This is a genomic window from Microbispora sp. H10885, assembly GCF_014161415.1.
In the GTDB taxonomy this organism is placed as follows: Bacteria; Actinomycetota; Actinomycetes; order Streptosporangiales; family Streptosporangiaceae; genus Microbispora; species Microbispora triticiradicis.
Genome location: NZ_JABBWY010000011.1, coordinates 111,397 through 226,739, shown reverse-complemented (window position 1 = coordinate 226,739; position 115,343 = coordinate 111,397). Strand labels below are relative to the sequence as shown.

Here is a 115,343-nt window from a genome sequence, read left to right as displayed (position 1 = left end):
CGCAATCTCATGCCCCAGAAACGTACGTCCCCTCCGGTGGGTTCACCAGCACCGACCGCCGGTCGCCGCTCCGGTTCGTTCCGCCGTGGCGATCGGGTGAGAGACCGGTGTGTTCCGCGGCGAAGGCGAGGATGTCCGCGGTCAGGGCGCGTTCCTTGCTCGCGGGAGAGGCGGCGTGGGCGGTGCCGGGGTCCCGGCGCATCAGGATCGGCCGGTCGCCGCCGGTGGTGTGCTGGAGCGCCGCGCACATCTTGGTGACGTGGGCCTCTCCGGTCTGCAGATCGGTCACCGCGCCGGTGAGCAGGAACGCAGGATAGGAGGTTCCAGGCGTGACGTGGTGATAGGGGGAGTATTCCAGCAGCCATCGAAGCTGCTCCGGGTCGGAGGCGGTGCCGAACTCCTCGGTCCACGTGCGTCCCAGGCCGAAGCGTTCGTACCGCGCCATGTCGCACAGCGGGCCCTCGGCGACGACCGCGGCGTACAGGTCCGGCCGCCGGACGGCCGCGGCGGTGACCAGCAGCCCGCCCGCGGACTGGCCGTAGCTCGCCAGCCGGTCGCGGGTCGTCACGCCGGTGCCGGTCAGCCAGGCCGCGGCATCGTTGAAGTCGCCGATCGCGCGGTGCTTGTGCGGCCCGCGACCGGCGTCGTGCCACCGCTGCCCTTCCTCGCCGCCTCCGCGTACGCAGGCGACCGCGTAGATCCCTCCGGCGGCGACCCATGCCGCCGCGGCCGGGAAGAACCAGGGGCGCATCGGCATGCCGAAACTGCCGTAGCCGTACAGGAGGGTGGGGCGGGGGCCTTCCAGCCGCCCCGCCGGGGTGAAGAGGAACAGCGGGATCTCGGTGCCGTCACCGGCTCGGTAGCGGACGACGCGGCTGCGGATCTCCGGGGTGTGGCCCGCCGTCGCGCCCGCCTCGTGTTCGACCGTCCCCGTGACGCCGTCGTAGCGGTAGACGGCGGGAGGCGTGGTCGCGTCGCAGTAGCCGAACCACGCCCGGCGCCCGTGCGGAAGGGCCGTACGCAGGGACGACACGACGCCCGCGCCGGGCAGGGGCAGGTCCGTGAGCGGCCGGCCGGTGCCGAGGTCGTGCAGCGTCAGGGTGGACGTGCCGTGCCGGGCGCGAGCCACCAGCAGCAGGGGCCGCGCGAGCGCCGGGTCGTCCAGCACCACGCACTCGTCCAGGGGCGCCTCGGGGTCCTCGGCCACCAGGTCGCGCCACGCGCCCGGATCGGTGTCGTGCCGCGCGTGCGGGCCGGTGCCGGGCCGGCGGGCGACGCAGACGCGGCCGCACGGGGCCTGGTGGTCGGTCACCAGCAGGAGGTCGCCGTCCGGGAGGAAGCGTGGGAGGACGCGGGCGCCCAGGGCGGCACCGTCTGCGAACCTGACGAAGCGCGGAGCCTCCGGATCGGTGAGGTCGGCCAGGTACACGTCGTTCCGCGGGGCGGGCCCGGCCGTCGCGGTGATCGCCATGAAACGGCCGTCGGCGCTGATCGTGAGGCCGTAGTAGTGGTCGGGGGCGTCCTCGCCGCCGAACACCACCGTGTCCCGCCGGTCGGGGGTGCCGATCCGGTGGAGACGCACCCGCCGATGCAGGCGCGTGTCGCCCGGGGCGAGGTCCTCGTCGGGCACCCGGCTGACGTAGTAGAACGCGTCCCCTCCCGGCAGCCACGCGAGCGAGGTGTTGCGGGCGCGCGGCAACGGGCCGTCCACCGTCTCGCCGGTACGCGCGTCCAGCACCACGATGTCACTGCCGGGCTGTTCGGCGACCTCCATCTGAACGGCCACGCGTTCGCCCTCGCGCGACGGCCACCAGGCGTGCAGCCCGGTCTGTCCGGACGGGTCGATCCGCACGGGATCGACCAGCACCCGCCTGTTCCCCTCGGCGTCGACGACGAGAAGGCGTCGCTGCTCGTCCCCGCGGGGCCAGTCAGTCAGGAACAGGAACGGACCGCGCGCCATCGGAGGCTCCGAGACGCCGTAGGACGACACCTGGTCCACCAGAGCCGCCCACGACCGCCTCTCACGCCATCCGGCGCGGCAGGTCCGGAAGAGACGGTCCTGGGCCTCTGCCCATTCCCGTACGCGCGGGTCGTCGCCGTTCTCCAGCCATCGGTAGGGATCGGAGACCGGAATTCCGAACAGATCCTCCACGATGTCGCCGCGAAATGCGGCGGGATAGTACAAGCGCGCCATGAAACGCCCCCCGGAATGCGCCGACCCGCCTGCCGTCGATCGAGGCACTGCGGCCTCTGCGCACCGCAGCACCTCGACTCGCTGAATCGCTCAGCTGTGACTCGCCTCGGCCATCACTCACCGCGGAGAATGTCCGCCTGCCAGCCGCGTACGCCGCCGACACGGGTAGCCGGAGTCGAATCGCGGTACGGCAAGAATCCGTTCATGTCAGCCTCCCGGAACTGGGCGACACCCCCGAAAGGGGTGATTCGCCGACAACCGTCCCCGGGCCCGCGATCGCTAAACACCGGTGTGGCTTTCCGGGAGCGCGCCGCCAAAATCCCGTGCAAGAAAAAGAGGGCGCCGAGGAATGTGGAGTGGATACCACCCTCGATCGGAAGTAATTCAATGCCTTTCCGGATAGATCCGAGGGAAGGGGTAGCCGAAGACATCGCAGCCCTCCGGAAGTGGGAGCGCGACGCGGCTCCGGCGGTGAGCGACGCCCGAGGGCGCGGCTCCCGATCCGCTACGCCTCCCGGGAGACGGGCTCCTGCAGTTCCGTCACCCAGGTGGCCGGATCGCCGTGACCGTACGTGAGGTACACCTCCCGGGCGAAGCCGGAACTGCGGTAGCCGTTCTCCTCGATCCACTGGGCGAGCCGCTGGGTCGTGAGATCCGCCTGGTCCATGGTGCCGTGGTGGATGACGGTGGCCGCCTGCTCGATCGCGGGCAGGTCCACGACGTCGAAGTCGTAGGCGCCGCCCGGCTCCGCGTTCACCGGGGCTCCCGCGTGCACCCGCACCCCCTCGGGGACCTGCTCGTAGTAGGCGACCGTCGGGCCGGTGACGGCCAGGCCCGCCTCGCAGATCCGCCGGCACAGCTCGTCGTACAGCGGCTGGATCACGGGGCTGATCTTCTCGGACTCGTAGCTCTCCGCGATGCCGCTCAGCTCGGCGAGACGGACCGCGGGAACACTCTTGACGACGACGTCCACGGACATGAGACCCTCCGTTTCGATCAATCGGAGCCTCGCCTCGACCCTGGCCAGCCGCATGCTCTCGTCGGCCAGCCGCGCCGCCAGTTCGGCCCGGCGCAACCGCAGCATGCCGTGCAGTTCCTCCGGGCCGACCTTCTGCTCAAGGATCCGCCCCACCTGTTCGAGGGTCAGGCCGAGGTCCTTGAGTGCGATCAGGCGGTTGAGCCGGGACAGCTGCCCCGCCTCGTAGTAGCGGTAGCCGGTGGCGTGGTCGACCCTCGCGGGCAGGAGTAGTCCGAGCGCGTCGTAGTGCCGCAGCATACGCACGGACACCCGGCCGAGGCGGGCGAAATCTCCGATACTGAACATGACGCCTCCGGTCTACGACCTCACACGGTGTCAGGGTCAACCCTGCCCCAGCGGGTGGAGTGGGCCACGGGAGACATGATCTGCGACGGGCCGGCTCTGTCCGGTGGGGCCACGTGTCAGGGAGTGCAGACCTGCTGGTAGTCGAGCTCCGCTCCGACGTGTTCGCGCCATTCCCGCTGGGTGAGCGGGCGTCCCGCTCGTTCGCACACGGCGGGGACGGCCTTCGCGGGGTCGGCGGGCAGATCCTGGGACGCGCCGTCGTGCCCCACCACGCGAAGGAGTGCGCCGTCGGCCGTGAAGGCGAGCGCGGGTGTGGGCCCGTCCATCACGCTCGAATCGAACCCGCCGGTGGTCACCGTCCAACTGCCGCCGAGCCGGCTGCCCGCGACCGTGTCGAACATCGTCACCCTGGTGTCGTGGGCGACGGCCAGGATTCGCCCGTCGGGAGAGAACGTCACCCCCAGCACGTCTCCCGGCACCCTGAACACCTGACCCGTCGTACGCCAGGAGCGGGTGTCCCACAGGGCCACCGCCCTGCTCCCGTACGGCGAGGCGGCCACCGGGCCCCTCGGCGCGAACGTCATCCACCTCCTCGCGAGCGTGCCGGGGCCTTCGGCCGGGTCGAGCACCTTACGGGCGACGAGGTCGATGACGTCGGCGCCGCCCTGGTCGGCGGTCACGAGGTATCTGCTGTCGGAACTGAAGGACAGGGCGCCTCCCGCGACGTCGCCGAACCGCATGACCTGCTCGCGTCGCGCGAGGTCGACGATGACGACGGCGCCCTGACCGTAGTAGTCGTTGGGCAGGGCGTGGCTGACGGCGAGCAGGCGGCCGTCGGGGCTGATCCGCATGTCCGACCTGTCGTGCTCGTGGGTCAGGGGCACCTCGCCCAGCCTGCACCCGGACACCGCGTCCCAGATCGTGGGACCGGCCAGGCCGTCGGGGTGCAGAGTGACCACGGTGCGCCCGTCGGGACCGACCCGCATGATCAGTCCCTTCGTGCCGGCCCCGATACGTCCGGTCTGGCGGAAGCCGGGCACCGACCATCGCCGTACGGTGTCGCCGGTCAGGGCGAACAACGCGTCTCCCGATGCGGTGAACCGCGCCTGCCGAGCGTCGGGGGGCAGGACGCGCCGGGGACCGGTCAGCCGGCCGACGTCGTAGGCGGTCACCCGTCCGGCGTCGTCCAGGATGCTCAGCGTGCGGTTTCCGGAGTCGAGCCGCGGGGATCCGACGATCTCGGAGGCGACGGTGAGCCGGAGGATCGGGGCCGCGTCCTCAAGCCGCCACAGCGTGAGGTGTCCACCCGCGGAGTCGTCGTACGTGATCAGGAAGCGGCCGTCCGGGCTGAAGACGGCGTCGGTGGAGAGCCCGGGGAGGACGCGCCGGTCCCACCTGCCGGTGGACAGGTTCCAGAGCCTCGTCCCGGTGCCCTGCACGGCGGCCAGCGCACCGTCGGGGCTGAAGGCGAGCACGGCCCCCGCCCGGCCGGGCGGAAGTCGCTTGCCCACCGGCGTTCCCCCGCCGGGGAACGTCCGCAGCGCTCCGTCGACGACGCCGAATCCGTCGCCCGGTCCGAGCAGCGCGCCGCCAAGGTATCCGTACCGCTTCTCCGGCTTCTCCGGCGCCCGCCGCGCCACGTTCCACAGCGCGGTGTACGGCCCGCCGATGTTGTCCCGGACGACTATGTAGCCCCCGCCCGGGCTGAACTCCACGCTGTCCGGACGGCCGGCGTCGCCGATCATCTCCTTCGGCCCCCACCGGCCCCCGCCGAGCCGCCTGCCGGTCCGGAGGCTCCACAGCTCCATCGTCTTGCCCCGCGCGAGCGCCAGTGTGTCGCCGTCCGGGCCCAGCGCGGCGGTGGCGGGCGCCTCGCCGATCCCGGCGAAGGTCCTGACCGGCCGTCCGGTCGCCACGTCGTAGGCCGTGACCCGGCCGGCGCCGGCGCTGACCAGCGTCCGCCCGTCGGGGCTCAGCGTGCGTCCCTCGTTTGCCGGGGCGGGATCCGTGAAGACCGACCGCTCCCGCTGGGCGAGTGAGCTCAGCACCGCCGATCCAGCCTCGGGGACCGGCGCGATGCGGTAGGCGGCCACGCTGAGCAGCATCGCCTTCACCGGGTCGGCCTCGCGCAGCGCGTCCGCCTGCAGAGCCACCCGCCGGGCCGTGGCCCGCGCCCGCTCGTCGGCCAGGCGGCCGCCGGTCTCGTCGCTCCTGACCGACTGCTGCCAGGCGAAGGCGCCGGCCGTGAGCGAGGTGACCAGCAGGACCGCGAGGCCCGTGGTGGTCAGGCGGCGCCGCCTCGTCCGCCGCACCGACCCGGACCTGCTCGCCTCGACGAACGTCCGCTCCGTGGTGTTGAGGGTCAGGTGCGTGGCGGCGGTCCACTCCAGCGCCTGACGCAGGGCGGTGCCGTGGAGGAGGTCCTCCGGGCGGCGGCCGTTCCGCGCCCACCGCCGGGCTGCTTCGCCCAGCTCGCGGTGGCGGCCGAGCGCGTCGCGGTCGCCGGTCACCCATTCGCGCAGCCTTGGCCAGGCGTACAGCAGAGCGGCGTTGCGCAGCGCGACCGTGTCCCCCTGCCGGCGTACCACCTCGGCCTGCTCGAACGCGGCGAGCACCGGCTCGGCGTGCCGTACCTCGATCAACTCGTCCAAGGCCGCGCTGCGCGGCGTTTCGTCGTGGTCGCGGACGTCCACCAGCCGCAGCAGCAGATCCCGCGCCGCCTGACGCTCGGACGGCGTCAGCCCGGCGTAGCACCGCTCGGCCACCGCGCCCAACGCCGGCTCGCCGACCGGCCCCGCGCCCGGGGGCCGTACGTCGGCGGCGGCCCGGGCGCCCTCGGCCAGCGTCACGCGCCCGCCACCGCTGCCACCACTGAGCAGCGCCAGCAGCAGGCGCCGCGCCGACGGACGCGCGGACGGGTCCTTCGACAGCCCGGCCCGGACGAGCTCGCGCAGCCCTTCCGGCAGGACGTCGACGTCGGGGTCGTGGTTGAGCAGGCGGTTGACGACCGCGAACGTCGTCGGGGCGGTGAACGCGTCGCGTCCCGTCGCGGCGAACAGGACCACCGCGCCCCAGGCGAACACATCGGCCGCCGGCTCGGCGCGGCCTCCCGAGAACAGCTCCGGCGCCATGTACGTGGGCGTGCCAGCCAGCTCCCCCAGCGAGGTCAGCGACAGGCCCGCCGCCCGGGCGATGCCGAAGTCGATCACTCGTGGCCCGTCGGGGCCCAGCAGGACGTTCTCCGGCTTCAGGTCACGGTGCACCACGTCCGCCTGGTGGATGGCGGCCAGCGCGGTGGCCACGCCCAGCGCCAGCCGGTGCAGCCGGTCTCCCGAGAGCGGAGCCTCCTCCCGCACCGCCGTACGCAGACTCGGGCCGGGGACGAACTCGGTGACGATGTAGGGGCGCTCGCCGTCGAGGTCGTGATCCAGGATGCGTGCCGTGCAGAACGACGCCACCTGCCGCGCCGCGGTGACCTCCCGGGTGAAGCGGCGGCGCAGGGGAGAGTCGCCGGACAGGTAGGCGTGCAGGACCTTGACCGCCACGCGGCTGGCCGCCTCGTCGTAGCCCTCGTAGACGACGCCCTGACCGCCCGAGCCGAGCCTGCTCGCCAGCCGGTAGGGGCCCAGTCTCTCCGGGTCCCCCGGGCGTAGCGCGTCTGCCGTCATGGTGTCTTGGACGGCGGATCCCCGAACCTGGTTCGACGGCGACAGGGCGTTGCCATATCAGAAGGGCTCGGTGGTTCCTCCGAAAGCCGCCCGGACATCCGCCGGCAGCCCGTCGAAGACCGGATCGGGGACGGCGCCGACGGCGGAGAGGACACCGCTGAAGAACCGGCGCAGGCAGACGGCGAGGACGATCTGGAGGATGTCGGCATCGGCCAGTCCGTGCCCGCGCAGGACCGCGACGTCTCCCTCGGTCACACCCGTGGGATCCCGGGCGACGCGGTCCGCGAAGTCCATCACCGCGACGTCCACCGGCGCCAGCCCCGCATCGCGGTGGTCGGTCATGATCGACCGCAACTCCGTGCCGTCGTAGAACCGTTCGAGCAGCACGGCCGCGTGCGCGAGACCGCAGTACGAGGAACCGAGACGGCGGGCGGCCGTCAGCGTGACCAGTTCGTACCGGCGCAGGTCCATGCCCGCCCTGACCTCCTCCGCCAGGCGCAGCCACGCGTCGTAGACCTCGGGCCGCAGCGCCAGCACCCTCAGGTAGTTGGGCACGTACCCCCGGGCGGATCGCTCGGCCTCGTAGAGGGGTGATTCGTCAGGTGTGCCGAGATAGCTCATGTCTCCCCCTTGGGACGGCGTCTTCGCGCGGAACGGTAGGTCCTCGCGACGATCCGCGACTGGGGAGAACTGCCTAATTTGCGGGCTTCCCGGCCAGGTCCAGCCGGTGCGCCACCGCGGCCGCCTGGCCCCTGGTGGCCACACCGAGCTTGTCCAGCAACGCGGAGACATGGTGATCGACGGTCTTGACCGACAACGACAGGCGCGCGGCCATCTCGGCGTTGGACAGCCCTTCGGCCACCAGTGCGAGCACCTCCGCCTGCCGCGGCGTGAGGCCGGCGGGGTGGGCGGCCGTCGTCCGGCGAGGGCCGCGCGGCACCCGGGTGAGGCCTCGCCCTCTCAGCTCGGCCCGCACCCTGTCCGCCACCCGGGTGGCCCCCAGCCCGTCCAGGACCCGCAGGGCCTCGGCCGCGGCGTCCCGGTCACCGCCCGCCAGCGCCTCGACGCGCGCGTACGCGGCCCCGCGCCGGGCCCACTCCGCGGCCGCGCCCGCCCAGTCTCCGTCGATCATCATCCGGTACGGCCCGGCTTCCACACGCGGTAACCCGGTCTCCCCGGCCCGCCACAGCCGGTAGGTCAGCTCACCGGCGTACACCGGATGACGGGCCCGGACGGCCAGGTCCAGGCCGTGCCGGGCCTCCTCGGCGGCACGCCCGACGTCGCCGTACAGCAGGAAGTACTCCGAACGGGCCGCCGCCACCGGGCAGACCCGCTGCACCTCGCCGGTGCGCTCGGCCTGGCGGGCGGCCTCGTCGAGCGTGGCCCGCGCCTCGCGTTCGCCACGGGCCGCCTGGATCCGGCCCCGCGCCAGCAGCGCGGGCACCACGGAGATACCGTCCCGGACCGGCCGGTCCAGCGCGGCGTCCGCGTCGGCCAGAGCGCCGGCCCAGTCACAGCGCGTCAGCCGCACCCCCGCCCGCACCCCGAGCAGGTACTGCAGGTAACCGTCGAGGTCCTGCTGGGTGGCGTACGCCAGCGCGTGCTCGACCGCCGGTGCGGCGGCTTCGTACTCGGCCAGCTGCACCAGCGTGGTCGCCAGGTTGACGAGCGCCCGGGCGGCGTGATCGGCCAGTCCGAGGGCCGCGGCCCGCTCGTGCGCCTCCCGCAGCGCCGCGGCCGCGGCCGCGTCACCGCCCACGAGCCGGGCGGTGCTCACGTTGATCTCGGCGTGGAGGGAGGTCTCTACGTCCCCCAGCCGGACGGCCAGCGTTCGCGCCCGCTCGCCCCACGAGACCGCCGCCTCCCGCTCCCCCGCGAGCATGTGCAACTGGGACCGGTTGCTGTAGGCCATGGCCAGCGGCCGGCCCGGCGGCTCGGTCTCCAGAAGGGTCACCGCGCGCTCGGCCGCCTCCCATGCCTGCCGCGCGTCCCCCGCCCACCAGGCGAGCCGGGAGATCCAGCGCAGGTTCTCCCCGGCCGGTCCGGGCTGCCCCAGATCCTCGCGTACGGCCAGCGCCGCCCGCCGGGCCCGCAGTCCCTCCTCGGCCAGCCCGGCCAGGTACGCCTGCAAGGCGTACCCCTCCAGCAGCTCGGCTCGTCGCGGGGCCGGCAACCTGTCGGCGTACCCGGCGGCCGCCCGATAGTGCGCCGTCGCCTCCCGATGGGCGCCCTGCCGGGCGGCGCCGGCCCCCGCGACCTGTCCGTACCGCAGGACGGCGGCCTCGTCCCCCGCCCGCGTCGCGTGGTGGACCAGACGGCCCGGGTCGACCCCGGCGGTCCCGGACAGCGTGCCCAGCACCCGCCGGTGCAGCGCGGCGCGGCGTGCGGGCGACAGCGACTCCTCCGCCGCGCCGCGCAGCAGCTCGTGGCGGTACGACACACCGTCACCGGACGGCACGAGCACCCCCGCGTCGACGCACGTGTCGACCAGGTCCGGCACCTCCGCCACGACGGCGGCGTCGGCGCGGGTCGGGATCACCGACACCAGGTGGGCCAGCTCCCGGGCGGGCCGGGGCAGCAACCGCAGCCGGTCCAGGACGAGGTCCCGCACCGTGACCGGAACCGCCCGCCCCTCCGCCTTCAACAGCTCGGTCACCAGCAGCGGATTGCCGCCGGCCAACCGGTGGACCGGCTCCGGATCCCGCCCGGTCAGGCGTGCCTGCTCCGCCACGCACTCCCGCGACAGCGGCGGCAGCGACACGCGCCGCGTGATCGCGCTGGGCAGGGTCGCGAGGGCGCCGCGCAGCGGGTGCTCGGCGCCCACCTCGTCGTCGCGGTAGGTCACCACGAACAGGACCGGCGTGCGGCCGATCCGCCGGGCCGACCAGGTCAGCCAGTCGAGTGTGGCCTCGTCGGCCCAGTGGGCGTCCTCCACGACGACGACCGGGCGCGGGCGCTGCGCGGGACCGGATATCTCGTCCAGAAACGCCGTGAAAAGCTCCTCCTGCGAGGCACCGGTGTTCAGCCGCTCGGCCAGTGCGCCTCCGGTCTGGCGGCCGATGTCGTGCAGGGGACCAAGCGCCCGCGGAGTGATCAGCCGGTCACAACCGCCCCAGAGCACCCACGCCGCCGGCCCGCACCGCCGGGCGAACTCGGTCACGAGCACGGACTTGCCGATCCCGGCCTCGCCCGCCACCACCGCCACGCGACCGCCGTGGGCGGTCCCCCGCAGCAGATCGTCGAGGAGCTCCAGCTGCCCGGAGCGCTCCCACAGCTCCATGCGAACCTCCGGCAGGAGACGTCGGCGTCGGAGTCGCCGACTCAGCGGGGAACGACCTGAGCGCGGTCGTCCAGGCTCCCCACGCTTCTCGCCAGAAACGCCTTGACCATCCGACCTCGCACCACCGGCGCAGGACCGGTTGTCACCTTCACCTGATCAGTATCTGCTTTCTGCCGCCGATTGTCCTGGCCTGGACGACGGGCGGGTACGGGCCGCAATGGTTTTGGCCATTCCTCGCACAACATCATTCTTCCGGACAAATACGGAGTGTACCTAGGCACATACCACCAGTTGTGGTGACATGGTGACGAATCCGCCTGGCCTGTGTCAGGTGCGCACGTCAGACACGGTGGACCCTGGCCGAGACAGCGAGCCGACCGGCGAAGTGCCGAGTCGTGGTGGACCTGAGCAGGAAGGGCGACATGAGCGCGGACGACCCGACAGCGGAACAGGCCTGGCCGGAGCACGCGGCGGCGGTGGTGGGCGTGGGATGCCGCCTGCCCGGCGGGATCGTGGACCTGGACGGGCTGTGGCAGGCGCTGCGGCAGGGTGCCGATCTGGTCGGCCGGATTCCGCCCAGCAGGTTCGAGGCCGATCGGTTCGTCGACGAGGTCACGCCAAGGCCGAACAGGAGTTACACCCGGGCCGGAGGCTTCCTCGACGGGGACGTCACCGCCTTCGACGCCGCCTACTTCGGCATCTCCCCCAAAGAGGCCGCCTCGATGGACCCGCAGCAGCGGCTGCTCCTGGAGATGGCGGTCGAGGCCCTGGACGACGCGGGCATCGACCCGGCGGTGCTCGCGGGCACGGACACCGGCGTGTTCGTCGGCATCTCCGATCCCGCCTACGGCACGATGCAGGCGCTGGAGCCGGGCGGCCTGGGCCCGTACTCGATGTCGGGGGGAACGCTGTCCATCGCGGCCAACCGGCTGTCGCACTTCTTCGACCTGCGCGGGCCGAGCATGAGCATCGACACCGCGTGCTCCTCGTCGCTGACGGCCGTGGAGCGTGCCTGGCGGTCACTCGCGGAGGGCTCCAGCCGGGTGGCGCTGGCTGGCGGGGTCAACCTGCTGCTCAGCCCGGGCCCCTTCATCGGTTTCAGTCAGGCGTCGATGCTGTCGCCGACCGGCCGGTGCCGGGCCTTCTCCGCCGACGCCGACGGGTTCGTACGCGCGGAGGGCGGCGGTGTGGTGGTGCTCAAGCGCCTGGCCGACGCGCTCACCGACGGGGACCGGATCCACGGCGTCATCGTCGGCGCCGCCACCAACAACGACGGCCACACCAGAGGGCTGGCGCTGCCGAACGCCGACGCGCAGGAGGCCCTGTTACGGCAGGTGTACGCCACAGCGGGCATCAGCCCCGACGAGATCGCGTACGTGGAGGCGCACGGCACCGGCACCCAGGCCGGTGATCCGGCCGAGTGTCAGGCACTCGGGCGGGCGCTGGGCAACCGGCGTACGCGCGGAGCCCTGCCCATCGGCTCGGTGAAGACCAACCTGGGGCACCTGGAACCCGCCTCCGGCATGCCGGGGCTGTTCAAGGCCCTGCTGGTGCTCCGGCACCGGGTGATCCCGCCCTCGCTGCACGCCGCCACGCTCAACCCCCGCATCGACTTCGACGCCCTGGGGCTGAGCGTCGCCACCGAGTCGCGGCCACTGGACGCGGCAGGCGAGCGGCCCGTGATCGGTGTCAACTCCTTCGGATTCGGGGGCGCCAACGCCCATGTGGCGCTGACCGCACCACCCGCTCCCCTCAAAGCACCGGCCGCCCCCCTCAGAGCACCGGCCGCCCTCCGCGAGGCACCGGCACCCCCCACAGGAGCACTGCCCGTCGTCGTGTCCGCGCGCAGCCGGCCGGCGCTGCGGGAAGCCGTGGAACGGACCGCCGCCCACCTGGCGTCACTCGACGAACGGGACTTCTACGACGTTGCCCACACCGCGACCCGGCGGCGTGGCGGCCACCGGCATCGCGCCGTGGTGCTGGCCGGCACCGCGGAGGCGGCGGCACGGGCGCTGGCGAGCCTGGTGGACGCTTCGGAGCCGGCCGCCCCCGCGAGTGCGTCCGGTGAATCCGGTGGGCCGGGTGCGGGCAGGCGGCTCGGCGCCGGGGACGCGGCGGTGGCGGAGTCGGAGGCGGTGGAACACGGGCGGGTGGCGTTCGCGTTCTCCGGCAACGGTTCGCAGTGGGCCGGGATGGGCGCCGACCTGCTGTCCGACGACGGCTTCCGATCGGCCGTGGAGGCGGTCGACGCCGAACTGTCCGACGCGCTCGGCTGGTCGGTGATCGAGGAGCTGTCCCTGCCCGCCGAACGGTCCCGGCTCTCGGCCACGGAAGTGGCGCAGCCGTTGCTGTTCGCCGTCCAGGTCGGCCTGGTGGAGATGCTCAAGGCGGCGGGCGTACGGCCGGGAGTGGTGCTCGGCCACAGCGTCGGCGAGGTCGCCGCCGCCCACACCGCCGGCGCCCTGTCACTGGCCCAGGCGGCGCGGGTGATCTCCGAGCGCGGCGTCGCGCAGTCGATCACCAGGGGGCAGGGCCGGATGGCCGCGCTCGGGCTGCCCGAGACCGCGGCCAGGCAGATCCTGGCGGGCTACCCGGACCTGGAGCTCGCGGCGGTCAACTCCGACCGCGACGTCACGATCGCCGGACCGGACGGGTCGCTGAAGTCCCTGGGGGAGGACCTCTCCGCACGCAGGGTCTTCTTCCGCGAGCTGGACCTGGACTACGCCTTCCACAGCGGTGCCATGGAGCCAGCGCGGCAGCCCCTGGCCGACGGACTCGCCGGGTTGCGGCCCGGCCTTGCGCGTGTCCCCCTGGTGTCCACGGTGACGGGCGACCTGGTCCGGGGGCCGGAACTCGACGCGACGTACTGGTGGCGGAACGTCCGGGAGCCGGTCCGGTTCGCCGCGGCGGTCGAGCGGGTGCTCGGCGACGGCTTCGACGTGCTATTGGAGATCGGCCCGCATCCCGTGCTGCGCTCGTACCTGCGCCGGATAAGCGGCTCCGCGCGGGTACGCGCGGCCGTCGTGGCCACCCTGCGCCGCGACGAGCCGGGCCCCGCGCGGGTCCGCCGAGCGGTCGCGGACCTCGTCGCGGCCGGTGCGCGGCTCGACTGGGATCGGTACTTCCCCCGCCCCGGCGCGGTGCGATCGCTGCCGGCCTACCCCTGGCAGCGCGAACGGCACTGGATCGGCGGCCCGCACACCTGGGTGCGGACCGACGTCGACCCGACGATCCAGCATCCGCTGCTGGGACAGCGGCTGCCTGTGCTGGACCCGACCTGGCAGGGGGAGATCGACCGGGTACGGGTGCCCTGGGTGGCCGATCACCGGGCCGGCGGCGCCGCCGTGATGCCGGCCACCGGATACGTGGAGATGGCCATCGCCGCGGCCCGGCTGGCCATACCGGACACCGCCGAGGCGGTGGAGGTGGACAGGGTCGACATCAGCCGGGCCATGGTCGTGCCGTCGCAGGCCGCCGCCGATCCGGTGTACGCGCAGACGTCGCTGTGCGCCGAGACCGGAGTGGTGACCGTGGCAAGCGCCGGGCGGCAGGCCGAGCAGCCGCGCGAGCACTTCCGGGCCCGGGTGCGGCCGCTGCTGCGCCGGATCCCGCCGCCGCTGGACGTGGCCGCGCTGCGCGCCCGCATCCGCACGCGGGTGGACGTGCCCGGCTACTACGCGCGGGCCGCCGAAGGACAGATGGTGTGGGGGCCGGAGTTCCAGGTCCTGACCGAGCTGTGGATGGGCGAGCGGGAGGTGCTGGGAGCCTACTCGTGCCCGGAACAGAGACAGGGGCGCTACCAGATGCATCCGGTGGTGCTGGACAGCGCGCTGCAGGCCGGCGTGCTGTGGCTGGTGGAGTCGCTGCGCTCGGGCCGCGGCTACATGCCCGCCGCGATCGGCTCCGTCCGCCTGTGGGGAAGGCCCTCGGCGCGAGGGCTGGTGTACGTGCGGGAACGCTCCAGCAGTGCCGAGGAGGTCTGCTGGGACCTGGTGGTCGCCGACGACGACGGCCGGATCGCCGCCGAGGTGGAGGGCTGCCGGCTCCGCCGGATGCCCGGCGTCCACATCACCCCGGTCACCCGGTACGAGACGGCGCTTCGGGCCGCGCCCCGGGCCGGCACCCCCGCCGAGCCGTGGCCGGCGCCCGGCCCCGGGGAGATCCTGTCCGGCGCGGCCGAGCGGATCGACCGGCTGCGCTCGGCGTGGCACGAGCTGGACTACCCGCGCTACGCGGCGCGGCTCGAAGAGGTCTTCGCCCGTACGCTGGCCGGCGCGCTCGGCGAGCTGAGCACCCAGCCGAGCACCGAGCCGAGCACCGAGCCGAGCGCGCGGCCGGCCGACGGGCGGACGGTCGGCGTCGAGGAACTGATCGAGGCGTGCCCGGAGGCGCACCACCGGCGGATGCTGCGTGCGGCCCTGCCGCTGCTTGAGCGGCACGGACTGCTGGAGCGCGAGGGCGGCCTCCGCCTGACGCCGGCGGGCGGGGACCCGCGCGAGCCGCACGGTGACCTCCCCCGGGGTCCCAGCCGGGATCCCAACCATGACCTGCACCGTGACCTGCACCGGAACCTGGTCCGGGATCTGCACCGGGACCTCCTCGGCCGGGGGGCCGCCTTCGCCGCGCAGAGCGCCCTGTCCGTACGGGCCGGGCGGTGCCTGCCCGAACTGCTCACGGGCCGGCTCACCGCCTCCGAGGTCCTAAGTTCCGGCGGCGGCCAGGAACTGCTGGAACAGTTCCACGACGTCGGGCCGGTCAACCTGTTCACCAACCGGATCGCCCGGGCACTGGTGGAGCAGATCGTCCGGCGCTGGCCGGCCGACCGGCCGCTGCGTGTCCTGGAAGCCGGTGCGGGGACCGGCGGCACCACCGCCATGCTGCTGCCCGTCCTGCCCGCCGACCGCACCCGCTACCTCGTCACCGACCGGGCCGAAGCGGCGTTGCCCCGGTTGCGGCAGCGCTTCGCCGGCTTCGACTTCGTCGACTACGCCGTACTCGACCTGGACGCCGACCCGGCCGGGCAGGGACTGACCGCGGGCGGATTCGATCTCGTGGTCGCGGCGAACAGCCTGCACCTGGCCCGTGACCTGCCCGCCGCGCTGCACCACCTGTCCGCCCTCCTGGTGCCCGGCGGCCAGTTGCTCATCACCGAACCGCACCGGGTGGGGACCCTGCTGCCGTTCCTCGGCGTGCAGGAGGAGTTCTGGGACTTCACCGACCGGCACCTGCGCCCGCACTCACCGCTGCTGTCCCGGGAGGAATGGCCGGAGGTGCTGGCGGAGGCCGGTTACACCGAGATCGTCCAGACCGGCGACGACGACGAACTCGCGGCCGGCGACTTCTCGGTGACGCTGGCCACCGCCAAGGGCGCCCCGGCCACCGCCGGAGACGCTCCGGCCACCGCTGGAATCGCTCCAGCCACCGCTGGAGACGCTCCGGCCACCGTGCCCGCCGTGCCGGACGCCTCCGGCACGTGGATCCTCGCCGGTGAGGACGGGACCGGCGCGCTGACCGCCGAGCTGGGCGCGCTGCTGCGAACCCGTGGGGGCGACGTGCTCCACTCGCCGCTCAGTGACGACCCCGACCACTGGACCGACCGCTTCCCGCTCACCGCCGGGACGGTCACCATCGCGGTCGTCCTGGGCGGAGCCGACGACGCCGAGCCTGCGGCGACCATTGGCACCGAGCCGAAGGCGACCATCGACACCGAGCCGAATGCGGCGGTCGAGCGGATCACCCGGCGGGCCGCGGCGCTGCGGGCCGTCGCGCTGGCCTGCGAGCAACTGCCCGAGCACGTCGCGGTCACGGTGTGGCTGGTCGCCCGTCCCTGCGGCGCGTTGCCGGAACCTCGCCTCACCGGCGTCCGGCTCCACCCCGAGGACGCGGCGACCTGGGGGACGACGCGTTCGCTGGGCAACGAGCAGCCGCGGCCGGCGATACGCCGGCTCTGCCTGCATCCCACCGGTGACGCCGCGCAGGACGCCGGCCGCCTGGCGGCGGAACTGCTCGCCCCGGACGAGGAGGACGAGATCCTGCTCACCCGCCGGGGACGTTTCGTGCCGCGGCTGCTGGAGCCGGGCGAGCCCGGCCGGGCCCTGGCCGCCGGCTCGGGCGACGCCTACCGGCTCAAGGTGTGCGATCCGGGGTTGTCGTACACGCTGGCCTGGGAGGAGATCCCTGTCCCGGAGCCCGAGCCCGACGAGCTCGTGGTCGAGGTGCGGGCGATCGGGCTGAACTACCGCGACGTGATGCACGCGGTGAACCTGCTGCCCGCCGAGGCCGTCGAAGCGGTCTTCGGCGGGCACGGACTGGGCCTGGAATGCGCCGGGATCGTCACCGCGGTCGGCGCCGCCGTCACCGGAACGCGGCCGGGCGACCGGGTCATGGCCGCGGGACCGGTCGGATTCGCCAGTCACGCGAGGGTCAAGGCGTGGGCGGCCGTCCCCCTTCCCGAGGGGATGACCTTCACCGAGGCCGCCACCATGCCGATGGCGTTCTCCACCGCGCATCATTCGCTGGGCTACTGCGCGCGGGTCAGGGCGGGCGAGACGATCCTGGTCCACGGCGGCGCCGGTGGGGTCGGCCTGGCCGCGCTGCAGTACGCCCGGCACCACGGCGCCCGCGTGATCGCGACCGCCGGCACGGCCGCCAAACGCGACCTGCTGCTCGCGATGGGAGCCGACCACGTCCTCGACTCGCGCAGCCTGCACTTCGCCGAGCAGGTCAGGGAACTGACCGGGGGCCAGGGCGTGGACATCGTGCTCAACTCGCTGGCCGGTGAGGCCATCACCCGGGGCGTCGAATGCCTGCGGCACGGCGGCCGGTTCGTCGAGCTCGGCAAACGGGACATCTACCAGAACAGGTCCCTGCTGCTGCGCCCGTTCTCCGACAACATCGCGTTCTACGGCGTGGACATCGGCACCCTGATGTGGAAGGCGCCCGAGCTGATGGCGGACAGCACGTCGCAGGCCGCTCCCCTCTACCACTCCCGGCGGTTCCGGCCGCTGCCGCACACGGTGTTCCCGGCCGCCCGCGTCGCCGACGCCTTCGCCATGATGCGCCATTCCCGGCATATCGGAAAAGTTGTGGTGTCCTTCGACCCGCGCGACGAACCGGTCACCGTACGGCCCCAGCGGACGGCGCCGCGCCTGGACCCGGAGGGAACCTACCTGGTCACGGGCGGCCTGGGCGGCTTCGGCGCGGCGACGGCCCGCCGCCTCGCCCAGTGGGGCGCCCGCCACCTGGCCCTGGTCGGCCGCCGGGGCGCCGAGGCGCCCGAGGCACCCGCTCTGCTGGCGGAACTGGAGGCGGCGGGGGCGGAGGTCAGCGCGTACGCGGCCGACGTGGCCGACCGCGACGCCGTACGCCGGATCCTGCGCGACCTGGACGCCGGCGGCCGTCCGCTGCGCGGCGTCGTCCACGCGGCCATGCATCTCGACGACGGCCTGCTCGCCGACCTCGGCGACGACCGGATCCGGGCGGTCCTGCACCCCAAGGTCGCCGGCGCGATGGTGCTGGACGAGCTGACCCGGGATCTCCCCCTCGACCTGTTCGTCATGTACTCCTCCCTCACCACCGTCGGCAACATCGGCCAGACCTCGTACGTCGCCGCGAACCTGTTCCTGGAGGCGCTGGCCCGGCGGCGGAACCGGGAGGGCCTGCCCGGCCTCACGGCCTGCCTGGGCGCGCTCGCGGAGACCGGGGTGCTGACCCGCGGCAGGCAGGGAGAGACGCTGGCCAAGGCCGGGATTCCGCCGATGTCGCCCGCCCGGGCGCTGGACGCCGTAGGGGACATGCTCGGCGAGCACGCCGACGTCGCCATGGTCGGCCGCTGCGACTGGGGCCGGTTGCGGCAGGTCCTGCCCGGCCTGCGGCGTCCGTGGCTGTCGCTGGTGCTGCCGCCCGGCACGGAGGATCCGGGGCCCGACCTGCCGTCGCTGCTGGCGGAGATGAGCCACGAGCAGGGGTACGCGTACCTCACCGAGCAGATCACCCGGTTGCTGTCCACCGTCATGCTCGTCCCGGCCGACCAGATCGCGAGCGACCGGCGGCTGGACGAGTACGGCCTGGACTCCCTGATGGCCACCGAACTGCTGACCTCCATCCGCGCCCGGTTCGGCATCGACATCCCGCCCATGGAGCTGATGCGCGGCGGCGGCACCGTCGCCGACATCGCGCACAGCGTCCTCGTCCGCCTCGGCCCGCGCCGTGAAGAGCCGCCCGCCGGTGCGGGCCCCGTACCGGCGGGCCGGCCTGAAGCGAACGAGAGGTGAGGACCGCAGTGACCCAGTCGCACACCCGGTTGGCGGGGGTGGCCGCCCATCTGCCGGAGACCACACTGAGCACGGCCGAGCTGGAAGACCGGCTCGCCGAGCGCAACCCCACCCTGGACCTGCCCCGGGGACTGATCCACGAGCACAGCGGAGTACGGCGCCGGCACATCGCCCTCCCGCACGAGAAACCGTCCGACCTGGCGGCGCACGCCGCCCGCCGGGTCCTGGAGGACAACGACCTGCGGGCCGCCGACCTCGATCTGCTCATCTACGCGGGAGTGTCGTCCGACGCCGTGGAGCCGGCCACGGGACACATCGTCGCCGCCAAGATCGGGGCCTGCTGCCCGGTGTTCGACGTGCGCAACGCCTGCAACAGCGTGCTGAACGCCATCCAGGTGGCCGACGCGCTGATCTCCGCCGGCCGTCACCGGCGGGTCCTCGTCTGCTGCGGAGAGCTGCCCACCGCCGGCACACCGTGGACGGTGGCGAGTGCCGAGGAGTACGTCACCGTCGCCGCGTCCTACACCGTCTCCGACGCCGGCGCCGCGCTGCTGCTGGAGGCCGGCTCCGAACCGGGGGTGCTCGCCCACCGGTTCTCCGCGTACTCCGCCGGGTGGGAGGCGGCGGTCTCCGCTGTGGACAACCTGACCACCGACCCGTGGGCGGGCCGGCCCACCATCGGGCCGCTCGTCGTCGACTCCGCGGGGTTGGTGCGCGGCATCGAGAACATCGACTACGCCGTCTTCCACAAACCCCTCGCCGATCTGGGGCTGACCTGGGACGACTTCGCGGCCGTCTGCGTACACCAGGCCACACTGCCGACGCTGTGGTGGTTCTGCGACCAGGTGCGCATCCCGCAGGGCAAGGTCGTCGTCACCATCGCCCAGCACGGCAACCTCGTCGCGGCGACGCTGCTCGTGCAACTGGCGCGGGTGGTCGGGTCGGGACGGGTGCGGCGCGGCGACCTGGTCGCCCTCGTCGGCCTGGCCAGCGGGGCCAGCGCCGGAATCGTCGTCGTACGGTGGTGATCCGGTGATCACACAAGCGACTCCCCCGAGCCGGAGCCACCGACATGCGGCGGTGATCCGGTGACGACCCGGGCGACCCGTTCGAGCGGCTCCGGCCCGGCCGAGCCGATCAGCGAGCTGATCGTCCGCGCCGAGCACTGGTTCCGCGAGCAGCCCGACGTGATCGCCTGCCAGGTCGGCGGCCGCAGCCCGGCGGCCACCACCTACGGGGAGCTGTCACGGTCGGTGGACCACGCCGTCGCGGTCCTCGCCGGGGCCGGAATCCGCCCCGGCATGCGTACCGGCCTGCTGGTCCCGCCGGGCCCCGAACTGGGCGCGCTGGCCGTCGCCCTGGTACGGCTCCGCGCGGTGCCGGTGCTGGTCGATCCCGGGCTGCCGCTCGGCGCGATCAAGCGCTGTCTGCGCCAGGCGGCGCCCGAGGCCTTCGTCGCGATCCCCGCCGTACACCTGGCCAGGAGGCTGCTGGGCTGGGCCCCTGACGTCCGCGTGTCCGTCACGGTCCCCTCGCGGCGGGCCCACGGCCCGGCATGGCCGTCCGGAGTGCCCGCACGCGACCTTCGGCCCGGCGAGCGCTCCGCCGGGCCCGACGACCTGGCGCTGATCGCGTACACCTCCGGTTCCACCGGCCCGCCCAAGGGCGTGCCGCTGCGGCACCGGCACCTGGCCGCGCAGCTCACCCTGCTTGGCGCGCTGGGCACGGTGGAACCGGGAACGCCGGTGATGTCGACGTTCGCGCCGTTCGCCCTGGGAGCGGCGGCGTTCGGGGCGACCGTGGTGATCCCGGACATGGACCCGCGGCATCCGGTGCGGGCCGACCCGGCCGCCCTAGTCGCGGACATCCGGCGCTATCGCGTGGCCGGGATGTTCGCCGCCCCCGCGCTGCTGGACCGGCTCGCACGGCACTGCGCCGCCCATGGCCTGGTGCTGGACACGCTCGGCGACGTGGTGTCCGCCGGGGCGCCGCTGCCGATGCCGGTGATGGACCGCCTGCGCGGCTGCCTGCGCGACGACGCGCGGGTGCTGTCGGTGTACGGCGCCACCGAGTGCATGCCGGTGGCCGCGATCGAGAGCCGCCTGCTCGCCGAGCACGCCGCGGCCACCGCCGCCGGGGCGGGCACCTGCCTGGGCCCTCCGCTCCCGGGCACCGAGGTACGCGTCATCGCCCTCAGCGACGACCCCGTCGAGCGGTGGAGTGCGGATCTGGTCGTGCCGCCCGGCGCCATCGGGGAGATCGCCGTGGCCGCCCCCACCGTCAGCGATCCCTACCTTGACGATCCGGAGGCGACCGCGCTGGCCCGGATCCGCGACGGGGACCGCGTCTGGCACCGCATGGGCGACGTCGGCCGGTTCGACGAGCAGGGAAGGCTCTGGTTCGCCGGACGCAAATCGGAACGGGTCCGTACCGCCGGCGGCGACCTGCACACCGACCAGGTCGAACCCGTCTTCGCCGCCGTGCCCGGGGTCCGCCGCACCGCGCTGGTCGGCGTCGGTCCCGTCGGCGCGCAGCGCCCGGTCCTGGTCGTGGAGCGCGAGCCGGGATCCCGGGACGACGCACGCGTGACGGCCGACGTCCTGGAGGTGGCGGCCCGCCTTCCGCACACCGCCGGGCTCCGCGACGTGCTGTTCCATCCCGGGTTTCCGGTCGACGCCCGGCACAACAGCAAGATCCGCCGGTCCGAGCTCGCCCGGTGGGCCGCGCGGCGCGTACGGCCGGTCGGGCCATGAGGGTCCTGGTGACCGGGGGCGGGGGCTTCCTGGGAGAGGCCGTCTGCCGGCGGCTGGCCGCCCGCGGTGACACCGTTCACGCCCTCCAGCGGCACCACAGCCCGGCGCTGGCGGCGCTCGGGGTCGTCCAGCACCTGGCCGACGTGCGCGACCGCGCGGCGGTGGCGGCCGCCGTCGCCCCGTGCGAGGCGGTCGTGCACTGCGCCGCGAAGGCCGGCGTGCACGGACGGGACCGGGACTACGAGGAGGTCAACGTGTCGGGCACGCGGAACGTGCTGGACGCCTGCGCGCGCCACGGCGCCCGCCTGGTCCACACGTCCTCGCCGAGCGTCGTCCACGACGGGCGGGACCTGGAGGGCGTGGACGAGTCCGTGCCGTACGCCCGCCGTTTTCCCGCCGCCTACCCGCGGACCAAGGCCGAAGCCGAGCGGCTCGTCCTCGCCGACGCCGCGGCCGGGCGGGTGACGGCGGTCGCGTTGCGCCCGCATCTCATCTGGGGGCCGGGAGATCCGCACTTCCTGCCCAGGCTGGTGGCGGGACGCCGTCTGCTGTGCCTGCTGGGCGAGGCCGACAAGACCGTCGACACCGTCTACGTCGACAACGCCGCCGACGCCCACCTGCTCGCTCTCGACCGGTTGCGTCCGGGCTCACCCCCGGCCGGCCGGGCCTACTTCATCGCCCAGGGCGAGCCGTGCGGTTTCGGGGAATGGCTCAACCTGCTGCTGCGTGCCGCTGGGCTGCCTCCGGTGACCCGCCGGGCGCCCGTCGGACCCGTCCTGCGGGCGGCCCGGCTGCTGGAGCGGGCTCGCCGGCTGCCGGGAACGCGGCGCCTGCCGCCGCTGCTGTTCCTGGTGGAGCAGGCATCGACGGCGCACTGGTTCGACATCTCCGCGGCGCGTCGCGATCTCGGCTACCGGCCCCGGGTGAGCATGGCGGACGGACTGGCCCGGCTCACCGCCCACCTTTCCAGGGAGAAGATCCGGTGACCGGATTCCCGGACTATCCGTTCGCCTCCCGGTGGTTCGCCCACCCGCGTCATGACGGCCTGCGCCAGCACTACCTGGACGAGGGGGCGGGGAAGCCGGTGCTGTTCCTGCACGGGAACCCTTCCTGGAGCTACCTGTGGCGGCGGCCGATCCTCGCGCTGCGTGCGGAGTTCCGCTGCGTCGCCCCCGACCACATCGGCATGGGCCTGTCGGACAAGCCGGACACCGGCCGTTACCCCTACGACCTGGCCGCCCGCGTGGACGACCTGGACGCGCTGACCGAACACCTCATCACCGCCGGCGGCGCCCCGGAACACGGGTGGACCCTCGTCCTGCACGACTGGGGCGGGCCGATCGGCATGGCCTGGGCCTGCCGCCACCCGGACCGGATCGCGCGCCTGGTCCTGCTGAACACCGCGGCCTTTCCGAACCCGCACGGCGAACGCGTACGTCCCCTGCTGCGCCTGCCGTACCGGGTGCTGCGTGACACCCGGCTGGGCACCCGCCTGTTCCTGCATCACAACCTGTTCGCCCGCGGCGCCACCTGGCGTCCGCTGGGAGTCCGGCGCCGGATGCCCGCTCCGGTGCGCTCGGCGTTCCTCGCCCCCTACGACCGGCCCGAGCACCGTGTGGCCATCCAGCGCTTCGTCCAGGACATCCCGCTGCGCCCCGGCGACCCTTCCTGGCCGCTCCTGCGGGCCACCGGCGCGTCGCTGGCGCAGTTCGCCGACCGGCCCACGCTGATCGCCTGGGGAATGGACGACCCGGTCTTCGACCGCGCCGTACTGGACGAATGGCGGCGGCGTTTCCCCGCCGCCCGGATTCGCCGGTATCACGGCGCGGGCCACTATCTGCTGGAAGACGCCCACGCCGACCTCGTCCCCGCCATCCGCTCATTCCTGCGTGGATGATCACCAGGAGGCCCGTCTCAACCACCCCCCTGAACGCCGTCCCATCGGTCACGATCGCCATGTCAGTCGGTCAGTCGAGCTGCTGCCTTTCTCGCTGCTCGCAGGATCTCTTCGGACAGAGGGGAGCCCGCCGTCGCTCGAGCGAGCAGGAGAGCGCCCACAAGGGTGGACAGGGCCGCCAGCCCGGTGTCCCCGGGAGCGATCCAGCCGGCCATGTCGCGAACTCCGGCGGCGTAGGTGTCGCGCCATTCAGGGTCTCGGGCGAAATCGCCGGCGAACCCGGCTGCCGGGCATCCGCTGCCGGGGTTGTCACGTGCTTCGGGTGCCAGGTAGGAGTCGATCAGCGACGACCACGCGGCATCGTGACCACCCTGGTCGTCGTCCAAGGCCGCCAGATACCGCAGCATGTCGGAGAAGGCTCTGGCTGTGGCCTCGTCGACGAGCGCCGCCTTGGAGGCGAATTGCTTGTAGAAGCCGCCCTGCGTCATGCCGACCGACTGCATGACGTCGGCGACGCTCACATCGCGCACCCCCTTCTCGCGGAAGAGTCGCGAGGCGGATTCCACCACACGCTTTCGATTTTCCCGTGCCTCAGCCTGTGATACTCGACTCATCTTCGATCCCTCGTCGCTTCGATTCACCAACGGGTCGGAAGCTGGATACCAGGCGTTCGGGCCGGCCTGCCGCGTGAGACGTAGATTATAGTCGCAATCTATACGCGCCGCCGCACCCCCAGAGCTCCGGGCGCGCACCCCCGGGAGCCTCCACCCGATCACTCACGAGGCGCCGTTGTGGGCAACGCCATGCCCAGACCCGCCGATCCGGCCATGGATCAACGAGAGCGACGTGAGATGCGTCACGAACCCGGCCGCACGGGACAGACCGAAAGATTATGCACGTAATCTAAGAGTCGCTGCAGCGATCCCCAGCCACTCGACGGAAGGCTCGACATGAGCACCTACCTGATCAACCACCTCCGCATCCCCGGGGACGTCCCGAACGAAGCGGGTCTGACCTACCTCGAAGAGGTCGAGGCCACCGTGAAGCCCTACGGCGGCAAGTGGCTCGCCAACGGGGAGGTGAGCGTCGTGGAGGGAGCGTGGCCAGGCCTGGTCGTCCTCATGGAGTTCCCCGACCGCGCCGCCGCCGACCGGTGGTACAACTCGGCGGAATACCAGAAGATCCTGCCCCTGCGTGTCAACAACGCCATCTCCGATCTCGTGCTGATCGACAGCCTTCCCGCGGACTACACCGTGCGGGGATTCGCCCAGCAGGTCCGAGCGGCCATTCAGTCGGCATCCGGCTCCCCCAGCTGAGCGGCGGACAGACGCGGCCTTCGGCGTACGGCCCTGATCCGCTCGCCGGGGTCAGGGCCCGGGGCCTGTTCTCCCCGTTCGAGCACACGAGCCGGTCGCCGGCCGATAGACAAGGGAATGACGAATGAGTTCCATCACCTCCCCCTCCCTCGCGCGGGGCAGGCATGAGATCAGCATCGAGGGTACGCGGCAGGTCTTCCATGTCGCGGGCACCGGCCCGGTGTGCCTGGTGCATTCGGGCGGTCCGGGCATCGCCTGGGAGTACCTGCGGACGCCGGCCCTGGAAGAGCACCTGACCATGGTGTACCTCGAGCCGATCGGCACAGGATCCTCCGGCCGCCTCGACGACCGCCGGGACTACCGGATCGACACCTACGCCCGGTTCGTCCATGGCGTGGTCGAGCATCTGGGCGTACCCGCCGTCTTCCTGCTCGGCCATTCGCACGGCGGGTTCGTCGTCCAGCGCTACGCGCTCGATCACCCGGGTCACGTCGCCGGAGCGATCCTCTACTCCACCTCGCCGGTCACGGGCGAGGAGTTCTGGGCCGACGCGATGGCGAACATCAGCGGATATCCGCAGCGACTCCCACACCGGCCCGCAGCCGGCGAGATCCCCGACGCGCTCCAGCGAGCGCTGGCCGCACAGGACGACGAGGCGTACACCACGTCCCTAAGGGAGATCCTTCCGGCGTACTTCGCCGACTACTGGGCGCACAAGCAGAAACTGGAGCCGATGCGCGCCGCGCTGAACGCCTGGATCGACCCGATGCGCGGCGAGGAACCCGTGCCGTTCGACGTGCGGGACGAACTCCGTTCGCTGGAGGTTCCCGTACTGATCATTTCCGGTGCGCACGACTTCTTCGGCGGCACTCGCTGGGCGCGCGTCGCCCATGAGAGCATCACCGGTTCCCGCCTGACGGTGCTCGAGAACAGCGGGCATATGGGCCATCTCGAGCAGCCTCAGGAGTTCGCCCGCGCCATCGTCGAGTTCGTTCGCGCCTGACCACCCGCCCTGGAAGCCGGAGACCCTTCCCCTCGTGCGACTGCCGGAACGGAGCTGTACACCGTTCCGCACCTCGTAGAAGCATCAGCCGTACGCGCTGTCGGGCCTTGCGCTCCGCGACGTTCGTGTCAACACCCGTTTCTTGCGACCGTCTCCGGCGGCCGGGACCGAAACGCCGTTCTCCGACGCCTGGAAGTGGGTGATCCAGGACGCGGCGTCCGGCCAGTACGGGGTCGCCACCTGGACGAGCCGCGCCTCGGCGAGCGAGCCGAGAGCGGAATGGATCTCCAGCATGAGGGCCCTGGCCGCCTGGCAGGGCCACGGTTTCGGCAGGAGGTGCTCAGGGAGGTTCGGGTCGATGTCCGGAAATTTCCGCCAGGAATCCATGACCGAGGTCCGGGCCACCAGCGCCCGGGCCGCGTCGACCTCCCCGTTGCGCACGGCCACCCGCAAATCCGAGTACCGCGCGATGAAAGCCTCATAAGCAGCGGCGAGACCGGCCAGATCGTAGGCGGCGGCCGGACCGTGCGGGCCGGCCTCCTCCTCGAACCGGGCGCGCGTCACCGACCACCGGCTACCTTCGACCCCGTCCAGAACGTCGTGGAGCGCTCGGGTCACCGGACCTGAATCGGATCCCGGCCGGATCCACACACTGTCGTACAGCCGCGCGAAACCCAGCGACCCCAAAGCCTTGCGCACCGCGTGCCGCGGGGCCTGGCCTTGGCCGGACTGGGGGACCGAGAAGGACACGGTCACCCATTCCCCGGTCCACTGCGGCGGGCGCGCGCCGAAGCTCAGGAAATGATCCATCCGGGACCGGTGCCTGGCGATCGCCGCAGGCGTGAGGTGATACACCGGCGGCCGCCCCGACCCCCGTACGGCGATCAGGCCACGCTTGGTCAGCCGGGACAACGCGGCCCGCGCGCTGGACTCGCTGATACCGAACTCCCCGAGTATCGCGACCACCGCCATCGACGGAAGATCGGCATCCGAGGAGTCGAGATACTCACCGAGCAGGGTCGTGAGCAGGTGCTGCGGAGTGGGGCCGGCCTGCGCCCGAGGGACTCCGACGTCATCCGGAGATACAACGACACTCACGCCCTCAGCTTGCCCCACCACAACGCCCTCGCCGAAGTGCCGGCGCCGAGTGACGGGGGATTCATCGATACCCTCACCCCGCCCCCTGCGGATTTCGTGGTACGGCTCGCAGTGCGATGTCCACGGTGGCGTGCAAGCCTGCCCGATCGGCGCCCGCCGCGGCGTGCACCGCGTTGCCCTCGCTGACGACCATGACATAGCGGGCGAGGGCCACCGGATCGGTCCCGGTCGGCAGATCACCCTCGTCGACCGCGCGGGCCAGACGCTCCGCCAGCGCCCGCTCCCCCGCGAGCCGGCCGGCGGCCAGGAACTGGGCGACGCTGCCGCCGTCGCTGCCGTCGGACAGACCGCCCTGGATGGACAGGCATCCCGGCGGGCGGTCGGTCCGGGTGAGGGCGTCGGCGTTGGCGCGCAGGAACCTGGCGATCACCTGGTAGGCCGTGGGCTCCGCGAGCGCTTCCCGCGCGTACGCCATGTCGGCCTCGGCGTAGCGCGCGACCGCCCGGCGGAACAGTTCCTCCTTGTTGCCGTAGGCCGCGTACAGGCTCGGCCGGTTGATGCCCATGGCCTCGGTGAGGTCGCTGAGCGAGGAGCCTTCGTAACCCCGGCGCCAGAACACCTCCACGGCGCGGTCGAGGGCCGCGTTCGCGTCGAAGCCTCGCGGACGGCCCCGCTCCCGGGTCTTCTCCGCCATCTTCTCGTCTCCCACCTCGGTGACGCCCCTCATCCTAACCGATCAGTACAGAAATATCTGGACACGTGCTAGGGTTCCCTATTGCGTACCGATCGATACAGAAATAGGAACGAACCCGGCTCACCCGGCCTGCCGCTTCCGCGGCGGCGCGGACTGGCCGCTCCGACGAAGTGCACGAAGGAGAAATCACCATGGGACAGCTCACCGGCAAGACCGCCCTCGTCACCGGCGCCACAGCGGGCATCGGCCTCGCCGCGGCCCGCCGCCTCGCCGCCGAGGGCGCCTACGTCTTCCTCTCCGGACGCCGGCAGGAGGCTCTCGACGCCGCCGTAGCCGAGATCGGCGAGAACGCCACCGGCGTTGCGGCCGAAGTGACCAGCCTGGCCGACCTCGACCGCGTCGCCGCGTCGATCCGGGACCGCGGCGCCGGGCTGGACATCGTGTTCGCCAACGCCGGCGGCGGCGAGTTCGCCGCGCTCGGCGACATCACCTGGCAGCACTACGCCGACACCTTAAACACCAACGTCGGCGGCACCCTGTTCACCGTGCAGGCGGTGCTGCCCCTGCTCAACCGCGGCGCCTCGATCGTGGTGACCAGCTCCAACATCGACGTGAAGGGCGCGGCGGCGTTCAGCGTCTACGCCGCGAGCAAGGCGGCACTGCGCTCCTTCACCCGCAGCTGGGCGAGCGAGCTCGTGGACCGCGGCATCCGGGTCAACAGCATCGCGCCGGGGCCGATCGAGACCCCCGGCCTCAGCGGCCTCGCCCCGGACGCCGCGGGCTCCCAGCAGTTGCTCGAGAACCTCGCCGCGGGCGTGCCGATGAACCGGCTGGGCCGCCCGGAGGAGGTCGCCGACGCGGTCGTCTTCCTCGCCTCCGACGCCAGCACCTACATGACCGGCTCCGAGATCTACGTGGACGGCGGCGCCAGCCAGGTCTGAGCACGGACGACTACCGAGGGAACCATGTGCGGTGCGCCCGAACCGCTCGCGGCGAACCCGTACGACGCCTTCGGCGACCAGGTACGCCGCGACGCGCCAGGCGACGACCGACCAGAGCGTCCTGGCCCGCCTCCACCGCGAACGGGTGGACGCGGACCGGGATCACCTGGTCTCCGCCGGGCCTGCCGTCGTCCGCGAGCCGATCACCGGCCGACGACGAGGCGGCCGGGCCGGTAGCGGACGAAGGCGGCCCCGCCGAGGTTCAGCGACAGAGCGGAGCGCTGCAGGACTGCGGGTTCGGCGACGTCGCCCCAGCGGCCGGTCGTGACCCGCCTGTCGATCGCCCGCACACCCGCGACGATCTCCGCGGTGGTGAAGGCGCAGTGGCCCTGGCGCGCGACGTACGCCTGCCGGAGCAGCCGGTCGTCACCGGCAGCCCGGACCCGTTCGGCGAACGCCGTCTCCTGCTGCACCGGAACGAGCTGGTCGGCGATGGTGTGCAGGTTGAGCAGCGGCACCGCGAGGCTCTGACCGGCGGTGGAGGACGCCTCCAGCCTGCGCCTCGCCCCCGGATCGGCGTGCAGGTGCGCGCCGCGGGTCAAAGTGGCCAGGTCGGCGCGCAGGTCGAGGCCGGCCTTGCGATACAGCGCCCGCACCTGGCCGGCGTGCTCGGAGTCGCGCAGCAGCGCCGCGTAGTCGATCCCGGCGTTCCAGGACGTGTTGCCCCCGGCGGACTGCTCGATGGACCAGCGGCCGTTCTCGATGAACCCGAGCACCCCTTGGGAGAGCCAGGCGAACTGCTGGGCCTCCTGCCCCTCGGGGTCGCCGGCCGCCGGCGGGTCGTGGTCGGGCGCCCAGTCGCTCTGGTTGAGGTAGGCGGCGGCGAGCGCGATCCTGGCCCGTCCCTGCGGGGTGGCCTGCGCGGCGATCACGGCGTCGGTCAGCCGCTGCGCCGTCGCCGCGGCGTCCGCGGCATCGGCGAAGCCGGTGAGCCGCACCTCCTGGCCGGGCATCAGCAGCGAGGCGATCGTGTACTCGGCGTCGTATTGGTAGTTGTCCAGGTCGACGCCTCCCGCGACGAGGCTGCACAGCCCGAGGGCCCCGTGGACGCGGCCGGCCCCGTCGCGGGCGATCTGGGCGTTGATCAGGCCGCCCATGGACAGCCCGACCGACAGGACGCGGGACGGCCGGCCGGCCGTACGGCCGAAGGCGTCCAGGGTGGCGAACTGGTCGCGTTCGGCGCTGTTCAGCGCCCACCACGAGCCCTGCGGATCGAAGGAGGAACCCGCGAGCGCGTAACCCTCCGAGAGAAGGGCCGTACGGGCCTCGTCGGAAGGCGCGTTCTGCGCGACGGCCGGACCATAGCCATGGCTGAACAGCAGGAGTGTGCTGTTCCAGTCCGCGGGCACGTCGGCGATCCAGGTGGCGCCGTCGGCGAGGGTGCCGGACAGGTGCGAGGGGGCGGCGGCCGCAGCGGTGGCGCCGGTCCGAATGTTCGTCGCGGCCCCGGCGGTTCCGGTCAGGGTCGCCGCGGCGAGGGCGAGAGAGCCGGCGACGGCGGCGGGAATGCGGAGGAGGCGTCGAGGCACGAAAGCGCTCCCATACCGGAAGAGGAGGGTGTCCTGTGAACGCGGAACCCCCCGAAGCTATGGCAGCTTTTTTACCGCCGTCAAGAGCATGCCGAACGTTGGTCACTCGTCAAGAGCAGACCGGGCGAGCGGCGATGCTGGGGTCTCCGGACGCCACCTGTGCCCGCGGCATACCGGCGTGACAGGACGAACCTCTCCTGGGTCGCATCGCCGAACGGGGCGGCCTCCGCGGTCATGCGGAGGTCCGTGGAGACTCACGTCCTCGGCTTCCCCACGACAACGTCCTCGCCGAACGACGGTTGGGCGGTGGACGTTGCCGTCGGGGTTGCCGTCTGCGACCTCGGATTCTTCGGCGAACCCGAATCCGCCGCTCCACACCCGGGGGCGTCTCCCCTGGGGTGCAGCGGTCTCAGAGTTTGTACAGCCGCTTGAACGGAGCGGTGATCCGCTCCTGCTGCGATCGGAAGTCGACGAACACGGCTACGCCGTCCTCTACACCGATGACCACACCCAGGCCGTACCGATCGTGGGTCACCTGGTCGTTCACGCTGAACCGCTCGAGAGGCGCGGCGGGGGGCGGGGGTTTGAAGGGACTTGTGGACAGGTGACGGCGATGCTCGCCGCTGGCTGGCTTCATCCTCTCCAGTATGTGCCGCCAGAGAGACCGCTCGCTACGTATTGCCCTGGTTGCCTGCGCCCTGTTTCAGGCTTCGGCCGCCCCGTTTCAGGCTTCGGCTCTCGCCCGCCGGGCCTCCCGTCGCTCCTCGAAGCGAGAAGCGGCCGCGTCGAGCTGAGCCAGGAAAGCCGACAGCTCCTCGCGAGCCTGCTCCCCTTCGGCGTCGAGCCCTTCGATGTCGAATGCCTTCCAGTGCCGCAGCACCGGGAGCAGGACCTCGTCAGAGTGCTGTCGCAGGTCGTAGATGCCCGCCATGGCGATCGTCACCGACTTACGGGGGAAACCCTCCATGCCCTGGCCCGGCATCTGGAACGACGTCACGACATCGGTGACGGCTCGCATGGTCTGCGAAGGGGCCAGCTCGAACGCGGCGGCGAGCAGGTTCCGGTAGAAGATCATGTGGAGGTTCTCGTCAGCGGCGACTCTCGAGAGCAGCCTCTCGCATAGCCCGTCCCCCGACACCCTCCCGGTGTTCCGGTGGGCGATACGGGTAGCCAGCTCCTGGAACGAGACGTATGCCAACTGCCGGAGCATGCCGTCGTACTCGGTGGCGAAGCCGTTCTGCATGTGGCTCATCCTGACCCGCTCCAGAGCGACCGGATCGACGGCCCGGGTGACGGTGAGGTAGTCACGAATGGCGATCCCGTGCCGCCCCTCCTCCGCCGTCCACCGGTGCACCCACGTGCCCCAGGCGCCGTCCCTGCCGAAGGTGGTGGCGATCTCGTGGTGGTAGCTCGGAAGGTTGTCCTCGGTCAGAAGGTTGACGACGAGCGAGACACGGGCGGCCTCGGAGATCGAGGAGTCCTCCGGCGACCAGGCTTCGCCCTCCAGGACACCATCGAACGTCCGGCCCTCACTCCATGGGATGTACTCGTGCGGGAACCACTCCTTGGCCACCGCGAGATGCCGATCCAGCTCCCGCCCCACCACGGGTTCGAGCTCCAGGAGAAGCTCCGTCTGTGTAAGCGGACGAGACGTGATCGACATGGACAACCCCCGGACGTAGAGAACTCCGACCAAGTGATCTAGCCGGCGTAAGTACGCTATCCAGGGCGGCGCGTCCCCGCGTCGGATCTCTGAGCTCGACTTCTCAGTCTTGACGATGTGGTGAATGAGGAGTTCCGCTGACGCTGCCGCGGAGGACGCGGCACTCCATCATGCTGCTGTCCCGGTGCCCCGCTGCTGTCGGTGCCGTCTGGCAGACTGCCGCCATGCTTGATCACTTTTCGATTCAGTGCGGAGACCTCGTCAAGAGCGCGGCCTTCTACGACGCCGTTCTGGCGCCGCTCGGCGGCAGACGGATCATGGAGTTCGGTCCGGTCATCGGATACGGCGTCGACCGCCCCACGTTCTGGATCGGCCGGCAGTCGACCGGCGACGGTTTCCGCGAGTCGCACATCGCTTTCACGGCAAACGACCGCCAGTTGGTCGACGCCTTCTTCGCCGCGGCCGTCGGCGCCGGCGCGGAGGTCCTGCACGAGCCGCGAGTCTGGCCGGAGTACCACCCGGACTACTACGGCGCCTTCGTACGCGATCCCGACGGCAACAACGTCGAGGCGGTCTGCCACCAGTCGCGCTGAACCCACCACTTCGTCCGCGCTCCGGAGCACGCAGGCGCGGGACAGCCACCCGGTAACCAGGCCGGCGCGGTGGGAGATCACGAGCGTGTCCGTGTCCGGGTTCTCGTGCGTCGGCACGTCCGGCACCGGATGGCGGCAGATCGACGCCGGGAAGCCGAGATGGCCCTCATCACGGCGACCCGGTGCCAGGTCATTTCAGGGGCCGTCCGAGATCGACCCCAATGGTCCGCATCTGGGTGAGGAGTCCCTGCCCCGGCTGCTCCATCCCCCGCTGCCCGATCAGCCGGTGGTTCTGGTACTGCTCCCAGTCCAGGAACTCACCCTGATAGGCCACCACCATCGTGTCCGGTTGCGGGAGTCGTTTCTCGACCCCGGTGCCGCCGAGCTTCCAGATGATGCCGTGTTGCGGGTTGTCGGGATCGTCGTAGATGGTCGTGTAGTCGACGAAGGCCACGACGACGCAGAGGGGGAACACGTTCGCGGAGATCAGCCGGACGAGGTCGCGGCCGATCTCTCTGTAGGCGACGTTGCACCCGGTCAGGATCACGGCGGGGCAGTCGGCGAAGCCGCCTTGGTAACCCAGGCCCAGTGCTTGCGCCTGCTTGCGCAGACCGTCTGTGACAGCGTACGACCGTTCCCCCGGAGTCACGACCGAGGCGGAGAACGCCTTGTCCGTGTTGTCATACTTGGTGTTTGGATTGGTGCCGCCGCCCACCCACAGATAGCCCGACTTCCCGTGTCCCTGAATGACGAGCCGGTCGAGCGTCGTCCACGTCCGCTTCAGGTCCTCCATCACCCGGGCTATGTCGTAGATCGAGCCCACCGGATGGATCTCGGTCCAGCGGGAGCGGTACGGGCCTTTCCTGGTCTCTTTGGTCAAGCGGTCGACCGAGGCTCCCGCGCTCTTGTCGAAGACGATGAGCGTCCTGCGCTGTGGCACCTGTGCGCGCATCCGGGCAATGGCGGTGTTGATCGTCATGACCGTCTCCGGCACTTCGACGGGCTTTGCCTGTGGCTTCGCGCGCATCGTCGTCACCACCTCACGCAGCAGACTGAGCGGCATGATCATTCCGTACAGATCATGCAGGACCGACGCCTCCGCCTGCGCGATCGCGGCGTCTATCAGGGTCAAACGGTTGTCCAGCTGGGACTCCAACGCATCCCTGGTCGCCACCGACTGGGGGATGAGGGGGATGTCGAGCCACGACACCTGCACCGGGACCGCCGGTGGCGCCTGACGCGGGGCGGACGCCGTCAGCGCTCTCGTCGCGTTGCGGGTCGCGTCGGGACGGAGGACGCGGGCCTGCGGGGTGATCTTGCTTTCCTCTCCCAGCGCCTTCGTCCCCAGTGCTTCCTGCTCCTCGATCGGCATCATCGTGGCCGTGCCGGGTCAGTTCGCCGGGGCCGGCTGAGACACCGGCCCGTTGTCCGGGAGGGCGTTCACCGCCGCGTGATCGATCTGGTTGACGATCTGCGGCCGGACGAACAGCTGCTGGTAGAGCGCGGCGCGCTCGCTGTCGTTGTCCGCGACGATCTTGAGGGCCAGTTCGAGCCGTTCGGCCTCGATCCGGCGCAGTCGGCTGTCGGCCTCGCCGGCGCCGTTCTCGACCTGCCGCGCCCGTACGGCCTGGGTCTGTAGCCCGATCGAGTAGTCGTCCAACGCGTTGCCCTCGCCGAGGAAGGCGTCCACGACGATGCCGTCCGTCCGCAGGATGTGCCGACCGGCAGCGACGAGGACCCCGGGGACGGTGTACTCCACACTGTTGGGTCCTGCGTGGGAGGAACTGCAATCGGGGTCGACGAAGAGAGCGGCCGCCGGGTCGTCCTCAGCACCGGAGACCGTCCGGACAAAGTCCGGACGAGCCCGCCCGTCGAGGTCGCGGATCGCCCTCACCTCCCGGTGGATGCCGTCGCGGACTTCGGCGATTCTCTCGGGCCGCAGGCAGTCGCTCAGCAGCCGGTCGAGTTCGGTCAGCGGGACCTCGTCGCGAGACTCGGCGTGGCCGTTGAAGAAGGCCACACGCACGTCCACGAGGTGCAGCAGCGTGATGAACTCCTGGTTCATCTGGCGGAAGACGAAGTTGAGCGTGCGGCTGACGTTGATGTTCTCCAGCGTTCGCTCGACCGCCTGCTCCTCCCCCTGCTCCAGCTTCACATCCAGGCTGGTGTCGATCTGCACCTCCCGGCGTGAGGAGGCGCGGGCGACGTTCCGGCTGACCGCGTTGGTGAGGTTCTTGCTGAGCTCCTGCCTGGCACTGTTGGAGCTTCCGGACACCCCGCCACTGACCTTGGCGCTGGCGCTGCCCCAGCCCCAGTTGGCCTGCCCCTCTGCCTCGGTCTCGACCCGATATTCGAGACTCCTGCTCGCGTTGTCCTGGTTGGATTGTTCGGAGTTGACGGTGCGGGCGAACTCGCTTTCGGTTTCGCTGTTGCTCGCGTCCAGGATGGACGCGGTCTTCTGCAGACTCTCGGTCGAGCGTTTGTACGTGCTGACGCGGATGGTGGTCTTCTCCCCGGGCAGCAGCGAGAACGTCTTGATCGTGCGTCCAGGGCCGTACCGGGCGGGGAACGAGGTCAGCCGGTAGTACTCCACCAGTACCAGCCCGGGACGGCAGTGCGAGGGGGCGGGCAGGAAGCGGTAGGTGTAGGCCCCGGTCTCGGTCCGGCGGATCACCAGGCGGGCGCCGGAGGACAACTGCTGTACCACGGTCGCCTCGTCGAGGTCGGCGACCGTCTGGATCAGTCCGGCGCGGGTGGCCTGGTCCTGGTCGCCCGGCACGTTGGGGAACACCGTGGGGTCGAAGTAGCCGGTGGTCTTGGCGGTCTGCCAGGCGGCGGCGATGCGCTCGTGGGTCAGGGCGATCGGCGGCAGGCGTGTTCCGATGGTCTCGGCACCGGTGTCGGGGTCCTCGTAACCGTGCAGGTAGATCAGCGGGCTGGCGGACGGGGACCGGTCCTGGTCCCGCTGCGCCAGGAGGGTCGAGGTCGCCGACTGGCTCTTCAGGCGGAAGCACAGCCTACGCCGGTCGAGAAGCTGCACGACCGGAGCCCCGAGCTCCAGCGGGAGCACCACGTCCGGCACCTCGCGGCTGCCGGTGTAGTTGAAGCGGAAGGTGAGTGAGTTGCCGTGCACCCGCTCGCTCCAGACAGGCTCGTCGGCCTTGGTGCCGGGATTCGGCTCCCCCTCCCGCAGGACGATGAGGAACGATCGGGCGTCGGGGTTCCGCGGGTCGGCGAAGTTGTCCGCGAGCGGTACTTCCCGTCCGGCTTCGTCGTAGACGGCGCAGGTGAGCTCCAACCCGTCATCCGAGATTAGAGATATAGCGCAAGTGCCCTCCTGTCCGTCGACAATGGGGTCCAGCCAGTAGCTGAGCCCGTGATAGGCGAGCCAGGCGTCGGAAGGGACCTCCAGCGGGATGACGTGCTGCCCGCGGTAGCTTGTCGGTTCCGGCAGATCGTGATCGATCAACGCCGCGGATGTGAGCGCTGTACCCACTCGGTTGTCTCCCCTGAACGGAGTCCGTTGACGATGTCAACAATGGGACTGCAAGATCGCGGCCACTGTATCGAAGTGTCGCGTTTCAGGGGGCGATTCGGAAATTTATCCCCAACATTATCGAAATGCGATCGATTGATCTGCTTTCGGGCGCTACGGTCTGGTGAATCGCTTGGGGCCCTTGCTTATCCTGTGACGATTGTGTAAGGGGATGTCGCTGTGCGGGACCTGTCCAGCGCCCGCACACCACTGTCGGCCCCAGGCTTGTCGATCATCACACACACCCGGGGAAACGCACCTCTTTCATGTCTTCCGGGACCAGAGCAGGCAGAGGCTCGGCTTCCCCGGTCTCGATGACGATCCGGTAGTAGTGGCTGGGCCCGTAGCCATAAGTGCTGATCACGAAGGTGTCCGCACTGGTCCAACACTTGACCTTTTCGAGTCTCGCGGTCGTGGGCAGTCGCATGCTCCGGCGACCTGTGCGCCGGCCGTACCGCGTGAAGCGATTCTCGTCAGAGCCGACGTCGATCCACGTCTTCCCGTCGGGCAACGGGCCCACGTGGTCCGAGTCCTCTGTGCTGAACAGGACGGTGCCATTGAGATCGACCGCCCGGACACTCTCCGAGTCATCAATCAGCAGGGCCCGCCCGCCCGTCAACCAGCCGTTCAGTGTCGACTCCGGCCCGAACCCCGGGACACGCCGCCGCCTGCCGTCCCAGACATACAGTTTGTTCTCGGAAGCGAACGCGAGGCGGCGACCGTCTGGAGAAAAATACAGTTCGTAGTCCGACGCATCGGCTTTCGACATCGTGCTGATCCTCCCCGACGGAAGGTCATACACGACGACCTCGCGCTTGCTCCGGCTGTGGTAGGCCAGCCTCCGGCCGTTCGGGCTGATCTCGAGGTCGCTTGGAGTGGCGTCCTCGACAAGCAGCCGTTGTTCCGACTCGGTGATGACGACCCAGTAGCTTCCATCGGTGAGCCCGGTTACCGGAGCATCGACGCGATAGGTGTACCGGATCGTGGCCTGCATAGGGCCGCGCAATGGATTGAGCTCCGAAAAGGCAAGGGCGACGAAGGGAGCGCGGCCTGCGTGCTGTCCCAGCGAAGCATCCAGGGCCGAGCAATAGGCCACCATGAGGACAAAGGCGATAAAGCAGACAATCAATACACCGCACCCGGTGCGATTCCGCCCGGGCTCCCGCTCGGCGACCGCAGGAAGATCCTCCGTCATCGCCCGTAGCGTGCCGGCGAGAGCCGTGCCATCGGTGCCCAGAGCACGAAGCCCTTTCTCGCCCGCCCGCCGCACGGCTCTTCTACTTCGCCCACACAAATAGGCGGTCTCCTGCTCGGTCCAGCCGTCATGGTGCAACGCAACCAGGACGGCACGCTCCAGATTGGAGAGTTCCGTCCCCCAGCCCGGATCGGGCCAGGCGAGGAAGGGGCTGAGATAGGACCGATAGAGCGAGAAGAAGGCGTCCTTCGTGCCTTCCCTGTCGCGCAGTGCCTTCTCCGCCATGCGCCGGGCATACGGCGTGCGTCCGCCCAACAGCGACGCCGTACGGCGGACCTGCTCGTACCAGTCCGACATCAACGGACCTTGCCGAAGGCGATTGAATCGGAGTATGGGATGCCAATCGAGATGAGCTCGCCCGTTCTGGCGTCGATGGCCATGTAGTCGCCCCGTCCTCGATATCCGCGTCTCGTGCGACCAGGGTGTCGGCGCCCGCCCACTGGAATTCGCTGAGTTCAGAGGGCAGGACCCGCACCCGCCGCCCGGTTGCGGTCTCGTACACCGAAGTCGGCTCCCCGAAGTCGATGTACCACCGCAGGTCTGCGGACAGGTCACGGGGGCGCTCCTCCTCCGACCGGAAGCGGGTCGCCGTGCCGTCGAAGCGGATGGCGTCGATCGAGACGTCCTGACCATCGCAGCCCGCGCTGCCCATCAGGCTGTCGCCGGTCAGCCCGTAGGCCCAGCACACCTGGTTGAGTGTCCTCGTCCGGCCCGTCTCGAAGTCCGTGACGAATGTCCGACGGTCTCCCTGGTGGACACGGCGAAGTGGCGGCTGTCGGCGGAACTGACCACCGAGGTGATTGCGACGATCTCCTCAGGGGTGAGGCGTGGTGTGATCGGGCGGGTGAAGCCGGAGCGGAGATCCTTGGCGAGGTAGCGGAGCTTTCTCACGTCCAAGTAGGCGACGCGGTGTCCATCCGGGGTGATCTCGATGGGGACAGGGTCGTGTCGGACTTCGACACAGAGCCGGCATGGCTCGCGGCCGTACTGAGTTCGATATCCATGCCGAATGGCACGTGCAGTGTCCACCCCACGCAATCGATCACCATCCCGGCCGCGGGCCCGGACTCGAACAGGTCGCTGGGACACGATGTGGGCTCGCCGTACGTGACCGCCTGTAGATTGCGCCCGAACGCCCCCTGACAGGCGGCCAGACCCACGAAGACCGCGGCGATGCCCGTCCATCTACGGATTCGTCTCCAACGCGAGAGCCTCGCCCACGGATGCGCCACAGCAAACAGTGATACACAGACGCGATCACAAACGAATCAATGGCTGACCTCGGACGTCTGCGGACAGGCGTCGGCGCCCGGATCCGGCGCTCATCCGCCATCAAGGCTGTTGAACGACGATCCCTTGCTGGAAGAGGACGATGCTTGTTGCTGTCAGCGTTGCTGTCACTGGAAATCAAGAACGCCCCGGAGCGTGATCGCTCGGGGCGTTTGGGCTGTTCAATGATGGTGGTCAGGGGCAGGGTCGAACTGCCGACCTTCCCCACCGGATCCCGGCCGAGGTGCCCGGCCCGGCGGCCGGGCACCGGTCGTCGGGTCACTTGACGATGATCTGATGGGTGGCCTGGGCCGGTCCGGTCCCGCCGTCCCCCGCATAGCTCGTGAGGTAGCTGTACCTGCCGGCGTTGGCGGGCGTGTCGGTGAACGTGTATGTGCCGTCGGCGTTCACCCTCACCGGCGGGAGCTTGACGGTCTTACCGCTGGTGCCCTTGACGTACAGGGTGCGCTGCACGGTGAGTGTGGACCCCGGAGAGGGCGGCCTGTCGCCCGACGTCAGGACGCCGCTCAGCTCCACGGCCGTGCCGGCGAGGCCGGACTGCGGCCCTGTCAGGGTGAGCGTGGCTTCGCGCTTGACCGTCACGGTGACGGAGGCGCTGCTGCGGCGGTGGCCGTCGTCGCCGTCCCAGAACACCCAGTAGATCACCTCGCCGATGTACGGCGGCAGCTCGAAGACGGGCGTGTCCTGGAAGGTGAACGTGCCGTCCTGTCGCGTCGTCACGCCGGTGATCGGCAGTTTCGTCCAGCCGGGCAGGTACTGGATCACCGTGAGCGGCTTGAGCCCGAGCGCCTCGCCGTCGGCGCGGGTGAGTCGCCCCTCGACAGTGATCGGCGAGCCGGCGTACGCGTCCGCGGGGGCCGTCACCGTGAGCTTGGTGGCCGGTAGCGCGACGCCCGTCACCCGCCACAGCAGCAGCCGGTCCGTGGAGCTGCGCAGCAGCGCGAACACGTCCGTGCCGGAGAACGCGACGCCGTCCGAAAGCAGTTCGGCGTCCGGCTGGTCGGCCGCGAACAGCTCCGCGCCCGTCGCGGCGTCGTAGAGGGTGAGGTCGGTGCCGCCCCACTGGCGTCCGGCCGCGACGTACGCGCCGTCCGAGCCGAGCGCCACGGCGGACGGGGCCCCGTCCCAGCCGTCGCCGTAGGTGCCGGTCGCCGCCAGGGTCCTGGTGTCGTACCTGGTGAAGTGACCGGGGGTGTCGGCCGCGCTGAACAGGGTGCCGCCGTCGGAGCTCAGGGTGAGGTCGCGCAGGTTGTCGAGGCGCCACTCCTGGCCGTCGATCGTGCCGCGCAGCGCGGGGGCGCCGTCGCCGAGGTCGTAGACCAGCATGTCGACGTGGTGCAGGGCGGTCTGGCCGACCACGAGCGTGTCACCGGCGGCCGCGATCACGGGAGGCCACAGGTACTCGCCCTCTACCGCCACGGGCACCGGGGCGCTCGCGCTGAGATCCAGGTCGACGAGGCCGCCGGGGCCGTTGTCGCATCCGTGCCCCACCCACAGCCGCTCGCCCGACAATGCCAGGGTGGACGGGCAAGGGTGGGCCGACAGGTCGATCCGGCGGGTGACGGCGAGGCTCGCGGTGTCGATCTCGGCGACCTCGTTCGAGCCGGCGAGAGCCGCGTACAGGCGGGTGCCGTCCGCGTTCACGGCCAGCTCTTGGACGCCGGGCAGGCCGGTGACGACGCCGCCGGTGAGGTTGCCGTCAGTGCCGGCCACGATGATGCGGTCGCCGGCGGCAACGAACACCCGGCCGCCGCCGACGGCAAGGTCGGCAGTGTAGGAGTCGGTGACCCCGAGGTCGGTCGTGGTGCCGGCCGCCGAGGCGGCGGGGGCCGTGACGGTGAGCAGGCCGGTGATCAGGCTGGCGGCGCCGCAGTAAGCGGCTAATCGGCGAACCAGGGATGGGAACACGAGAGCCTCCTGCCAGAATGGGCACATGTGTTCTAATAACGTCTCATGGGTGCTCCCACGTCAAGATCGTCCGGTCGTGCGACACCAAACCGTGATCAAGGGACAGCGCAGCCCGGCCGTGTCCCTCACTCCCCTCCAAGTGCGGAGAACGTGCGAAGGGACTTCCGGATCGCCATCAAGGGTGCCGAGGACATCGACCCAGCAGAGTGGACGCCGCGCGAACTGCGACACAGCTTCGTGTCTTTGCTCTCCGCTCATGACGTCCCGATCGAGCAAATCTCGCGCCTCGTCGGGCACACCAACACGATCGTCACCGAGACCGTCTACCGGAAGCAGATCCAGCTCGTGATGCAGGAGGGAGCGACGGTCATGGACACGATTTTCCCGCTGGCTTCGGAGCCATAGTCACACAGTTAGTCACGCACAAGCTAAAACGCCCCGGCCGTGATCGGCTCGGGGCGTTCGGGCTGTTCAAGGATGGTGGTCAGGGGCAGGGTCGAACTGCCGACCTTCCGCTTTTCAGGCGGACGCTCGTACCAACTGAGCTACCTGACCTCGGCGGCTGCCGCCGTACGCGGTCCTGACGGGACTTGAACCCGCGACCTCCACCTTGACAGGGTGGCGAGCACTCCAAACTGCTCTACAGGACCTTTATGTCCGGGAGATTTTCGCTCCCGTGTTGTTCGGCTCGCCTAGCTTACCAGCTTCCGGTAGGTCTTCCGACCTTCCGTCTTCCGGTGCGCTCGACGCGCTCCACGTGCCCCCAACGGGATTCGAACCCGTGCCGCCGCCTTGAAAGGGCGGTGTCCTAGGCCGCTAGACGATGGGGGCTCAAGGCTTTCGCCCTGTTCCGTGACGCCTTCCGTCGGAGACCTCTGAAGCATAGGGGACGTTTGCCCCCGATGCCAAAGCGGTTGGCGACGGGGAGCCGCCGCCGCTTGCCGTCGGGGACGGCGCCTGCTGCGACTCCGGGAAAATTGTACGGCCCGGGTCCGGCTCGATACGACGCTGGCACTGGATCCACTGCTCGCCGAGGCCACCGACGGTGATGTCGTCCCAGGCCTCCAGCCGGTGGCTCTTCTTGTTGAAGTAGAGCACCGAGGCGGTGAGCGGAGTCGGCTCGTCGTGCTCCAGGCCGCGCAGGCCGGCGCCGCCCGTGGAGCCCTGGATCATCAGCCGGGTGCCCGTGGGCATCAGCTGGGTGGACCGCGCGTGGACGTGGCCGCTCAGCACCAGGGGGACGTACCCGGAGAAACCGCGGCCCACGGTGGGGTCGTGGACGGCCACGATGTCGGCGGGGATCCGGTCGGGGGCGGAGGTGGACTTCGACCGCGACCAGTCGCGGGGCGCCAGCTTCAGGGCGTTGGTCTTGCCGAGGTCGAGCAGACTCTCGCTGGAGTCGCCGTCCACCTGGACGGCCTTGTCGGGGGTGAACCTCGGGTCGCCGAGGCCGTAGACGGTCAGCCCGTTGACCGTGACGGCGTTGCCGTCGAGCACGATCGCGTTCTTCTGCTTGGCGACCGCGTCCTGGGTGCTCTTGGAGTCGTGGTTGCCCCGCACGTAGACGTACGGCACCCCGAGCGAGCCGATCTCCTTGACGAACTCGTTCTCCGGCTTGGTGCCGTGGTCGCTGATGTCGCCGGTGTCGACGACGAACTGCACCTTGAACTGGTCCTTCAGCGACTTGATGACGTTCCAGCCGATCGGGTTGATGTGCAGGTCGGAGACGTGCAGCACCCTGATCGTGTCCGGGTCGGGGTCGAAGATCGGCAGATTCGAGCCGGCCTCGTACAGCTGGGAGACGTTCGTCACCAGCTTGGCGAGCTGGCCGCGATACTCGGAGAACTTGGTCACGATCGACTCGGCGCTGCCGATCAGGGACGGCACGCCGGTGAGCAGCCCGGTGTACCGGGGCTCGGCGATCGAGCGGGGATTGAACGTCAGCGCCGACACGCCCCCGAGGACTGCCACCATGACCAGGGAGCCTCCCGCGGTCCAGGCCGCGCGCGACAGGCGCCGGAAGACGACCAGGCCCGTGACGAACCCCGCGGCGACGGCGAACAGGGCCGCGCGTACGGCGAGCCGGCGCAGCCCTTCGATCACGTCGGTCTCGATGGTCGTCGGGAGCCGGTCGGCCCACCGGGGGTTCTTGATGATGTCCTCGGCCACGTCCGGGTGGACCGCCTCGATCGTCAGGCCGAGCCGTACCGGAGCGTCGTGGGTGTTGAAGTTGAGCGTGCCGAGAGGCCGTACGTCGACGACGGTCTCCCCGCGCAGCGACGGGGAGATGGACATGCCGATGTCGGCGGGGCCGACCGGCGTGTCCACCTTGGCCCCGAGCGCCAGCCCGAGCCAGCCGCCGACCACCGCCGCCAGCACGACCGCGAGAACGGCGGCGGTCCGGCTGCCGGCCGCCTTCCGGGCAAAGGCCCGCACCCTAGAGATCTCCATCGTTTTTGTGCATACCCCGCGTCGCCTCGATACGCGTCCTCATCCCGGCCAGAATCAACGCCAGGCCGTGCTCGAAGGCCGCGTCGCTCTGCGGCGCGCCGGTGTCGGCCATCACCGCACGCAGGTGGGGGTACGGCGCGAGCGCCTCGAGCGCCTCCTCGAACTTATCCTGTCCGACCAGGCCTCTCTCCTGGTCGGCCTGCTCCTCCAGCACGAACCCGCCGAGGAAGTTCCCGAGCGTGCCGATCCCCCACATCGCGTCCCTGGGCGTGAATCCGGCCCGCACCAGCGACTCCAGAATCGTCTCGGCGGTGCGCAGGGTCTCGGCACCGGGGTGGGTGCCCGCGGTGAGGCGGACGGTGTCCCGGTGCGACCTGAAGACGCGGCGCCGGCCGCGGAACCACTCCGCCAGCCACTCCTCCCACGACTCGCCCTCCGCGAGCGGCCGCAGTGAGGGCGCCTCCTGTACGGCGATGGCGTCGGCCATCTCGTCCAGAAGCTCCTGCTTGCTCCGGAAGTGCCAGTAGAGCGCGGGGGCCTGTACGCCCAGCTCGGCGGCCAGCCTGCGCAGGGTCAGCTTCTCCAGCCCCACCTCGTCCAGCAACCGCAGCGCGGTGCTGACGATCGTGCCGCGTTCGAGTGCCACGGTTGACAGCTTAACGACGTTCGATTCATGCTTAACGTTGTTAAATTTAACGGCGTTAAGGAGACGACCGTGATCCATGCGGAAGGACTGCGCAAGAGGTACGGGCCCGCCGAGGCGTTGCGGGGCGTCGACCTCGACGTGCCGCGCGGCTCGGTCTGCGGGCTGCTGGGCCCCAACGGCGCGGGCAAGACGACCCTCGTGCGCATCCTCACGACGCTGCTGCGCCCAGACGGCGGCTCGGCCCGGGTGGCCGGATGCGACGTGGTCCGGGACGCCGATCGGCTCCGCTACCGCATCGGCCTGGCCGGGCAGCACGCGGCCGTGGACGAGCTGCTCACCGGGCGCGGCAACCTGGAGCTGTTCGGCCGGCTCCGCCACCTGCCCCGCCGTACGGCCCGGAGCAGGGCCGGGGAACTGCTGGAACGCTTCGGCCTGGCCGAGGCGGCGGACCGGTCGGCCGGGACGTACTCCGGCGGCATGCGGCGCCGGTTGGACCTGGCGGCGAGCCTCGTCGTCGAACCGCCCGTGCTCTTCCTCGACGAGCCGACCACCGGCCTCGACCCCAGGAGCCGGCTGGCCCTGTGGGACCTGCTGCGCGAACTGGCGGACGAGGGCACGACGCTGCTGCTCACGACCCAGTACCTGGACGAGGCCGACCGCCTGGCGGACCGGATCGTGGTCCTCGACGCCGGGCGGGTCGTCGCGTCCGGCTCACCGGCCGCGCTCAAGGCGAGGGTGGGCGGAGACCGGCTGTACGTGGCCTTCCGCGAGGCGGCGGACCTGACGCGCGGGGCCGAGGTGATCCGCGGGACGCTCCCCGGCAGCCCCGGAGCAGGCCCCGCAACAGGCCCCGGAGCGGGCCCGGGAACAGGCCCGGGACCCGGAGCAGGTCCCGGAGCGGGCCCCCCAGCGGCCTCCTTGGCCAGCTCTTTCGCCGGCTCCGGGAACGGCGCCGGAGTTCGCGTCGCGGCCGGCATGGAGATCGACCCCGGCGAGCGGCGGCTCGCCGTACCCGTTCCGGACGGGGCCGCCTCGCTGGTCGCGGTGGCCTCCGCCCTGAACGCCGCCGGCATCGCCGTGGAGGACCTGGGCCTGCGCCGCCCGACGCTCGACGAGGTGTTCCTGCGGCTGACGGGAGCGGACGCGGCATGACCGTCCCCATGGATCCCCCGGCCACCGCTCTCGGACGGCTGCGCTCGGGCATCACCGACACGCTCGTGCTCGCCGGGCGCAGTTACTCCCGGTTGCGCGCCCAGCCCGCCGAGCTCGCGAGCGTGCTGGTCTTCCCGGTCATCATGACCGTCCTGTTCGGGTACGTCTTCGGCAGCGCGATCACGCTGCCCGGCGGGGGCGACTACCGGAACTACCTGATGCCCGGCATCTTCATGCAGGTCATGGCGATGGGCACGGTGTCGGCCGCGACCGCGGTCGCCGAGGACATGGCGCGCGGCGTCATCGACCGCCTCCGCACCCAGCCCATCGCGCGCGGCGCCGTACTGGCCGGGCGCGGGCTCGCCGACCTGTCCCGCGCCATGCTGTCGCTCGCCATGATGGCGGTCACCGGCCTGGTCATCGCCGGATGGCGTCCGCACGGGAACCCGTTCCGGGTGCTGGCCGGGTTCGCGCTGCTCGCCCTGTTCGGGTTCGCGATGATGTGGGTGGGCACGTACCTCGGGCTGTTCGCGAGGAGCGGGGCGCAGGCGGACGGGCTGACCTTCTCCTGGGTGCTCCCGATGACCTTCCTGGCCAACGCGTTCGTGCCGCTGGAGGGGCTGCCGGGCTGGCTGCGGGCCGTCGCGGACTGGAACCCGATGAGCGCGGTCGTCTCGGCCGCCCGCGAGCTGTTCGGCAACCCGGGCTCCGCCGCCGCGTCCTGGCCGCTCCGGCACCCGGTGACGGCCGCCGTCTGCTGGTCGGTTCTGATCATCGCGGTGTTCGCGCCGCTCGCCGTACGCCGCTACCGCACGGCCACCGCGCGGTGAAACGATGGGACGGTGATCGACGTCCCGCTGAGAAGGTTCGAGGAACTCGTGGCCGAGGCGCTGGACACCATCCCCGCGGACCTGGCGAAGGTGATGGACAACGTCGTGGTCGTGGTGGTCGACGACCCGCCCGAGCCGGGGCTCCTCGGGCTCTACACCGGCATTCCGCTGACCGAGCGGGGCGACTGGTACTCGGGGGTGCTCCCGGACCGGATCGAGATCTACCGCAACCCGACCCTGGAGATCTGCGAGACCGAGGAGGACGTGGTCGAGGAGGTCCGGGTCACCGTCGTCCACGAGATCGCCCACCACTTCGGCATCGACGACGACCGGTTGCACGAACTCGGGTGGTGACCCCAGGCTCCTGGCCTGGGGATGACCTATCGCTTGCAAAAGGCGTGCCCGCCGGGCACTGTAAGTGACATGGCGACCACGCACTGTCAGATTCTTCGACCGCGGCGAGCACCGGCGGCCGTCGCCGGCGGGGCGATTCCCGCGGAGTGAGATGGCGGCCACCGAACCCGGCAGGCTGTCCGGCCGGCACCGCCGTCCTCCCGCGACCCGCGTCACCTACCGCGAGGTCGCCGCGATCCCCGAGTTCCGGTCCCTGTGGCTCGGTCAGGGCATGTCGCTGCTGGGTGACCAGCTCGCCCAGGTGGCGCTCGCCGTGCTCGTCTACAGCCGTACGGCGTCGCCCCTGGCCACGGCGTCGGTCTACGCGCTGACCTATCTGCCGCCCATCCTGGGCGGCCCCCTGCTGGCCGGGCTCGCCGACCGGTATCCGCGCAGGCGGGTGATGCTCTGGTGCGATCTGCTGCGTGCCCTGACGATGGCCGCGATGGCCGTTCCGGCGACGCCGTTCCCCGTGCTGTGCGCGCTGGTCTTCTGCGTCGTCCTGCTCGGCGCGCCGTTCTCCGCCGCCCGCGCGGCGCTGCTGCCCGAGGTGCTGGAGGGCGACCGGTACGTCGTGGGGTCGGCGCTGCAGAACATGACGAACCAGGCCGTGCAGATGCTCGGGTTCGCCGCCGGGGGCGCCGCGATCGCCGTGCTGGGGCCGTACCGCGCGCTGGCGCTGGACTGCGCGACGTTCCTCGGGTCGGCGCTGGTGATCTTCGCGGGGGTGCGCCGCCGTCCGGCGCCCGAGCGGGAGGACGGTGAACGGCCGTCCGTGTGGCGGATGACGTGCACCGGCGCCCGGCTGGTCTTCGGGGAGCGGCGGTTGCGCACGCTCGTGCTGTTCGCCCTGCTGTGCGGGTTCTACGTGCTGCCGGAGGGGATCGCCGCGCCGTACGCCGCGACGCTGGCCGACGGGCGGCTGCCGGTGGCGGTGATCACGGGCCTGCTGATGGCGGCGATGCCGACGGGGACCGTGCTCGGGGCCTTCGTCTTCGGGCGGTTCGTCACGCCGGCGGGCCGGCTGCGGGGAATGGGCTGGCTGGCCATGCTGACCTGCGCGCCGCTCGTGGTGTGCGTCGTACGGCCGCCGCTGGAGGGCGTGCTGGCCCTGTGGGTGCTGTCCGGCGTCGGCGGGGCGTACCAGCTCGCGGCCAATGCGGCCTTCGTGCAGTGCGTGCCGCCGTCCGGGCGGGCCGCCGCGTTCGGGCTGGTGCAGTCAGCGCTGATGGCCGCCCAGGGCACCGGCATCCTCATCGGGGGCGCCGCGGCCCAGCGGCTCGGTCCAGAGCCGGTCGTGACGCTGGCGGGGATCGCCGGGCTGTGCGCCGCGGCGGTGCTCGCCGTGCTCTGGACCGAGTCGCGTACGGAGATCATCGCCAAGGTCCGGGCCGCCGCCTGAGGATCAGGCCTGCGGCGTGCCCTGGCCGCCCTGGTTCTGCGGACCGTCGGTGGACGGCCGGCCGTACGGGTGCTGCTCGTAGCTCCCGGTGCCGGTGTAGGTGGGCTGGGACTGCTTCTGCTGCCAGCCCTGCTGGACGGTGTCCCACTTGGCCTTGGCGTCGTGCCAGACGTGGCCGTCCTTGTTCTTGTTGATCAGGTCCTGGACGATGGAGGTGGGCTTGCCCTCCTCGGGGAGCAGGAGCCACGCGACGGCGTAGACGCCGAAGCCGAGGCCGCCGAAGAAGCTCGCCACGGCGAGGGCGAGGCGCAGGATGTTGGCGTCGATGCCGGTGTACTCCGACACGCCCGAGCACACGCCGGCGACGATCCTGCCGTTTCGAGTGCGGTGGAGCTGCTTGACCGAACCGTTGGTGTTCATCTCGTTCATGCCTCCACAATGCCTTTTGGGGGTGCGAGCGCACATCGGGATTCCCCCTGGCCCTACCCCGAAGCGGCCCCTATAGCCTGACCGTCATGGACGACCTCCTGGACCTCGACGACCAGCTCGACCCCGAGCATCGCCTGATCAGGGACGCCGTCAGGGACGTGGTCTCCGACAAGGTCCTCCCGTACGTCGGCGAGTGGTTCGAGCGGGGCGTCTTCCCCGCCCGCGAGCTCGCCCCGGCCCTGGGCTCCCTCGGCCTGCTCGGGATGCACCTGGAGGGGTACGGCTGCGCCGGGCTCGACGCGGTCTCGTACGGCGTGGCCTGCCGGGAGCTGGAGGCGGGCGACTCCGGCCTGCGGTCGTTCGTGTCCGTGCAGGGGTCGCTGGCCATGTTCCCCATCTGGAAGTACGGCTCGGAGGAGCAGAAGGAGGAGTGGCTGCCCCGGCTGGCGTCCGGGGAGGCCATCGGCTGCTTCGGCCTCACCGAGCCCGACCACGGCTCCGACCCGGCCGGCATGCGGACCACGGCCAGGCAGGACCCGTCCGGCGACTGGATCCTGAACGGCGCCAAGATGTGGATCACGAACGGCTCGGTCGCCGACGTGGCGGTGGTCTGGGCCCGCACCGACCAGGGCATCCGCGGCTTCGTCGTGCCCACTTCGGCGCCCGGGTTCTCCGCCGCCGAGATCCACCGCAAGCTCTCGCTGCGCGCCTCGGTCACGTCCTCGCTGTACTTCGACGACGTACGGCTGCCCGCGTCCGCGGTCCTGCCGGACGTGACGGGCCTGAAGGGCCCGCTCTCGTGCCTCACCGAGGCGAGGTACGGCATCCTGTGGGGCGTAGTCGGCGCGGGCCGGGCCTGCCTGGAGGCGGCCGTGGACTACGCGACCACCCGCGTGCAGTTCGGCAAGCCGATCGGCGGCTTCCAGCTCACCCAGGAGAAACTCGCCTGGATGGCCGTCGCGCTCGGCCAGGCCGGACTCACCGCCCTCCACCTGGGCCGCCTCAAGGACGCGGGTTCGTTGAAGCCGCACCAGGTGAGCTTCGGCAAGCTGGCCAACGTCAGGGCCGCCCTGGACATCGCCCGCGAGGCGCGTACGGTGCTCGGGGCCAACGGCGTCACGCTGGAGTATCCGGTCATCCGGCACATGACGAACCTGGAGTCCGTGCTCACGTACGAGGGCACCCAGGAGGTGCATCTGCTGACGCTGGGCAAGGCGCTCACCGGCCTCGACGCCTTCCGCTGACCCGGCCGCGATCCCTGATGGGGCGATCAGGGACAATGACGTCGCCATGTACGCGGTACTGTCTGTACCCTGCATCTTGGGGAGTGTCCTGCCGGATCACACCGCGACGCGGGAGGCCGGAGGACATGACCAAGGGGTGCTAGCTCAATGGCAGAGCTGCGGACTTTTAATCCGTCGGTTCAGGGTTCGAGTCCCTGGCGCCCCACCACCTCTGACCTGGGCGTTCGCCTCGACCGGAGATCGCCCGATCATGGCCTGGGACACGGGTGGGTCACACCTGGGTCATCCAGCCGCATCGTCCCCTGCGCACCTTCCGAGCGGTCCCGCGCGCTGCTGACAGCACCAGCCGCGCCGTCGCGCCGGCCGCCCGGTGGTGCAGCTCCGGCAGCACCGAGGTGTAGGTGTCGGCGGTCAACACGATGCTGGCGTGGCCGACCTGGTCCTGAACCACCGGCAGATCCACGTGTGCGGCCAGCGCCAGCGTGACCGCACCATGCCGCAGGTCGTGGAACCGCACCGGCGGCAGCCCGCTCCTCTGCACCAGCCTATGGAACCGGTAGGTCAGGTAGTCCGGCGCCACCGGACTGCCGTCGGTACGGGTGAAAACGTGCGCCGTGTCGTCCCAGGCCTCCCCGCGACGTGTCTTCTCCGCCCGCCGGTCGCGTTCATGACGGAGTAGCAGCCGCACCGTCTGCGGATCCAGCGCGACCGTGCGCCTGCTGGCCGCGCTCTTCGGCGGGAACGAGACCAGTTTCCCTCTGACGTGCACCAACTGCTGGACCACGGCGAGTTCGGCCGTCTCCAGGCTGAGATCCACCCAGCGCAGGCCGGCCATTTCGCCCCGGCGAAGTCCGCGAAGCGCAGCCAGCCACCACAGCGGGTACAGCGGATCCTCGCGGACACCGTCCAGGAAGGCCACCAGCTGCGGAATCGTCCAGACTGCCACCGTGGGCCTTTCGCCGGTGGCCTTCCACGCAGCCACCCGCCGGTCGGTCCACACCTGCGCCCTCGGACGAGGCGCGGCGGGCAACCGTAGAGTTCGGGCGGGATTGCTGTCGATCAGGCCTTCCCGGACGGCCTCGTTCAGGGCGGCCCGCAGCGTGGCACGGATCCGCTCCAGTGTCGCGGTCGCCAGTGGTCTGCCGTACCGGTTCCGGTGCCCGGCCAAGGCAGCGAACATGCGCCGTACATCGCAATGAGACAGTTCCGACAGCATGATTCGCCCCAGCGCCGGGGCCAGGTGCAGCCGGACGTGATCCGCGTACCCCTGACGCGTCCTCAGCCGGATCCCCTGATCGGTCGCCAGCCAGTACCGCAGCCACTGGGCCACCGTGCACCCCGCCCCGATCGGCCCGCCCTGCTCGGCGGCGACCAACTGCCGCCCGGCCTGTTCGGCTTCGCCCGCGCTGGCATAGCCTCCTCGCCGGACACGCTCCCGGTGTCCCGACAGGCCCCGGATCTGCACCGCGAAGTACCACGAGCCGTGCCCGTCCTCGAGCAGCCTCGGACACCGGCCGCTCCGGCTGGTGCACCCGCACCGCTTGTAAACCACTGGATGGCTCTCACGCATCGCCATCACCTTCCTCCCGAAGAAGGAAACGACGTGGACCGCGTCAAATCGCATCGAGGGTGCTTGACCACTTCGCCACGCGCGAGCGGGCCGAACGCAGTTATGACGTCGATGCCGTGAGAGGCTTCGGAAATCAGCCATGCGGATAGCCCCAGATGGCACAGGCCCGTCCCGGAGGATGAGAAGGAGGGGAGGGTGGGCAGGATCGGGGACGACAAGGTGGAGAACGCTCTCGCCGAGCTGGCCCGTCGCAACCCGGAGGAGGCCGGTCAGGCGCGCGCCGCGTTCGATTCGCTGACCTTCGGGGAAGGGGTCGAGACTGTCACCCTGTACGGGCTCCAGTACTGGCTGTGGTATCTGCTGCCGACCAAGTGGTGGACCGACTTGGCCGAACACCAGCAGCTCGCCGCCACGCTCGGTGCGTTGTTCGACCTGCTGGAGATGCCCCGGTACGCCGCCGTCTGCGTCTCCGAGACGACCATGCAGGTCCTGACCGCCTGGCACCAGGGCCGCGACGCCGGGTTCAAGGCGCTGGAGAAGGCCATGAACGCCTCCGGCGTACAGCCGCCCGATGTCGAAGGGGTTCTGACCTGGGGGCGCGTGATGGGCCTCCAGGAAAACGATGCCTTCCTGGCGACGGCGGTCCATCTGGAGATGGCGATCGCGGCGGGTGACTTCGCTCCCGGCGCCCGCGGATGGCGCGCAGACGCCGAGCGGATCACCGGCGAGTTCCTCACCTCTCCTTCCGCCGTGGGCGAGCAGAGCCGGCTGGAACGCATCCACTCCGAACGCATGGAATGCTGGGCCACCTCTCGTGGCGCGGCCCGCGCCCGCCTCACGAAGACGATCACCTCGCGGATCGTGTCACCGGCGCCGGTTCCCGAAGACGCGGAGGCACGGCTGGCACCGGTCCGCTGGCTGCTGACCCTGGCGGCCACCGACGGCGGCATCCCGCTCACCGCCAACCACACCCTGGCCAGGGCCGTCGTCACCGAAGGCTGCCAGCGGTTCGACTGGCTCACGCTGACCGGAAGACCGCGCTCCGAATGTGACATCCCCGAAGCCTGGACATTGCGAGAGTTTGTCCGGCAGCTCGGCGCCGTCCGGCGCAGCAAGCGCACCCTGGTCCTCACTCCGGCGGGGAAACGCCTGGTCGGCGCCGATACGGCCGCCCTGTGGTCGGTCGTGACGGCCGCCCTGATCCCGTCCGATCCCGCCGAGGGCGCCGCGGCGGAGGCCGTCTTGATGCTGCACCTCACCGAGGCTCCCAACGGCTATTTCGAGCGGCGCGCCGCCGTCGCCGAAGTCATGGCCGGCGAGGGCTGGCATGACCCGGCCAGCGGAACGCCCATCTCCGTGGAAAGCGTCGGCTGGCTCATGGGCGCGATCCACCGCCGCCTGGATCTGCTCGGCCTGTTGCACCGGCAGCGCAGCCTGGATGATCCCGGTGACCGCCTCACCGACGCCGGGCGCGCCGCCGCGCAGGCGGCGCTGCGGGCCCGTGCCCTCCGGCCACGTACCGATGTCGGAAGTGGATAACCCGACACGGCGTTCCATATTCTGACGGTCCGATACATGGCCTTGTCTCAGGATGAGTCGTCTCGTATCCCGGCTCATGCAGACCTTGCGGAGCGGCGGTATCACGCCGATGGGCCTTTCCCCTCTGTCCGCCGGCGTTCGGAGGCGCTCCGGCGCCGCCTGCTGACGTTCTGCACCGCCAGGTGCTGGTCACCACCTCGGGCTACGATCTTTGCCGTGCAGCGGATGAATCGCGAGCAGTTCTATGCCACGCTGGCTCCACTCGACGAGGAGCGCTTGAAGAAGACGCTCTGGACGCTGTACTGGCGCGGATCCGCTCAGCTGAGGGAGCGGATCGAGGCAGAGCTGACACCAGATGGGCACAAGCGTGCGGCCAAGAGCGCCACGCAGACGGTGGACGCCCAGTCGGTGCTGGACGACGCACGGCGGTTCGTGGAACTCGCCCGGGCCGGCGCCTACATGGCCGGTGATCGGCGTGTCTCCCCCAAGGAGCGGACCCGGTGGCGTTTCACGTTCAACCGGCTGACCGAGGACGCCAAGAAGGCGCTGGCGGCGGACGCGGCCACCGGGGGCAGGCGCTGGAACTGCTGATCGACCTGGCCGATGAGACATGTGACTATGACTACTTCCGCTCCGACGACCCGATGGCAGCCGCGCGTTTCGTTGTCTCGGACGCGGTGGCGTTGCTTTGGGCCACCTATCTCGACCTGTACGGCTTCTCCGGATTCGCCGAGCGGGCAGCGCCACAGTTGATCCGCTGGGAGCGGGCGTACGGGTGGACCCGGCGTGGGGACGGGCCGACGGCTGATAAGGAGACCGCGCTGGCCGACGTGCTGGCACGGCTGCTGCGCGGAATCGATGCGTGGCTGGATTTCACCGACCGGTATCTCGCCGCGCTGGATCGGCTGGCCGGGGGTGGCGCCGAGAGACGGGCGCCGTGGCGGGACACGGGCTTCGAACGCGGAGAGCGGGCCAGGAATCTGGCCGGCTGGCACCTGATGGTGCTGGACCGGCTGGCCGACGCCGAGGCCGACGATCGGCTGGAGAGGCTGGCGACGCACCCGGCGCTGGCCGGTCCCGAACTGCGCTACCTGCGTGCGCGACTCGCCCGCCGACGCGGCGAGAACGACACGGCGCGTACCCTGATTCGCGACTGCCTGAATGAACTGCCAGGTCACACACAGTTCCTCGACTTCGCCCGGGAGATCGGCGCGGAGTTTCCGGAACGGGCACGGCGCGTGTCTGACCAGCTGTCCGGCAGGTAGACCATGACCGCGTTCACCAAGGACGGCCTGCGGGCTCTGGCGGGAGTCAAGTCCTATGACCGCGGTGTCGATTACGTCGACGACGTCGATGACCTCCAGGTCGACGGCGGAAAAATCTTCGCGACCGTGTACGGCACGGAGCCGTACGAGGTGGAGTTGACCGTCGGCCGTCGTGGCCTGGACGGTGTGTGCGATTGCCCGTGGGGGCAGGAGGGCAACTTCTGCAAGCACTGCGTCGCGGTCGGCCTGGTCTACCTGTTCCGGCGGGAACACGGCGAGGCCGTGCCCGACCGGCTCGATCTGCGTTCCTATCTGACGTCGCTCGACGCACAGGAACTCGTCGCACTGCTGATGGAGCTGGCCGAAGGCGACCGGAACATCCGACGCCGGCTGGAGGCGCGTGCCGCTGGCGATCCGGTCGGAGCGGCCGACGCACAGGATCTACGCAAGCGGATCGACCGCGCACTCCGGGTCCGTGGTCATGTCGACTGGGACGGCGGCTGGGACTACGCGAACACCATCGGCGGCATCGCCGAAGAACTGGAACGGCTGCGTCAGGCTGGGCAGGGCGCCGCCGTGGCCTCCCTGGCCCAGCGGGCCATGGAACGGGTGGCGGAGAACTACGAGTTCTTTGACGACTCAGACGGCCAGATCGGCGAGTCGAGCCGGGCGCTGGTCGTGGTCCATGCCGCTGCCTGCGCCGCCACCGGCGGCGATCCCCTGACGCTGGCCTCATGGCTGCTGGAGCGCCAGCTTGGCGATGCCGACGTGCCCGAACTGTCGATCGACGACTACGCGGACGCGCTCGGCGAGGTGGGGGTGGCCGCCTATGGCGACCAGTTGCGGCGGATCTGGGAGAAGCGCTCGCGCCGCACGGACTGGCGTACGGACGCGCTGATGCGCGAGTACGCCAGGGCGCGGGGAGACATCGACCTCCTGGTAACAGTGCTCGCTCGCGGAAGCCGTCCTGACTACCCGGCCATCGTCGGTGTGCTGACCGAGGCGGGCCGCGACCGGGAGGCGCTGGAGTGGGCCGAACGGGGCCTGGCCGCCGCCGACGGCACCTACGATCGACGCCTGGCTGATTTCGCCGCCACCGCCCATGCCGCCGCAGGTCATGGCGATGAGGCGTTGGCACTGCGCCGTGCCCAGTTCGAACGCGACCGATGCCTCGCGGTCTACCAGGCGCTGCACGCGGTGGCGACGCCGGACCGCTGGCCGGAACTGCGCGCCTGGGCGCTGGGGTTACTCCGTTATGACGCGAGCACGGCGCGGCGTGGTCTGCCCGGATGGCAGTCACCCTCGATGCTCGTGGACGTGCTGTTATGGGAGAACAGCAACGAGGAGGCGTGGCAGGCGGCGGTGGAGTTCGGCGCCGTCGACGGCCAGTGGTTGCGGCTGGCTCGATTGCGGGCGGAGACTCACCCCGCCGAGGCGATTCCCGTCTATGAGCGCCTGGCCGAGAGCGAGATCTCGCTGATGAAGAACGACGCCTACGCCGAGGCTGCCGGCTTGGCCGTACAAATCACAAAGCTCTACGACCGGCTCGGTCGCGAGACCGACGGACGCGCCTATGTGGAGCGGCTGCGCATCACCCACAAGCGCAAGCGCAACTTCATGGCGGAACTCCAGCGGCGTGGCCTTTGACCATCTATCCAGCCCGCCGGCGTGTCGGCGCCGACCCGCACGATGCCGATTGATGGTGCCGTGTTCGCCGCCGCTCGTGCTCTGGCATCCTGGGCGGGGAGCGAACGTGCGGTCACCGCAGGTGGTGCGCTCAAGCCCGCGCTGGTGTCGGCAGCCGTCAGAACGATCGCCGGAGCCGCCGGGCCTGCTCACGGCAATGCAGAGACAGGACACGACCTCATGGATCCTCGGGGTATACCTATTGCTATACTTCATGGGTGGCCGGAGAGGAATGGGACGTCTACGTCGTGACCGAGGTCCGCGAATGGATCGAGCAACTCGACGACGCCACCCACACCAGGGTGGTGCAGGCAATCGACGCGCTCGCCGAAGGCCGGGCGGTGGAAAAGCTGGTACGAGGAGGCCATTCCGCTGGCCGAGCACCGGTTTGAGGTCTATCTCAAGGAGCGCGCTCAGCAGGAGGAGGGCAGATGAGCGGGTACGTTCGCTGGAAGGATATCCGGGCGGAGCATGTCGAGCGGGCCGGCGGAGAGGAAGCGGTCGAAGCCGGTAAGCGGGAGCTTCTGGCCGAGGTCCAGGGGCATCGGCTGGCGGAGATCCGCCGTAGCCGTGGCCTGACTCAGCAGCAGGTGGCCGAGCGCATGGGGGTCACCAAGGGGCGTATCTCCCAAATCGAACAGGGCAAGATCTCCGGCCAGGACATCCTCGCCCGCTACGCGGCCGCCCTCGGAGGCCGACTCCACCAGTCAATCTACTTCGATGACGGCGATATCGCCGCGATCGCTTGACCAACTTCTAATCCGTCGGTTCAGGGTTCGAGTCCCTGGCGCCCCACCGCTGCGACCTGGGATTTTACCTCGAACCGTGAAGCCTCCTACTGATCGTGAGACACGTATGGGGCATACCTGCGTCATGCGGCCAGGCCGCGATCTTCCGGGCCTCCCGGGCGGTCGCGCGAGCCCTGGCCATGACCAGCCTCGCGATGGCCTGCGCGGACCGGTGATACACCTCCGGCAACACGGAGGTGTAGATGTCGGAGGTCACGACGATGCTGCCGTGCCCGAGCGTGCCCTGCACCACCCGCAGATCCGCCCCTGTGGCCAGGGCAAGACTTGCGGTGCCATGGCGCAGGTCGTGTAACGGATCGGTGGCAGCCCGCTGGCGTGCACCCATTCGCGGAATCGGACGCTGAGATAGTCCGGCCGCAGCGGAGATCCGTCGGGCCGGGCGAAGATCGGCCCTGACTCGAGCCACGCATCGCCCAGGTGTCGCCTCTGGGCCTGCTCGTAGCGGCGCAGCAGTCGGACCGTCTCGCTGTCCAGCGCGATGACCCGACGGCTGGCTGCACTTTTCGGGGGCACTCGATCAATTGCCCGTCGACGTGGACCAACTGCCGGCTCACGGTGAGCTCCCGCCGGTCCAGATCGAGATCTACCCAGCGCAGCCCGATCGCCTCACCGCGGCGCAGCCCACGCAGCGCGATCAGCTGCCACAGCGGATACAGCCGGTCCCCTCGCGCAAAGGCGAGAAAGTGGGCGAGTCGGTCGGCGGTCCACACCGCCACCGCACGACGCTGCCCCTCACTCCGCCAGGCAGCGACCCACCGGTCGGTCCACACCTGCGGATACGGCCGTCCGGGGGCGGGCAGCCGGATCATGCGTGCCGGATTGGATTCGATCAGCCCCTCACGGACCGCAGCGTGCAACGCGGCGCGTAGCGTCGCTCGGATCCGGTGGAGGACGCGATCGGTGCTCCGTACCGGTTACGGTGCCTCGCCAGGACGGTGAACATCCGTGCGATGTCGCGGCCCGTCAGTTCGGTGAGTTCGACCCGGCCCAGATGTGGGATGAGGTGCAGCCGCACGTGATCGGCGTAGGATTTGCGGGTGCTGGGCCGCAGTCCGTGCTGCAGCTCCAGCCAGCAGCGGAGCCACCGCGCGACGATCCGATCTGCGGTGCGGGCGGCGGTCAGGTCGTGCGCCGAGCACGACGTACGCGACGAGGTCCCCGCGTATCGGCCCACTTGCCGGCAATTGATCGAGGTAAGCGGCTGATCGGAGGGTAGGGAGCCTACACAGCGGGATGGTTCGTGAGGGGCATCTGATGGGCAGATCATTCCTGAGTGAGCGGCTGGAGCGCGCCGGTCCAGCGAGAGGCACCAGTTCTCACAAGCGGTGGTGGAACCTCGTCCTGATGCTGGCCGCCGCGGTCGCGGGCCGGGTGCTGGTCCGCCGGCTGCTGCGACGCGTGCGGGCTATCTCCGGTGACCTCGCCGACATCAACATCAGCGATGAACACGCCCAAATTGCTCAGCGACATGACCCGCAGGAAGTAACGCAGCTGGTCGACAACATCAATGCGAGTTTGGACATGCTGGACCGTGAGCGGCAGTTCGCCTCCAACATCGCCCACGAGATCCGCTCCCCGTTGGCCGGGATACGCGTCACGGTGGAAGAAGCGACTGCCCGTCCCGGCGAAGCGGACTACCCCCGAGTGCTGGAGGCGGTACTACATGGAGTGGATCGACTGGATGCGCTGGCTACAGCACTTCTTCTGATCGCCCGTTCCCGCGCGGCCCAAGCCGACTGGGAACGGGTCGACCTGTGTGAACTGGTCAGGCAGGAGGTCGCAGACCGGAACGACCCCATCTCGATCGAAGTCATCTGCGCTCCCGGTGTCCTGGTCACAGCCATGCGCACGCGGATCTGCCAGATCATCACCAATCTGCTGGACAACGCACAGCACCACGCCGCCCAGCAGGTGCAGGTCCACGTCGGCCGCAGCGACGGCAGTGCGCTACTGGCGGTGTCCGACGATGGCCCCGGCGTGCCGGAGAAGGACAGGGAACGCATCTTCGACAGGATGTACCAGCTCAAAACCATTTCCCAGCGGGGCGGTCCCGGCACCGGCCTCGGCCTGGCCATCACCCGCGATATAGCAAAGGCCCACCACGGAACCGTCTGGGTCGAACCCTCCCCGCTCGGCGGCGCCTGTTTCATCCTCCAATTGCCCATCGCCGCCCCCTAGGCCACCACCGGATCTCTCACGCTTCCAGGTTGTGCGAACCCGCGAATTTCCGGCAGCGTAATCTAATCAGGAAAAGAGACTGCCGCCGGGCATCCGCGCCCGAAATCGGTCAGGGCAGGCGGGGTGCCGGCCAGCGCGGCGGGACAGTCTCCGCCAGCTCGTTCGGCGGGCACCGTCCGGACGGGACAGCGGCGGCAGGGTAGAGATCGGGAGCCGGCCCGATACGGGTGAGGGGCGCGACGTCGCACCCAGCGATGAACCTGGAGGCACCCGTCAGTGAGGTCGCTCCGGCGAGTGGCCTAAGCCCGTGAGATCTCTTTCATGGAGTTCCGGATGGTTCCCGACCCGTGCACCCGCGCCTGCACGGCTCTGAAAGTCACGGGCATTTTACTTTTCAAAATGGCGCCATTTCAGAAAACCAGGAGGTAATATCTAAACACCGAGGACTTCTCGTGCGTTGGCACTCAGGTCGGCGTCGCCCACGGCGAAATATCAGGACGCGGTCCTTTCGAGGACCAAGACAGGCCAGGCGATCATGACACCGACGCTGCTCTCTCCTTCCATCACACCGTCCAGCCCCCCTGCCGGCACAGCACCCGTCATCGGCTCCGACGTTCGGCTACGGTTGGCTCCCGTCCTTGGCCTGAGGGGCACCGTGGACGGGGCGTGGTGGCCGCATTCCCGTGACGCCACGGTGGAGCTACCGGGTCTCATCGCCGCCGTCGACCAGCGACTGGGCCTGACGACGCTGCGCGTCGGCGTGCACGTCGACGCGTGGGACCACATCCCCCACCGTGTCCAGGCCGGCGGACGCCAGGTCAAAGTGGGCTGGTTCCACAGTGCCGATCCTCGCCTCGTCACCCTGACATTCGCGGAGGCTGAGCCTGTCATCCTGCTGGTCGTCCCGCCATACACCGCGGACGGTCCCGCCGGGGCGGCGCTCATGCTCGCCAGTCAGGGCACGTGCGGCCCGCTCCCGGTCGACCTCCTCACCACCGCAGCCCACCACGCCATCGGTACACGGGATGCGGACGGGGAGAACAAGGGAGTGCACATCACTACGCTGCCGGCGGACCTGCTCCGCGGATGCCGAAACCGCCGATCGGACGCCCACCTGCCAAGCCTGCCGCCAGAGGACCCGTCTCGTTGCCGACCGGAGCATTCCATCGCCATCCGTGACCCCGCGCCACTTGGCAGAGCCGACCCGTCGGTTCCGACGACCATCCGGCTGTCCGGTGAGATCGACATCTTCACCAGTCCCGACCTGCGCGAGGATCTGCTGAACGTCCTGCGCTACAGCAGGAGCCTGCTCATTCTCGACCTGTCGGGTGTGGCGGCATGCGACGCCTGCGGGCTGGGCGTCCTGGTCGGCATCCAGCGCCGCGCCAAGACGATGGGGATCACCCTCTCCCTGAGCACACCCCGTCCGTACATGTCTCGGTTACTGCACGTGAACGGCCTGGACCGCACCATCCCGATGCTGGCGTAGCCGAAGGCCCTCGATCCGCGACGCAGGCGGCAAGCCCTCGCCACACAACAGGCGCGGCCGCGAACGAGCCAGTGACCCGGAGACGGGGGCCGAGCACCGCACAAGGCTCTACGCGACGGCTCAGAAGCTGCTGATTCGTGTCGTCGCGTAGGGAGCGAAGCGGGCTGCCACCACGTGCCTGAAGTTGACCACGTAGGTGAACGTATCCTGCTCGCCCTCGTGGGAAATCTGTAGGGACACCACAGTGCCCTGCTCCATCCAGCTGACGAGTCTCTCGACTGCGGGCATCGTGCCGTGCACGCGGAGAATCAGTTCCTTTTCCTTGCCAACGCTCAGCAAGTAGAGCAACCCGGCGGGAGCGTCCATGGCCATACGCTGCTCCTCATCGTGAGGGGACCGGGTCCACATGGGTATCCCCGCAAAGCCCTCCGCGTAGCATCCGCGTCGCCGCTTCGGGCGGGCTTCGCGAACCTCTTCCTGTAGCCGTGCTGCCGACTGGCCTCCGACGGGCCCGGCCGGCCTTACCGGTCCTGAACCGCTTCCTGAGCCCTTCGTGGCCACGGCCCACGGCTGCCGGACGCGGGCGCCGGGTACATGTCCGCGTGGATAGCCCGTTCAAGGCCTAGATCCTCGACTGCCTCGGGAAGGCTCTGTGATCCTTACGCGTGCATCCGCATCCCCTGTGGCGCTCCTACGCCGGCTGGCGACAGCCGCGCAGTGGCTGACGTCGCCGCTGGTTCCCGAGGACTATTTCGAGTTGATCAATCCGCTCTGGGGCGCGGGGGAACTGTGCGGCCGAGTCGAGGCGGTGCACGCGGAAACCGCCGACGCGGCGACCCTGATCATCCGCCCGGGCCGGAGCTGGATCGCACACTGTCCCGGCCAATGGGTCCGGATCGGCGTCGACATCGACGGACGGCGACACTGGCGCACCTTCTCACTGTCGTCGGCCCCGGGCAGGTCCGGCGATTGCGTCACCATCACGGTAAAGGCCGTGCGCGGCGGGCTCGTCTCCAACTACCTGGTGCGGAGCACAGCGCCCGGGGCGGTGCTCAGGCTGAGCCGGCCCGAGGGAGCGTTCGTCCTTCCCGAGCCACCACCGCCGCGCCTGCTGTTCGTCACCGCCGGGAGCGGCATCACACCGGTGATGGCGATGCTGGACGGCCTGCGTCTAGACAATGCGGACGGCCCGGACGTCGTGCTGGTCCATTCGGCGCCGACATCCGCCGACGTCATCTTCGGCGGGCGACTCCGGAGCCTGGCCGCGCGATGGCCGCGGCTGCGCCTGCACGAACGGCACACACGCTCTGAGGGGCGACTGCGGCCCGCGGAGCTGGCCCGGCTCTGCCCGGACTGGACCGAGCGGTCCATCTGGGCGTGCGGGCCACCGGCGATGCTCGACGACATCACGGCGTACTGGACCGGGCCCGCGGACGGCCTCCATGTCGAGCGCTTCAGTCTGGTGCCGGCAGCGGCAGCGGGTTCGGGGGGACACGTCCGCTTCACCAGGAGCGGCCGAGAAGCCGAGGCCGACGGCGAGACGCCGTTGCTGGCCGTCGGCGAGAACGCGGGGGTGCTCATGCCGAGCGGCTGTCGCATGGGCATCTGCTACGGATGCGTCGCGCGCCTTCGCTCCGGTCAGGTACGTGACGTACGGACCGGCCAAGTGCACGGAGACGCAGGGGAGATGATCCAGCCCTGCGTGTCGGTGGCGGCCGGCCCAGTCGAGATCGAGCTCTGAGAGGAACACGCATGCCTGCCACATCCCATCTGGCCCCAGTCGACGCCGAAGAGTTCGGCCGCGAGCTGGACAAGATCCGCGACGAGGTGCTCGCGAGCCTCGGCGAGCGGGACGCGGCTTACATCCGGGGTCTCATCGCCGTCCAGCGCAAGCTGGAGCTGGGCGGCAGGGCCCTGCTGTTCGCCTCCTGGCTGCCCCCCGCCTGGGCCGCCGGCACAGCGGCACTGGCCGTCGCGAAGATCCTGGAGAACATGGAGATCGGTCACAACGTGCTGCACGGGCAGTGGGACTGGATGCGGGACCCGAAGATCCATTCGACCACGTGGGAGTGGGACACCGCCTCCCCCGCCGACCAGTGGAAACACTCGCACAACTTCGTCCACCACACCTGGACGAACGTGCTCGGCAAGGATCGCGACATCGGCTATTCGGTGGTGCGGATCAGCCCGGAGCAGCGATGGCACCCGATCTACCTCGCCCAGCCGTTCTACAACGCGCTGCTGGCGCTCTTCTTCGAGTACGGCATCGCGATATACGACCTGGAACTCGAGCGCATCCCGTCAGGGAAAAAGGACCTCAAAGAGGCCCTGACCCAGCTCCGTGCCGTCGCGGGCAAGATTCGGCGCCAGGTTGTCAAGGACTACGTCGCGTTCCCGCTGCTCGCCGGTCCGGCCTTCCTCCCGGTCCTGCTCGGCAATCTGACCGCGAACATCGCGCGCAACGTGTGGGGGCACACCATCATCTTCTGCGGCCACTTTCCGGAGGGCGCGGAGGTCTTCACCGAGGACCGGCTCGAGAACGAGACCCGCGGCGAGTGGTACGTCCGCCAGCTACTCGGCTCGTGCAACATCGACGGCGGACGCCTCTTCCACATCATGAGCGGCAACCTCAGCCACCAGATCGAGCACCACCTGTTTCCCGACCTGCCCAGCAACCGGTACGCGGAGATCGCGCCGCGGGTCCGCGCCCTGTGCGAGCGGTTCGGCCTGCCGTACATGTCCGGCTCGCTGACCCGCCAGGCGGGCTCGGTATGGAAACGCGTCCTGCGGATGGCCCTGCCGGGGCCGAGCCCGCGGCGACCGGCGGCCGGGCTGCCGGCGTCGTTCACGGCGGCGGCCTGAGCCCGAGCGGATCCACTGCCGCATGACACGGCCCCCTACACGATCAGGTGTCAGCGCCGCACGCGGGAAGGCGCAGCGCGAGAAGGGCGACGTCGTCGGTGGTTCCGAGGGGTATGCGTCGGACGATCCCGTCGCAGAAGTCCTCCAGCGGGCGGTGAGCCGCGGCCGCGGCCTGACGCAGCAGCCGGGCCAGTCCGGTGGCCAGGTCGCTGCCGGGGCTTTCGACGAGGCCGTCGGTGTAGAGCACGAGGGTGCTCCCGGCCGGCATCGGCTCGACGGCGTCGCGCCTGGTTGATTCGATACCCAGGCGGAGCCCGAGCAGCAGATCCTGCCTTTGTTCCAGGTAGCGGGCACGCCCGTCAGGGGTGACCAGTAGAGGCGGCGGATGCCCGGCGTTGCTCCAGCGCAACTGCCAGGGACCCCCTTCGGGGCCCTCCACACGCGCGAAGATCATCGTGGCCATGGGCACATCCGTGACGGCGGACATCGCCTGGTCCACCCGGTTGACGACCAGGCTGGGCGAAACGCAGCGGTCCCACGCCAGCGTGCGCACCATGCTGCGCAGCTGGGCCATCTCGGCGGCGGCCTTGATGTCGTGGCCCACCACGTCACCGATGACCAGTGCGGTGACGCCGTCAGGCAGCAGGAAGGCGTCGTACCAGTCACCCCCGACCTGAGACCCCACCGGGGCCGGCAAGTAGCGCGCGGCCAACTGAAGGTGACCCACCTTCGGCAGGGGAGCCAACAGGTGATGTTGCATCGTTTCGGCCACCTCGCGTTGCTGGCCGAACAGGCGCGCGTTGCCCACCGCCAATCCCGCGCGACGTCCGATGTCGGTGACCAGCGTCACATCGGTGGCGTCGAAGGGGCGGGCCGGGTCGGTGCGTGCCACGGTGAGAGCCCCCAGCACCTGCCGCTGGGTGCGTAGCGGCGTGATGATCGCCGACACCGCTCCCCGGACCGCGAACAGCTCACGCTGCGCGGCGGCCATGCAGGAGCCCGCCTCACCGACCATCTCATCCGGGCCCAACAAAACGGTCTCACCCCGATCCAGCACCCGCGCCAGCAGGGGACTCGAGGGCTCGGGCAGCGGGGACCTCCTCGCCTCATCCGCAGGAGGGATCACCACCACCCGCTCCACCTCATCGTGATTGATACGCAGATCCACCACCGCCCAGTCGGCCAGCCGCGGGACGATCAGCCTGCCCAGCCGTCGCAAGGCCTCGTCCACTTCCAGCGTCTGGGTCAGCACAGAGGTGATCTCAGTGACCAGCGTCAGGCGGGCGTTGAAGTCCTCCAACATGGCCAGTTGGTCGGCCTGCTGACGAGAGAGGTTCAGCCGCTCGGTGATGTCGGTGAAGACGACGATCAGCCCGAGCACCTGCCCGCCCTCCTGCACTATCGGAGCGGCCGACAAGGAGACCGGCAGCAGGCTGCCGTCACCCCGCAGGAAGATCGACTCATCGCCGCGCGCCGGACGACCGTGCTCCAGCACTCCCATCAGCCGACAGGGGGAGCGAGGAGTCAGCCCGTCGTCAGCGCCCCTGTGCAGCAGATCGTGGGCATTGGCGCCCACCATCTCCGCCACGGAACGGCCCAGCAACGCCCCGGCCTGCCGATTCGCCATGGTGATACGCCCAGAATGATCAGTCAGATAGATACCTGCCCCCGCGCTGTCGAAGGCCGCCTGCACCAACCTCTGGTCGGGCAGCCCGGCATGGCCATGCGCACTGGGCAGATGCCGCATCATCGCCGCTCTGCCTTCCATCGATCCATCGCTGCCTACGCCCTACCCGCCGACACCCCGAGCACGCGGGGGACGCGCGGCCATATCGGGCCAGCCGGCTCCCGTGAAGAAGCCGGAGGATCCCGTCGACGACGAGGCACGGGCAGTACTCGCCAAGCGGGCCGACCCGTAGTGGGTCATCCCGGGCGCAACGCCGCTCCGAGCGCCTGCACTTCGCTTTCGACGCGACCTAAAGGGCGCATGGTTGCTCGGTGGTTACTCGTGTGTACGGGACACGGCGCGGCACACAGGGTGACTGAGCGGCAGAATCCCGGGGCCAATAGCGGACGGAATGATAGAAGTCGGCACGCGGCGACAGCAGACGGTACCGATCAAGGGCGCCTTTAATCCGTCGGTTCAGGGTTCGAGTCCCTGGCGCCCCACCTGCAATGAGCTGGGCAGACTCCACCGGTGGAGGGCGGCCCCACAGGTGTGCGGATCTGCGCAGCCGTGCCGGTAGCGCTGGTGCTTGATCTGCCAAAAAATCCGGAGCTGCCCCCGCTTCAGGTCCACGTACTTCCACCGCAGGCCAAGCGCCTCACATTGCCGAAGACCGAGCGCGAGCGCCACCGACCAGCGCGTGCCGTTCCGGCGATCCTTGGCGACGTCAAGGCGGCGGCGCGGCGCGCCGCCGCAGTGCGGCCCGTCGCTCGCTCGCCGTCCGGGCGTGCGGCCTAGGGGCCGGCGCCGGGGCGGCGGGTCGTGGTACGGCGACGCCGGCGCCTGTTACGGCACCGGAGCCGGTGAACCTTCGCCGGACAGCGCACTAGCTGGAAGGGGTGCGGATGCAGGCGGTGATGGGGGTGTTGTCGGCGCCGCTGGTGGTGGTGCCCTGGAGGCCGAAGGTGGTGGAGGCGTTGGGGGCCAGCGCTCCGTTGTAGCTCGCGTTCGTGATCGTGTACGGGTTGGCGAAGTCGTTGAGGCTGGCGTTCCAGACCCGGGTGATCTGCTGGCCGCCGGGGAAGGTGAGGGTGACCGTCCAACCGGTGGTCGCGGTGGTGCCGGTGTTGGTCACGACCACCTTCCCCTGGAACGCGCCGGGCCAGTCGCCGGCCGGGCTGTACACGGCCGTACAGCCCCTGGTCGGGCAGGCCGGGACGTAGACGGTGACCGGTGAGGTGAAGGCGGAGTAGTTGCCCGTCGCGTCACGCGCCCGCACCTGGAAGCGGTAGACCCCCACACCGGACTGGGTGAACGACGTGGTCGTCGTGGTGCCGGCCAGGGCGAACGTGCCGCCGGTGGCGCCGGGCGCACGCCAGATCTCGTATCCGATGACGCCCACGTTGTCCGTCGAGGCGGTCCAGATCAGCGTCACCGAGCCGCAGGTGACGGTCGCGGTCGGCGTACCTGGCGTCGTGGGCGGCTGCGGCTCCGGCGTCATCGTCGGGCAGGGGGGCAGCACGACCCGAACCGGCTCGGTGAAGGCGGAGGTGTTGCCGGCCGCGTCGCGTGCCCGCACCTCGTAAAAATACAGCCCCATGATGGGCTGGGTGTACGAGGTCGCCGAGGTCGTCCCGACCGGGACGAACGTGCCGCCGCTGTAGGGCGCGCCGTACACGTCGTAGCCGGTGACCCCCACATTGTCGGTGGAGGCGGTCCAGTTCAGCGTCACCGACAGGGGGTTGCATCCGACCGTGCTGCTCAGCCCGGTGGGAACCGTCGGCGGGGTGGTGTCGGCGAAGCGCGTGATCCGTGCGGGAGCCGTCGCCGCGAACGCGGGCGTGGTCACCACCAGCCCGGCCAGTGCGGTGAGCGCCGCGAGAACGATGGAGATGACTCGCCGTTGCATGGTGACTCCCTGGCGGCCAGGAGGCGGGGCGGGGCCTGCATACCGATCGACGCGCTACACAGACGGTAGAAGTGAGTGTCGCGGCCTGTCGCCAACGCGACCGGGCGGGTCGCGAAGATGCAGGTCGCGGATGCAACTTTCAGCCCGCCGGACCCGGACGGCACCGATCGGCGGGGCCCGCCCGTGCTGCCTGACTCGCACGACACCGGTCTGCGGGCGGCGCATCCACCGGGTGGCGAAATCCCGATCCCGGTCGAGGGTAAGCGGGCCCTGGGGCTCCGGGGCATGCGCCGCCGCCCAAGTGCAGCACGACGATCGCCATGCAGTGGCCGGCCATCTGACGGGGTTGGGGGGCGATCGACGGGGCGCCCAGCATGGTCATGTGGCTTCGCTGTCCATAGCGTGCCGATTGTGGAATGCCTTGGCTGTACAGCCAAGGGGCTGGGCGAGAGCGGACTTTGGCGAACGTCTACGGACACTACATCTCCAGGTCTGAGCCGACAGAGCTTGATCGAATCGTTTCTGGTAATCCGCAGCGTTCGAGTCCCCGGCGAGACTCCTATTCAGTCTTCACTCTCGTCAGAACCCGCCTGCACGTTGATGTGTCGCAGCGCAGCGCCGGACCGACGAGCATGCAGGTCGGCGTCCTGCAAAAGACCCGTGATCCTCCTCAGACGCTCACCAGCCTCGGCAAGCCGAGCCCCCGGGTCATCCCCGGTGTCATCGCTCAGGACATGCCGCTTCGGCAAGACTGCGACCTCGGCTCGCAGATGATCAGCCACGATGGCGGCCGCGTGGATCACCTTGCTCAGTAACTCTCCCGCCTCGTGTAACGCGGTCACCTCCATGGCGCGCCGTTCAATTGCGGCGTCCACGAGCTCACCGAAGCCGTTCAGGGTTTCTCCCGTCATGGGCATGATTTTGACCTATATCGGTAGCTCGCGCCGTCGGAGTAGCTCCACAGCTGTGACGCCGGGTTGCAGTCCAGGGTGATCCCGAGCCGTTCAGGGTGGATCGCGTATGCCCGTTGACACCCTCGCGCAGAAGCTTGAGTGGGAGGGCGGTGTCGGCGCGTTGCTCGGGCCCGAAGTCCCGAAGGGGTCCCGGTAGCAAGGGAGCAGAATCCAACGAACCTGCCCCTGGCCAGGGGGTACTTGGGTTTACTGGCCAGGGATACTTGGGTTTGGAGGGTGCCTGACAATCTCTGCTGCTGCGGTTCGTACTGGTTTCGGTGCGTATGTGGAGGTGGGTGGGGGCGCTCGCTTGTTTCCATGCTCAGGCCGAGGGTCAGCTCGCGGGCTTGAGGCCCGGGCAGCCCGCGTCGATCCGGCCCGTCTCGAAGTACTTCACCACCTCGGCGGCGCACTCAGGCACCTTAGTGGTCGAAACGTGCACGTCGTCGGCCACCTTGTAGACGGTGCCACCGATCACGCGGCGGGTTTGCAGCGCCCAGTCGTAGACGGACATGTACTCGTACAGGTGCGCGGCCAGCACCAGCGATCCGCCGTTCCGCTTCAGCGTGGCCTGCCGCACCGGCAGCGGCCAGCCGGAGCACAGCGCGGTCGTGCCCCAGGAGCGGCCGGTCGCCGGAAGGCGCTTCTGGAGCCGCTGGTAGTCATGCCAGGCGGTGTCAAAACTCGGTCGGCTGCTGTCCTCGTTGCACGTGACCGCCCAGTTCATGGTCATGTTCGTCATTTCGGGCGTGCCGGGCAGAGGTGCTCTCATCTGGGCGCCGAGCAGCTCCTTGACGGTGGGCGGGGCGGTAGTGGCATTCGCCGTCCGCAGCTCGGAGAGGGCCTTGCCCGCGCGTGCCCACTCAGTCGAGTTGCGCCCGGCCAGGTTGGCGACGGCCGAGCCATCGATCGGCTGCGGCAGGTCGGTATAGGTCTTGGGGTTCTTGTCGTACGTGGTGACGAGCTTCACCACCTGCTCACGCACCTGCGTGGCGGTGGTGCCCAAACCGTAGATCGCCTCACGGCGTGCCAGCCAGGTGGCCATGCGGCCGAAGTTGCGCTCGACCGCCGCCGCGCTCTCCTCGATGTGCCTGTCGAAACGGGTCCACGGCGGCGCTGGGCTGTCCAGGAAGACCCGTCCGGTGTGCATGGGGAACAGGCTCCGGTACGCAGCGCCCAGATAGGTGCCCCAGGAGAAACCGAGCAGGTTGAGCGTGCGGTCGCCCAGCGCGGTCCGTACCCGGTCCAGGTCCCTGGCCACGGTGTCGGTGGTGAGCTGCCGGAGGAAGTCCGGGTCGGAGTTCGCGCACTTCAGGTTGGCCGCGACTTGGGCGTCGTAGATCTTCCTGGCCGACTCCTTGGTCAGCGGGCCCGGCTTGTCCGGGCCTCTCGGGCCGGGCTCGCAGATGACCTTGGTGCTGTACCCGACCCCGCGGGGGTCGAAGCCGATGATGTCGTACCGCTCGTTCAGCTCGGCCATCTCATCGTTTCTGAGCGCGGCCCGCAGGATCGGGTCCAGATATCCACTGCCGCCCGGCCCTCCCGGCAGGATGGCGACAGTGCCCAGCCGGTGGTCCTCGTCCGTGGCGGCCAGCCGGGTCACAGCGATGTCGATCTTCGGCCCACCGGGGTCATCGTGGTTCAGCGGCACGCTGGCCGTCCCGCACTCCAGGCGTTTCATCAGGGTACGGAAGTCCGCGACGTGATCCTGCGTCACGCCCAGGCTCCGGATCACCTCGTCGGAGTGGGTGGGGCAGGACTTCCACGACACGCTTGGGCTGGAGACGGTGGTGGCGCCCGCCGCGGAAGGCTGCGCCCCCAGCGCCGTCAGGGCCAGCGTCAGTGCCGCCAACGATGTTCGGTTCGTCATGCGGACTATCCCTAACGCTGCGGGTGTTCAAAAGGCGTAAGGCCCAGCGCCACCCCGACGCCGTCCAACACTGCCAAGTCATGGTCAATGCACCGAGGACAGCTACCTCGTTCAGGATGGCAGCCGCTTTGCCAGCCCTTCCAGAACGGATCGTTGTGCTCTGAGGGCACGTCAGTACCCCTTCTGGCGCGTCACGGTGCAGAACCGTGCTGCAGGACGTGCGGGGTTCGCCGGCTGTGTGAGATATCCCTCTGCCGGCGTCGTGGCGCTGGTGGCCTGGGGAGGTGACCATGTGGTGATGACCTCCTCGCCCCGCCCGCCGCACGTCGGCGGCCGACCGGATCCGACAGGTGGGACTACCGCGCCCGGCGGAGAGCCCGCCCGGGGGTACCTGCTGGACAACGCGCGCGCCGAGGCGGGCGAGCGATTCGTTTGGCTGGCCGAGCTGTTCGACGGTGTGACGCGGGGGCACTTCGATCGACTGGGGGTCGGGGCCGGCTCGCGCTGCTGGGAGGTGGGGGCCGGTGGCCGCAGCATCCCGGAGGCGCTCGCGGCGGCCGTCGGTCCGACCGGGCACGTGCTGGCCACGGACATCGACCCGTCGTGGCTGGAGGCAGGCGACGGGTACGAGGTACGCCGGCATGATGTCGCCGCTGATCCGCCCCCGGAGCCGGGGACGTTCGATCTGGTGCACGCCCGGCTCGTGCTGGTCCATGTACCCGACCGGGCTCGCGCGTTGGCCAACATGGCGGCGGCACTGCGGCCCGGCGGCTGGCTGCTGGTCGAGGACGCCGACACCGCTCTGCAGCCGCTGGCATGCCTGGACGACAGCGGCCCGGCGCAACGGCGGGCCAACCGGCTGCGCGACGCGGTCCGGGAGCTGCTGACGCGCCGCGGCGCGGACCTGCGTTACGGCCGGACGCTGCCGCGGGCACTGCGTGAGGCCGGCTTGGTGGATGTCGCCGCGGCGGGCTCTTTCCCGGTCGGCGGGCCGGCCTGCGACCGGCTGGAGGCGGCGACCATCCGGCACGTGCGCGGCGAGCTGCTCGCGGCCGGCCTGGCCGACGACGCCGAGATCGACGCGCACTTGGTCGCCATCCACGCGGGAGAACTCGACCTGACACTCGCGCCGCTGATCTCAGCCTGGGGACGCCGCCCAGACGGCCACCCGCCGGCACGCGGTTAGGTGCGGATCCATTCCGACCTGCCCACCGCGCTGTTCGTCGAGGAGATTCTCGGGCCGCAGGAGCAGCCCATACGTGAGACACCCTCGATGGCGAGGCTGATCGGGCACCCCGACCTCGTTCGCTTCGCTCCTACTGCTTGCAATCTGCCACTACCCGGTACTACCGTCGCGGCGAGCGGTTGCAAATCACAAGCGGGAGGGGCCACCGTGCTGAGGCAGGTCGCGGACGGTGTGCTGGTCCACGAGAGCGAGTTCCTCCAGAGCAACGCCGTTGTCGTGCAAGGCCGCACCGGAGTGCTGCTCATCGACCCCGGGGTGCAGGACCACGAACTGGCCTGCCTCGCGAACGACCTGTCCCGTTCGGGCCGGACCGTTGTGGCAGGCTTCTCGACGCATCCTCACTGGGATCACCTGCTCTGGCACGCCCAGTTCGGCACGGCCCCTCGTTACGGCACGGCCCGCTGCGCGGCCGCTGTCCGGAAGCAGCTGTCCGACCCGGATGCGAAGGCGCGCATCACCGCCCACCTGCTCCCGACGGGCATCGCCGAGCGGGTGCCGCTGGACCTGCTCGGCCAGATCACCGCCCTGCCCGCCGGGACGGCGCGGATTCCATGGGACGGCCCTCAGGTCCGGATCATCGAGCATCAAGCGCACGCACCGGGCCATGCGGCGCTTTTCGTCGAAGAACGCGGGGTTCTCGTCGCCGGCGACATGCTCTCTGACGTCCTGATTCCGATGCTCGACTTCGCCGACACCGCCGACCCGATCGAGGACTACCTCGCTGCGCTGCGGCTGCTCGACGGCGTGGCGGGCGACGTCGACGTCCTCGTCCCCGGCCACGGGTCGGTCGGCGATGAGGTACGCGCACGGATCGACCAGGATCGGGCGTACGTGCACGCCTTGCGTGACGCCCATGTTCCCGGCGACCCGCGGGTCGGCCCGTCGGCCAAGCCCGGCTGGGAGTGGATGAGCGATGTGCACGACGGGCAAGCCGGGCGTCTCGCCAGAAGAAACAAGCGCGACGGGACGCCCGGCTAGCCGTACCGGCTACCAGGCGGTCGCGCCGCCGTCGGCCGCGTAGTTGGCGCCCGTGATGTACGCCGCCCGGTCGGAGGCGACGAAGGCCGCCAGCTCGACGATCTCCTCCGGCCGGGCGAAGCGCTTGAGGAGCGTCTTGCGGGTTATCGCGTCCCTGGCGGCCTGGTCGTCGCCGAGATCGCGGTCACTCGCCGGGGTGAGGACCGGCCCGGGGCTGATCGCCACCGCGCGGATCCCGTGGCGCGCGCCTTCGAGCGCGAACTGCCGGGTCATGCCGATGACCCCGGCGTTCGCCGCGCTGTGCGCGACCATCGGGGGGACCTCGCCGGCGATCGTGCCGGCCATGGACGCGACGTTGATGATGACGCCGCCGCCCCGCCGGACCAGGTACGGCCAGGCGAACTTCGACACGAAGAAAGGAATGTCGAGTTCGCCGGCGATGGTCGCCCGCCAGTCCTCGACCGAGAAACCGGGCATCGGCCCGAAGCGGGGCATGGCCGCGTTGTTGTAGACGACGTCGAGCCCGCCATAGGCCGCCACGGCCTCGTCGACCAGCCGCCGCGCCTGTTCCGGATCGGTGAGGTCGACGGGCGCGACGCCCGTCATGTCGCCTCCGGCGCGACGGACGAGTTCCACCGTCTCGTTGTTGGCGTCGACCTGGATGTCGCACCCGACGACCTTCGCGCCTTCTCGCGCGAAGACCAGCGACGCGGCCCGGCCCTGACCTCCGGCGGTGCCGGTGATCAGCACCACCTTGCCGTCAAGCGTTCCCATCGAGTTCCTCCTGATCCCCGTGTTCCGTACGAACTCACCGGGCGCGCATCGGCGCGAGCGCCGTGCTCCACGCCACGACCTGGTCCAACATCGCGGTGAGCGACTGAAGCTGGAACTCGTTGGGCGTGAACACGCTGAAATCCTTGAAGTCGGTGAAGAGCGACAGCGCCACCTGGGCCCGTACGTCGGCCATCTGGAGCTCACCGGCGATCAGGCGCAGGTGTTCCACCGCACGGGTGCCGCCGACCGAGCCGTAGCTGACGAAACCGACGGCTTTGTTGTTCCACTCGCCGTACAGGAAGTCGATGGCGTTCTTCAGCGCCCCCGACGTCGAGTGGTTGTATTCCGGCGTCACCATGACGAACCCGTCGAACGAGGCGATCTTGCCGGCCCACGCGATCGTGTGCGGCTGCGTGTACTGGCCCAGCGACGGCGGCAGCGCCTCGTCGAGGTGCGGGAGTTTGTAGTCGAGCAGGTCGACGAGCTCGAACTCCGCGTCGGTCCGCTGCGCGGCGACCTGGTGCACCCAGCGGGCGACGGCCTCCCCGTTGCGGCCGGGGCGGGTGCTGCCGAGGATGATCCCGATTCTGGTCATGACGATCTCCACTTCCAGCGAGAAATACTTGCTTCGCGAAGGAAGAGTATGGGTACTTCGTTCGTGAAGCAAGTAGAATGTGACCATGACTACATCGCGGCCGGTGCGGCCGCTGACCGCCGACGAGGACGCGTTGGTCCGCGCGCTCCCCCGCCTGATCTATGCGCTGCCCCGCGCCATCGACGCCGACATGGTGCGCGAACAGCAGTTGCCGCTCATCGAGTGGACCGCCCTGATGCGGTTGTCGGAGGCGCCGCAGCGGCGGATGAGGATGGGCGAGCTCGCGGTCGCCTGCGAGCTCTCCCTGAGCGGGATGACCCGCATCGTCACCGTCCTGGAGCGGCAGGGCCTGGTCGAACGGGTCAGGTGCGACGACGACGCCCGCGGGTTCAACGCCGTCCTCACCGACGCCGGCCTCGCCCGCCTGGAACAGGCGTGGCCGAGCAACCTGGCCAGCGTGCGCCGGCACTTTCTCGACCACCTCGAAGGCGTCGATCTCGCGCGCCTCGCCAGTGCGATCCAGAACGTCGCGGGTAACGCCTGACGCGGAGCTCGGGCCGCGCCACGTGAGCACCGCGCCTGCGCACGCCGCGCCGTCATGGGCCGCTCCCGGGTTGCGGTACGGGACCGTTGACGCGGCAGAACCGCTCAGTTCGCCGTGTACGCCCTGGCCTGGATGCCGTAGAGATCGGCGTAGCGCCCGCCGAGCGCGAGGAGTTCGGCGTGCGTACCGGCCTCCATGATCCGGCCTGCGCCGAAGACCAGGATCTGGTCCGCTCCGGCGATCGTGGAGAACCGGTGCGAGACGATCACGGTGACGGCTCCCGTCCGCGCGGCCAGCTCCCGCGCGCGGACCATGTACCGCTCCAGGATGGCGCCCTCGCTCGGCGCGTCCAGCGAGGCGGTCGGCTCGTCGAGGACGAACAGCAGGGGGCCCTGACGCATCGACGCGCGCGCGAGCGCGGTCTTCTGCCATTGGCCTCCGGAGAGTTCGACGCCTCCGAAGAGCCGGCCGAGCTGCGTGTCCATCCCGTTCGGCAGGCGCCTGACGAGCCCGTCCGCGTCCGCGGCCGCAACGGCGTCGGCCAGGCGCCCGGCGGCATCGGCGTGGGGCAGGTCGCCGAGCCCGACCGTCTCGGCGAACCGGATGCGGAACCTCCCGAAGTCCTGGAAGGCCGCACTGCACCGCGACCGCCACGCCTCGGTGTCCAGGTCGGACAGATCGGTGCCGTCGACCCGGATCGTGCCGGCGTCCGGGGTGTAGAACTTGGTCAGCAGCTTCACCAGCGACGTCTTGCCGGAGCCGAACTCGCCGACGATCGCCACCACCGAACCGGCCGCGAGGTGGAAGCTCACGTCGTCCAGCACCGGGCGAACCGTGCCCGGGTAGGTGAAGGTCACGCCCTCGAAGGCGATGCCGTCGCGCAGAACAGCGGGCGCCGGCAGCCGCTGCCCGGTCTGCCGGTGCCGCGCGACGTAGTCGCGCAGCCACAGGTATGGCTCGACGTAGGTGCCGGCGTTGAGTGCGACGCCCGCCCGGACCAGCGCCGACTGGACCGAGTCGCGCAGGGCCACCGCGACGGTGAGGGTGAGCACCACGTCGCCCGCGCTCGCCCGACCGGTCGCGGCGAGACGCAGGACGAGGACGAGTCCGGCGGTGAAGCAGAGGCTGAACATGAGCCAGCCGCCCAGTCGCCATCCGGCCGAACGCAGCCGTGCCGCCGTACGGCGGACCACCGCCTCGTCCCACGCGGCTCGCTGCCGCCGGGCGAGCTCTCCGCCGACGCCGGCGACCCAGATCTCCTTGCTCGTGGCAGCCTGCGTGGCCAGCGTGAAGAGGTGCCGCTGCAGCCGGAACGACTCGGCGGTATCGGTCTCCGCCCGGGCCACGCCACGCTGACCGTGCTGGTCGAGCGCCAACGCGACCCCTGCCGCGACGAGCAGCGGCAGCAGGACAGGGCTGACCGTACCGAGCAGCAGCATGAGAAGGAGCAGGCGCAGCCCGGCGAACACGACGTCGATCACGCTCCACAGCCCGTGCGTGAGCTTCCACGACGCGTGGTCGAGCACGGTCACCCGGTCGAGGAAGTCGCTGTGCTCCAGGTGTTCGAGCGTCTCCACCGACGCCAGGAAGCGCTGGATCCTCGGTTCCAGGTGCAGCTGCGCCACGGAATCCGCGACGATCACGGACAGGTGGGTCTCCAGGCTCGGGCCGAGCACCGTCGCCGCGGCCGCGAGGGCGGCGCAGCCGGCCATGACCATGGCCTCCGTCGAGTGCCCGGCGAGAGCCTGGTCGATGACCGCGCGGGTGGACAGCGCCAGCGCGGCGGTGGTGCACGCCGAGACGAGTTTGAGGCCCAGCAGCATGACGACCTGCGGTCGGTCGGCTCGCCACGAGAGGGCGAACAACTCACCCCACAGCCGTACGGAACTCCATCGGCGCGAGCTCACGAGATCTCACCGTCCTCGGCGCAGTCGTTGTAGCCCTGCCGGAATCGCTCCGCCTGGATGTTGAACAGGTTCGCGTAGACCCCGTCGGCCGCCATCAACTGCGCGTGGCTGCCGGACTCGGTGACCCGTCCGCGGTCTATCAGCACGATCCGGTCCGCCTGCCGCACCGTGGAGAGGCGGTGCGAGATGAGCACCACGGCGGCGTCACCCCGGTACGTGGCCAACCGGTCGAAGACCTCGAACTCGGTCTGCACGTCGAGGTGGGCGGTCGGCTCGTCCAGAACCAGTACGCGCGCTCCCGTACGCATGGCGTAGAGGGCGCGGGCGAGCCCCACCTGCTGCCACTGCCCGCCTGACAGGTCCACTCCGCCCCGGCGGGTCCGGGCGAGCGGGGTGTCCCACCCGAGGGGGAGACGGTCCACCACCGCGTCCAGCCCCGCGGCCAGGCCGGCGGCCTCCACGGCGTGGCGGTCCGGCGGGACACGCGAACTGCCCAGCGCCACGTTGTCCGCGACCGACAGGTGGTAGCGGACGAAGTCCTGGAAGACGACCGACAGATGCCGCCGCCACCTGTCGAGGCCGATGTCGCGGATGTCGGCGCCGTCATAGGTGATCCGGCCGCCGGTCGGCTCGTAGAGACCGGCCAGGAGTTTGACGAGCGTCGACTTCCCGGCGCCGTTGAGGCCGACCACCGCGAGCAGCTCCCCCGGCCGGATCTCCAGGTCCAGCCTGTCGATGACGGCGCGGTCGCTGCCGGGATAGGTGAAGCTGACCCCCTCGAACCGCACCGTGCGAGCCTGCGGCTCCGTGCCCACCCGCTGCGCCGTCCGCCCCGGCGCTCCCGCGTCCGAAGCGCCCGAAGCGCCCGAAGCGCCCGAAGCATCTGCAGCGTCGAAAGCCTCTGGGGGTACGGAGACCGGCGGCACGTCAAGCGCCTCGCGCAGGCGGTCGGAGGCGTTGAGCGCGCTGACGGCGCCGAGCACGTCCCGCGGGTCACCCCAGAAGGTGCGGTAGATCACCGCGCTCGCCGATATCGCCGCGGTGCCGGCCGCCAGCGACACACGCCCGGTCGCGGCCAGGTACGCCGCCGAGACCATCGCGGCCGCCAGCGGACCGACGACCATCGGCGCCAGCAGCCGGTGCCGGGTCAGCGATGCCCGCTGATGAGCCCAGACCGGCGCGTACTGCTCGCGCGTGTGGTGCAGCTGGCGCCGCACGACGTGCTCGCCGAGGCCGAAGATGCGCACTTCCTTCGCCGGCCCGGCGTCGAGGTTCGCGTCACTCCACACCCGGCGGCGGTGGTACTCGGTCTGACCACCCCGCCACAGGACGAACCATCGGTCGATGTCACGGCTGCTCAGCCACTGCACCGCGATCGCCGGAAGCACGAGCAGCGGGACGAGCCACCACGCGCAGACGGCGAGAACGACGGACGTACTGGCCAGCGTGAGGGCGCGGCCGACCATGACCACGAGCGCGACGGCACCCGCGCCTGGGGTCCGTTCCGTCCAGTTGCGCGGATCGGCGCGGGCGAGTTCGACGTGGCCCTGCACGGACGGCCGTTCCAGCGCGGCGATGGTGCGGCCGGTCGAGACGCGGCGGCTCAACTCGGACCGGTAGGCACCGTCCAGCCGAAACGCCACGAGGTAGTGCAGCGGCTCCTTCGCGGAGTCGATCAGGTTGCCGACGAGCATGACCCCGACCAGCGCCGCGGCCGGGAGCGTCAGCGCGCCGAGGCCGGCGGCACCCTCGCCCAGGGCCGCCACGAGGCGGCCGACCAGGAGCCCGAGAGCCGCGGCGGCGGCCGCGGGCGACAGGCTCTCGACGATCGTGACCACCACGAGGCCCCCGACCGGCAACGGGCCGGCGGCTCGCAGCATCTTCAGCAGACGCAGGCGTACCAGCACCTGCCGCCGCGCGGACACCCATGTCACAGGCATGTCAATCAATCCTCTCGGCGACACCGCGGGCCACGACCGAGATCCCCGACAGGGTGACTAGCCGGCCAGCTCCTCGCGGATCACTTCGACGAACGCGTCCACGTCGGCCTCGGTCGTGTCGAACGCGGTCATCCAGCGCGCCTCACCCGGGAGGCGACCCGAGTCGTAGAACCGCACCCTCTTACGGATGCGGTCCGCCGCCTCCCGGGGCAGGACGGCGAACACGGCGTTGGTCTGCGTCGGCTGGCTGAAGCGGAGTCCGCTGATCTCGCCGGCGGCCAGGCGCTCCTCCAGCGCCGCCCGCAGCCGCGCCGCCATCTCGTTGGCCCGGCTCGCCAGGCGCAGGTGCAGATCGCCGTCGAGCAGCGCGATGAACTGCGCGCTGACGAAACGCATCTTCGAGGCCAGTTGCATGTGCTGCTTGCGCAGGTGAGCGAGCCCGCTCACGGCCCCCGGCCTGAGCACGACGACCGCCTCGCCGAAGAGCATGCCGTTCTTGGTGCCCCCGAAGCTGAGGACATCGACCCCCGCATCCGTGGTGAAATCCCGCAACGGGACACCCAGGGCGGCCGCCGCATTGGATACGCGCGCACCGTCCATGTGCACGGTCATGCCCTTGGCATGGGCGTGGTCGGCGATCTCCCGGATCTCCTCGACGCTGTACAGCGTGCCGAGTTCGGTGCTCTGAGCGATGCTCACGGCCAGGGGCTGCGCACGGTGTTCGTTGCCCCAGCCCCACGCCTCGCGGTCGATCGCCTCGACGGTGAGCTTTCCGCCGGGCGCGTCGACGGTCAGCAGCTTGAACCCGCCGACCCGTTCCGGCGCGCCGCTCTCGCTGTTGTGCAGGTGTGCGCTGTCCGCGGCGATGACGGCTCCCCATCGGGGAAGCATGCCGGTCAGAGCCGTGATGTTCGCGCCCGTGCCGTTGAAGACCGGGAAGACCTCGGCCTGCTCGCCGAATTGCGCACGCATCACCTCGATCAGGTGCGCGGTGTAGACGTCCTTGCCGTAGGCCCTCTGGTGGCCTCCGTTCGCCTCCACGACGGCGGCGATCACCTCGGGGGGCACGCCCGCGCAGTTGTCGCTGGCGAATCCGCGGTCGTTCTCGTCGTGACGTCTCATGCGCGGACGGTGCCGGCGCGCGCGGCCTCGGACATGTACGCCATGACGGCCCGCGCGCACTCCAGCGACTCGGCACGGCCGGTGTCGACCTCCACGTCGTAGACGACGCCCTCGTGTACGACCTCGGCCTGCGACACCGCCATTCCGATCACCCGGTCTCCGCGTGCGATCTCCCTTTCCGCCGCGATCTCCGGGGCACAGCGCACGCCGACCCACAGCACGTCGAGGCCTTCGAGGTACCGCCGGGTGCGCTCCTGGGAGACACCGCCCCCGAGGAACACCTCGTCGAGGATGATCCGTGCCCCGGCTTTGGCCATCGCGGCGATGCCGCGCATCCAGGCGTCCTGGAGCCGCATGAACTCGTCGCCGACGTTGACCTCGCCGTTGGGCCCGAAGGTCAGTCCGGACTCCGACTCCAGCATCGAAGGCGGCAGCCGCTCGATCAGGTCGTCGACGCCGAAGCTGATCCACGGGTCCGGCAGGATCTCCTTGAGGCGGCGCACCATCGTGGATTTACCCGCGCTGGATCCACCGTTGAGCACGATGACCTGGGTCGTCACTGGATGGGTTCGCCTTCCAAGAGAATGCGCTCCATCTTTCGTATGTGCGGGCGGTAATCGGATACAGCATAGTGCTGGGCGCGAAGATTGTCCCAGATCGCGACGTCTCCTGCCTCCCACTGGACGCGGCACTGGAATTCCGGCCGCCAGGCCAGCAGGTGCACCATGTCGAGAATGCGCCGGCTCTCCTGCTCCTCCAGGCCCTCGATGCGGATCGCGGAGGATTTGTTGGAGAACAGCACCTTCTCCCCCGACGACGGATGCGTGAACACGAGCGGGTGCGTCTGCGGTGGATATTTCTGGCGTATCCGGCCGCGTGTCTCGTCGTCGGCGAAGGCGGAGGAATAGATCCGCATCCAGTCGTGGACCACCCGCAACTCGTCCAGTTCCGATCGCAGCTCGTCGGACAACGATCGGTAGGCCGCGCCCATGTCCGCCCAGCAGGTGTCGCCACCCCACGGCGGGATCTGCACCGCCCGCAGGATCAGGCGGCCCGGAGGCACCCTGCGCCAGTACAGGTCGCTGTGCCAGACGTTGAGATTTCCCGTGTGCTTCTCGTCGTGGTAGATGCCGGTGATCTCCGGATATTCGTGATAGGGCTGAAACGGTGAGATCCCATGGACCACCGGATCGTCCTCGGAGATGAACGGATGCGCCTCCGGCCGGCCGATCCGCCTGGCCACTTTCGCGAAGGCGTGCCGGTCGAGGTGCTGCTGCTTGAAAACCACGACCTTGTGCCGCCGGAGCAGCTCGTCCACAAAGGCGCCGAGTTCCGGATCGGCCGGATCCAGCCGGTACCCGTCGACGGCGACGCCCAGATAGGTTCCCAACCGCCTGGTGTTCATGTCAGTCTCCCGTCACGCTGACCGAGTAGGTCGCGGCGATCTTCTTCATGTCGTTCTCCACCGCCGCGGCCGACTCGCCGAGTACGACGAACCTGCCGGCGGTGTTCCACACGTCCGAGGACCCGTCGAGCACGTCGCCCACCGCGGGGACGGCGGACCACGCCACCGAGCCGGGCAGGTCGCCGAGCCCGCGGACCTCGACGACCCGGCATCTCCGGGCCTCGTCCATTGGCACGAACATCCATCCGGACGCCGGCAGGCCTGGGTGGCGGTGCGTCTCCGGCGGTCCCGCCAGCTCCGACGGCCCGCCGGTGCACGCCAGCACGGCCTCCCGGGGCAGGTCCACGCCGTAGCTGGTGCGGTGGTGGACCGGGACGCCGGCGCCGCCGAACCGGTTGCCGATCTCCAGGAACACGATCTCGTCGTCGGGGGTGTGGAACAGCTCCAGATGGAAGACGCTGTCGGTGAGCCCGAGGGTCCGGAGGACCGTCTCGGCGAAAGTGAACATCCGCGTCGCCAGCGCCCGGTCGTCCAGCACCACCGAGATCATCGGCTTGCGCTCGTGCTGGAACGCGAAGGCGGTGGTGACGTACCTGGACGGGCACAACCAGCGGACCACGCCGTCGCGGACGACACCGTCGAGGTGGAACACCGAGCCCTCGACGAACTCCTCGGCCTCGTACCGCTCGCCGATGCCGCCGGCCTCGGCGAGCGCGAGCAGTTCCCCGGCGCCCTCAAGAATCCGTACGCCGAGGCTCGCGGCCTGGCTCCGCGGCTTCACCACGATCCGGCCGGGCACCTGGCGGGCGAAGCGCGCGAGGTCCTCGCGGGGGGTGTCCGGACCGAGCGGCAGGAAGCGCGGCACCCGCACCCCGGCCTGGGCCAGCACCCGCTTCATCCCCACCTTGTCCCGGCACAGCCGCGCGGTCCGCGGGCTCGTGCCGCCGACGCCGAGGTGCTCGCGCAGGCGCGCCGCGGGCAGCGTGGTGTGTTCGTAGAGCCCGATGACGCCGGCGGGCGGGCCGAACTCGCCGGCCAGTTCGCGGGCGAGTTCGCAGATGCGGCCGGAGGCGCGGTCGTACGCGTCCAGGTCCCGGGAGTCCAGGTCCAGCGGTGCGATCCGCGCGAACCGGCCCGCCACCTCCGCGGGGAGGCGGGCCGCGCTCCCCCTCGACATCACCGCCGTCACGGTGTGGAGGTCGAAGTCCACCGCGTGCGCCTCGGCGGCGTGGAACCCGACGCAGATGACGTGTCCTCCGGTGGTCATGACCGCAACCTGAGCGACTCGCGCAGGTAGAGGTGCTTGGCCGTGCCACCGAGCGCGTTGACGTAGTCGACGAGTTTGCCGCTGTCGACCATCGCGGGGTGGCTCTCGTCGTAGTCCACGCACATCACCGCGCCCAGCCAGGGCTCCTGGCCCATGGCGTACACGTAGACCCTGGACGCCCCCAGCGCGTCGACTATCGCCGCCGCCTGTTCGAAGTTGCTGCCCCGCAACCGCCGCCCCGCGTCGATCCTGCGTTCCAGCCGCTCGGGGAACAGCGGCCCGTAGAGCCAGCTGACCGGGGCGCCGACGCTCTCCATCCCGATGAACACCGTGTCCACCTTGCCCACCGCCGCGGCGACCTGCGGATAGAGCTGCGGCGAGATGTTGGTGGAGTCCGCGGCGAACAGGACCCGGCTGCCGTCGAGGTCCAGCAGCCAGCCGGACTTGGTGCGGATCCTGATGTCGCCGTGCTCGCCGAGGAACGGCAGAGCGGTGATCGTCCCACCGGGCGTCTCCAGCGTTTCGAGGTCGTCCAGCTCGACGACGTCGTGGAAACCCAGCACGCGGAGTATTCGCCGCAGGTCCGGGTCGACGAGGCTCGAATGGGAGGATTTCGCGATGACCACCCGGCCCACCCGGTTCCTGATCCTCAGCAGGGTCTCGAGCAGCATGTGGTCCTGGTGGTTGTGCGTGATCAGCACGTAGTCGATGTGCTCGGGAAGGTCGTCGAAGGTGAACCGGCCCGGCGCGCCCCCCGAGTAGCCGCCGTAGCTGATCACGGGGTCGACCAGGAACGAGACACCCCGGTGACGGACGTACACGCACGCGTGGCCGACGTACTCGATGACGTCGCCGGTCGGACGGACCGGCGGCTCCCCGTCCTGCTCGAAGAACGTGCGGAAGACCTCGGCGCGCTCGCCTGCCAGGCCGAGCCCGGCGACGACCCGGTCCAGCTCCTCGGTGGTGAGCCCGCCCCGGAACACCGCGTCGAGCAGCTCGGAGTCCAGCGGGACGGTGACCAGCACCTGCTCCGGGCCGTACTCCAGCACGGGGGTCGTCAGCGCGAACTCCCGGGTGTCCTGGTGGACGACGGAGAACCTGACCTGCTGGTAGCCGCTGTCGAAGTAGCGGGACGAATACAGGAGAGGTTCGATGAACCGGTAGTCCGGGGTGCGGTTGTCCCGTCCGTAGAATATCTCCACACGGCCGGCCAGCGGCTCCGGCAACCGCTGGTAGGCGTCCTCCATCGAGGCACCGGTCTGCGCGGGGAGGATCGTCTTCTCGAATTCGTCGATGGCGGCGGCGAGTTCCGTCAGCGGCGCGTACCGCTCGGCCGCGGCGTCGTACCACCGCTTGATGGCCTCGTACGAGCCGTCCCGTTCGTGGACGAACGGACCGCCTCGGAAGCGGGCCTGCTTCAGCGCCGTCCGGTGTGCCTGCGGGTTGGCCAGGTACGACTCCACCAGCGGCCGGTAGTGGTTCTGCCAGTACTTGGCGAGCGTGTGCGGCGGCAGCAGGTACGACCAGGCGTACCACCCGGCGACCGCGGGCTCCGCGATCACGTTCCCCTTCAAGGACAGCGTCATGTCAGTCTCCGCGCTCGCAGATGTAGTACTGGAACAGGTAGTCGTCGGCCCGCGCGACGGTCTGCGTCACCCGTAGCCCGGCGTCCGCCAGGTCGGCGGCGTCCACCAGAAGAGGACTGTGGCCGAGCAGGACCATCAGCCCGCCCGGCCGCAGAGTGCGGACCAGTCCCGGCAGGATCTCCCGGGCCCGGGCGGTGGAGACGACCTCGGAGTTGAGGAATCGGCTGAACAGGATGTCCACGCTGGCAGGGGCGACCGCGGGCCGCATCGCGTCCTCGTGGAACACACGCTCGATGTGCTTGCCGGCGAAGTCGACCATCTGCCTGCTCAGATCCTGGCCGACGGTGCGGATGCGGGCCGGGTTCAGGGCCGCGAAGTCGCTCAGGAACCGGCCGGTGGAGCACGCCGGGTCGTAGGCGAGGACGTCCGCGTCCAGACAGGCGAACCGCGGCTCGAAGACCTCCCTGGTGTACCGCCGGATGTGCTGCTCGCCCAGAGCGAGAAACGCGGCGCGTTCGTCGCTGACCAGCCAGCCGTCCGGCGGGCTGGTCTTCTCGCGGCCCGGATCTCGCTGCTTGCCGAACGGATGCACGATTTCGGTCAGCGGGTTGATCAGGTCGAACGCGGTCCGGCGCGCGGCGACGTCGAGCGGCCGGAACACGACCCGCGCGTCCTCGTCGGACACCCGCACGGAGTCGACCAGCCCGACCACGTTGAACCAGTAGATCCGGCTGCAGAACACGCCCGGCATGTTCGCGTCGACGACGTAATCGGAGATGGTCTTGTAGCCCGCATACCATCCGCGGCCTTCGAGCCGGAAAAGGAAAAGCCGCTCAGGATATCCGGTCAATTTCTCCCGCAACTGGCAGCCGCCGGGGCCCTGCCATCGGGAGAAATCACCCCGCATCAGGTCGGCTCTGGCGCCGAGCTCGCGGTCGACGAAGGCCGGGTCCAACGGCTCACCCGGCTTCCAGCTCAGGTCGCGGTCCATCAGTCAATCCCTTGGGAATAGTGGAAATCGTCAGACGGTGGGCCGGTGCGTGGTCCACGCCTTCCCGTGCGCGGCCGGGACGATGTCCGGCCGTCGAAGGCCACCGGCTCAGATACGCACGATCTGGCCGGGGCGCACCGGCGTGGGCCCGGCCGCGTGCGCGACACTCAGCCACTCGGGCAGCTGCTCCGTGTCCAGCAACTCCAGCGTCGCGGCCTTGGTGATGGAGCCGGCGAAATGCAGGTGCGCCGCGCCGCTCGGCACTTCGAGACGGGCGAGCAGCTCGTCGCGTTCCCTCTGGTAGGCGTCGCTCTCGACCCCCCGCTCCGCGAAATCGTGCACGTCACGCATCACTTCGCTGTAGACCACGTCGGGGATCACCGGTCCGAAGCACTCGAACATCGCCGCGTCGTGGTCGATGCCGACCATCTCCCGTTCGAGGAGGCTCACCAGGGTCCAGTGGTACTGGTCGCTCCAGCCGAACTGCTCGTGGTACCGGTAACCGTGCGCCTGCAGGTGCACGAGCAGCTCGAACTGGTCCGTCGGGGCCTTCGCGTACTTGACGCACAGGTCGTGGATGTCCCCGGCGGGTCCGATGAGTCCGCCGGTGTTGATGTACGGATACCGGCCGGCCGGCGGGCCCGGGTGCAGCGCCATGCCGACCGGGCCCAGCGGCCAGCTGTTCAGTTCGCCGCTGAAGACGACGGGCTGGCCGTACCGCTCGTAGCCGGCTTCGATGTGCCGCTGGCCGCGGATGAAAAGGGCGTCGTACGCGTCCGTGACGACGACGAGTTCGTCGCGGGCGGCGACGCGGAGGAGCTGTTCGGCCAGCATCCGCCGCTTGTCGGCGAATTGGTACGCCGACTGTTCGGGGTGCAGGACGACGAGTTCGAGGTCGACCGCCTCGCAGGACGGATTGAGAAGGCGGACGAGAAATGGATGCGTTAAATCGGTTGCTACAGTGATTATCTTCATGATCGAGTCAACATCCTATTCGCCTTGACTGCCAATCGGGCAATTACCTACAACGGGCGGCTCGCCGCGGTGGGATCCCCGACGATTCGCACCACTTCACGGGCGGCGTCGACGCATGTGGATATCTTTCCGGAGAACACGGACGTCACCCGCTCGTTGATTCTGTGGACCAGCGTCGGTCTGGCGTCGGTGTCCTCGACGTGCGGGAGCACCGCCCGGATCGTGAACAGCGATCCCATGTGATCGGCCTCCTCGATTCCGACGAGGAACTCGGACGCGCCGGCCACGAAGAGGGGGAAGTTGGTCGGCGACGGGTTGCGCCGCAGCCCGTTGTCGACCAGGCCGATCAACGGCTCGGGTACCAGCGGCAGCAGACCGACCGTCGAAGCGTGGATGGCGTGCGCGACGTTGCCGAAGAGGAACGTGTCGGTGCCCGCGATGGGGTCGATGCACATGAACGGCCCGTCGAGGATGATCAGGCTGGTGTCCCGGTACTCCGGCGGCAGCTTGACCACCGGCTTCTCGCAGACCTCGAACTTGTACTGCATGGCACGGCCGGGGATCGTGGTCTCGATGTGGTTGAGCGCGGCGTACGTCGCCAGCACCACGTGGTCGAAATCCTCCAGGTCGGACAGCTCGACCGGAGCTCTCAGCCGCACCTCGACCAGGCTCCGCCGGAGTTTGCGCCAGCACAGCCCCCTGAGCCGTTCGACGTCGATGCCGGATTCCTCGACCCGCAGGGAGATCTCGACGGATTCGCGGCGCAGGAAGGGAGGGTACTGCTCGTAGTACTCCAGGCCCATGTTGTCCAGGAAGCCCAGGAACGTCTCCGCGTCGACCAGGCTCTTCTCCCGCGCGATCGCCACGTACCGCCGGCACGACGACACGACGCTCTCCGGGAACTCGGCGGCGAAGGACCCGACGCCGTCCAGCACCGAGCGTGCCGTGTCGATGCTGCGCGGATAGTGGTAGCCGCGATGCAGGCGCCGCTGATTGGTGCTGCTGGCACCCAGCAGCAGGTCGCTGTTGCGTTCGAACAACACGACGTCGTAGCCTGCGCGGTCAAGATGGAGAGCCGACGTGACGCCGAAGATGCCACCACCGACGACCGCGACTCGTGCACCGGCCTGCACCGTCCACCTCCTGGGCTGATCCTCGTGAATGCGCGGTTGTGCAACGCCCGCTCCTGCTCCTGCCGTCGATCGACCGTCCGCGGCGTTCGGCGGTGCCGCGGACTCCGTGCCTTCGCCTGACGACGGACGCGCCCGATGATGGACGCGCCCGAAGACGACGCGCTTATGGGTGGACGCGCCTATCGATGGACGCGCCTCGCGCTCGACTCCGCCTCGTGGACCGCGTCCGCCACCGCCGCCTGCTCGGCGGCCGTGATGCCGGGAAACATGGGCAGGGACAGACACTCCCGGGCCAGTGCCTCGGTGTCGGCCAGCCGCCGGCTGTGGTCCGCCGGCGCATAGGGGTGCATCGGCGGCAGCAGGTGGACGGGAGTCGGATAGTGCACCGCCGTGGCGATTCCCCGAGCCCGCAGCGCCGCACGCATCCTCGTGCGATCGGCGCCGGAGACGACGTAGAGGTGGTACGCGTGCTCGACGCCGGTGGCCTCGGTGGGCAGATCCAGGTGTGACCGCGCCAGGAGCCGGCCGTACCGGGCCGCCGCCTCGCGCCGTGCCCGGATGCACCCGTCCAGGTGGCGGAGCCTCACCCGCAGCACAGCGGCCTGTACGGCGTCGAGGCGCCAGTTGTACCCCACGCGCACGTGGTCGTCCCGGTCGGCGCGCCGGCCGTGGTCGCGCAGCTCCCTTATCCGGTCGGCGATGTCGGCACGGTCGGTGGTCACCGCGCCCGCGTCGCCCACCGCCCCGAGGTTCTTGGACGGGTAGAAGCTGAACGTCGTGGCGTCGGCCAGGGATCCGACCCGCCGGCCGTGGTACGACGCGCCATGCGCCTGGGCCGCGTCGCAGATGACGGTCAACCCGTGCCGCCGGGCCACCTCCGTGATCGGGCCGATGTCCGACGGATGGCCGTACAGGTCCACGGCCACGATGGCCCGGGTCCGGGAGGTTACGGCGGGCTCCACCGCGTCGACGCGCATGGTCCGGTGCCGGGGATCGATGTCGACGAACACGGGCACGGCGCCGACGTGGACGATGGCGGCGGTGGTCGCCATGAAGGTGGCGGACACCGTGATGACCTCGTCACCGGGGCCGACCCCGAACGCGAGCAACGCCGCCTGCAACGCGGTCGTACCCGAACTGACGCCGACGCAGTGACCGGCGCCGCAGTATCGCGCGAACTCCCGCTCGAAGGCCGCGACCTCGGGGCCCGAGATGTACCTGCCGTCTTCCAGCACCTCGCGCACGCGGGACCAGACCTCGTCCCGTGGCATCGACCGAGCCAGATCGTTGAACGGAACCTTCATCTGACTCCCGCCACCCCCGGTCCCCCTGGTACCACGATCGTCAGCAGCGCCCGCGGCGGAACGCGCACGGAGATCCCGGACTCGGCCGGGCGAGCCGTCTGCGTCCGGTCCAGCGAGTGGGAGGAATCGGTGAGGTAGGCGGCAGCGCCCGCCCACGACGCGTACGGGCCGGCTGAGACGTCCACGTCGAAGGGCTCGTGGCCGTCGTTGAGCAGCTCGACGACGCGGGACGAGTCGGGATTCTCGAAGGCGGACACCTTGACGGCGCCATCGCTGACGTGGGCGGAGACCCGCCTGGCGCCCGGACGGATGAACCTGCTGAACGCGGCCACCGCCCCCAGCCGCTTGGAGACGTGGAACCGCTCCCCGTCGATGCGGATCAACGCGCGGGTGTCGGCGTCCGGTGACGCTCCGAACCAGTAGATGTAGGCGCTGACGTCGGCCATCGTCAGGCAGTCGTGGATGTTCCGCGCGACGGCGATGCCGTCGGTCGGGTCGCCGCTGTCCCACCGCGCGTTCCAGCCGTCGCCCAGGACGTCCGGGGACCACTCGGTCATCCAGTTCGGCCGCCGCGTCGGCAACGGGCTGCGCGCCATGCGTTCGTGCTCGTTGGCCCGGCTGCCGTACTGATGGGCGCCGTGGATGGCCACGCTGGCGGCGGCCAGCGGGTCGGCCTCGATCGCGGCGGTGAACTCCGCCTGGAAGTTCCAGCCGAGCGAGTCGCAGCAGACGACGTTGAGCGGCAGCCCCTGGCCCTCGACAGCACGACCCACGACCTTGGCGAGGTCGACCATCTGCTCCGTGTTCAGCTGCATGGTGGCGTACGGCCTGGCGATCTCCGGTTCGTTGGCGAAGCCGAGGTCGGTGATCCGGATCCCCTCACTGGCATAGAACCGGACATACTGCAGGAGGTACTCGGCGTAGCATTCGCGCCAATCGTCGCCCGCCGGCAGGACCCCCGGCAGGCCACGCAGGGTGCCGCCGTCGGCGTCCGAACCGTTGTCCTTCATGTATCCCGGGGCGCTCCACGCGGAGGCGTAGAACCGGCTGACCCCGTACGCCTGCGCCTGCTTGGCGAGCCACACCTGCCCGCTGTCGTCGCCGTCCCAGACGTACCGCGGCGGCGCCGCCGGACCGCCTGGATCCGCGGGCTGGATGGACCTGTGGTTGGGATAGACGCCGTCCGCGGAGGAACCGATGCACAGTCGCAGAATGCTGAGGCCGGCCCCGGTCGCCGGGCTGAGGAGCAGGTCGAGCACTTCCTGACGGGAGGACTTGGGCAACTCCCGGATGACGGCGGCTCGCTGGAAAGCCTGGCAGAAACCGAAGCCGTGGATCTCCTGATGCTTTGTGCCGAAATCTACCCTCGCCTCGAGGGACAATTCATCACCTCCGTCTTCCACAGCCCCGGCCGGGAATCGGCGCCTCACAGGCTGAAGAAGATCATCGAGTTGTAGTCTTCCCAGTGCAACGCGTTGATGCCGAGGCTCTCCCGAAGTGCCGTCAATCCGGCGAAACCCACGTCTGGCAGTGCGCGTGCCGCGGTGAAGCACGGAATCCCCTGCTCCGCCAGCCAGCGGCACAGCACGATGCTCTCCTCGCCCCAGCCCCACTCGTCGGGCCACTTGACGATGTCGTGCACGCTCACCTGGGCCCGCGGAAACCGCGGCAGAATCTCCGCCAGATACCATTCCGCGAACTGCGCGGAATGATCCGAATCCAGAAACAGATAGTCGGCCGACTCGGGCAACGCCGCCGTCGACTCGCGAACGTCCCCCTGGTGGAAGTGCCAGCGATCCGCCGCGAGATCCGCCGGGACGTTCCGGACGCTGTCGTCGACCAGATCGTAGGAGTGCAACCGGCCCGTCCCGTTGTCGGCGAGCGCCCGCAGTATCCACGAGGTCGACCAGCCGCTGCCGCTGGAGATCTCGACGACGTTCTCCGGGCGCGACTGCCGGATGCGCAGGTACGTCAGCTCCGCCTCGATGTCGCAGACCTGCGGATCCAAACCCTTGGACACCCAATTCGCGTACAGCCGCCGCTGACGCTCTCTGGCCTCTTTCAAATCACGCTCGAAGCGGTGGTAAAGGCCCCGGCTGCGCTCCAGTTCACCATCCGGAAAAGAGACCTTCGCCCATATCTCCTGCTGGTACTCGCGGGTGATGTTATGCACGGTCTGCCCCCAATATGAAGATCGAACGGGAAATACGTGACATGGACGGCACCCTGGATCGAACAGCGGCAGGAACCTTCACCGGTCCAGGTGAACGCATATCCGATCAAAATGTCAATCCGGCGGTGCGTCATGACGGCGAAGTCGGAGCCTCGGAATTCGCCGGGCTTGTTTGGTCCGGCCATGCGATTGATACTGGTCCCGATATGCGGCGGGCACGGCTACGAGTTGGAACCGCCGCCGGCCGGACTCCTGGACAGGAGGTGGCCGGCGCCGGGTCACCCTGGACGCGTTCCACGCCCGGCGCGGCCTTGGTCGCCGCCTCGGGCAGAGCGTTCAACTGGCAACAGCTTTCGGTTGAACGCCGAAACTTTCGGTCTCTCAGGCGCCTGGCGCGCTCGACTCCAACTGCTCCGCGAACTGCATCCAGGAGTCGGCGACCTGGCGTGCGTAGTCGGCGACGGCGTGTGCGCAGTGCTTGGGCACCGCCTCGACCTTGTCCTCCCACTCGAGGATGCCGATTCCGAGGCTGGACAACCGGCGCAGCAGGACGCGGCCGGAATCCGTGTACCGAAGAGAGGGGTCTTTCATCAGCATCTTCAGGATGTCCGACGCCTCTTGAGCCGCGCGCCTGCCCTGGGCCCGGCGCCGTGCCGGCGACGACGTGCCACGGGACACGTCCTGCGCCGCGGCCTCCTCCTGGACCGGCGACCCGGCCGGTGGCTCCTCGCACTCGCCGCCCAGAGCGGCCGGCGCGGGGTCCTCTCCGCTCATGAGGCGTCTGCGCACGTCGAACGCGGTGCCAACGGAGATTCCCGCCTCTTTCGCCACCCGCCTGATCGAGGCGTCCGGATCCGCGCGCAGGATCTCACCGGCCAGGATGCGTCCCTCGGTCCCGTCGAGTGGCCTCAGTCTGCCGTCCCGTCCGATCCTGCCCCGCGTTTCGGGGATCCGGTCCGCGAGACGTGCCCGGATCGCGGACACCGTCTTGGTGGCGATGCCGGTCGCCCGCGCGATGGCGCGGTCCGACCACTGCGGATGGGAGCAGACGATGCGTTCGGCAGCGGCTTGACGGTCGGCCCGGGTGAGCGGCAGACCGTGCTTGATGTTCGCCGCCACCGCCAGGACGAACAGATCGTGGCCCTCCCCGTCCTCGACGAACCGCACTTCGATGGTCTCGGAGCCCCGCAGCACGGCCGCCTGGAGCCGGTGCATACCGTCGATCACCCGCATGCTCGGCCGGTGGACGATGATCGGGGGGAATTCAGCCTCGGATTCAGCGAGCATACGCGTGTGTTCGGCGCTTTCTCCGGCTAATCTGGGTGAATCGGCCGGGAGAAGCGCGGAGATGGGAACCACGAAGGTCGAACAAGCGTCGGAAAGAAGATTCCGGGCCAAGGCGCTCTGTTTCTGCTGGGCTTCCTGTTTTTTAGTGACCACGAGCAGATATACCCCCGCGCAAGACGTGATACTGTCTTTGCATGCCCGCATGAGCGATATGGAGATTTCCCATATTGATCATGCCGCGTCGAAAGCGTAATAAGATCGTTGACCATCCGTCAAGTGACCTGTTTGACGAAGGGGAGAGCGGTTTCATCGCCTCCCGCCGCCACCGTGCGTACGAGAGGCCCCCGGTCGGGCCCTGCGGGCGTCCACAGAGCTTCCCGGTCCTCCGCCGAAGAATTACGCTGGCCTCACGGCCGCGCGGCGCTGCCAGGTGATGCGGGCCGGAGACACGATCGGACGCGTCCTCGTCTCGTCAGTCCGCAGGGCGGGCGCCGTGGTCGACCAGTGCCCAGCGATCACTGATGACCTGGGCGGAGGACGCGGCGGTGAGAGCGCCGAGTTCGGGTTTGAACAAGGGCAGGGCGTCCATCGCCGGCTCCCAGGTGGCGAGCGCCTCGTCCTGCGGAACCTCGATGCGCACCCCCCGTTCGAGGTCGCGCAGGGTTCGCAGAACCAGCCGGATGCCGAGCGGGGCGAGCAGTTCCCGCCACAGGTACTGCGCATCGACGCCCGGCGGCACCAGAACGTGCTCCTGAGCCGCGATGGGGCCGGCATCCGTCCGTTCCGTGAGGTGGTAGACCGTGCCACCGCTCACCCGGTCGCCGTCCCGTATGGTCCACCTGATCGCGTCCCTGCCTCTGTGCAGCGGCAGGAGGCTCGGGTGGTACCCGAGACTGGCCACCCTCGCCCGGGCCCGGGTCGCCCGCCCGATGAACGCGTGCGAATGCGCGGCGAGAACGACGTCCGTGTGCTCCGGAATCTGATGCGCACGGAGCAACGCGGCCGGGACCCACGGAACACGCCGGGGACACGCCCAGGAGCGCAGCCTGTCCCAGGCCAGGGGGTTGTCCTCGTCCCCGTGGCGCGCCTTCAGGGGCGGCGAGGAGACACCGACGATCTGATGCCGATCGGCCTGAAGCGCCTCCGCCATCGCGGTGGCGAACCCTCCCTGCCCGGAAAGGAAGATATTCACGACTCCACCTCCTGCATGACCTGTCACCGAAGAGCTAGGGACGCCGATCGCTTCCTGACGCACATCCGATTCCCGCTTGGACCCGCGCGACGACGTCCTCCAGTACGCCGGATCCGAGAAACCCCTCTTTGTACTGGACCCGAGCCAGACCATGGCCCGGGGTGCGGTCCACGTAGAATTTCAGGTCGTCATACGTGCGCGCGCTTCTTGTGGGCACCCACTGCCATTCCGTACCCTCCGGACGGAAAAGCGTGGTGTCCGACACGATGACGCGTGGGACCCTGCGCCGCTTGAGTTCCGCGTTGAATCCGGTCAGCTCGCTGGCGTCGAAGCGGCCGGAACTCTCCAGAACCTGTCGCCGGCGGCGCAGGCCGGGCGGTCCGTCGCTCTCCAGTGCGGCCACGTCGACGATGAGCGGTTTGATCTCCACGAACGGCCCCGGCGCGGCGCGGAACGTCCTGTGCGTGTACGGATAGTGGAGCACCACCTGGCTTCCGGCCCACGGCGCCAGCGCCCGGGCGACCGACGCCAGGACCTCGTCGAAGGTCAGGCCGTCCCGGAGCGCGAATTGGCGGGTCCGCGCCCCGGCGATCAGTGGGATCCCGCGGATCCCGGGTGTCGCCACCTCGCCCAGCGCCTTCTCGACCGCATCGAGGTCGGCGCGCGGCAGGTCGTCGAAGCGCCGGTGGTATTCCGGCGTCTCAGAGAAGCCTCCGGAGGACATCGCGGTCCGGCGGCCGAAGTAACCGCGTATCCCGGCGAAGAGTTCCGCCGCGTCCCGTGCGTCGGTGGAGAGATGATTCAGCTTGCAGAAGAGCAGGGACTTTCCGCCCTCGACGAGCTGGAGCCGGACACGCAGCACCTCGTTGAGGGCCAGCGGATGCGCATTGTGATAGGACGTCGCAGCTTCCGCGATCAGGTCCGGATCGTCCGGCAAAGGGTGCCGGCCGACCTCGAACCCTGTCGTCACCGATTCCTCGGGGATATCCAGTGCATACGCGAGGGCGCGGGTGACACCCGTTCGCCTGATCATGGCGAGGAATTCGAACCGCAGCGCCATGGGATCGCCCCGGACATCACCCAGGTAAGCCGCGCGATGATTGATATCGCATTCGAGGTTCAACTGAGAGGAAAATCGGTGAATCTCCCGAAGGGTGGGAGGCGCACCGCCGCGCAGGGCGTATTCCACTGGCCTTCCCTCATTCTCCAGCCGGACAACTTCACGTGACACTAGGCAGCCGGTTTCGGAGCTGTCAACGCACGCGGGATCCCCGTCGTTCAGCTCTTACGTGTATCGGCCGATCCTGCTACGTTTTCAACACCGCCATGCGAACAATGTTGGAGGCCGGCCCACCCGCGCTTCCGCCTCCACTTCACCCCGACCGGCTCCTCCTGGCTGAACCTGGTCACCGCCCTTCTGCACGTGAAGTGACCAAATTCCTGTGGTCCTGCCGAAAGGCCGAGGCCCGAATACTCATCGATTCAACGGCGACGGCCGGCTCAGGTTGCGGCTCGAACAGGGAGCTTCCGAGGCCACTCAATCTCTCGGATCACCGGACACACATGTGAAAGGCTTGCCAAGTAGATGTTGCGCATGTCTGAGATCATCGAGCAAGCGCTGTGGCGCCATCCTGGCCTTCCTGCTCTGACCAGCGGGAACGTGACCTACGACTACACGGATCTGCACCTGCTGTCCCAGCGCGTCATCGCCCGGTTGAGCCGCAGCGCCCGGCCGGGACAGCGGGCCGTCATCGTGGGAGACCACAGCCTCGCCAGCGTCGTCTGGGCGATCGCCACATTGAGATCCGGGCTGATATACACACCGGTTCATGCTCTTTCCCCCGTCGACCGGCTCAGCCAGGAGATCCGCTGCGCCAAGCCGGCCGTCGTCGTGTGCTTCGACGAGGAGCTCGCCGGCACCCTGCGCCGGCTGACCGACGCCGAGGTGATCGTCGCGGGTCCGCTGGAGCGGATCGCGGCCGACGCGCCTGAGGCGCCGACGCTTGAGGACACCCGGGAACCGATCGCCTACTCGATCTTCACCTCGGGCTCCACCGGAGAACCGAAACTGGTCGACGTCGGCCACCGCGGGCTCGAACCGCTCTGCCGGGCCCAGACCGCGGCGTTCGGCCTGCGCCCCGGTCTGCGGGTCCTCCAGTTCTCCTCTCTCGCGTTCGACGCCTCGATCTCGGAACTGGTGGCCACGCTCTACGCGGGGGCCACGATCGTCGTCCCCGACCGTACGGATCGCTCCTGGCTGGGCGCGGTGAACGACTGCCTGCTCGCGCGCCAGTGCGACCTCGCCACGCTGCCCCCTTCGGTGTACGCCAGACTGGCCCCCGAGGCCGTCCGCACGCTCTCCACCGTCGTCTTCGCCGGCGAGGCGCTGACCGAGCCGGAGTGCGAAAGGGCGCTCAAGCACGCCAGGGTGTTGAACGCCTACGGCCCCACCGAGGGGACCGTGTGCTTCTCCATCGCCGAAGTGATCGAGCACGTCGGTGACATCGGTACCCCGATCGACGGGTACGGCCTGCGGATCTTCGACGCGGAGACCGGGCGGTACGCCGATTCCGGCACGGGAGAGCTCGTCATCGTCGGTCCAGGCGTGGCCCTCGGCTACCACGGGGACGGCGAAGCGACGGCGAGCCGGTTCCGCACCATCGACGACGCTCCCGCGTACCACACCGGAGACCTCGTCTCCTACGCGAACGGGCGGCTTTCCTACATCGGCCGTACGGACGACCAGATCAAACGTCTGGGTCACCGGGTCAACCTGACCGGCCTCGAGACCCGTTTCTCCCAGGGACTCGGCTTCCGTGTCGTGGTACTCGTCGCGGGCGGGCGCCTCGTCCTCGCCCATGTCGACGGACCCGGCGAAGCGGAGATCATGGCGCGTCTGCGCCGGCTCGCGCCCATGTGGGAGCTCCCCGATCTCGTCGTGCGGCTTGACGCCATGCCTCTGACGGTGGGTGGAAAGGCAGACAAGAACGCCATAGCCTGCTTGATCGGTGACGAGCACGGCCGGAGGCTCTCCCCGGACGTGGTCACCGAACCGGATGTGACCGACTTCGATCGGGTCCGAGGGATCGCCGAAGAGCTGCTCGGACAGGCACTCGATCCCGACGCGTCCGTCTACGACGCGGGCGGCGGGTCTCTGACGCTCGTCTCCCTTCAGGTGCGGCTTGGCGAGTACTACGGCGAGGAGGTCGTTCAGGCGGCGTTGGAAGCGCTTGACTACGACTTCACCGTCAACGGTTTCGTCGCGGCGCTCAACGGAGGCCGGGATCCGGGGAGCAGCACCGTCGCGTCCGTGGTGCGTGCCGCCGAGAAGGAGCTCGACGCCTGGCATGTGGCGTTGGTCACGCGCCGGGCCGGAGCGGAGGGCGATCGGCGACGCGTACTGATCACCGGCGCGTCCGGTTTCGTGGGCGGACGTGTGCTCGACCGCGCGCTCGATGTCTTCGACCACGTCTACGTCGCCACCACCGGCGTTCCGGAAGCGCTGCCGGCGGTACACGCCAAGCGGTGGGGGCGCGGAAGCGAGGACTACCGGACCGTCGACGTCGTCACGTTCGAGGAACTCGGAAGAGCGGCGGAGAACGGAGAACTCGACTTCGGCGCGGTCATCCACTGCGGATACGAGGTCAACCACCTCCTTCCGCTGGAACGGCAGGTCGCGACGAACGTCGCCGCGACGAAGCGGGTGGCCCTCGCGGCGTCCTCCGCGGGGGCCGGCAAGTTCGCGTTCCTCTCCGCCGCTTCGAGCGGAGCGCTGTTCGACCCGGTGACTGTGGAGCGTGTCGCGGCGGTCCCCGAGCCGTATTCGCAGTCGAAACTGCTGTGCGAGATGTATCTGGACGAGCTGACCAGGGCAGGTTGCGCGGTCGACGTGCACCGGATGTCGCTGGTGTACGGCCACGGCCCCCAGGAAGGGGGCTTCCTCCGCAACGACAAGTACTTCCAGCTGCTCCGGCACGCGCGGAAGATCGGCGCGTTGCCCCGGCTCGTCGGCGGCCTGCCGGTCTGCGATGTCCGGACCGTGGTCGACAGGGTCGTCACCGGACTCGCGCACCCGGAACCGACGAAACAGATCATCGTCGATGACATCTACGACCTTGAGCGACTGGCCCACGCGATCGGCATCGGCGCCGCCGACGTGCTGGAGTTCGATCAGTGGTGCGAGGCCGTGAGCGCCGCCGGCGTGTCGGACCCGCGGTGGCTCGCCGCGATCCGCGCGGCCGGGCCGAATCTCGGCCCGATCGACGGGCCGCACACCCTTACGAAGGGATCCCTCCTCGAAGAACTGATGCGCGTGCACGGGAACGGAGAGCACGTGCTCATCCGAGACTGAGCCTCCGGGGGGCTCCCCCTCAGCAGGGCCACGGCACGGCTGGGGTCGGACCGCTCGGGCACGATGACGGTCCGCCGCCGCTCGGCGGCGGCCAGGTCCACGCGTCGCACGGCTCGTCGATCATCCGGGTGCCAGAGCGCGGTCAGCCGCCGCTCATGCCGAGCGCGGTCAGCAGCACCAGGACCACGGTGACCACTGCCAGCAGGCCGTGTCCGGCCACGATCACGACCGGGAAGTGCCGCTCGGCCGGTCCCGCCGTACCGGTGGCGCCGGGCCCGCCGGCCACCGCCGTACGGGAGCGGTAGGCGGGGATCCACCGGGCGAACATCGCGAAGCCCAGCAGCGCGACCGGCACCAGCAGGACCAGCGCGACCCACGCCAGAGCGTCGATGCCGGCGAACAGGTACACGATCCACACCACCAGCCCGGCGGCGGCCAGCGCGAAGTGACCGAAGATCAGCCCTGGTGAGAAGCGGCTGGTACGCCGGCCGCCTCTGGCGATCCAGACGCCCAGCATCACGAAGCCGCCCACTGCGGTGAGCAGCCAGGTGACGAGTGCCGCGACAGCCATGATGAGTTCTCCTCCTGTGATGGTGGATGAGGGTCAGCGCCGGAAACCGCCGGCCTGGGTGACCTCGTCGGCCACCCGTACGCCGTAGCGGTAGGCGAGCTTGCCGCCCAGGTAGCCGGAGATCGCGAGCAGCGCCAGGCCGCCCGCCGAGAGCAGCAGCGGGCCGAGCTCGACCGGGCCCGCCGCCTCGCCGGCCCGGCGCCAGAGGAAACCGGCGGCGTACGCGGCGGTGATCACGAGGTTCAGGCCCATGTGGAGCAGACCCGTGCGGAACGCCGGCGTGCCGGCCGGGATGGCGAACAGGTCGAGGAAGCCGACCGACGCCGCGGCCAGCGCGCCGAGCACGCCGATGGCGATCAGCCACTTCGAGCCCTCGGCGAGGAAGCCCGGATCGGGCGCGAACCTGGAGGCGAGGTCGAAGACCATGCTCGCCACCCAGGCCCCGATGGGCACCGTGACCAGCATCGGATGGAACGGATGACCATACGGCCCGGCCAGGACCGGGCTGACCGGTCGTTTCGCCTCGTGCAGTGCTCCATCGGCCATCGTCGACCTCCGCATGCGTCCGCTAGTTACGCCAACAAATGTTGGTCTTATTCGCTCCGGTGGTCAAGAGACTCCGCGAACTGAAGGGCTTGAGGTTTTCCGACCGCAGTCGCGGGCGTTATCGTGACCGGGTGACGACCGATCCCGCGATCACGGCGGTGGCCGCGCTCGACGACGTGCTGCGCCGGGGCATGTACGCCTACATCCGCAGGGCGCGCCGCCCGGTGACCCGTGACGAGGCCGCCGCCTCGGTCGGGATCTCCCGCAAGCTGGCCGCCTTCCACCTGGACAAACTGGTGGACGCCGGGCTGCTGCGCGCCCGTTACGAGCCGGTGGGCGGCATCCGCAAGGTCGGCCGCACGCCGAAGGTCTACGAGCCGGCCGAGACCGACATCCGCGTCACGATCCCCGAACGGCGGCACGAGGTGCTGGCCGGCATCCTCATGGATGCCGTCCTCGCGGAGGGCGAAGGCGAGAGCGCCCGTCAGTCGGCGGTCCGGGTGGCCGGCCGGCGCGGCGAAGAGCTCGGCGCCTCGGAACGCGCCCGGGCCAAGCCCGGCAGGCTCGGCGCGGAACGCGCCCTCACGCTGCTCGAAGCCCTGCTGTCGCGGCACGGCTTCGAGCCCAGCCGGGAGTCCGCCACCTGCGTACGGCTGCGCAACTGCCCGTTCCATCCGCTCGCGGCGCGGGCCCCCGAACTGGTCTGCGGGATCAACCACGCCTTCCTCGACGGCGTGCTCACCGGCCTGGAGGCCGCGAAGGTGCAGGCCGTCCTGGTGCCCCGGCCGGGAGAGTGCTGCGTCGAGCTGCGCTCCTCCCCCCAGGGCGACCGGCCCTGACCGGCGCGGCCGCCGTACCGTCGCTCGCGTGCGGTCAGGCGACGCGTGTGCGACTGATCGGAGCCGGTCGAAGCGGTGGCCCGATGTCTTGAACAGCCGGGCAGCCAATCAGCCTGGTGCCGTCCCGCTTCGAGTAGCCGATCATTCACTGAACGGTACATCCGAGGTCTCCGCCATCCCGGCGCACCCCCTGTACCGTGAATCCAGGCGCGACCTGGGGATTCATCTGCGGATTCCGATCTCGACGTAGCGGTGACACCAGAGTTCCGGAAGGCGAACTGATCGGGTGTATTGACGGACGTGACCGCGCTGAATAGCTTCGCGACCAGGAAACGATCCGCCTCGACATCGACAACGCTCCGGCAGCCGCAAGGACTTCTCGGAGTGCGAGGCCGCCCCTGACCTCGGATGTTAGCGCTCACACGATCGAGGCGACGCCGCTGCTCGGCCGCCACCGCGGCCAAGCTCGCACCCCCCAGGAGGATCGTTGCAATCCCCCCGAGACTTACGCAGGAAGGCATTACTCGCCGTGATGGCCGCCGCGCTGGCGGCGGTGCTGGCGGCCGTGCCGCCATGGGTGGCGCCGGCGTCGGCGGCGGCGTCCTCGCTGGTCAGCGCCGCCTCGGGCCGATGCCTGGATGTGGCGGGAAACACCGACGCGACGGGCACCGCCCTGCAGATCTGGGACTGCAACGGTCAGGCCAACCAGGCGTTCGAGTTCACCTCGGCCGGTGAGCTCCGGACGTTCAACGGTACGCGGTGCGTGGACGCCAACGCCGGAGGGACCTCGCCGGGCACGAAAGTGATCATCTGGTCGTGCAGCGGGCAGAACAACCAGAAGTGGCGGCAGAACGCCGACGGGTCGGTCACCGGCGTGCAGTCGGGGCTGTGCCTGGACGTGAACGGCAACGGCACGGCCAACGGGACCGCGGTCATCCTCTGGACCTGCAGCGGCCAGGCCAACCAGAAGTGGAGCACCGCCGGAGGCAGCCCCAGCCCGTCGCCGTCACCCAGCCCGTCGCCATCTGCGTCGCCCAGTGTTTCACCGTCCGCGTCGCCCAGCGTGTCGCCGTCGAGCAGCCCGCCGCCCGGCTCGAACTCACGACAGAAGATCAACTTTGACCGGGGATGGCGGTTCAAGCGTTCGGACGCGTCCGGCGCCCAGAACACCGACTTCGACGACTCCAGATGGGTCCCCGTGGCGTTGCCCCACGACTTCGACGCCCCGTACAACGTGGGCGGCTCCACCGGCGGGCAGAACTTCTACGTGGGTCTGGGCTGGTATCGCAAGCACTTCACCGTTCCCTCGTCCTGGGCCGGCAGGCGCGTCGAACTCGAGTCCGAGGGCGCCTTCGCCATCACCGACGTGTGGGTCAACGGAACCAAGACAGGCACGCATCGGGGCGGCTACACGGGCTTCGCCTTCGACATCACCGGCGCGCTCCGGACCGGCGACAACGTGATATCGGTACGCGTGGACAACCGCTGGCAGCCGGACCTCGCCCCACGGACGGGTGACCACCAGTTCAGCGGCGGCCTCTACCGCGACGTCTACCTGAACGTCACCGACAACGTCCACGTGACGTGGTACGGCAGCTCCGTCACCACGCCCGCGCTCACCAACCCGGCCTGGGACACGAGCAACGCCGCGTACTACAGGAACATCGACCTGTCGCAGTACCCGAGCGAGACCGACCTGCGCGCGAACATCGCCGCCCGCCGCTCGAACGTCAGAACGCAGACGGAGGTCCGCAACGACGGTTCCGCCGCGGTCGACGTGTACGCCCGCCAGGAGGTGCGCAAGCAGGGGTCGGTCGGTGTGCTGGCGACGTTCGACTCGCCCGTACGGACGCTCGGCGCCGCGACCACCACGACGCTCGACGCGCTGAGCGGACCGCTCTCGAACACCTCCGCCATGCTGCAGGGCCTCGATCTCTGGGCGCCGAACAACCCGGCGCTCTACACCGTGACCACCTCTCTGGTGGTCGACCACACTCCGGACGGGGCGGTGAACGACGGCACCGTCGTCGACGGCTACGACACCACGTTCGGCTTCCGCAGCGCGCAGTGGAAGGTGGACGGCTTCTACCTCAACGGTGTCAAGACGCTGCTCGTCGGGGCGGACGCGCACCAGGACCACGGTGGCTGGAGCAACGCCGTCACCAACTCGGGTTTCGACCGCGACGTCCGCTACATCCGTGAGGCCGGCATGAACTTCATCCGGGGCTCGCACTATCCGCACGACCCGTCCTTCGCGGACTCCACGGACAGGCTCGGCGTCATGCTCTGGTCCGAGGCCACCTTCTGGGCGACCGCGACCGCCGGCAAGGAGCCCACGCCGACCGGAACCGTCAACGACTACCAGGCGGACGGCTACCCGCAGAAGGCGGCCAACCAGGCGGCCTTCGAACAGAGCGCCATGGACGGCCTCCGCGACATGATCCGGGTCAACCGCAACCACCCCTCGATCATCAACTGGTCGATGGGCAACGAGGTGTTCTTCACGTCCTCATCCACCCTGAACAACGCCAAGGCGCTGGTGAGCAGGATGCGCGACTACGCGCACCAGCTCGACCCGACGCGCAAGGCGGGGCTGGGCGGCGTGCAACGCAGCTCGCTCGACCAGCTCTCGGTCAGTGACGTCGCCGGCTACAACGGTGACGGCGGGAAGATCACCAACACGTGGATGCCGAACGTCGTCTCGGAGTACGGGTCGTACACCTCCGACCGGCCCGGTACGTACAACCCGACGTACGGCGACGTCGCGGATCCGTCCGACGGCACCAGGTTCAAGCTCACCACCGGAAGCGCCGGGCTGGCCATCTGGGCGGCCTTCGACCACGGCACGATCATGAGCGCCGCCTTCGCCCGCATGGGCATGATCGACTACTACCGGCTGCCGAAGGACCAGTGGTACTGGTACCGGGCCAACAAGTCGCGATGGTCGGGCCTCACCAACATCGCCGACCCTGCGCAGGTGGCCCGCGAACAGGCCGCGAGCGGGACGGCGGCCCGGATGACGCTGGAGGCGGGGAGGTACTCGCCGACGACCATCACTGACGACGGCACCACGGACACCCAGCTCGTGGTGACGATGCGGAACTCGTCGGGCGCCTGGGTCAACGACACCCGCGCCGTCACGCTGACCGTCACCAGCGGTCCGGGAATCCTGCCCGGCGGCAAGTCGTACACCTTCACGCCGAACGTCTCGGCCTTCAACGGGAAGGCGGCGATCGAGTTCCGGTCCTACTACGCCGGCACGACCACCATCACGGCGAGGTCCTCGGGCCTGCCCGACGCCACCATCACGATCACGACCAGCGACACGGCCGGAGCGGCGGGCGAGACCGAGCCCGCCAACTTCGGCAACGCGTCCCTCTGGAACTGAGTCGCCTCCTACCCGGTCGATTCCCGGCGGGAAACCGCCGGGAACCGGCCCGGCCCCATGCCCGTGCCCCCCACTCCTTTTCCGGAGCCGGCTTGACACCGATCGGTTTATCCTCAGGCCGGTGGCGGGGAGCGGGCGACCGCGAAGCCGTGCGGTAGAGGTGCCGGGCTTTACACCGGCTGTGTGCCCAGTCAGGGCGATCAGGGGGAACCACGGAGAATGCTGATCAGAGAGGCCCACACGTCCGACTGGCCTGCCATTTGGCCCTTCTTCCACCGCATCGTGGCCGCGGGGGAAACCTTCACTTATCCCGTGGATTTGGGGAGGGAGGAGGGGCGCGACTGGTGGCTGTTGCCCGAGCCGAACCGCACGGTGGTCGCCGTGGACGACTCCGGCACGATTCTGGGCACGGCCAAGATGAACCGCAACCACATGGGCAACGCCGGACACATCGCCAGTGCCAGTTTCATGGTCGACCCGGCTCACGAGGGGCGGGGAGTGGGCCGTGCGCTCGGCGAGTACGCGGTGGATTGGGCGCGGGCGGCCGGCTTCCGGGCCATGCAGTTCAACGCGGTCGTGGAGACCAACGTGCGCGCGGTGGGACTGTACCGTTCGCTCGGATTCGAGGTGCTGGGCACCTTGCCGGAGGGTTTCCGCCACCCCGTGCGCGGCTACGTGGGTCTGCACATCATGCACCGCGCCCTGTGAGTCCGCCCCCATCACGACGTCGCAGGTCGTGACCGGGCCTCGGAACGTCCCTGTGGAGCGGGTCAGGCCGAGAGGGCGGTGGCGCGGCCGAGGAACAGGTCGCGCTCGCGTGCGTTCCGGGTCAGCTCGGCGGCGCGGCGGAACTCGGCGGCCGCCTCCTCGGACCGGCCGAGCCTGGCCAGCAGATCCCCGCGTACAGCGGGCAGGTGCGCGTACCCGCGCAGGGCGTGCTCGCCCCTGAGGCCGTCGGCGATCTCCAGGCCGCGCGCGGGCCCGTACGCCATGCCGACCGCGACCGCCCGGTTCAGCTCGACGACGGGCGACGGGGTGAGGTGGGCCAGCAGCCGGTAGAGGGCGGCGATGCGTTCCCAGTCGGTGGCCTGCGGGGTGAGCGCGCGGGCGTGGCACGCGGCGATGGCCGCCTGCAGCCCGTACGGCCCGAGCGTGCCCAGTTCCTCGGCGCGGCGCAGCGCCTCCAGGCCGCGGCGCACCAGGAGCCGGTCCCAGCGGCCCCGGTCCTGGTCGAGCAGGAGGACGGGCGCGCCGTCGGGGGCGGTTCTGGCCGGAATGCGCGACGCCTGAAGTTCCATGAGCGCGAGCAGGCCGTGCACCTCGGGTTCGGCGGGCATCAGGCCGGCCAGGACACGCCCGAGGCGCATGGCCTCCTGGCACAGCGACGGGCGGATCCAGTCGTCGCCGGAGGTCGCGGCGTACCCCTCGTTGAAGATCAGGTAGACGACCTCCAGGAGGGAGGCCAGCCGCGCCGGGAGCTCGGCGGGCGGCGGCAGCTCGATCGGGATCTTCTTGTCGGCGAGCGTGCGCTTCGCGCGGGAGATGCGCTGCCCGACCGTGGGCTCGGGCACGAGGAAGGCGCGGGCGATCTCGGCGGTGGACAGGCCGCCGAGCAGGCGGAGGGTGAGCGCGAGCCGGCCTTCGGCGGGGAGCGCTGGATGGCAGGCGGTGAAGATCAGGCGGAGCAGGTCGTCGCCGATGTGGTCGTCGAGGGCGTCGTCGAGCTCGGCTTCCGCCGACTCCTGGCGGAGCTCCATGTCCCGGCCGATCTCCCGCAGCTTGCGCTGGTAGATGTCGCGACGGCGGAACCGGTCGAGGGCCCGGTGCTTCGCGGTGAGCGTCAGCCAGGCCCCCGGATTGTCCGGCACTCCCTTACGGGGCCACTCTTCGAGCGCGGCCACCAGCGCGTCCTGCGCCAGCTCCTCGGCCAGCCCGATGTCGTTCACCATGCGGGCCAGGGCGGCGATGACGCGGGCGGACTCGATCCGCCACACCGCCTCCACCGCCCGGTGCGGATCAGGTGACGTCATGCGTCCTGCATACCGCATCCGGCCGCGGAGCGACGTCCGCGGCCGGGTACGGAGACAGGTGCGGGGACAGGGACAGTTCAGGCGGGTGCGGCGAAGTCCTCGGGCCCGAACAGCCGCAGCACGTCCGCCTCGCCCTCCCATCCAGGCCACAGGTCGCGGTGCAGCTTCAGGAAGCGGGTGGCCCATTCCACGGCCTCCTCCTTGCTCCGCACCTCGTACAGCGCGTAGCTGATCAGCTCCTTGGCCTCGGCGAACGGCCCGTCGCTGACGACCAGCCGGCCGCCGGCGACCTCGACTCTCGCCCCCTCGGCGCTGCCCGCCAGGCCGCTGGTGTCGAGCAGGGTCCCGGCCTCGGTGGCCTCCTGGCCGAGTTTGACGATGGCCTCCATGAGGTCGGCCGGCGGCGGCCCGTCGGGCTGGGCGGCGACCTTGAGGGTGACCAGGTATCGCATCGTGAACTGCCTTTCTCTAGAAAATTGAGGGTGGAAGGTCAGGCGGCTTCGCGGGACAGGTCCAGCGACACCAGCGACAGCCAGGTCCAGACCGCCACGATGCCGGCGACGAACATCAGGTTCGTCCAGGCGGCGGCGCCGCCGGCCGCGATGCCGGCGAACGAGCCGAGGAACAGGATGCCCGTGACACGGGAGTGCAGGGCGCTGCCGCCGCGACCCTCACGGGCCTGCCGCGAGGCGACGACGTGGCAGGCCGCCGCCATGCACAGGAACCCGACGCCCCCGACCGCCATGTGCAGGGTCCCCGAGAGGGTGACGGCTCCCGGCCCCTCCGGAGTGCCGGCGGGGAAGCCCATGGCGGGGTCGGCGGGGAAGATCGCCGCGCCGATCATGCTCGCGCCGAACACGCCGACCAGGATCGGCGCCCACCGGGCTGCCCGTCCGGGCGCCAGGGCGCGGCGCAGGCCGACGGCGGCGGCGATCGTGGCCAGGCCGGTGAGGACGAAGTTGGCCGTCTGGATCCAGCCGAGATCGCCGTTGGCGAGGTAGCTCCACGGATGGCGGGCCAGGTCGAATCCCTCCCGGGTGAGCGCCTGGGCCATGGCGACGGTCACGTACGAAGGACCGGCGACGACGCCGCAGCCGAGGAGCAGGCGCTGGGCGGAGACCGGCCGGGAGAAAGCGATCTGGGTCATGGTGGTCGTCACCTCGTGTCGGCGGGGCCGGCCCGTCCGGCCCTCTGGACACGCTGCGAACGAGCCGGGCCGGTTTCGACACACGTCCAGAAGATTTTTCAAGATTTTTCCTGACCCGCGCTCACGGCGCGGATCGGGCCTTCTCCGCGGCCCTTCCGGCATCCCTGGATCGGGCCGTTCTCGCGGCCCTTCAGGCAGCACCGTCCCGTGTTCCGGCCGGGACGTCACACTTGCCCCCCGCCGGTCCTCTCAGGAGTCATGACCGTTCCCGTACGCGTACAGTGGGCGAGCCGTCGTCCGGCGGCTCGTCGCCACGAATGAGCCTTCGATGCCGACCGCCTATGTCGTCACCGCTCTGGTGACCATCGCCTTCAACACGTTCTCCGGGGTCGCGGCCATGACCCGGCTCGCGCCGATCATGCGTACCCTCGGCCCCGCGCTCGCCCGAGCCGGCGTGCCGGAGTCGTGGCTGGTCTGGCCGATCGGCGCGCTCAAGGCCCTGGGCGCGCTGGGACTCGCGCTCGGGCTGCTCGGCGTGCCCCTCGTCGGCACGGCCGCCGCCGCGGGCCTCGTCCTCTACTTCGTCTGCGCCCTCTACACCCATCTGCGCGTCCGCGACTTCTCCCCCCAGTTCTTCCTGGCGGTCGTGTTCCTCGTCCTGGCGGTCGCCACACTGGCGCTCGATCCCGCTCTCGTGCTGCACCTGTCCCGGCGAGGAGTCGCATGATGGGCGAAACCCCCGCGGCCGAGGCGTTCGCCGGCCACCGCGAGTTGCTGTTCTCCATCGTCTACAACATGCTCGGCACGGTCGGCGACACCGAGGACGTGCTCCAGGAGACCTGGCTGGCGTGGGCGGCACGAGACGTGACCGGCATCGCCAACCCCCGGGCGTACCTGGTGCGGGTCGCGGTCAACCAGGCCCTCGCCCACCAGAACGCGTTGCGCCGGCGCAAGGAGACCTACCTGGGCCCGTGGCTGCCGGAACCGCTGGTCACCGGTCCCGACGCCGCCGAGCCCACCGTACGCGGGGAGTCGGTGTCGATCGCGCTGCTGGTGGTCCTGGAGACGCTCACCCCGCTGGAGCGGGCCGTGTTCGTCCTGCACGAGGTGTTCGCCTACCGGCACACCGAGATCGCCGCCATGCTCGATCGCGGCCCGGCCGCGATCCGGCAGATCGCCCATCGGGCGCGCGAACACGTGCGGGCGCGGCGCCCGCGCGCCCGGGTCGACCGGCGTACGCACCGGGAGGTGACCGAGCGCTTCGTCGCGGCGGCGTTCGGCGGTGACCTGCCCGCGCTGATGGAGATGCTCGCGCCCGACGTCGTCCTGTGGCCCGACGGCGGAGGCAGGTCGGCGGTGGGCGGGCCGCGGCCGGTCCGCGGCCGCGACAAGGTCGCCCGAGTGGTGGTGGCCAACGCGCGCGGCGGCGTGGACGTCCGGTATCACCAGGTCAACGGCGATCCCTCGGTGGTGGTCTTCGCCGAGGACGCGCCCCTCGCGGTGATGGTGCTCGATCTCGAATCCGGCGGGGAGCAGGTGCGCGACATCTACGTGGTCAGCAACCCCGACAAGCTCGGATCCGTCCCCGGCCACGTCCCCGAGGGAGGCTCGGAACCCCCCGCACGACGCTCCTGACGGTTCTCCAGCACCAGGGATCACTCGTTTCGAGATGAGCCACGACAGCCCCTTCGGGCTCTCGATAGAGTTGGAGCTCTGCTCGCCCCTCCACGAAAGGCCAGAGATCACCAGTGGCTGATTCGTTCGTTCACCTGCATGTTCACACCGAGTACTCCATGCTGGACGGAGCGGCGAAGATCGGCAAGCTGGCCCAGCGGGCGGCAGAGCTGGGCATGCCCGCGATCGCGATGAGCGACCACGGCAACATGTTCGGCGCCTACGAGTTCCAGTCGAAGATGAAGTCGGCCGGGGTCAAGCCGATCATCGGCATCGAGGGGTACGTCAGCCCCGAATCCCGCCACTACAAGCAGCCGGTGTTCTGGGGAGAGCCCCACCAGCGCAAGTCCGACGAGCGCACCGGCCTCGGCGGTGACGTGTCGGCCAGCGGCACCTATCTGCACAAGACGATGTGGGCGGTCAACGCCCAGGGTCTGCGGAACCTGTTCAGGATCTCGTCGCTGGCCTCCCTCGAAGGCCACATGAAGAAGTACCCCCGCATGGACGACGACCTGTTCGAGCAGTACCACGAGGGGATCGTCGCCACCACGGGCTGCCCGTCCGGCGCGGTGCAGACGCGGCTCCGGCTCGGGCAGTACGACAAGGCGCTGGAACACGCCGCCAAGTACCAGGAGATCTTCGGGCGGGACAACTACTTCCTGGAGATCATGGACCACGGGGGGATCCCGATCGAGACGGGGGTCCGCGAGGACCTGCTGCGGATCGGCAAGACCCTCGGCATCCCGCCCCTGGTCACCAACGACTCCCACTACGTCACCGAGGACCAGTCCAAGGCCCACGACGCGCTGCTCTGCGTCGGCACGAACTCCCTGCTCAGCGATCCCAGCCGGTTCCGCTTCTCCGGCAACGGCTACTACGTGCGCACCGCCGAGGAGATGTGGGCGCTCGACCCGGGCTCCGACCTGTGGGCCGAGGGCTGCAAGAACACGCTGCTGATCGCCGAGCGGGTCGAGCCGTACGACGAGGTGTTCGCCCACCGCGACCTCGCGGCCAAGTTCCCGGTCCCCGAAGGGGAGACCGAGATGAGCTGGCTGCGCAAGGAGGCGCACAGCGGCGCGGTGCGACGCTACGGCGACCCCGTGCCGGCCGAGGTGCTGGAGCGCATCGAGTACGAGCTCGGCGTCATCGAGGGCATGGGCTTTCCCGGCTACTTCCTCGTCGTCGCGGACATCTGCCGCTACGCCCGGGAGAGCGGCATCTGGCTCGGCCCGGGCCGCGGATCGGCCACCGGGTCGATGGTGGCCTACGTGACCGGGATCACCGAGCTCGACCCCATCGAGCACTCCCTGCTGTTCGAGCGGTTCCTGAACCCCGAGCGCATCTCCATGCCCGACGTCGACCTCGACTTCGACGAGCGTAGGCGCGGTGACATGATCCGTTATGTCACGGAGAAGTATGGCGAGGACAACGTCTCGCTGATCATCACCTACATGACGATCAAATCGAAGGCGGCGGTCAAGGACGCGGCTCGCGTCCTGGGCTACCCCTTCCCGGTGGGCGAGAAGATCACCAAGGCGTTCCCGCCGGCCGTCATGGGCAAGGAGATCCCGCTCACCGGCATCTTCGACGAGAAGCACCCCCGGTTCGCCGAGGCGACCGAGCTGCGGAAGCTCTACGAGGAAGACTCCGACGTCAAGCAGGTCATCGACACCGCGCTCGGCCTCGAAGGACTGACCCGGGGCACCGGCGTCCACGCGGCGGGCGTCATCCTGTCGTCGCAGCCGCTGATCGACGTCATGCCGATCTTCATGCGCCCCGACGACGGCGCCCGCATCACCGGCTTCGACGGGCCCAGCTCCGAGTCCATGGGCGCCCTGAAGATGGACTTCCTGGGCCTGCGGAACCTGACCGTCATCGGCGACGCGGTGCAGAACGTGAAGGACAACCGCGGCCTCGACCTGGACATGCTCAGCCTCGCGCTGGACGACAAGAAGACCTACGAGCTGCTGGCGCGCGGCGACACGCTCGGCGTGTTCCAGCTCGACAGCTCGATGATGCGGGATCTCACCAAGCTGATCGCCCCGACCCGGTTCGAGGACATCTCGTCCATCCTGGCCCTGGGCCGCCCCGGCCCGATGGGGGCGAACGCGCACGTCAACTACGCGCTGCGCAAGGCCGGGCAGCAGGAGATCACCCCGATCCACCCCTCGCTCAAGGAAGTGCTCGACCCGATCCTCGGCACCACCTACCACCTGGTGGTCTACCAGGAGCAGGTCATGGCCATCGCCCAGCAGCTGGCCGGCTACACCCTCGGTGGCGCCGACATCCTGCGCCGGGCGATGGGCAAGAAGAAGAAGGAGGAGATGGACAAGCAATGGGCCACCTTCTCCTCCGGCATGGTCGCCAAGGGCTACACCGAGGAAGCGGCGAAGGCCGTCTGGGACGTGCTGGAGCCGTTCAGCTCCTACGGCTTCAACAAGTCCCACACCGCCGGCTACGGACTCGTCTCCTACTGGACGGCCTACCTCAAGGCCAACTACCCGGCCGAGTACATGGCCGCCCTGCTGACCTCGGTCGGCACGAACAAGGACCGCATGGCCCTCTACCTGGCCGAGTGCCGCCGGATGAAGCTCAAGGTCCTGCCGCCCGACGTCAACGAGTCGGGCCTGCGCTTCTCCGCCGTCGGGGAGGACGTCCGCTTCGGACTGGGCGCGATCCAGAACGTCGGGGAGAACGCCATCAAGGGCATCATCTCCGCGCGCCGCGAGAAGGGCGCCTACACCGACTTCAACGACTTCCTGACCAAGGTCCCCCAGGTCGTCTGCAACAAGCGCACCATTGAATCCCTGATCAAGGCCGGAGCGTTCGACGGCCTCGGGCACACCCGCCAGGGGCTGATCCAGATCCACGACCAGGCCGTGGACGCCGTGATCGACGTCAAGCGCAAGGAGGCCCTCGGCCAGGACTCGCTGTTCGGCGCGTTCGACGACGACAGCGGGGCGGGCAGCGTCTTCCACATCTCCGTTCCCGAAGGGGAATGGGACAAGAAGACGAAGTTGTCCTTCGAACGGGAGATGCTCGGCCTCTACGTCTCCGATCACCCGCTCAACGGCGCCGAACGCATCCTCGAACGCAACCGGGACCTGACCATCGCCCAGGTGCTGGACGGTCAGGCCGGGGCGGGGAACGTCCGCATCGCCGGCATCATCTCGGGCGTCGACAAGAAGGTCACCAAGAAGGGCGACGTCTGGGCCATCCTCAAGATCGAGGACCACGACGGCTCCATCGAGGTGCCCTGCTTCCCGCAGACCTACCAGCTGTACGGCACCAACCTCGCCCCCGACCTGGTCGTCGCCGTCACCGGCCGGATCCGCTCACGCGGCGACGGCGACGAGGCGACGATCTCCTTCAACGCCACCGACATCACGTTCCTCGACATCTCCGGCATCCAGGACGACGGCCGCGAACCCATCGTGATCGCCCTCCGCGAGGAGCGTGTCAACAGGGAGCTCGTCCACGAGCTCAAGCGGATCCTGACCGTCCACCCCGGCGAGACCCCCGTCCGGCTGCGCGTGGAGCGGCTCAACCGGAAGATCAACGTCGTGGAGCTGCCCGACTACGCGGTGAACATCAACAACGGCGCGTTCGCCGGCGACATCAAGGTCCTCCTGGGGGCGAACGCGCTCGTCGTGCCCTGACCGGAATTTCCCGTACGGTCCCCCGGCCGTATGCTGTCCGGCTTGTGAAGGGTGGACTGCTGGTCGCGGGGACCACGTCGGATGCCGGGAAGAGCGTGGTCACCGCCGGGATCTGCCGGTGGCTGGCCCGGCGGGGCGTGCGGGTCGCGCCGTTCAAGGCGCAGAACATGTCGCTCAACTCCTACGTGACCGCCGACGGCGCGGAGATCGGGCGGGCGCAGGCCGTGCAGGCGGCCGCCTGCGGGCTGGAGCCGACGGCCGACATGAACCCGATCCTGCTCAAGCCGGGCAGCGATCGGCGTAGCCAGGTCGTCGTACGCGGCCGGCCCGTCGCCGACGTGGACGCCATGGAGTACGGGGCCCGGCGGGATGAGCTGCGGGCCGTCGCCGTCGAGTCGTACCGGCGGCTGGCCCGCGAGTTCGACGTGGTGGTCTGCGAAGGCGCGGGCTCTCCGGCCGAGATCAACCTCCGGGCCGGGGACATCGCGAACATGGGCTTGGCCCGGGCGGCCGGGCTGCCGGTGGTCGTGGTCGGAGACATCGACCGCGGCGGGGTCTTCGCGCACATGTACGGCACGGTCGCGCTGCTGGACGCCGCCGACCAGGCGCACATCTCCGGCTTCATCGTGAACAAGTTCCGGGGCGCGCGAGAGCTGCTCGCGCCCGGGCTGGACATGATCGAGGGACTGACCGGGCGTCGCGTCTACGGCGTGCTGCCCTGGCTCGACGGGCTCTGGATGGACGTCGAGGACTCCCTGTCGCTCGACACGCGGCCGCTCGACACCCGGCCACGGGGCGCGGCGGCGGCCGGTGGTGCGCTGCGGGTGACGGTCGTGCGGTATCCGCGGATCTCGAACTTCACCGATGTGGACGCGCTGGCCGCCGAGCCGGGGGTCGTGGTCACGTTCGCCACGTCCCCGGCCGAGTGCGCGGAGGCCGACCTGCTGGTCCTGCCCGGTTCGCGGGCCACCGTGAGCGACCTCGCCTGGTTGCGGGAGACCGGGATCGCCGATGTCGTCGCCGGGAGAACGGGACCGGTGCTCGGCGTCTGCGGGGGCTACCAGATGCTCGCCCGTACCATCACCGACCAGGTCGAGTCGGGTGCCGGCACGGTCGCCGGGCTGGGACTGCTCCCGGCCGACGTCGTGTTCGCCGCCGAGAAGACGCTCGGGCGGCCGAGCGGTGAGGCGTACGGGCATCCCGTGGAGGCGTACGAGATCCACCACGGGATCGTGACGCGCGATGCCGGCGAGGAGTTCCTCGACGGCTGCCGGGTGGGGAACGTGTGGGGCACCACCTGGCACGGAGCGCTGGAGAACGACGGGTTCCGGCGGGCGTTCCTCGGTGAGGTGGCGCGGGCGGCGGGACGCGAGTTCCACGCCGGCCCCGGCGTCTCCTTCGCGGCGCTGCGAGAGGCACGGCTGGACGCGCTCGGGGACCTCGTCGAGCGGAACGTCGACACCGCCGCGTTGCTCGCGCTCATCGCGGGCGGGCCGCCCTCAGGACTGCGGGTCCTGCCGCCCGGCGCGGCCTGAGATTGTTGACGCTGATTGTCCGGAACGGGTACCGTCCGGAAGGTTTCGCGGTGACCAAGGGAAATCCGGTGAGATGCCGGTGCGGTCGCGCCACTGTATCCGGGGCATGGACCCCGGGAGCCAGGTCGCTTGGCCACCGTGACCTCGTCTGCCGGGACGCGTCATCCCTGAGGAGGCCCTTGTGAGCGACCTTCGCCCCGTCGAGCACCAGCCGCGCGGCTGAGCCGTGCTGTTCATCCGTCAGGCGGGTACGCCCGGTGCCCGGCGTGCCTGCTTCCCCATGCCCGAGGATCCCGATCCGTCGGGACTCGCCCAGGCCACGGCACAGGCCGCCGTGCTGGGCGTGCCCGGCGACGCGCTCGTCTTCGCCGCGCCGTGGCCCGCCGCCGTGGCGACCGCCCGGGCCGCGTCAGGCCGGGAACCCGTCGTGGCCGGCGCGCTCGCCGAGGCCGATTACGGGGCCTGGGCGGGCCGGCCGTTCGCGGAGGTGGCCGCGGCGGACCCCGCGGGGCTCGGCGCGTGGCTGACCGACCCTTGGGCGGTCCCCCATGGCGGGGAGAGCCTCGCCGGCATGGGCGAACGGGTGGCCGCGTGGATGGAGTCGCTCCGCGCGGACGCCGCCCGTGTGGTCGCCGTCTGCGACGCCGGGCCCATCCGGGCCGCGCTCGCGCACGCGCTCGGCCTGACCGCGACACGGGCCGCGGCCTTCGACGTCGCGCCGTTGTCCCACACCGGACTGGCCGCCGGGCACGGCGGCTGGCGGATCACGTACGTCAACCGGAAGGCCGCACCGTGAACCCTGCCTATCCCTTCAGCGCCGTCGTCGGGCTCGACGACCTGAAGCTGGCGCTGGTGCTGAACGCGGTCTCGCCCCGGGCCGGCGGCGTCCTGGTACGCGGGGAGAAGGGCACCGCGAAATCCACCATCGTCCGCGCGCTGGCCGCGCAGTTGCCCCCGGTCGCCGTGGTGGCGGGGTGCCGGTTCCACTGTGATCCGGCGGCGCCCGATCCGGGGTGTCCCGACGGGCCGCACGAGCCGGACGCAGCGTGGGTCCGGCGGCCGGCGTCGCTGGTGGAGCTTCCGGTGGGAGCCTCGGAGGATCGGCTGGCCGGGTCGCTGGACCTGGAGCGAGCGCTGACCGAAGGGGTCAAGGCCTTCGAACCCGGGCTGCTCGCGGCGGCCCATCGGGGCGTCCTGTACGTGGACGAGGTGAACCTCCTGCACGACCATCTGGTGGACCTGCTGCTCGACGCGGCGGCGCTCGGGGTCTGCTACGTGGAGCGCGAGACCGTCTCGGTACGGCATGCCGCGCGCTTCCTGCTCGTCGGAACCATGAATCCGGAGGAAGGGGAGCTCCGCCCGCAGTTGCTCGACCGGTTCGGGCTGACCGTCGAGGTGCGGGCGACCCGGGAGCCCGGCGAACGGGCGGAGGTCGTCCGGCGGCGGTTCGCGTTTGACGCCGATCCCGAGGGGTTCGCGGCTCGATGGGCTCCGGAGGAGGCCGCGCTCGCCGGGCGGATCGCGCGGGCCCGGGCCGCCCTTCCGGCGGTACGGCTGCCCGACGCTCGGCTACGGCAGATCACGGCCGTCTGCGCGGGTTTCGAGGTGGACGGTCTGCGGGCCGATCTCGTCACCGCTCATGCCGCTGTGGCGCACGCCGCCTGGCAGGGGCGGGACGTGGTGACCCGGGAGGACGTCCGGGTGGCGGCCCGGCTGGCGTTGCCGCACCGCCGTCGCCGCGATCCGTTCGACGCGCCCGGCCTGGACGAACGGCTTCTCGACGACCTGCTGGACCAGACCGAGCCCGACGGCCCCGACGACCCGGATGACCGTGAGGGGCCCGGGCGGCCGGAGGGCCCTGACGGCCCCGGCGGCCCTCCAGCCGATGGTTCACAGTCCGATGGTTCGCAGTCTGATGGTTCGCAGTCTGATGGTTCACGGTCCGGCGGCCCCGCCGCCCCATCTCCCGAAATTTCGGGAGAAGGTGGTGGTGGTCCCGCCTCCGACGCCCCTCCCGGTGACGGGGCCAGCCCCACCCCTCGGTCGGAAAACGCGCAAGGCTCCGCCCCGGAAGACGTGGCGGCGGTGGGGACCCCGTTCCGCGTACCCGTCCTCAGGGTCGCCGGAGTGGGCGAGGGCGTGGCGGGCCGGAGGTCCAGCGGCCGGGGACGCCATGGCCGCACGATCGGCGCGCGGCTCCCCGGCGGCGCCGGTCCCCGCGCGATCGATCTCCCCGCCACCCTCCTGGCGGCCGCCCCCCGTCAGGTCCTCCGGGGCAGACGCGGTCCCGGCCTGGTCCTCAGGCGGGACGACCTCCGCGAGCCCGTCCGCGAGGGCCGCGAAGGCAACCTCGTGCTGTTCGTCGTCGACGCCAGCGGCTCGATGGGGGCGCGCAGGCGGATGACGGCTGTCAAGACGGCCGTGCTGAGCCTCCTGCTGGACGCCTACCAGCGCAGGGACAAGGTGGGCCTGGTCGTCTTCCGCGGCCGGGGCGCGACCGTGGCGCTCCCCCCGACCTCCTCGGTGGAGGCGGGCGCGGCCCGGCTCCGCTCGCTCCCGACGGGGGGACGCACCCCCCTGGCCGAGGGACTCGCGACGGCGGCGGAGGTGCTCCGCGTGGAGCGGATGCGTGACCCGGACCGCCGCCCCCTCCTGGTCGTCGTGACGGACGGCCGCGCGACCTCCGGCGGGGACGTGACCCGCGCGGCCACCGCGCTCGCGGGGGTGACCTCGGTCGTCGTCGACTGCGAGAGCGGGCCGGTCCGCCTGGGCCTGGCGGGCGCGCTGGCCCTCCGGCTGGGCGCACGGGTGCTCCCGCTGGAGTCGCTGGGCGATCTCGTGCCGAAGCGAAGGAAGGCGGGCTGAAATGCCGCAGGGGAAGCCGGAGAACGTCCCGGACGACGGGCTGACCACCCGGCAGCGCCGGACGAGGCCGCTGCTCATGGTGCACACGGGGCCGGGCAAGGGGAAGTCGACGGCCGCGTTCGGGATGGCGTTGCGCGCCTGGAACCAGGGATGGCCGATCGGGGTGTTCCAGTTCGTGAAGTCGGCCAAATGGCGGGTCGGCGAGGAACGCGCGCTGACCGTGCTGGGCGCGAGCGGCGAGGGCGGCACCGTCGCCTGGCACAAGATGGGCGAGGGCTGGTCGTGGATCCAGCGGCCGGGCACCGAGGCCGACCACGCCGCCGACGCCCGCGAGGGCTGGGAGCAGATCAAACGCGACCTCGCGGCCGAGACGTACCGGTTCTACGTGCTGGACGAGTTCACCTATCCGCTCAAGTGGGGGTGGATCGACCTCGACGACGTGATCTCGGCGCTGGCCGGACGCCCGGGGGCCCAGCACGTCGTCATCACCGGACGCGACGCGCCCGCCCGGCTGATGGAGGCCGCGGACCTCGTGACGGAGATGGGCAAGGTCCGCCATCCCATGGACGCCGGGCAGAAGGGCCAGAAGGGCATCGAGTGGTGACCGGCGTCCCGCGACTGGTGGTCGCGGCCCCGGCCTCGGGGAGCGGCAAGACGACCGTGGCCACGGGCCTGATGGCGGCGCTCGCGGCGCGCGGACTGCGCGTCGCGCCGTTCAAGGTGGGGCCCGACTACATCGACCCGGGCTACCACACGCTCGCCTCCGGGCGGCCCGGGCGCAACCTCGACCCGTGGCTGACCGGCGAGGAGCGGGTGACGCCGCTGTTCCTGCACGGCTCCGCGGGCTGCGACATCGCGGTCGTCGAGGGCGTGATGGGGCTGTTCGACGGGCGCGGCGACGGCGACTTCGCCTCGACCGCGCACGTGGCGCGGCTGCTGGGTGCCCCCGTGGTGCTCGTCGTGGACGCGGGCAGGCAGAGCAGGTCGGTGGCGGCGCTGGTCCACGGCTTCGCGACGTTCGACTCGCGGGTGCGGGTGGCGGGCGTGGTGCTGAACCGCCTCGGGTCGGCGCGGCACGAGGAGCTGTGCCGGGCGGCGCTGGAGGAGACCGGGGTTCCGGTGCTGGGGGCGGTCCACCGTGACGACGACGTGGTGACGCCGTCCCGCCATCTCGGGCTGGTCCCGGCGGCCGAGCGGCTGCCCGCCGCCGTGACGGCGGTGGACCGGCTCGGCGCGCTCGTGGCGGGCTCGTGCGACCTGGACGGTCTCGTACGGCTGGCCGGGACCGCGGCGCCGCTCACCGGCGAGCCGTGGGACCCGTCGGACGGCCGGGAGCCCGGGGCGCGGCGGGTGGTGGCGGTCGCGGGCGGCGCCGCGTTCACGTTCGGGTACGCCGAGCACGCCGAGATGCTCACCGCCGCCGGAGCGCAGGTCGCGGTGTTCGACCCGGTACGCGACGAGTCCCTGCCCGAAGGCGCCTCCGCGCTGGTCGTGGGGGGCGGCTTCCCCGAGATGTACGCGGCCGAGCTGTCGGCCAACGAGCCCCTGCGCGCCGAGGTCGCCGCGTTCCCGGGCGCGGTGGCGGCCGAGTGCGCGGGGCTGCTCTACCTGTGCGAGGAGCTGGACGGCCGCCCCATGTGCGGCCGGGTGCCGGGCGTCGCGCACATGACCGGCCGGCTGACGCTGGGCTACCGCGACGCGG

At 70.2% G+C, this 115,343-nt stretch carries 90 protein-coding genes, 4 tRNA genes and 1 riboswitch (2 of these 95 only partly in view); of the genes, 41 read left to right on the top strand and 53 right to left on the bottom strand.

Annotated elements, in window-relative coordinates:
• The 6 genes from HHX37_RS28100 to HHX37_RS28075 form a co-directional block, all read right to left on the bottom strand.
• Positions 1-11: the beginning of a hypothetical protein gene (locus HHX37_RS28100; RefSeq protein WP_182887389.1), read on the bottom strand. It extends 742 nt beyond the left edge of the window; the window shows 11 of its 753 coding nt (coding positions 1-11); it begins with the start codon at positions 9-11; its stop codon lies off the left edge, out of view.
• On the bottom strand, positions 8-2,194 hold the full coding sequence (locus HHX37_RS28095) for a prolyl oligopeptidase family serine peptidase (protein WP_182887388.1): 2,187 nt from the start codon (positions 2,192-2,194) through the stop codon (positions 8-10). Before HHX37_RS28095 ends, HHX37_RS28100 begins: the two co-directional genes overlap by 4 nt.
• A gap of 505 nt (positions 2,195-2,699) precedes the next feature.
• Positions 2,700-3,518: a MerR family transcriptional regulator gene (locus HHX37_RS28090; protein WP_182887387.1), complete on the bottom strand. Its 819-nt coding sequence runs from the start codon at positions 3,516-3,518 to the stop codon at positions 2,700-2,702.
• A 116-nt stretch (positions 3,519-3,634) separates the two neighbouring features.
• Positions 3,635-7,186: a WD40 repeat domain-containing serine/threonine protein kinase gene (locus HHX37_RS28085; RefSeq protein ID WP_182887386.1), complete on the bottom strand. Its 3,552-nt coding sequence runs from the start codon at positions 7,184-7,186 to the stop codon at positions 3,635-3,637.
• A 57-nt stretch (positions 7,187-7,243) separates the two neighbouring features.
• Complete coding sequence (locus HHX37_RS28080; RefSeq protein ID WP_182887385.1) at positions 7,244-7,807, bottom strand: carboxymuconolactone decarboxylase family protein; 564 nt, start codon at positions 7,805-7,807, stop codon at positions 7,244-7,246.
• 73 nt (positions 7,808-7,880) lie between these two features.
• Entirely contained in the window at positions 7,881-10,466 is a 2,586-nt protein-coding gene (locus HHX37_RS28075) for an ATP-binding protein (protein WP_182887384.1), read from the bottom strand.
• A 422-nt stretch (positions 10,467-10,888) separates the two neighbouring features.
• Here HHX37_RS28075 and HHX37_RS28070 point away from each other — a divergent pair, with 422 nt between their 5' ends.
• From HHX37_RS28070 to HHX37_RS28050, 5 genes are read left to right on the top strand one after another with little or no spacing between them, the layout of a single operon-like run.
• Positions 10,889-18,739, top strand: a complete 7,851-nt coding sequence (locus tag HHX37_RS28070; RefSeq protein WP_182887383.1) for a type I polyketide synthase — start codon at positions 10,889-10,891, stop codon at positions 18,737-18,739.
• Positions 18,736-19,767 carry a 3-oxoacyl-ACP synthase III family protein gene (locus tag HHX37_RS28065; protein ID WP_208868257.1) on the top strand — a complete coding sequence of 344 codons (1,032 nt, stop codon included), beginning with the start codon at positions 18,736-18,738 and terminating at the stop codon, positions 19,765-19,767. The genes HHX37_RS28070 and HHX37_RS28065 overlap by 4 nt, the downstream gene beginning before the upstream one ends.
• Positions 19,768-19,827: 60 nt before the next feature.
• Positions 19,828-21,492: a fatty acid CoA ligase family protein gene (locus HHX37_RS28060; protein ID WP_220503217.1), complete on the top strand. Its 1,665-nt coding sequence runs from the start codon at positions 19,828-19,830 to the stop codon at positions 21,490-21,492.
• Positions 21,489-22,478, top strand: coding sequence for an NAD-dependent epimerase/dehydratase family protein (locus tag HHX37_RS28055; RefSeq protein WP_182887382.1), 990 nt, complete (start codon positions 21,489-21,491; stop codon positions 22,476-22,478). Before HHX37_RS28060 ends, HHX37_RS28055 begins: the two co-directional genes overlap by 4 nt.
• Positions 22,475-23,389 carry an alpha/beta fold hydrolase gene (locus tag HHX37_RS28050; protein WP_182887381.1) on the top strand — a complete coding sequence of 305 codons (915 nt, stop codon included), beginning with the start codon at positions 22,475-22,477 and terminating at the stop codon, positions 23,387-23,389. The genes HHX37_RS28055 and HHX37_RS28050 overlap by 4 nt, the downstream gene beginning before the upstream one ends.
• Before the next feature lie 62 nt (positions 23,390-23,451).
• On the opposite strand, the gene HHX37_RS28045 is transcribed toward HHX37_RS28050, so the two are convergent.
• Complete coding sequence (locus tag HHX37_RS28045; protein WP_111699155.1) at positions 23,452-24,003, bottom strand: TetR/AcrR family transcriptional regulator; 552 nt, start codon at positions 24,001-24,003, stop codon at positions 23,452-23,454.
• A 336-nt stretch (positions 24,004-24,339) separates the two neighbouring features.
• Here HHX37_RS28045 and HHX37_RS28040 point away from each other — a divergent pair, with 336 nt between their 5' ends.
• Together HHX37_RS28040 and HHX37_RS28035 are read left to right on the top strand one after the other, a co-directional pair.
• Positions 24,340-24,705, top strand: a complete 366-nt coding sequence (locus HHX37_RS28040; RefSeq protein ID WP_111699153.1) for a DUF1330 domain-containing protein — start codon at positions 24,340-24,342, stop codon at positions 24,703-24,705.
• A 124-nt stretch (positions 24,706-24,829) separates the two neighbouring features.
• Complete coding sequence (locus tag HHX37_RS28035) at positions 24,830-25,708, top strand: alpha/beta fold hydrolase (protein WP_182887380.1); 879 nt, start codon at positions 24,830-24,832, stop codon at positions 25,706-25,708.
• An 84-nt stretch (positions 25,709-25,792) separates the two neighbouring features.
• Here the strand turns inward: HHX37_RS28035 and HHX37_RS28030 are convergent, their stop codons facing one another.
• Together HHX37_RS28030 and HHX37_RS28025 are read right to left on the bottom strand one after the other, a co-directional pair.
• Positions 25,793-26,806 (bottom strand): PaaX family transcriptional regulator C-terminal domain-containing protein, encoded by a 1,014-nt coding sequence (locus tag HHX37_RS28030; protein WP_182887469.1) that lies wholly within the window; start codon positions 26,804-26,806, stop codon positions 25,793-25,795.
• Positions 26,807-26,879: 73 nt separating this feature from the next.
• On the bottom strand, positions 26,880-27,533 hold the full coding sequence (locus HHX37_RS28025; RefSeq protein ID WP_259406822.1) for a TetR/AcrR family transcriptional regulator: 654 nt from the start codon (positions 27,531-27,533) through the stop codon (positions 26,880-26,882).
• A gap of 158 nt (positions 27,534-27,691) precedes the next feature.
• Here HHX37_RS28025 and HHX37_RS28020 point away from each other — a divergent pair, with 158 nt between their 5' ends.
• Positions 27,692-28,441: an SDR family NAD(P)-dependent oxidoreductase gene (locus HHX37_RS28020; RefSeq protein ID WP_182887379.1), complete on the top strand. Its 750-nt coding sequence runs from the start codon at positions 27,692-27,694 to the stop codon at positions 28,439-28,441.
• A 203-nt stretch (positions 28,442-28,644) separates the two neighbouring features.
• On the opposite strand, the gene HHX37_RS28015 is transcribed toward HHX37_RS28020, so the two are convergent.
• The 3 genes from HHX37_RS28015 to HHX37_RS28005 form a co-directional block, all read right to left on the bottom strand.
• Entirely contained in the window at positions 28,645-30,030 is a 1,386-nt protein-coding gene (locus HHX37_RS28015) for an alpha/beta hydrolase (RefSeq protein ID WP_182887378.1), read from the bottom strand.
• Between the two features lie 409 nt (positions 30,031-30,439).
• A complete protein-coding gene (locus HHX37_RS28010) occupies positions 30,440-30,667 on the bottom strand; it encodes a hypothetical protein (RefSeq protein ID WP_111699146.1) in 228 nt (75 codons plus the stop codon).
• Between the two features lie 87 nt (positions 30,668-30,754).
• The gene (locus HHX37_RS28005) at positions 30,755-31,693 is read right to left on the bottom strand and encodes an acyl-ACP desaturase (RefSeq protein ID WP_182887377.1); all 939 of its coding nucleotides are present in this window, start codon (positions 31,691-31,693) and stop codon (positions 30,755-30,757) included.
• 224 nt (positions 31,694-31,917) lie between these two features.
• Here HHX37_RS28005 and HHX37_RS28000 point away from each other — a divergent pair, with 224 nt between their 5' ends.
• On the top strand, positions 31,918-32,286 hold the full coding sequence (locus tag HHX37_RS28000) for a VOC family protein (RefSeq protein ID WP_182887376.1): 369 nt from the start codon (positions 31,918-31,920) through the stop codon (positions 32,284-32,286).
• A gap of 190 nt (positions 32,287-32,476) precedes the next feature.
• On the opposite strand, the gene HHX37_RS27995 is transcribed toward HHX37_RS28000, so the two are convergent.
• The 4 genes from HHX37_RS27995 to HHX37_RS27980 form a co-directional block, all read right to left on the bottom strand.
• On the bottom strand, positions 32,477-33,661 hold the full coding sequence (locus tag HHX37_RS27995) for a hypothetical protein (protein ID WP_182887375.1): 1,185 nt from the start codon (positions 33,659-33,661) through the stop codon (positions 32,477-32,479).
• 15 nt (positions 33,662-33,676) lie between these two features.
• The gene (locus tag HHX37_RS27990) at positions 33,677-35,755 is read right to left on the bottom strand and encodes a hypothetical protein (RefSeq protein WP_182887374.1); all 2,079 of its coding nucleotides are present in this window, start codon (positions 35,753-35,755) and stop codon (positions 33,677-33,679) included.
• A 301-nt stretch (positions 35,756-36,056) separates the two neighbouring features.
• Entirely contained in the window at positions 36,057-37,373 is a 1,317-nt protein-coding gene (locus tag HHX37_RS27985; protein ID WP_182887373.1) for a TolB family protein, read from the bottom strand.
• Positions 37,374-38,624: 1,251 nt separating this feature from the next.
• Positions 38,625-40,274 (bottom strand): hypothetical protein, encoded by a 1,650-nt coding sequence (locus tag HHX37_RS27980; protein WP_182887372.1) that lies wholly within the window; start codon positions 40,272-40,274, stop codon positions 38,625-38,627.
• Positions 40,275-40,319: 45 nt separating this feature from the next.
• Here HHX37_RS27980 and HHX37_RS27975 point away from each other — a divergent pair, with 45 nt between their 5' ends.
• On the top strand, positions 40,320-40,679 hold the full coding sequence (locus HHX37_RS27975; protein WP_182874998.1) for a tyrosine-type recombinase/integrase: 360 nt from the start codon (positions 40,320-40,322) through the stop codon (positions 40,677-40,679).
• A gap of 73 nt (positions 40,680-40,752) precedes the next feature.
• Here HHX37_RS27975 and HHX37_RS27970 read toward each other — a convergent pair.
• The 5 genes from HHX37_RS27970 to HHX37_RS27950 form a co-directional block, all read right to left on the bottom strand.
• Positions 40,753-40,829, bottom strand: a tRNA-Phe gene (locus HHX37_RS27970).
• Positions 40,830-40,849: 20 nt separating this feature from the next.
• A tRNA-Asp gene (locus HHX37_RS27965) sits at positions 40,850-40,924 on the bottom strand.
• Positions 40,925-41,032: 108 nt separating this feature from the next.
• Positions 41,033-41,105 (bottom strand) — tRNA-Glu (locus tag HHX37_RS27960).
• Positions 41,106-42,725: a metallophosphoesterase family protein gene (locus HHX37_RS27955; protein ID WP_182874999.1), complete on the bottom strand. Its 1,620-nt coding sequence runs from the start codon at positions 42,723-42,725 to the stop codon at positions 41,106-41,108.
• Positions 42,712-43,371: a TetR/AcrR family transcriptional regulator C-terminal domain-containing protein gene (locus HHX37_RS27950; protein WP_244302098.1), complete on the bottom strand. Its 660-nt coding sequence runs from the start codon at positions 43,369-43,371 to the stop codon at positions 42,712-42,714. Before HHX37_RS27950 ends, HHX37_RS27955 begins: the two co-directional genes overlap by 14 nt.
• Before the next feature lie 27 nt (positions 43,372-43,398).
• Here HHX37_RS27950 and HHX37_RS27945 point away from each other — a divergent pair, with 27 nt between their 5' ends.
• The 4 genes from HHX37_RS27945 (at position 43,399) to HHX37_RS27930 (ending at position 47,148) form a co-directional block, all read left to right on the top strand.
• Positions 43,399-44,523: an ATP-binding cassette domain-containing protein gene (locus HHX37_RS27945; RefSeq protein WP_259406821.1), complete on the top strand. Its 1,125-nt coding sequence runs from the start codon at positions 43,399-43,401 to the stop codon at positions 44,521-44,523.
• Positions 44,520-45,353 (top strand): ABC transporter permease, encoded by an 834-nt coding sequence (locus HHX37_RS27940; protein WP_259404185.1) that lies wholly within the window; start codon positions 44,520-44,522, stop codon positions 45,351-45,353. The genes HHX37_RS27945 and HHX37_RS27940 overlap by 4 nt, the downstream gene beginning before the upstream one ends.
• Positions 45,354-45,365: 12 nt before the next feature.
• Positions 45,366-45,707 (top strand): metallopeptidase family protein, encoded by a 342-nt coding sequence (locus HHX37_RS27935; RefSeq protein WP_182883980.1) that lies wholly within the window; start codon positions 45,366-45,368, stop codon positions 45,705-45,707.
• A 151-nt stretch (positions 45,708-45,858) separates the two neighbouring features.
• On the top strand, positions 45,859-47,148 hold the full coding sequence (locus HHX37_RS27930; RefSeq protein WP_182883979.1) for an MFS transporter: 1,290 nt from the start codon (positions 45,859-45,861) through the stop codon (positions 47,146-47,148).
• A 3-nt stretch (positions 47,149-47,151) separates the two neighbouring features.
• Here HHX37_RS27930 and HHX37_RS27925 read toward each other — a convergent pair whose 3' ends face one another.
• Positions 47,152-47,577, bottom strand: a complete 426-nt coding sequence (locus HHX37_RS27925; RefSeq protein ID WP_111699114.1) for a PspC domain-containing protein — start codon at positions 47,575-47,577, stop codon at positions 47,152-47,154.
• 86 nt (positions 47,578-47,663) lie between these two features.
• Here HHX37_RS27925 and HHX37_RS27920 point away from each other — a divergent pair, with 86 nt between their 5' ends.
• Both HHX37_RS27920 and HHX37_RS27915 read left to right on the top strand, forming a co-directional pair.
• Positions 47,664-48,821, top strand: a complete 1,158-nt coding sequence (locus HHX37_RS27920) for an acyl-CoA dehydrogenase family protein (RefSeq protein WP_182875003.1) — start codon at positions 47,664-47,666, stop codon at positions 48,819-48,821.
• Between the two features lie 133 nt (positions 48,822-48,954).
• Positions 48,955-49,029, top strand: a tRNA-Lys gene (locus tag HHX37_RS27915).
• Between the two features lie 63 nt (positions 49,030-49,092).
• Here HHX37_RS27915 and HHX37_RS27910 read toward each other — a convergent pair.
• Positions 49,093-50,445: a tyrosine-type recombinase/integrase gene (locus HHX37_RS27910; RefSeq protein ID WP_182887371.1), complete on the bottom strand. Its 1,353-nt coding sequence runs from the start codon at positions 50,443-50,445 to the stop codon at positions 49,093-49,095.
• A gap of 141 nt (positions 50,446-50,586) precedes the next feature.
• On the opposite strand from HHX37_RS27910, the gene HHX37_RS27905 reads away from it, so the two are divergent.
• From HHX37_RS27905 to HHX37_RS27885, 6 genes are all read left to right on the top strand, one after another.
• Entirely contained in the window at positions 50,587-51,930 is a 1,344-nt protein-coding gene (locus HHX37_RS27905) for a hypothetical protein (RefSeq protein ID WP_182887370.1), read from the top strand.
• Between the two features lie 216 nt (positions 51,931-52,146).
• Entirely contained in the window at positions 52,147-52,521 is a 375-nt protein-coding gene (locus tag HHX37_RS35935; protein WP_220503216.1) for a hypothetical protein, read from the top strand.
• The gene (locus tag HHX37_RS27900; protein ID WP_220503215.1) at positions 52,431-53,195 is read left to right on the top strand and encodes a hypothetical protein; all 765 of its coding nucleotides are present in this window, start codon (positions 52,431-52,433) and stop codon (positions 53,193-53,195) included. Before HHX37_RS35935 ends, HHX37_RS27900 begins: the two co-directional genes overlap by 91 nt.
• 3 nt (positions 53,196-53,198) lie before the next feature.
• On the top strand, positions 53,199-54,842 hold the full coding sequence (locus HHX37_RS27895; protein ID WP_182887369.1) for an SWIM zinc finger family protein: 1,644 nt from the start codon (positions 53,199-53,201) through the stop codon (positions 54,840-54,842).
• Positions 54,843-55,099: 257 nt separating this feature from the next.
• Positions 55,100-55,273, top strand: a complete 174-nt coding sequence (locus HHX37_RS27890; protein WP_220503214.1) for a hypothetical protein — start codon at positions 55,100-55,102, stop codon at positions 55,271-55,273.
• Between the two features lie 39 nt (positions 55,274-55,312).
• The gene (locus HHX37_RS27885) at positions 55,313-55,630 is read left to right on the top strand and encodes a helix-turn-helix domain-containing protein (RefSeq protein WP_182887368.1); all 318 of its coding nucleotides are present in this window, start codon (positions 55,313-55,315) and stop codon (positions 55,628-55,630) included.
• Between the two features lie 64 nt (positions 55,631-55,694).
• Here HHX37_RS27885 and HHX37_RS27880 read toward each other — a convergent pair whose 3' ends face one another.
• Positions 55,695-56,015 carry a tyrosine-type recombinase/integrase gene (locus tag HHX37_RS27880; protein ID WP_182887367.1) on the bottom strand — a complete coding sequence of 107 codons (321 nt, stop codon included), beginning with the start codon at positions 56,013-56,015 and terminating at the stop codon, positions 55,695-55,697.
• Positions 56,016-56,519: 504 nt separating this feature from the next.
• Positions 56,520-56,864, bottom strand: a complete 345-nt coding sequence (locus HHX37_RS27875) for a hypothetical protein (RefSeq protein WP_182883977.1) — start codon at positions 56,862-56,864, stop codon at positions 56,520-56,522.
• A gap of 170 nt (positions 56,865-57,034) precedes the next feature.
• Between HHX37_RS27875 and HHX37_RS27870 the strand changes: the two genes are divergently transcribed.
• Complete coding sequence (locus HHX37_RS27870) at positions 57,035-57,868, top strand: sensor histidine kinase (protein WP_182887366.1); 834 nt, start codon at positions 57,035-57,037, stop codon at positions 57,866-57,868.
• Positions 57,869-58,403: 535 nt separating this feature from the next.
• Positions 58,404-59,357, top strand: a complete 954-nt coding sequence (locus HHX37_RS27865; protein WP_259406820.1) for an STAS domain-containing protein — start codon at positions 58,404-58,406, stop codon at positions 59,355-59,357.
• 120 nt (positions 59,358-59,477) lie between these two features.
• Here the strand turns inward: HHX37_RS27865 and HHX37_RS27860 are convergent, their stop codons facing one another.
• On the bottom strand, positions 59,478-59,729 hold the full coding sequence (locus HHX37_RS27860; protein WP_182887365.1) for a hypothetical protein: 252 nt from the start codon (positions 59,727-59,729) through the stop codon (positions 59,478-59,480).
• Positions 59,730-60,039: 310 nt separating this feature from the next.
• Between HHX37_RS27860 and HHX37_RS27855 the strand changes: the two genes are divergently transcribed.
• The gene (locus HHX37_RS27855) at positions 60,040-61,098 is read left to right on the top strand and encodes a ferredoxin reductase (protein WP_182887364.1); all 1,059 of its coding nucleotides are present in this window, start codon (positions 60,040-60,042) and stop codon (positions 61,096-61,098) included.
• 11 nt (positions 61,099-61,109) lie between these two features.
• Positions 61,110-62,219 carry a fatty acid desaturase family protein gene (locus HHX37_RS27850; RefSeq protein ID WP_182883972.1) on the top strand — a complete coding sequence of 370 codons (1,110 nt, stop codon included), beginning with the start codon at positions 61,110-61,112 and terminating at the stop codon, positions 62,217-62,219.
• Between the two features lie 43 nt (positions 62,220-62,262).
• Here the strand turns inward: HHX37_RS27850 and HHX37_RS27845 are convergent, their stop codons facing one another.
• The 4 genes from HHX37_RS27845 to HHX37_RS27830 form a co-directional block, all read right to left on the bottom strand.
• Positions 62,263-63,987: a SpoIIE family protein phosphatase gene (locus HHX37_RS27845; RefSeq protein WP_182887363.1), complete on the bottom strand. Its 1,725-nt coding sequence runs from the start codon at positions 63,985-63,987 to the stop codon at positions 62,263-62,265.
• A gap of 784 nt (positions 63,988-64,771) precedes the next feature.
• Positions 64,772-65,794, bottom strand: a complete 1,023-nt coding sequence (locus HHX37_RS27840) for a cellulose binding domain-containing protein (RefSeq protein WP_182882287.1) — start codon at positions 65,792-65,794, stop codon at positions 64,772-64,774.
• 563 nt (positions 65,795-66,357) lie between these two features.
• On the bottom strand, positions 66,358-66,705 hold the full coding sequence (locus tag HHX37_RS27835) for a hypothetical protein (protein WP_182887362.1): 348 nt from the start codon (positions 66,703-66,705) through the stop codon (positions 66,358-66,360).
• A gap of 376 nt (positions 66,706-67,081) precedes the next feature.
• Positions 67,082-68,617: an alpha/beta fold hydrolase gene (locus HHX37_RS27830; protein WP_182887361.1), complete on the bottom strand. Its 1,536-nt coding sequence runs from the start codon at positions 68,615-68,617 to the stop codon at positions 67,082-67,084.
• Positions 68,618-68,855: 238 nt separating this feature from the next.
• On the opposite strand from HHX37_RS27830, the gene HHX37_RS27825 reads away from it, so the two are divergent.
• Complete coding sequence (locus HHX37_RS27825; protein ID WP_220503212.1) at positions 68,856-69,803, top strand: methyltransferase domain-containing protein; 948 nt, start codon at positions 68,856-68,858, stop codon at positions 69,801-69,803.
• On the top strand, positions 69,804-70,841 hold the full coding sequence (locus tag HHX37_RS27820; RefSeq protein WP_310740567.1) for an MBL fold metallo-hydrolase: 1,038 nt from the start codon (positions 69,804-69,806) through the stop codon (positions 70,839-70,841).
• 9 nt (positions 70,842-70,850) lie between these two features.
• Here the strand turns inward: HHX37_RS27820 and HHX37_RS27815 are convergent, their stop codons facing one another.
• Together HHX37_RS27815 and HHX37_RS27810 are read right to left on the bottom strand one after the other, a co-directional pair.
• Positions 70,851-71,615 (bottom strand): SDR family NAD(P)-dependent oxidoreductase, encoded by a 765-nt coding sequence (locus HHX37_RS27815; RefSeq protein WP_182887360.1) that lies wholly within the window; start codon positions 71,613-71,615, stop codon positions 70,851-70,853.
• A gap of 34 nt (positions 71,616-71,649) precedes the next feature.
• A complete protein-coding gene (locus tag HHX37_RS27810) occupies positions 71,650-72,210 on the bottom strand; it encodes an NADPH-dependent FMN reductase (RefSeq protein ID WP_182875033.1) in 561 nt (186 codons plus the stop codon).
• An 85-nt stretch (positions 72,211-72,295) separates the two neighbouring features.
• On the opposite strand from HHX37_RS27810, the gene HHX37_RS27805 reads away from it, so the two are divergent.
• The gene (locus HHX37_RS27805) at positions 72,296-72,754 is read left to right on the top strand and encodes a MarR family winged helix-turn-helix transcriptional regulator (RefSeq protein ID WP_182882292.1); all 459 of its coding nucleotides are present in this window, start codon (positions 72,296-72,298) and stop codon (positions 72,752-72,754) included.
• A gap of 104 nt (positions 72,755-72,858) precedes the next feature.
• Here HHX37_RS27805 and HHX37_RS27800 read toward each other — a convergent pair whose 3' ends face one another.
• The 16 genes from HHX37_RS27800 to HHX37_RS27725 all read right to left on the bottom strand — a co-directional run bounded on the left by HHX37_RS27800 (position 72,859) and on the right by HHX37_RS27725 (position 92,225).
• Complete coding sequence (locus HHX37_RS27800; RefSeq protein WP_310740566.1) at positions 72,859-74,661, bottom strand: ABC transporter ATP-binding protein; 1,803 nt, start codon at positions 74,659-74,661, stop codon at positions 72,859-72,861.
• Positions 74,658-76,601, bottom strand: a complete 1,944-nt coding sequence (locus tag HHX37_RS27795) for an ABC transporter ATP-binding protein (protein WP_182887359.1) — start codon at positions 76,599-76,601, stop codon at positions 74,658-74,660. Before HHX37_RS27795 ends, HHX37_RS27800 begins: the two co-directional genes overlap by 4 nt.
• 57 nt (positions 76,602-76,658) lie before the next feature.
• Positions 76,659-77,723 carry a threonine aldolase family protein gene (locus HHX37_RS27790; protein ID WP_182887358.1) on the bottom strand — a complete coding sequence of 355 codons (1,065 nt, stop codon included), beginning with the start codon at positions 77,721-77,723 and terminating at the stop codon, positions 76,659-76,661.
• Positions 77,720-78,283 carry a chloramphenicol phosphotransferase CPT gene (gene cpt, locus HHX37_RS27785; RefSeq protein WP_182882295.1) on the bottom strand — a complete coding sequence of 188 codons (564 nt, stop codon included), beginning with the start codon at positions 78,281-78,283 and terminating at the stop codon, positions 77,720-77,722. The genes HHX37_RS27790 and cpt overlap by 4 nt, the downstream gene beginning before the upstream one ends.
• Complete coding sequence (locus HHX37_RS27780) at positions 78,280-79,128, bottom strand: TauD/TfdA dioxygenase family protein (protein WP_182882296.1); 849 nt, start codon at positions 79,126-79,128, stop codon at positions 78,280-78,282. Before HHX37_RS27780 ends, cpt begins: the two co-directional genes overlap by 4 nt.
• A gap of 1 nt (position 79,129) precedes the next feature.
• Complete coding sequence (locus HHX37_RS27775; protein ID WP_182887357.1) at positions 79,130-80,395, bottom strand: ATP-grasp domain-containing protein; 1,266 nt, start codon at positions 80,393-80,395, stop codon at positions 79,130-79,132.
• The gene (locus HHX37_RS27770) at positions 80,392-81,981 is read right to left on the bottom strand and encodes an MBL fold metallo-hydrolase (RefSeq protein WP_182887356.1); all 1,590 of its coding nucleotides are present in this window, start codon (positions 81,979-81,981) and stop codon (positions 80,392-80,394) included. The genes HHX37_RS27775 and HHX37_RS27770 overlap by 4 nt, the downstream gene beginning before the upstream one ends.
• A gap of 1 nt (position 81,982) precedes the next feature.
• Complete coding sequence (locus HHX37_RS27765; RefSeq protein WP_182887355.1) at positions 81,983-82,972, bottom strand: class I SAM-dependent methyltransferase; 990 nt, start codon at positions 82,970-82,972, stop codon at positions 81,983-81,985.
• Positions 82,973-83,080: 108 nt separating this feature from the next.
• Positions 83,081-83,947 carry a glycosyltransferase domain-containing protein gene (locus HHX37_RS27760; RefSeq protein ID WP_182887354.1) on the bottom strand — a complete coding sequence of 289 codons (867 nt, stop codon included), beginning with the start codon at positions 83,945-83,947 and terminating at the stop codon, positions 83,081-83,083.
• A 47-nt stretch (positions 83,948-83,994) separates the two neighbouring features.
• Positions 83,995-85,080 (bottom strand): FAD-dependent oxidoreductase, encoded by a 1,086-nt coding sequence (locus HHX37_RS27755; protein ID WP_182887353.1) that lies wholly within the window; start codon positions 85,078-85,080, stop codon positions 83,995-83,997.
• Between the two features lie 179 nt (positions 85,081-85,259).
• A complete protein-coding gene (locus HHX37_RS27750) occupies positions 85,260-86,384 on the bottom strand; it encodes a DegT/DnrJ/EryC1/StrS family aminotransferase (RefSeq protein ID WP_182887352.1) in 1,125 nt (374 codons plus the stop codon).
• A complete protein-coding gene (locus HHX37_RS27745; RefSeq protein ID WP_220503211.1) occupies positions 86,381-87,643 on the bottom strand; it encodes a glycoside hydrolase family 30 beta sandwich domain-containing protein in 1,263 nt (420 codons plus the stop codon). Before HHX37_RS27745 ends, HHX37_RS27750 begins: the two co-directional genes overlap by 4 nt.
• Before the next feature lie 167 nt (positions 87,644-87,810).
• On the bottom strand, positions 87,811-88,557 hold the full coding sequence (locus tag HHX37_RS27740; protein WP_182887350.1) for a class I SAM-dependent methyltransferase: 747 nt from the start codon (positions 88,555-88,557) through the stop codon (positions 87,811-87,813).
• A gap of 381 nt (positions 88,558-88,938) precedes the next feature.
• The gene (locus HHX37_RS27735; protein ID WP_182887349.1) at positions 88,939-90,048 is read right to left on the bottom strand and encodes a ParB/RepB/Spo0J family partition protein; all 1,110 of its coding nucleotides are present in this window, start codon (positions 90,046-90,048) and stop codon (positions 88,939-88,941) included.
• A 268-nt stretch (positions 90,049-90,316) separates the two neighbouring features.
• The gene (locus tag HHX37_RS27730; RefSeq protein WP_208759071.1) at positions 90,317-91,036 is read right to left on the bottom strand and encodes a formyltransferase family protein; all 720 of its coding nucleotides are present in this window, start codon (positions 91,034-91,036) and stop codon (positions 90,317-90,319) included.
• Between the two features lie 34 nt (positions 91,037-91,070).
• Entirely contained in the window at positions 91,071-92,225 is a 1,155-nt protein-coding gene (locus HHX37_RS27725; RefSeq protein ID WP_182887348.1) for a hypothetical protein, read from the bottom strand.
• Positions 92,226-92,630: 405 nt separating this feature from the next.
• Here HHX37_RS27725 and HHX37_RS27720 point away from each other — a divergent pair, with 405 nt between their 5' ends.
• Positions 92,631-95,387 carry an AMP-binding protein gene (locus tag HHX37_RS27720; protein WP_182887347.1) on the top strand — a complete coding sequence of 919 codons (2,757 nt, stop codon included), beginning with the start codon at positions 92,631-92,633 and terminating at the stop codon, positions 95,385-95,387.
• A gap of 142 nt (positions 95,388-95,529) precedes the next feature.
• Here the strand turns inward: HHX37_RS27720 and HHX37_RS27715 are convergent, their stop codons facing one another.
• Together HHX37_RS27715 and HHX37_RS27710 are read right to left on the bottom strand one after the other, a co-directional pair.
• Positions 95,530-95,958: a hypothetical protein gene (locus tag HHX37_RS27715; protein WP_182887346.1), complete on the bottom strand. Its 429-nt coding sequence runs from the start codon at positions 95,956-95,958 to the stop codon at positions 95,530-95,532.
• Positions 95,959-95,991: 33 nt separating this feature from the next.
• On the bottom strand, positions 95,992-96,504 hold the full coding sequence (locus HHX37_RS27710; RefSeq protein ID WP_182882307.1) for a DUF2231 domain-containing protein: 513 nt from the start codon (positions 96,502-96,504) through the stop codon (positions 95,992-95,994).
• A gap of 131 nt (positions 96,505-96,635) precedes the next feature.
• On the opposite strand from HHX37_RS27710, the gene HHX37_RS27705 reads away from it, so the two are divergent.
• The 3 genes from HHX37_RS27705 (at position 96,636) to HHX37_RS27695 (ending at position 101,439) form a co-directional block, all read left to right on the top strand.
• On the top strand, positions 96,636-97,343 hold the full coding sequence (locus tag HHX37_RS27705; protein WP_220503210.1) for a helix-turn-helix transcriptional regulator: 708 nt from the start codon (positions 96,636-96,638) through the stop codon (positions 97,341-97,343).
• 487 nt (positions 97,344-97,830) lie between these two features.
• Positions 97,831-100,731: a lectin gene (locus tag HHX37_RS27700; protein WP_182887344.1), complete on the top strand. Its 2,901-nt coding sequence runs from the start codon at positions 97,831-97,833 to the stop codon at positions 100,729-100,731.
• A 219-nt stretch (positions 100,732-100,950) separates the two neighbouring features.
• Positions 100,951-101,439 (top strand): GNAT family N-acetyltransferase, encoded by a 489-nt coding sequence (locus tag HHX37_RS27695; RefSeq protein ID WP_182887343.1) that lies wholly within the window; start codon positions 100,951-100,953, stop codon positions 101,437-101,439.
• A 62-nt stretch (positions 101,440-101,501) separates the two neighbouring features.
• Here HHX37_RS27695 and HHX37_RS27690 read toward each other — a convergent pair whose 3' ends face one another.
• From HHX37_RS27690 to HHX37_RS27680, 3 genes are all read right to left on the bottom strand, one after another.
• Positions 101,502-102,761, bottom strand: coding sequence for an RNA polymerase sigma factor (locus tag HHX37_RS27690; protein WP_182887342.1), 1,260 nt, complete (start codon positions 102,759-102,761; stop codon positions 101,502-101,504).
• A 77-nt stretch (positions 102,762-102,838) separates the two neighbouring features.
• On the bottom strand, positions 102,839-103,213 hold the full coding sequence (locus HHX37_RS27685; RefSeq protein ID WP_182875052.1) for a YciI family protein: 375 nt from the start codon (positions 103,211-103,213) through the stop codon (positions 102,839-102,841).
• A 38-nt stretch (positions 103,214-103,251) separates the two neighbouring features.
• Positions 103,252-103,908, bottom strand: coding sequence for a DUF998 domain-containing protein (locus HHX37_RS27680; RefSeq protein ID WP_182887341.1), 657 nt, complete (start codon positions 103,906-103,908; stop codon positions 103,252-103,254).
• 328 nt (positions 103,909-104,236) lie between these two features.
• Between HHX37_RS27680 and HHX37_RS27675 the strand changes: the two genes are divergently transcribed.
• The 8 genes from HHX37_RS27675 to HHX37_RS27645 form a co-directional block, all read left to right on the top strand.
• Entirely contained in the window at positions 104,237-104,635 is a 399-nt protein-coding gene (locus HHX37_RS27675) for a DoxX family protein (RefSeq protein ID WP_182882312.1), read from the top strand.
• Positions 104,632-105,543 carry an RNA polymerase sigma factor SigJ gene (gene sigJ, locus HHX37_RS27670; protein ID WP_182887340.1) on the top strand — a complete coding sequence of 304 codons (912 nt, stop codon included), beginning with the start codon at positions 104,632-104,634 and terminating at the stop codon, positions 105,541-105,543. Before HHX37_RS27675 ends, sigJ begins: the two co-directional genes overlap by 4 nt.
• Before the next feature lie 113 nt (positions 105,544-105,656).
• Complete coding sequence (gene dnaE / locus HHX37_RS27665) at positions 105,657-109,241, top strand: DNA polymerase III subunit alpha (protein WP_182882314.1); 3,585 nt, start codon at positions 105,657-105,659, stop codon at positions 109,239-109,241.
• Positions 109,242-109,285: 44 nt separating this feature from the next.
• A complete protein-coding gene (locus HHX37_RS27660; RefSeq protein ID WP_182882315.1) occupies positions 109,286-110,776 on the top strand; it encodes a cobyric acid synthase in 1,491 nt (496 codons plus the stop codon).
• Positions 110,777-110,808: 32 nt separating this feature from the next.
• A riboswitch (adenosylcobalamin (AdoCbl) riboswitch) is annotated at positions 110,809-110,956 on the top strand.
• A 46-nt stretch (positions 110,957-111,002) separates the two neighbouring features.
• Entirely contained in the window at positions 111,003-111,572 is a 570-nt protein-coding gene (locus HHX37_RS27655; RefSeq protein ID WP_182887339.1) for a histidine phosphatase family protein, read from the top strand.
• Complete coding sequence (locus HHX37_RS27650; protein ID WP_182887338.1) at positions 111,569-113,641, top strand: VWA domain-containing protein; 2,073 nt, start codon at positions 111,569-111,571, stop codon at positions 113,639-113,641. Before HHX37_RS27655 ends, HHX37_RS27650 begins: the two co-directional genes overlap by 4 nt.
• 1 nt (position 113,642) lies before the next feature.
• On the top strand, positions 113,643-114,245 hold the full coding sequence (cobO, locus tag HHX37_RS35930) for a cob(I)yrinic acid a,c-diamide adenosyltransferase (RefSeq protein WP_220503209.1): 603 nt from the start codon (positions 113,643-113,645) through the stop codon (positions 114,243-114,245).
• Between the two features lie 14 nt (positions 114,246-114,259).
• Positions 114,260-115,343, top strand: partial view of a cobyrinate a,c-diamide synthase gene (locus HHX37_RS27645; RefSeq protein ID WP_220503238.1) — the 5' portion only. Its footprint extends 245 nt past the window's final position; the window shows 1,084 of its 1,329 coding nt (coding positions 1-1,084); the start codon lies at positions 114,260-114,262; the stop codon falls past the right edge of the window.

What these genes read in the sequence shown, in the direction of transcription:
- HHX37_RS27995 (WP_182887375.1), bottom strand. Translation starts at nt 33,661, where the DNA reads ATGATGCCGATCGAGGAGCAGGAAGCACTGGGGACGAAGGCGCTGGGA.
- sigJ (WP_182887340.1), top strand. Translation starts at nt 104,632, where the DNA reads ATGATGGGCGAAACCCCCGCGGCCGAGGCGTTCGCCGGCCACCGCGAG.
- cobO (WP_220503209.1), top strand. Translation starts at nt 113,643, where the DNA reads ATGCCGCAGGGGAAGCCGGAGAACGTCCCGGACGACGGGCTGACCACC.
- HHX37_RS28000 (WP_182887376.1), top strand. Translation starts at nt 31,918, where the DNA reads ATGCTTGATCACTTTTCGATTCAGTGCGGAGACCTCGTCAAGAGCGCG.
- HHX37_RS27975 (WP_182874998.1), top strand. Translation starts at nt 40,320, where the DNA reads ATGGGTGCTCCCACGTCAAGATCGTCCGGTCGTGCGACACCAAACCGT.
- HHX37_RS27850 (WP_182883972.1), top strand. Translation starts at nt 61,110, where the DNA reads ATGCCTGCCACATCCCATCTGGCCCCAGTCGACGCCGAAGAGTTCGGC.
- HHX37_RS27865 (WP_259406820.1), top strand. Translation starts at nt 58,404, where the DNA reads ATGACACCGACGCTGCTCTCTCCTTCCATCACACCGTCCAGCCCCCCT.
- HHX37_RS28035 (WP_182887380.1), top strand. Translation starts at nt 24,830, where the DNA reads ATGAGTTCCATCACCTCCCCCTCCCTCGCGCGGGGCAGGCATGAGATC.
- HHX37_RS27840 (WP_182882287.1), bottom strand. Translation starts at nt 65,794, where the DNA reads ATGCAACGGCGAGTCATCTCCATCGTTCTCGCGGCGCTCACCGCACTG.
- HHX37_RS27770 (WP_182887356.1), bottom strand. Translation starts at nt 81,981, where the DNA reads ATGACGCTGTCCTTGAAGGGGAACGTGATCGCGGAGCCCGCGGTCGCC.
- HHX37_RS28075 (WP_182887384.1), bottom strand. Translation starts at nt 10,466, where the DNA reads ATGGAGCTGTGGGAGCGCTCCGGGCAGCTGGAGCTCCTCGACGATCTG.
- HHX37_RS27815 (WP_182887360.1), bottom strand. Translation starts at nt 71,615, where the DNA reads ATGGGAACGCTTGACGGCAAGGTGGTGCTGATCACCGGCACCGCCGGA.
- HHX37_RS28010 (WP_111699146.1), bottom strand. Translation starts at nt 30,667, where the DNA reads ATGAAGCCAGCCAGCGGCGAGCATCGCCGTCACCTGTCCACAAGTCCC.
- HHX37_RS28070 (WP_182887383.1), top strand. Translation starts at nt 10,889, where the DNA reads ATGAGCGCGGACGACCCGACAGCGGAACAGGCCTGGCCGGAGCACGCG.
- HHX37_RS27985 (WP_182887373.1), bottom strand. Translation starts at nt 37,373, where the DNA reads ATGTCGGACTGGTACGAGCAGGTCCGCCGTACGGCGTCGCTGTTGGGC.
- HHX37_RS27870 (WP_182887366.1), top strand. Translation starts at nt 57,035, where the DNA reads ATGCTGGCCGCCGCGGTCGCGGGCCGGGTGCTGGTCCGCCGGCTGCTG.
- HHX37_RS27760 (WP_182887354.1), bottom strand. Translation starts at nt 83,947, where the DNA reads ATGAAGATAATCACTGTAGCAACCGATTTAACGCATCCATTTCTCGTC.
- HHX37_RS27735 (WP_182887349.1), bottom strand. Translation starts at nt 90,048, where the DNA reads ATGCGGGCATGCAAAGACAGTATCACGTCTTGCGCGGGGGTATATCTG.
- HHX37_RS27720 (WP_182887347.1), top strand. Translation starts at nt 92,631, where the DNA reads ATGTCTGAGATCATCGAGCAAGCGCTGTGGCGCCATCCTGGCCTTCCT.
- HHX37_RS27680 (WP_182887341.1), bottom strand. Translation starts at nt 103,908, where the DNA reads ATGACCCAGATCGCTTTCTCCCGGCCGGTCTCCGCCCAGCGCCTGCTC.
- HHX37_RS28020 (WP_182887379.1), top strand. Translation starts at nt 27,692, where the DNA reads ATGGGACAGCTCACCGGCAAGACCGCCCTCGTCACCGGCGCCACAGCG.
- HHX37_RS27750 (WP_182887352.1), bottom strand. Translation starts at nt 86,384, where the DNA reads ATGAAGGTTCCGTTCAACGATCTGGCTCGGTCGATGCCACGGGACGAG.
- HHX37_RS28040 (WP_111699153.1), top strand. Translation starts at nt 24,340, where the DNA reads ATGAGCACCTACCTGATCAACCACCTCCGCATCCCCGGGGACGTCCCG.
- HHX37_RS28090 (WP_182887387.1), bottom strand. Translation starts at nt 3,518, where the DNA reads ATGTTCAGTATCGGAGATTTCGCCCGCCTCGGCCGGGTGTCCGTGCGT.
- HHX37_RS27695 (WP_182887343.1), top strand. Translation starts at nt 100,951, where the DNA reads ATGCTGATCAGAGAGGCCCACACGTCCGACTGGCCTGCCATTTGGCCC.
- HHX37_RS27895 (WP_182887369.1), top strand. Translation starts at nt 53,199, where the DNA reads ATGACCGCGTTCACCAAGGACGGCCTGCGGGCTCTGGCGGGAGTCAAG.
- HHX37_RS28085 (WP_182887386.1), bottom strand. Translation starts at nt 7,186, where the DNA reads ATGACGGCAGACGCGCTACGCCCGGGGGACCCGGAGAGACTGGGCCCC.
- HHX37_RS27835 (WP_182887362.1), bottom strand. Translation starts at nt 66,705, where the DNA reads ATGACGGGAGAAACCCTGAACGGCTTCGGTGAGCTCGTGGACGCCGCA.
- HHX37_RS27930 (WP_182883979.1), top strand. Translation starts at nt 45,859, where the DNA reads ATGGCGGCCACCGAACCCGGCAGGCTGTCCGGCCGGCACCGCCGTCCT.
- HHX37_RS28045 (WP_111699155.1), bottom strand. Translation starts at nt 24,003, where the DNA reads ATGAGTCGAGTATCACAGGCTGAGGCACGGGAAAATCGAAAGCGTGTG.
- HHX37_RS27780 (WP_182882296.1), bottom strand. Translation starts at nt 79,128, where the DNA reads ATGAACACCAGGCGGTTGGGAACCTATCTGGGCGTCGCCGTCGACGGG.
- HHX37_RS28005 (WP_182887377.1), bottom strand. Translation starts at nt 31,693, where the DNA reads ATGTCGATCACGTCTCGTCCGCTTACACAGACGGAGCTTCTCCTGGAG.
- HHX37_RS27765 (WP_182887355.1), bottom strand. Translation starts at nt 82,972, where the DNA reads ATGGACCGCGACCTGAGCTGGAAGCCGGGTGAGCCGTTGGACCCGGCC.
- HHX37_RS27910 (WP_182887371.1), bottom strand. Translation starts at nt 50,445, where the DNA reads ATGCGATTTGACGCGGTCCACGTCGTTTCCTTCTTCGGGAGGAAGGTG.
- HHX37_RS27830 (WP_182887361.1), bottom strand. Translation starts at nt 68,617, where the DNA reads ATGACGAACCGAACATCGTTGGCGGCACTGACGCTGGCCCTGACGGCG.
- HHX37_RS28055 (WP_182887382.1), top strand. Translation starts at nt 21,489, where the DNA reads ATGAGGGTCCTGGTGACCGGGGGCGGGGGCTTCCTGGGAGAGGCCGTC.
- HHX37_RS27860 (WP_182887365.1), bottom strand. Translation starts at nt 59,729, where the DNA reads ATGGCCATGGACGCTCCCGCCGGGTTGCTCTACTTGCTGAGCGTTGGC.
- HHX37_RS28025 (WP_259406822.1), bottom strand. Translation starts at nt 27,533, where the DNA reads ATGAGGGGCGTCACCGAGGTGGGAGACGAGAAGATGGCGGAGAAGACC.
- HHX37_RS27955 (WP_182874999.1), bottom strand. Translation starts at nt 42,725, where the DNA reads ATGGAGATCTCTAGGGTGCGGGCCTTTGCCCGGAAGGCGGCCGGCAGC.
- HHX37_RS27805 (WP_182882292.1), top strand. Translation starts at nt 72,296, where the DNA reads ATGACTACATCGCGGCCGGTGCGGCCGCTGACCGCCGACGAGGACGCG.
- HHX37_RS27775 (WP_182887357.1), bottom strand. Translation starts at nt 80,395, where the DNA reads ATGACCACCGGAGGACACGTCATCTGCGTCGGGTTCCACGCCGCCGAG.
- HHX37_RS27685 (WP_182875052.1), bottom strand. Translation starts at nt 103,213, where the DNA reads ATGCGATACCTGGTCACCCTCAAGGTCGCCGCCCAGCCCGACGGGCCG.
- HHX37_RS27925 (WP_111699114.1), bottom strand. Translation starts at nt 47,577, where the DNA reads ATGAACGAGATGAACACCAACGGTTCGGTCAAGCAGCTCCACCGCACT.
- HHX37_RS27675 (WP_182882312.1), top strand. Translation starts at nt 104,237, where the DNA reads ATGCCGACCGCCTATGTCGTCACCGCTCTGGTGACCATCGCCTTCAAC.
- HHX37_RS27885 (WP_182887368.1), top strand. Translation starts at nt 55,313, where the DNA reads ATGAGCGGGTACGTTCGCTGGAAGGATATCCGGGCGGAGCATGTCGAG.
- HHX37_RS27945 (WP_259406821.1), top strand. Translation starts at nt 43,399, where the DNA reads ATGCTTAACGTTGTTAAATTTAACGGCGTTAAGGAGACGACCGTGATC.
- HHX37_RS27845 (WP_182887363.1), bottom strand. Translation starts at nt 63,987, where the DNA reads ATGGAAGGCAGAGCGGCGATGATGCGGCATCTGCCCAGTGCGCATGGC.
- HHX37_RS27920 (WP_182875003.1), top strand. Translation starts at nt 47,664, where the DNA reads ATGGACGACCTCCTGGACCTCGACGACCAGCTCGACCCCGAGCATCGC.
- HHX37_RS27940 (WP_259404185.1), top strand. Translation starts at nt 44,520, where the DNA reads ATGACCGTCCCCATGGATCCCCCGGCCACCGCTCTCGGACGGCTGCGC.
- HHX37_RS27880 (WP_182887367.1), bottom strand. Translation starts at nt 56,015, where the DNA reads ATGGGTGCACGCCAGCGGGCTGCCACCGATCCGTTACACGACCTGCGC.
- HHX37_RS28080 (WP_182887385.1), bottom strand. Translation starts at nt 7,807, where the DNA reads ATGAGCTATCTCGGCACACCTGACGAATCACCCCTCTACGAGGCCGAG.
- HHX37_RS27810 (WP_182875033.1), bottom strand. Translation starts at nt 72,210, where the DNA reads ATGACCAGAATCGGGATCATCCTCGGCAGCACCCGCCCCGGCCGCAAC.
- HHX37_RS27715 (WP_182887346.1), bottom strand. Translation starts at nt 95,958, where the DNA reads ATGGCTGTCGCGGCACTCGTCACCTGGCTGCTCACCGCAGTGGGCGGC.
- HHX37_RS27795 (WP_182887359.1), bottom strand. Translation starts at nt 76,601, where the DNA reads ATGCCTGTGACATGGGTGTCCGCGCGGCGGCAGGTGCTGGTACGCCTG.
- HHX37_RS28095 (WP_182887388.1), bottom strand. Translation starts at nt 2,194, where the DNA reads ATGGCGCGCTTGTACTATCCCGCCGCATTTCGCGGCGACATCGTGGAG.
- HHX37_RS27790 (WP_182887358.1), bottom strand. Translation starts at nt 77,723, where the DNA reads ATGAGACGTCACGACGAGAACGACCGCGGATTCGCCAGCGACAACTGC.
- HHX37_RS27690 (WP_182887342.1), bottom strand. Translation starts at nt 102,761, where the DNA reads ATGACGTCACCTGATCCGCACCGGGCGGTGGAGGCGGTGTGGCGGATC.
- HHX37_RS27710 (WP_182882307.1), bottom strand. Translation starts at nt 96,504, where the DNA reads ATGGCCGATGGAGCACTGCACGAGGCGAAACGACCGGTCAGCCCGGTC.